This is a genomic window from Rhizobium bangladeshense (assembly GCF_017357245.1).
GTDB classification, from domain to species: Bacteria; Pseudomonadota; Alphaproteobacteria; order Rhizobiales; family Rhizobiaceae; genus Rhizobium; species Rhizobium bangladeshense.
This window is the reverse complement of the sequence record NZ_CP071612.1, coordinates 4238131-4353473: the sequence shown is the minus strand read 5'-3', so window position 1 is coordinate 4353473 and position 115343 is coordinate 4238131. Positions and strand designations below refer to the sequence as shown.

Genomic DNA, 115343 nt, shown 5'->3' with positions numbered 1-115343 from the left:
AATTCACGGCTCCAGTCCAGCGAAAGCCCCATGGCCTTCAGCTGCGCCTTCATCGAAGCGATATTCTGGTAGGTCCAGGAAGCGGGGTGCACGCCGCGCTCCATAGCGGCATTCTCGGCCGGCATCCCGAAGGCGTCCCAGCCCATCGGGTGCAGCACGTTATAGCCGCGAGCACGCTTGTAGCGGGCAACGACGTCGCCCATCGCGTAATTGCGGACATGGCCCATATGGATGCGCCCCGAAGGATAGGGGAACATTTCGAGGACGTAATATTTTTCGCGCGGATCCGAGTTATCGGTTTCGAAGACCTTGTCTTCATTCCATTTCTGCTGCCAGCGGGGCTCGGCATCGCGCGGATTATAACGTTCGGTAGCCATGGTATTCGAATTTCCGGAAAATCAGGGAGATTGGTCGAGACCTTCACCATGAAACCACGGTAGCGTCAAGTTTTGCAGCCGCTGCAGGCGTCCGATCTGCATCACAGCCGCGAGATTTCGCCAGCGCGGGTCTTGGCAAGCACAGAATGGCTGGCTAAAGCGCGTCGCTATCCTACAGTTTCGCCCGGCAGGTCTGAGGTCTTTGTCTTACGCGACATGCTTTAGTTCATTGCCGATCCTTTTACCCCGATATGTCGAGGCACAATGATGGACCTTCAAGAGCGCTTGCACGACGTGCGGTCGCGAATTGCCGCCGCAGAACGGGAGGCGGGTCGTCCGGTGGGTTCGGTTCAACTTGTCGCCGTGTCGAAGACCTTCGAAGCTGATGCGATCCGCCCCGCCATCGACGCGGGACAGCGGATCTTCGGCGAGAACAGGGTGCAGGAAAGCCAGGGGAAATGGCCCGCGCTGAAAGCCGGACATCCCGATATCGAGCTGCATCTAATCGGACCGCTGCAATCGAACAAGGCGGCAGATGCCGTGGCGCTTTTCGACGTCATCGAAACCGTCGACCGGGAAAAGATCGCCCGTGCGCTCGCCGAGGAAATGAAGCGGCAAGGCAAGACGCCGCGGCTCTACGTCCAGGTCAATACCGGACTCGAGCCGCAGAAGGCCGGCATTGCCCCTGACGACGCGCCAGCCTTCGTCTCGCTTTGCCGCGGCGAACTCGGCCTGTTGATCGAAGGCCTGATGTGCATTCCTCCGGCCGAGGAAAATCCCGGGCCGCATTTTGCCCTCCTGGCAAAGCTCGCGCGCAAATGCGGTGTCGAAAAACTATCCATGGGCATGTCGGGCGACTACCAGACGGCCATTTCCTTCGGCGCCACCAGCGTACGCGTGGGATCTGCGATTTTCGGCGCGCGCTGACACGCTGCTTTGGTCGGGCTTCCCTCCCCGCTCAACCCGCTTTAGCCTCTGCATGTCGCGCCAAACTGCTGCGCACTTTGCGCGACATGCAGTAGACTGATCTTGCGGCTTGCATGTCCTGGGGAGGAGCAGATGCAGAACGGCTATCATCAGGCCTATGCGGCCTGGAAACGCGATCCGGAAGCCTTCTGGCGCGAAGCCGCCGCCGCCATCGACTGGTTCAAGCCGCCGGAGCAGGTATTTTCACCTGATGAGGGTATATACGGCCGCTGGTTCTCAGGGGCGGAAACCAACACCTGTCACAATTGCCTGGACCGGCATGTTGCGACGGGACGCGGCGGCGAGACGGCGATCATCTTCGACAGCGCCATGACCGGCGAAAAGCGCAGGTTTTCATACGAGGAGGTACTCGGCGAGGTGAAGGCCATCGCCGCGACGCTGCTCGAACTCGGCGTCGGCAGAGGCGACCGCGTGATCCTTTATATGCCGATGCTGCCGGAGGCGGTGTTTTCCATGCTCGCCTGCGCCCGTATCGGTGCGGTCCATTCCGTGGTTTTCGGCGGGTTTGCCGCCAGCGAGCTTGCCGCACGCATCGACGACAGCGGCGCGAAGCTGGTAATCACCGCGAGCTGCGGGCTCGAGCCCGGCCGTGTGGTCGCTTATAAGCCGCTGGTCGATCAGGCGATCGAGCTTGCGCGGATAAAGCCGGAGCGCTGCCTGGTGCTGCAGCGGCCGCAGCTTCAGGCAGAACTCGCGAGCGGCCGCGACCAGGATTTCGAGGCGGCGGTGGCGCCCCATCGCGGCGCGGAGGTCGCCTGTGTTTCCGTCAAGGCGACTGATCCCCTCTACATCCTCTACACCTCGGGCACGACGGGCCAGCCGAAGGGCGTGGTGCGCGACACCGGCGGCCATATGGTCGCGCTCAACTGGTCGATGCGCAATATCTACGGCCTGAAGCCGGGCGAGGTCTTCTGGACAGCGTCCGATATCGGCTGGGTCGTCGGCCATTCCTATATCGTCTATGCACCGCTGATCGCGGGCGTGACCACGCTGATCTTCGAGGGAAAGCCGATCGGCACTCCGGATGCCGGCGTATTCTGGCGGATCGTCTCGGAATACAAGGTGCGCGTGCTTTTTACGGCGCCGACCGCATTCCGCGCCATCCGGCGGGAGGATGGTGAGGGCGAGATGCTGCGCAAATACAAGATGCCGGATTTCCGGGCGCTGTTTCTGGCCGGCGAGAGGGCGGACCCCGAGACGCTGAAATGGGCGGAGCGCATGCTCGGCGTGCCGGTCATAGATCACTGGTGGCAGACGGAGACCGGCTGGCCGATCGCCGCCAATCCGCTCGGGCTCGGCCCCCTCCGCGTCAAGCATGGGTCACCGACATTGCCGATGCCCGGTTATGACGTCGCCGTACTCGACGATGCCGGCCACCCGACCGAGGCGGGAAGGCTTGGTAATATCGTCATAAAGCTGCCCTTGCCGCCGGGTTGCCTGCCGACCCTCTGGAACGCCAACGATCGTTTCCGGTCGGCTTACCTCGGTGAATTTCCCGGTTACTACAAGACAGCCGATGCCGGCTATGTCGACGAGGACGGGTATCTCTTCATCATGTCGCGCACCGACGACATCATCAATTGCGCCGGTCACCGGCTTTCGACCGGGGCGATGGAGGAGGTTTGCGCGCGGCATCCCGACGTTGCCGAATGTGCTGTGATCGGCGTGACCGATGCGCTGAAGGGCCAGGCGCCCTGTGGTTTCCTGGTACTGAAACGGGACATTTCTCGTGAAGCGGCGGCGATCGAATCAGAGGTCGTGGCGATGATTCGCCAGTCGATCGGCCCGGTCGCAGCCTTCAAAACGGCCATCACCGTTAATCGCTTGCCGAAAACGCGCTCCGGTAAAATCCTACGCGGAACGATGCAGAAAATTGCCGACGGCATACCCTGGAAAATGCCGGCAACCATTGATGATCCCGCGATTCTGGAAGAGATTGCCGAGGCACTGCGCAAGCGCGGTTTCGGCTCGTTACCGATGTAAATTAAGGATGGACAGGTTAAAGCGCGTCGCGATCTTTCGCTCCTCGCGCTTTAGCTCCTTGTTTCCGCATGTCGTTATTGCAATAAAAAACCCCGCCGAAGCCGGCGGGGTTTTGCATGAGACTGCTGGTATTCTCAGTACTGGTCGTCCTCGTCTTCATCCTTCGGGGCCGAGCGCAGCGAGCTCAGCTTGCGGAAGACGGCGTCGGCGTCGATTTCCTTTTCCTCTTCGCGCTCGTAGCTCGGGCTCAGGCGTTCGGTCTCCTGCGCCGATTGCAGCGTTGCGCCAAGCTCGGCGGCGGTCGGCAGCGGACGGCCCTTGGACGCCTTTTCGACTTCCATGTCGAGATCGATCTGGCTGCAGAGGCCGAGCGTGACCGGGTCCATCGGCGCCAGGTTGGCGGAGTTCCAGTGGGTGCGCTCGCGGATCTGCTCGATCGTCGATTTCGTCGTGCCGACGAGGCGGGAAATCTGCGCGTCCTTCAGCTCCGGATGGTTGCGAACGAGCCAGAGAATGGCGTTCGGGCGGTCCTGACGCTTGGAAACCGGCGTATAACGCGGGCCGCGGCGCTTGGATTCCGGCACGCGCACCTTCGGTTCGGAAAGTTTCAGCTTGTGGTTCGGATTGGCTTCGGCGCGGGCGATCTCGTCGCGGGAGAGCTGTCCCGTCGAGATCGGGTCGAGGCCCTTGATGCCCTGCGCTGCTTCGCCATCGGCGATCGCCTTGACCTCGAGCGGGTGCAGTTTGCAGAACTGCGCGATCTGATCGAAAGACAGCGCCGTGTTGTCGACAAGCCAGATGGCAGTCGCCTTCGGCATGAGCAGTGTTTGAGCCATGGATATAGTCCTTCTATCGTCCGCGCCGGTCGCGGTCCGTGGATTGTCACCACAATGTCCGGGAAATATGCCGCTATATAACCGGACTGTCGCAGAATTGCAATTCTTCCGAAATCAAATGACCTTTGTCTAATTGCCGTGGCGATGCGAACTGCTATGAATTGCCGTGATTTGAAGTTCGGGCCCTGTACAGCTCGCGGTCCGTCGCATGTCCCATGAGGAGGAGTTCCATGTCGGAGAAGATCTATCCGGTCACGAAGCCGGTGAAGGCGCGCGCCCTGATCGATAAGGAGAAGTACCTGAAATGGTACGAGGAAAGCATCGAGGATCCGGACAAGTTCTGGGGCAAGCACGGCAAGCGGATCGACTGGTTCAAACCTTATACCAAGGTCAAGAACACCTCCTTTACCGGCAAGGTCGCGATCAAATGGTTCGAAGACGGCCAGACAAACGTCTCCTACAATTGCATCGACCGCCATTTGAAGACGAACGGCGACCAGGTGGCGATCATCTGGGAAGGGGACAATCCCTATATCGATAAGAAGGTCACCTATAACGAGCTCTACGAACATGTTTGCCGGACGGCGAACGTGTTGAAGAAGCATGGCGTCAAGAAGGGTGATCGCGTTACCATCTACATGCCGATGATCCCGGAGGCAGCCTATGCGATGCTCGCCTGCGCTCGCATCGGCGCGGTGCATTCCGTCGTCTTCGGCGGCTTCTCGCCCGAGGCCTTGGCAGGGCGCATCGTGGATTGCGAATCCACCTTCGTCATCACCTGCGACGAAGGCGTTCGCGGCGGCAAGCCGGTACCGCTGAAGGACAACACCGACACTGCGATCCATATCGCCGCCCGTCAACACGTCACCGTCAGCAAGGTCCTCGTCGTTCGCCGCACCGGCGGCAAGACCGGCTGGGCGCCCGGACGCGACCTCTGGTATCATCAGGAAATCGCCAGCGTGAAGGCGGAATGCCCGCCGGTGAAGATGAAGGCGGAAGATCCGCTGTTCATTCTCTACACGTCAGGTTCCACCGGCAAGCCGAAGGGCGTGCTGCATACGACGGGCGGTTACCTCGTCTATGCGGCGATGACGCATGAATATGTGTTCGACTACCATCACGGCGACATTTACTGGTGCACGGCCGATGTCGGCTGGGTCACCGGTCACTCCTATATCGTCTACGGGCCGCTGGCGAACTGTGCGACGACACTGATGTTCGAAGGTGTGCCGAACTTCCCCGACCAGGGCCGTTTCTGGGAAGTCGTCGACAAGCACAAGGTCAATATCTTCTATACGGCGCCGACGGCGATCCGTTCGCTGATGGGCGCGGGCGACGAATTCGTCACGCGCTCCTCCCGCTCTTCTCTGCGCCTGCTAGGCACTGTGGGCGAACCGATCAACCCGGAAGCCTGGGAATGGTATTACAATGTCGTCGGCGACAAGCGCTGCCCGGTCATCGATACATGGTGGCAGACGGAAACCGGCGGCCACATGATCACGCCGCTGCCGGGCGCCACCGACCTGAAACCGGGTTCGGCGACGACGCCGTTCTTCGGCATAAAGCCGCAACTGGTCGACAATGAAGGCAAGGTGCTGGAAGGTCCGGCCGATGGCAATCTCTGCATCACCGACAGCTGGCCGGGGCAGATGCGCACCGTCTATGGCGACCATGACCGCTTCATCCAGACCTATTTCTCCACCTACAAGGGCAAGTATTTCACCGGCGACGGCTGCCGGCGCGATGCGGACGGTTATTATTGGATCACCGGCCGCGTCGACGACGTGCTCAACGTCTCCGGCCACCGGCTGGGTACCGCCGAAGTGGAATCCGCCCTCGTCTCGCACAATCTGGTTTCAGAAGCGGCGGTCGTCGGCTATCCGCATTCGATCAAGGGCCAGGGAATTTATTGCTATGTGACCTTGATGGCCGGACACGAAGGCACCGACACGCTTCGCCAGGAACTGGTGAAGCATGTGCGCGCCGAAATCGGCCCGATCGCCGCGCCCGATAAGATCCAGTTCGCGCCCGGCCTGCCGAAGACCCGCTCCGGCAAGATCATGCGGCGCATCCTGCGCAAGATCGCCGAGGACGACTTCGGCGCTCTCGGCGATACCTCGACGCTTGCCGATCCGGCCGTCGTCGACGACCTGATCGCCAACCGGCAGAACAAGGTAACTGCCTGATATAAACAGCCGCCCCGACCATCCGAGTCCCGAGGCGGCTCACTTTGCTTTGGCTGGCTGAATTTGGACGGCCTGCACGAGGCCCGGATTTGGGCCCGACAATCCGGGCTTAAAAATCGATTGCCCGGCCGTTGATCTCGTAATCCCCGAAGCGGGCGGGCTCGGCGCCGCCGCGGCCGCCGATCTCGGGTGGCAGATCCAGCGGCTTCTGATTCATGCGTCTTTCTTCAGCCTCGGCAAGCGCACGTCGGGCGGCCGGAGACAGTACCTTGCGCGGCGGCTCCGATCCCTCCACCGTCGGCGTTTGGCTATTGTCGTTATCGGCTTCCTGCATGGCCTTCTCCTGCCGGAAATATTGAAAATGGCGGGTGAATAACCAAATCATAATGCGCAGTCGCGGGGATTGAAAGCTTGCGACGCCAAATTCGGAGTTGGAGATTCGCAATGAACCTCGTTCGCACTGCCATGTTGCTTGCCTTCATGACGGCGCTTTTCATGTTCGTCGGTTTTCTGATCGGCGGTCGAGGCGGCATGATGATCGCATTCGTCATTGCCGCCGGCATGAATTTCTTCTCCTATTGGAACTCTGATCGGATGGTGCTTGCGGCCTATCGCGCGCAGCAGATCGATGAGCGAAATGCGCCGGAATTCTTTGCGATCGTGCGCGATCTCGCCCGCAATGCCGGCCTGCCGATGCCGAAGGTCTATCTCTACGACAGCCCGCAGCCGAATGCTTTCGCCACCGGCCGCAACCCCGAAAATGCGGCCGTTGCCGCCTCGACCGGCCTGCTCGCTGCCTTGTCTCCCGAGGAGGTGGCAGGCGTGATGGCGCATGAGCTCGCTCATATCCAGAACCGCGACACGCTGACCATGACGATCACGGCAACGCTTGCCGGCGCGATCTCGATGCTCGGCAACTTCGCCTTCTTCTTCGGCGGCAACCGCGAGAACAATAATCCGCTCGGCTTTATCGGCGTCCTTGTCGCGATGATCGTAGCACCGCTCGCCGCCATGCTGGTGCAGATGGCGATCAGCCGCACGCGCGAATATTCGGCTGACCGCCGCGGCGCCGAAATCTGCGGCAACCCGCTCTGGCTCGCTTCCGCACTCGGAAAGATTGCTCGCGGTGCGGCCCATGTGCCGAATGAGGATGCCGAGCGCAATCCAGCGACGGCCCATATGTTCATCATCAATCCGCTTTCCGGCGAACGCATGGACAATCTGTTTTCCACCCATCCGAACACGGAAAACCGTATTGCTGCGCTCCATGAGATGGCGCAAAGCGGCATGAATGTCTCGACGGGACCGGTGCGTACTGCTAATCCGTCGCGCAAATCGCGCTCTGTTCCGAATACGGGTCGCGGTGGTTCGCAACCGCCAAAAGGTCCGTGGTCTTGAATTCAGACGGAACGACAAAGCCATTCCGCAACCAGAAATCCTCCGCCGGCCGGTCGGCGCTAGCCAAGCCCGGCCTGCAGGCCCGGGCGGCGGCCGCAAAGATTCTGGCCGCCGTCGTCGACCGCAAGCTGCCGCTCGACGGCGCTCTCGATCATGAACATGGCAATCCGGCCTATAAGGCCCTTGGCGAAAGTGATCGGGCGCTTGTGCGTGCCATTTTGAACACGACGCTGCGCCATCTGCCGCGCATTGACGCCGCAATTGACTCGCTGCTGGAATCGCCGTTGCCGGAGGGGGCGCGGGCCTTGCACCATGTTCTGGCAATCGGGGCTGCGCAGATCCTCTATCTCGACGTGCCGGATCATTCCGCGGTCGATCTTGCCGTCGAGCAGGCCAACCAGGATCCTCGCAATCGCCGCTTCGCAAAGCTGGTCAACGCCGTGCTGCGCCGGCTCGGCCGCGAAAAGGACGAGGTGCTGGTGCGGATCGAAAAGGTTCCGCCGATGCCAACCTGGTTCCTCTCAAGGCTGGAAAAGGCCTATGGGCGCGACGCGGCGCTGGCGATCTCGCAATCGCAGCTCGAACCCGCGGCGATCGATTTGACCGTCAAAGCCGACGCAGAAGCCTGGGCGAAGAGGCTGAACGGCGTTGCCCTGCCCACGGGCGGCGTGCGGCTTGCCGCCTTTGAAGGCGGTATTCCTTCACTCGAGGGCTTCGACGAGGGTGCGTGGTGGGTGCAGGATGCGGCGGCAAGCATTCCGGCCAGGCTTTTCGGCAATCTCTCGGGCAAACGTGCTGCCGACCTCTGTGCTGCGCCCGGCGGAAAGACAGCCCAACTCATCCTTGCCGGCGGCGTGGTGACCGCACTCGATCAGTCGGAAAGCCGGCTAAGACGGCTGCGGTCGAATCTTGACCGGCTAGGCCTCGAGGCGGACACGGTTGCGACAGACCTGACGACATTCAGGCCGACGGAAGGCTTCGATGCGATCCTGCTCGACGCCCCCTGCTCTTCCACCGGCACGACACGTCGGCACCCCGACGTGCTGTGGACCAAGGGGCCGGATGATATAGCCAGGCTGGCGGCGCTGCAGGAGCGGCTGCTGCGTCATGCGCTGACGCTGCTGAAGCCAGGCGGCACGCTGGTATTTTCGAACTGCTCGCTCGATCCCGCCGAGGGTGAGGAAGTCGTTGCCCGCGTTCTTTCCGATGCGGACGCAATCGAGCGTGTGCCGATCAGCGCTGGCGACTGGCCAGGTCTCGAAGCGGCGATCACGCCGCTCGGCGAATTCCGCACGCTTCCAACCATGCTGAAAATGCCTGAAGGCATCGCCTCCGGCCTCGACGGCTTCTACGCGGCGGTGCTGCGGCGAGCGGCCTGATTCCTCAAATGCATCACCCAAATCCGTACCATGTGAGGATTACACCCTCGCAGAACGTCCGTCGTTCTTTGCAAAACGCCGAATATCCTCCGATGACACGCAACAATTTTTGTATATTCGAACTTTGTCACGAATTAATTCATTGCGGACGATGAAATCGGCTGCCTTTCACCTATTCTTAACCACGAGGGTCAATAGACAATAGAATATGCAGTCCGGTCGGCGTTTTGCGAGCATGTATGTTCGGGAGGCTTGGCGGCGCGCCTTGCGCCGCGTCGCGCTGCTGCGCCTGAAGCTCATTCGCCCTTCGATCAAGCCGCCCGAGCGTCTGATCGTCGCCCCGACCGATCTTCGCAGCATTGATCCACATGTAGCCGACGAGATCCTTAACGGACGTTTCCTCCTGGCCGGCCGCATGCTGGAAACGGACGGCAAATCGCCCTTCACCTTCACCTTACCCTCTCGGCCCTTTGCTATCCGCCTGCACAGCTTCGGCTGGCTGCGACACATGCGGGCGCACAAGACGGAACGCAGCTCGGCGGCCGCCCGCGCGATCGTCGACAGCTGGCTTTCCATCCATGCCGGCCGTGTGGAAGGAATTGCCTGGGAGACGGACGTCACGGCCCAGCGAGTCATCGCCTGGCTGTCGCATTCGCCGGTCGTGCTGCAGAACGCCGATCGCGGCTTTTATCGCCGCTTCATGAAGTCGCTTGCTTTTCAGGTCAGGTTCCTGCATCGCATGGCGCCCTATACGCTCGGTGGCCTGGAGCTGTTTCGGCTGCGCATCGCGCTCGCCATGGCCTCTGTCGCCATGCCGGCCCGACCATCTACGCTTCGAAGAGCGGCACAGGCGCTCGACCGCCAATTCGATAGCCAGATTCTCCCGGATGGCGGTCATATCTCGCGCAATCCGCGCGTCGGCTTGGAACTGCTGCTCGACCTGCTGCCATTGCGGCAGACTTACGTCAATCTCGGCCATGATCTGCCGCAGAAGCTGATTTCGGGCATCGACCGCATGTATCCGGCTTTGCGGTTCTTCCGCCATCAGGACGGGGACCTGGCGCTCTTCAACGGCGCGACCTCGACGCTCGCCAATGAGCTGATGTCGGTGCTCAGATATGACGAGACCGCTGGCCAGCCATTCAAGGCTTTGCCGCAGTCACGCTATCAGCGGCTTTCCGGGGGCAAGACGGTCATCATCGCCGATACCGGCACGCCGCCTTCGGGCGGCGCGCTGCGCACCGCGCATGCCGGGAGCCTGTCCTTCGAGATGTCGTCGGGCCGCCATCGCTTCATCGTCAATTCCGGCTCGCCGAAATTTGCCGGACACCGTTATGTCCAGATGGCGCGCACGACCGCGGCGCATTCGACCGTCATCCTCAACGACACGTCGTCCAGCCGTTTTTCACACTCGCCTTTCCTCGATCATGCAATCACCGAACCGGTGAAAACCGTCACCGTCGAACGTGTCGAAACGGAGGATGGGCGCGACAGCATCAAGCTCAGCCATGACGGTTATCTCAGGACGTTCGGCGTGCTGCACGAGCGAGAGCTGACGCTCAATGCGGCAGGTTCGATGGTGACAGGCCACGACCGGCTCATCCGGCGTGAAGGATACGAACGCGGCGAGCCGCTGAAGGCCGTCGCCCGTTTTCATATTCATCCCTCCATCGTTCTGCAGCAGAGCGATGGAGAATCCGTGCTGCTGACGGCGCCGGACGGCGAAAGCTGGCTGTTTTCCGCGCCCGGCAACGAAGTGCTGATTTCCGAGGACATCTTCTTCGCCGACAGCTCCGGCATCTGCGGCTCTGACCAGATCGAGATCGATTTCGATCTGGCCGGGAAGACGGAGATCCGCTGGTTCCTGTCCCGTAAAGCTTAGACGGGATCGCCGGCTCGCCAAATTCGAATCCGGGATTAAATCGAAAGGGAGAGCAAGAGCGCTGTTTGCGCGGCGGCAAAGCTGTGCTAACGCGGCGCCAGCAAGAAACGTCCCCTAAGGCAGGATCTCGTCCGAAAGCCGCTTCCACTTTTCGGCCTCATGCTCTAGCGGATATCTCCCGAAGCCCGAACGGAGAAGGTTCATGGCCGTCATTTCCAAGAAGATCCCCGCCCCCGACAAGGTCGAAATCAGGACCGCTCTCCTCTCCGTCTTCGACAAGACCGGCATCGTCGAGCTCGCCCAGACATTGTCTGAAAGAGGCGTGCGTCTGCTGTCGACCGGCGGCACCTACAAGGCGATCGCCGCGGCCGGGCTTGATGTCACCGATGTTTCCGAGATCACCGGTTTTCCTGAGATCATGGATGGGCGCGTCAAGACGCTGCATCCGACGGTGCATGGCGGCCTGCTGGCGATCCGCGACGATGGCGAACACCAGGAGGCGATGAAAAAGCACGGCATCGAGGGCATCGATCTTGCCGTCATCAACCTCTACCCATTCGAGGAGGTGCGGGCGGCCGGTGGCGATTACCCGACGACCGTCGAGAATATCGACATCGGCGGTCCGGCGATGATCCGTGCATCGGCCAAGAACCATGCCTATGTAACCATCCTGACCGATCCCGACGATTATGCCGAGTTCAAGGAGCAGCTTTCGGCAGATGATGGCAAGACGGCCTATGCCTTCCGCCAGCGCATGGCCGCCAAAGCCTATGCGCGTACCGCGGCCTATGATGCTGCGATTTCCAACTGGTTTGCCGAAGCCCTGGCGATCGACACACCGCGCCACCGCGTCATAGGCGGCGTGCTGAAGGAAGAAATGCGTTACGGCGAGAATCCGCATCAGAAGGCTGCCTTCTATGTCACGGGCGAGAAGCGCCCGGGAGTTTCGACAGCCGTCCTTCTCCAGGGCAAGCAGCTCTCCTATAACAATATCAACGACACCGATGCCGCCTACGAGCTCGTTGCCGAATTCCTGCCGGAAAAGGCGCCCGCCTGCGCTATCATCAAACATGCCAATCCCTGCGGCGTCGCTACCGGTTCGAGCCTGATGGAAGCCTATCAGCGGGCGTTGGCCTGCGATTCCGTTTCCGCCTTCGGCGGCATTATCGCGCTCAACCGTGTCTTGGATGCCGAAACGGCCGAGGAGATCGTCAAGCTCTTCACCGAAGTGATCATCGCCCCTGATGTCACCGAAGAGGCAAAGGCGATCGTGGCCCGTAAGCCGAACCTGCGGCTTCTGTCCGCAGGCGGCCTGCCCGACCCGCGTGCTGCGGGTTTGACGGCGAAAACCGTTTCCGGCGGCCTCCTGGTCCAGAGCCGCGACAACGGCATGGTCGAGGATCTGGAGCTCAAGGTCGTCACCAAGCGCGCGCCGACGGCGCAGGAGCTTGATGATATGAAGTTTGCCTTCAAAGTCGGCAAACATGTCAAATCGAACGCCGTGGTCTATGCCAAGGACGGCCAGACGACCGGGATCGGCGCCGGGCAAATGAGCCGGGTGGATTCCGCCCGCATCGCCGCGCTGAAGGCCGAAGAGGCCGCCAAGGCGCTCGGCCTCGCGGTGCCGATGACGCATGGTTCGGCGGTTGCTTCCGAGGCCTTCCTGCCGTTTGCCGATGGTCTTCTGTCGATGATCGCCGCAGGGGCGACGGCGGTTATCCAGCCGGGAGGCTCGATGCGCGACCAAGAGGTGATCGATGCCGCAAACGAACACGGCATTGCCATGGTCTTCACCGGCATGCGCCATTTCCGGCACTGACGCGTGCCGGAGACTTGTCAGGTCCGATCGGCCGGATAGGGCGTGCGGATCAGCAGCACCAGCCCGCCGGCGAGAAACAGGACCAGCGTTGCCATTCCGAGCCGCGGTGAGCCGCTGATATAGGTCGCCAGCGAGAAGAGCAGCGTCGCCATGAAGCTCGTGGCGCGTCCTGAAAGTGCGTAGAGGCCGAAATAGCGGCCAGCTTCCTCAAGGCTGACGCTGCGCGCGAGATAAGAGCGCGACGAGGCCTGCACCGGCCCGAAGGCGAGCCCGATCAGCAGGCCATAAAGGATATAGGCCTTTTCGGCGGCGGTGCCGAAGAGGCCGCCGGAATCGGTCGTCGGCAGCGGCATCAAACCAAACAGGGTGTAACCCGGCCCGGTCGAGATGATGCCGATGGTGGCGAGAAGCAGCATGGTGAGGCTGATGACGACGGTCACCTTGGAACCGACGCCCCTGTCGATCCGTCCGGCGATCAGGCAGCCGAAGATCGCGACGACGTTCAGGATGATGCCGTAGAGACCGATCTCGATCGTCGCCCAGCCGAACATGCCGGCGGCGAAAACGCCTCCGAGGATCAACAGGCCGTTGACGCCGTCCTGATAGATCATGCGGGCGATGAGGAATCTCAGGATGCCGCGGCGTTCTCTGAGTTCGCCGAGCGTGTTTCTCAGTTCCCGCAGGCCGGCGCGAATGGCGGCGCCGAATGGCAGGCCTCTGCCGACATCGGGTGTGAAGATGAACATCGGCAGGATGAAAATCAGATACCAGACGGCCGAGATCGGCCCGGTAACGCGCGCGTCCTGGCCGGTCTTGGGGTCGAGGCCGAAAAGCGGGTCCAAGCCGAGAACGGTCTTGCCGCTTTCCGGGCTTGCCGCCAAAAGCGTGACGACGGCAATCAGCACGATCATGCCGCCGAGATAGCCAAGCCCCCAGGCGGTGTTGGAGAGCTTGCCCACCTCGTGCTTGGCGACCAGCCGCGGCATCATCGAATCATTGAAGACGATCGAAAACTCGGCCGAAACCGAGGCGAGAATCATGAAGATTACGGGATAAAGGACAGGCGAACCCGGGGCTGCAAACCACAGGCAGAACAGGCTGGCGATCTTGATGATCGCGAAGAAGCCGATCCACGGTTTGCGCGCCCCCGACTGGTCGGCGATCGAGCCGAGTACGGGCGACAGCAGGGCGATGATCACAGACGAGATCGTCGCCATGTTGCTCCACGTCGTCTGGGCCGACACAGGATCATCCGTCAGGCGGGAGACGAAATAGGGCCCGAAGATGAAGGTGGTGACCACAGTGAAGAAAGGCTGGGCCGCCCAATCGAAGAACATCCACCCCCAGATGCCCTTCTCCGTGGCTTTCGGCGGCTGCGTTCCTGTCCAGTCTATGCGATTCAACATCCGCTCCTTTTTCGCGGACTGTCTCACCTCGCCCGGTCGCGCGCAAGATCGGTGAGGATGCCTGCGGCAACGGTAATGCGCGCAAGATTGGGATCGCCGCTGTCGCTCAGGCTGGAAAGCTCCTCGACGATGCGGTTGATGCGAACGCGATCCTGCGCATGCCAGGCCTGGACGGGCAGCTTCTCCTTGCCGTGGTCGCAAAGGGCCGAGATGACGATGTCGCGCCGGGCGCTGGCGATCTGGTCGATGCTGCGTGCAAGCGCCAGATTTTCGTAGTGGTCGGAGGTGAGAATTCGGCTGCCGGCCGCCAGCAGCCGGGCTATCCGAAAGGTTTTCGACACCGCAAAATAATTCTCGGCTGCGCGCACCAGCGGCTCGCCGGTGCGCTCGGCAATCTGCATGATCTCCGGCACCAGCGCGAAGCTCTGGAGGTTGGCGATTTCGGCCGCAAGCTTTTCGGGCACGCCCACCTCGACATATTCCGCCTGGCGGGCGGCAGCATCGCCGGCGGCCTGTTCGGCGAAAGCAGGTCTTAATTTCTTCAGTGCGGCCTGCAGCCGGCTAATTACCTCCGCCATATCGGCTTTGGTCATCGCGGTTTTCAACAGCAGGCGCGTGAGAACGGTAAAGCTGTGGCTGATTTCTTCGTAGATGCGGTTCTGCACCTCGCCCGGTATTTTGCCGTCGAGCGCATCCGTGTCGGCCCACAGGCGGGTGAGGTCGAAACCGTCGCGTGCGACGATCGCGGCGCGCACCACTTCCGGCGCCGAAGCCGCCGTCGCGTCCATCATGGCGACGATGAAGCTCGGCCCGCCGCGGTTGATCGCTTCATTGGCAAGCACGGTGGCGATGATTTCCCGCCGCAGCCGATGGCTTGCTATATCGCCGGCGTTCGACTTCTGCATCTTGACGGGGAAATAATTGGAGAGCGTCGCCGCAAAATAGGGGTCGTCAGGCAGATCGCTTGCGGCGAGCGCATCGAAGAGCACGATCTTGGCATAGGACAGCAGCACGCCAATTTCCGGCCGCGTCAGCGGGTTGCCAGCCGTGTAACGTTCAGCCAGCGTCTGCTCATCCGGCAAGGTCTCGACCTTGCGGTTCAGCTGGCCGGCGGTCTCGAGCACACTCATAAAGCGGGCGAGTTCCAAGCCGTTTGCCGTGCCCTTGCGTTCGGTGAGCGAGATCGCCAGCGACTGGAGATAGTTGTTGCGCAAGACGAGCGCCGCCACTTCGGCGGTCATCGACGAAAGAAGCTGGTCTCGTTTTGCCCGCGTCAGCCGCCCGTCATGCATGGCGGCCGCCAGCGCGATCTTGATGTTGACCTCGACGTCCGAGGTGTTGACGCCGGCCGAGTTGTCGATGGCGTCGGAATTGCAGCGCCCGCCCCTGAGCCCGTAGGCGATGCGGCCCTTCTGGGTGACGCCGAGGTTTGCGCCCTCGCCGATCACCTTGGCGCGCACCTCCGCCGCCGTAATGCGGATTGGGTCGTTGCTGCGGTCGCCGACCTCGGTATCGGTTTCGGAGGCAGCTTTCACATAGGTGCCGATGCCGCCGAACCAGAGCAGGTCGACCGGGCTCTTCAGGATTGCCGTCATAATCTCGAAGGGCGTGGCCACAGCTTTGTCGATGCCGATCGTTGCAATCGCTTCCGGCGTCAGGGTCACCGATTTCGCTGCGCGGGAAATGATCATCGCCCCCTTGGAAAGGGCGTTTCTGTCGAAATCCTGCCAGCTCGAGCGTGGCAGGTCGAAGAGCCGCCGGCGCTCGGCCAGCGTCTTTTCCATGTCGGGATCGGGATCGATGATGATGTCACGGTGGTCGAAGGCGGCGACGAGCCGGATCTTGGGGGAGAGCAGCATGCCGTTGCCGAAGACGTCGCCCGACATATCGCCGACGCCCGCGACGGTGAACGGCGTCGTCTGGATGTCAACGTCCATTTCGCGGAAATGGCGTTTCACGGTTTCCCAGGCGCCGCGGGCGGTGATGCCCATCTTCTTGTGATCGTAACCGGCCGAGCCGCCCGAGGCGAAGGCGTCGTCCAGCCAGAAGCCTGCCTCCTGCGCCAGAGCATTGGCGGTGTCGGAAAAGGTCGCTGTGCCCTTGTCGGCGGCGACGACGAAATAGGGATCGTCGCCGTCGAGCCTGATCGTATCCTTCGGCGGCACGATCTCGGCGCCTGAGATATTGTCGGTGATCGAAAGCAGCGTACGGATATAGGTCTTGTAAGCTTCGCGGCCGGCATTGAAGATCTCGTCGCGGCTGCCGTTCGCCGGAAGCTTCTTCGGATAAAAGCCGCCTTTGGCGCCGACCGGCACGATAACGGCGTTCTTCACCTGCTGCGCCTTGACGAGGCCGAGCACCTCGGTGCGGTAATCCTCGGCGCGGTCCGACCAGCGCAGGCCGCCGCGCGCCACCTTGCCGAAGCGCAGGTGCACGCCTTCCACCTCGACGCCGTAGACGAACATCTCGCGGAAGGGTTTCGGTTGCGGCAGCCCGTCGACCAGGTTCGGATCGAGCTTGAAGGCCAGCATGGCTTTCGGCGACCCATCGGGGTTCTTCTGAAAATAATTGGTGCGCAGCGTCGCGTCGACGATGTTGACGTAGCGTCGCAAGATACGGTCGTCGTCAAGGCTCGGAACGTCTGCAAGGTCTGCCTCGATCGCCTGGTGCAGGTCGGCGATCTTCCTAACGCGGGCTTTGTCGGAAAGCTTAGGATCAAGCGTGTCGTGGAACAGCCGGAAGATGGCGGCGGCCACACCAGGATATTTGTCCAGTGTCGTTGCGATGTAATCCTGCGAATAGGCGATGCCGGCCTGGCGGAGATAACGGGCATAGGCACGCAACACATTGGCTTCGCGCGCCGAGAGCCCGGCCGAAAGAATCAGCCGGTTGAAGCTGTCATTGTCGATCGTGCCGGCGAAGGCGGCGACGAAGGCTTCCTCGAGCGCCGCGCCATAACGATGCAGGTCGATGTCGCCGCCGTTGCGGGTCTCGAGCTCCATGTCGTGCAGCACGACGAGTTTGGTTTCGCCATCGGCGGTCCGCACTCCGATGTCGAAGGTGCGTTCGCTGACGACATTGAAGCCGAGGTTCTCGAGAAGCGGCACGCGGCGCGACAGGGCGAGTTGACCGCCGGCGTGGAAGATCTTCAGCGAAAGGATAGGCCCTTGTGCTTCCTGGCGATGATAAAACTGGATGCGGAGCGGCTCCCCGGCGGCGCAGGCGCCGATATCGGCAAGGTCGGCCACGGTTTCTTCAGGGGTAAAAGAATCCTGGAAGGCTTGATCGACCGATAGTTTGGGCGACTTGGGTCCGGCGAGCGCTTCGAAACGGTCGTCCCAGCGGGCGGTGATTTCGCGGATCGTCTGCTCGAGCTTTGCCTGCGGGATGCGCGGCGTCTTGCCGCCGGAGCGGCCGATGATGAAATGCACGCGGGCGACGCCGCCTTCGGGGAAAGCCGGGTAATAGGCGGAGACACGACCGTCATAGACTGTCTTCAGATAGGTGCCGATCCGCTCGCGCACGATCGAGTCATATTCCTCACGCGGCACATAGACGATCACCGAGACGAAGCGGTCGAAATGGTCGATGCGCGGCAGGACGCGGACGCGCGGCCGGTCGGCGAGATCGTTGATCTGCTCGGCAAAGCTTGCAAGCAGCGTCGTGTCGATCTGGAAAAGGTCGTCGCGCGGATAGGATTCCAGCGTGTTATCGAGCATTCGGCCCGAATGGCTCATCGGGTCGAAGCCGAAATGCTCCTTCACCTTTTCGATCTTAGACCGCAGCAGCGGGATTTCGGAGGCGAGCGAGGTATAGGCTGTCGAGGTGAAGAGGCCGACGATGCGGAGTTCCCCTGTGACATTGCCCTGAGCGTCGAAGCGTTTGACGCCAACATAATCCATATAGGCGCGGCGATGAACGATCGACTTTACGTTTGCCTTGGTGACGATCAAAAAGTCGGGGCCGTCGAGGAAGGCGAGAATCTCCGGCGTCGTGGTCACGGCGTCCTTGCCAGTGCGCAGCACGAGAACGTCGGGGTTGGAAAGGATGCCAAGGCCGGCGCCCTTGTCCCGCTCGACCTTGGCGTCGGCCCCCTTGCCCGAATAGACATATTCGCGCATGCCGAGGAAGGTGAAATTTTCGTCGCGCAGCCAGGTCAGGAAGGCAACCGCTTCGGCATGTTCGGCCTTCCTGCGGCCGGCGCCATTGGCCGAAAGTTCGGCGATCACCCCGTCGAGCTTGGCAAGCATCGGCTTCCAGTCCGAGACCGAAAGGCGGACGTGTTCGAGCACGGTCTGGACGCGTTTGACGAGATCGGCAGCCTGGGCGGAGTTCAGCGGGGCGATATGCAGCTGGATATGGCTGACGCGCGTGGCCGGATCACTCGGGTGGTCGGCGGAATAGAGCGCGGGGGCTTTGCCCTTTTCCATGACGAGAATGGGATGCACGGCCATGAAGAGATCGCGGTAGGTGCTCGTCACCTCACCCATGACTGACTCATATAGGAAAGGCATGTTGTGGTCAGTCACCGACAGCACCGAGACGGCGGTGCCGCCAGGCGTCACCTCGGCAATTGTGTCGATGCTGACGCGGGGCGCCTTGCCGTTCCACGCAGCAAGTTCCTTTGCCGAATGTACGGCGGCGCGCGCCAGCATGTCGGGCGCATAGAGTTCGAGGTCATCATTGCTGGCGCGGCCGAAAAGAATTTCCGGATCGAGATGAGGCTCGCTCACCGCCTCAGCGATCTTGCGCGCAGTTTCGATCTGCTTTTCTCGTTTCGGATTGTTTCTGGCAGCCATGAGTCGCCTCCCCGCAATGGACTGATTTTTTCGCAAGCTAGCAGAAGATTTCTCGAAAAAATCCCTAAAATCGTGGCCGAGGTGATTGTTTTGATGCTTTTCTGACCGCGGAAATGGGAATTATCAGAGATTTTTCGCTTTCGAGGCCGAAGCGAGTTTGGACGGCCCTCTCCGGGGTTTGCTTCCGCTGCACATTTTCATGCTCACGTGAAGAATGGTTGACAGGCCGGCGTCAAAAAGATCATCAAACGCCATCATCATTTCGGACCTCGGTTTCATGTCGGAAAATGCAGCGGGAGCAGTCATTGTTATTTCCAGCCATGTCGTGCGCGGCTCGGTTGGGAACCGGGCGGCGGTGTTTGCGCTGGAGACGCTCGGCCATCCGGTCTGGGCGCTGCCGACCGTCGTTCTACCCTGGCATCCCGGCCATGGCCGTTCGACGCGGCTGACATTTGCCGAAGCGGACTTCGACGCGGCGATCGACGATCTGATCCGCGCGCCGTGGATCGGTGAAGTGAGGGCGGTGCTTTCGGGCTATTTCGGCAATGCCGCCCAGGCACGCTCCGTCGCCCGGCTGATCGCTGCGCTCCGGCAGAACAATCCCGAACTGCTTTATGTCTGTGACCCTGTCATGGGCGATCTCGGCGGCCTCTACGTGCCCGAAGCGACGGCGGAGGCCATTCGCGATCATCTCATCCCGCTGGCTTCGCTCGCGACGCCGAATCGGTACGAGCTCGCCTGGCTGTCGGGAGCAGCGCTCGACGACAACAGCGCAATCATGGAGGCGGCACTGGCGCTCGGACCGTCGCGTATGCTCGTCACCTCGGCGGTGCCCATGATGGCAGGCGGCACCGGCAATCTCTACCTTTCCGGCCGTCACGCGCTGCTTGCCGAGCACCGCGTCGTCGAGAACCCGCCGAATGGCCTCGGCGATCTGCTGGCCGCCGTTTTTCTGTCGCGCCTGCTGTCAGGCCTCGAGGATGAAAAGGCATTGCAGCTTGCCACAGCCAGCGTGTTCGAAGTTCTTGCACGTGCGGTCAAGCGCGGCAGCAATGAGTTGATGCTGGCAAGCGATGCGTCCAGTCTTTCGACGCCAATGGCCATGGTGCAGATGCGCCGGTTGGTGCACCCCGCGCAACGGCGGAAAAATTGACGCATTTGCCAATGCGCCCATTTTGCGGTGCAGCAGTTGATCTTGTCCTCGGCGCGCGCTAATCCAGAGGCATGCAGCGTTTTCCAAACACTCTTCTGAACGGTTATCGCAACTTCATGAACGGGCGTTATGCCGACGCCCGCGACAGGTATCGGCAACTTGCCGAAAACGGTCAGAGTCCCAGCACGCTGGTCATTGCCTGTTCGGACTCGCGTGCGGCTCCCGAGCTGATCTTCGATGCCGGCCCGGGCGAGCTTTTCGTCGTCCGCAATGTAGCCAATATGGTGCCGCCCTATGAGCCGGACGGCAATTTCCATTCGACATCGGCCGCTCTCGAATTTGCCGTGCAGGCGCTGAAGGTTTCGGATATCGTGGTGATGGGCCATGGCCGCTGCGGGGGGATCCGTGCGGCACTTGATCCGAATGCCGAGCCGTTGTCACCCGGCGATTTCATCGGACGGTGGATGTCGCTGGTCAAACCGGCAGCCGAGCAGATCCAGAGCAATGACGTGATGACCGCGGCCGAGCGGCAAACTGCGCTCGAGCGTGTCTCCATCCGCAACTCGATCGACAATCTCAGAAGCTTTCCGAATATCAAGGCGCTCGAAGAAGCGGGAAATCTTCATCTTCATGGCGCCTGGTTCGACATTTCGACGGGTGAACTCTGGGTGATGGACGCCGATACCCGTGACTTCATTCGCCCGGAAATCCAGGGATAGGCGGGTTTAGCAGTTTTTTAACGATTGCTGCTAAGCTTCTTCGGAATTGGTCGCGCACGACCGACGTTTGATCAACGTGGCGATTGGCGATGAAGTTCGAGACCATCAAAAAGGTAATCCTGGCTGCCATCATGCTGCCCTTCGTCTTCATGGTCATTGAAGGCGTCATCCTCCTGCGGTCTTCGCTCAAGGAATACAGGGATCTTGAGAAGGATCGGCAGTTTGCCGATGTGCTTGCCCGCGCCGGGTCCATCGCCGCCATTGAGATCCTGGCTGAAATCGGCGCCACGCGTCGGTATATCGCCCAGCCAAGCGGCCCGGCCGCCGCCGAGATGCAGCGAAGCCGGGCGATGCTCGATCACGAACGCCGCGCTTTCTATGCCAGCCTCCCCTCTCGCGATGTGCTGGACAAGGGGCTTGTCGACGAATTGTCGGCTCTCAACCTTGCCTACAGCCGTATTGTGGCTGCGCGAAGCGCAGTCGACCAAGGCCGTTATATCAACAGCGATCCCGGCTACATCTACTGGTATGCGGCCCAGAAGCAGCTCGCCGTCGTCGATGCGCTTTCGCCGTTGATCAGTGATCCGGTACTGCTGCAGAAGTCCAACCAGCTGATGGGCATCCTGCTGACCTATTACGGTGAAAGGCTGATCACCGTCGTCGGTACCCGTTATCTTGACCATGGTTTCGTCGCCAGGTTTCCGGTGGAGTTGTTCGTGCAGGGCAAGGTCATGCTCGGCGATGGGATGGACCATATGGTCTTCCATTCCTCAGACTCAACCGTACGCGACATCACTGCCTATCTCGGCCGTAGCAACCAAGTGAAGGCGAATGCGATTACCGATTCCATCCTTGCCGGATCGCGGCCTACGCGCGAGGCGCGCGATATCTGGGCGGTGGCGCAGAACGAGCGCATGGCCTTCCTCCAGCACAAGATCGTCGAAGCCGCCAATAATATCCACGAGACCGGCGAAAGCCTTTCGGCGCGTGCGCACGTTCACCTGACGCTGATCTTGGCGCTCTGCGCCGGCCTGCTCATTCTCGCCACCCTGGTGATGCTTCTGGCGGCAAGGGGGCTGCGTCTTATTGATCGACTGACCAGGGATCGCGAGACGTTGGTGGGCGAGTTGCGCAACGCTGCCCAAACCGACCTTCTGACTGGTCTTTACAACAGGCGTGGCTTCGAAGTCGCTGCGTCAGCGCTTCTTACCCAAGCCGAACACGGGTCCCGTTGGATCTCCGTCGTGCTCTTCGACCTCGATCATTTCAAGAAGATCAACGATGTTCACGGCCATGACGCCGGCGATGCCGTGCTACGACATGTTGCGAGAGTGGCGCGTGAGAATTTCCGTTCTTTCGATCTCCTGGTGCGCCACGGCGGCGAGGAATTCCTGGTGCTTCTGCCGGATTCGACGCCCAATGACGCAGCAGTCATCGCCCAACGCGTGCGCCTGGCGATCGAGATGGCGGAAATTCCTCTGCCGAGCGGCGAATTGATCAAGGTGACGGCGAGCTTCGGATGCGCTGGCCGGGCAAACAACGCCGCCAACCGGAACTTCGAGGATCTGGTCAAACGGGCCGATCTGGCACTTTACGCCGCCAAGGCCTCCGGCCGCAATTGTGTCATTTCCGAGCCGGTCGTGCCGGCCCTTCCGCAGGAGGAGCGACGCAAGGCGGGATCGGTCGGCGGTTTTGATTCCCGCATATGAAAAACGCCGCATATCGCAGCGGCGTTTCCGGGTATCGTTATCAATGAAGGCTTATCTGCCGCCGTCGATCTGCTGGCCGATATAGGCGATCGCCTGCTGATAGACGCTGGCCGCGTTCCAGCCCTGGATAGCGGCGAAATTCGGCTCGCCCGGCTGATAGCCGGCGCCGGCGCGCCAGCCGTGGCCCTTGAGGAAATTTGCGGTCGAGGCCAGTGCATCGGCGCGGGAGCCGACCATGTCGACCCGGCCGTCGCCATCGCCGTCGGCGCCGAACCGCACGACGTTGCGCGGCAGAAACTGCGTCTGGCCGATTTCGCCATGGGCGGCGCCCCTGGCCTGCGGGCTCAGATAACCCTCGGAGACCAACTGGAGCGCCGCATAGAGCTGGTCGGTGAAATATTCCGAACGGCGGCAGTCGTAAGCCAGCGTCGAAACAGCTGACAGCGTATGCTGGTTGCCCATATAGCTGCCAAAACCGGTCTCCATGCCCCAGATGGCAATCAGAGGGCCGGCCGGGACACCGAAACGGCGCTCGATCGACGCAAACAGAGCCTGGTTGGCGGCCTTCATACTGCGGCCGCGGGAGATGATTGCGGCGCCTCCGCGCTTCTTCATGAAGGCGTCGAAGGATAGCTTGAAGCTTTTCTGGCCACGGTCGGCGGCGATGGTCGGCTTGTTGTAGCTGACATTGGCGAAAGCGCGGTTGAGAACCGACTGGCTGACGCCGCTTGCGGCTGCCATCTGCTTGAAATCGCTAACCCAAGCCTCGAAGCCGGCGCCGGTATTGCCACATTGTGCACCCTGCGCGAATGCCGGTATCGCGTGGAGGACGCCCATTGCCGCAGCGGCCGCCAGAAACAACTTTGTCATGCGCATTGAGAAACCCCGCTCTCGATCTGCATAGTTTTTAGGCGGGCAAGAGAATGCCAGCCGCTCGCGATTTTGTCACGATCACCTTTTAGCGAGCGCTTATACAGTTGTATTTGCCCCGGAAAAAGCCCCGCTCGACGAGCAGGGCTTTAACATATTATGGTTTACAAATGGTATCAGGCTGCCTGCTTGCGCGGCTTGACCAGGCCGCGATTGACGAGAAGCTCGGCGATCTGGATGGCGTTCAGCGCCGCGCCCTTGCGCAGGTTGTCGGAAACCACCCACATATTCAGGCCATTTTCGACCGTTGCATCCTCGCGGATGCGCGAGATGTAGGTCGCGTCTTCGCCGGCAGATTCATACGGCGTGATGTAGCCGCCGTTCTCGCGCTTGTCGATGACGAGGCAGCCCGGCGCGTCGCGCAGGATATCGCGAGCCTGATCGGCGGTGATCTCGTTCTCGAATTCGATGTTGACCGATTCCGAATGACCGATGAAGACGGGCACACGCACCGCCGTGCAGGTCACCTTGATCTTCGGGTCGAGCATCTTCTTCGTCTCGGCCAGCACCTTCCACTCTTCCTTGGTATAGCCATCCTCCATGAAGACGTCGATATGCGGGATGACGTTGAAGGCGATACGCTTGGTGAACTTCTTGTTCTCGATCGGGTCGGCAACGAAGACGGCGCGCGTCTGGTTGAAGAGTTCGTCCATGCCGTCCTTGCCGGCGCCGGAGACCGACTGATAGGTGGAGACGACGACGCGCTTGATCTTGGCGAAGTCGTGCAGCGGCTTCAGCGCCACAACCAGCTGCGCGGTCGAGCAATTCGGATTGGCGATGATGTTGCGCTTGGTGAACTGCGTGACGGCGTCCGGGTTGACTTCCGGCACGATCAGCGGCACATCGGCGTCATAGCGCCAGGCCGAGGAATTGTCGATGACGACGCAGCCCTGCTGGCCGATCTTCGGGGAGAACTTCTTGGAGACCTCGCCGCCGGCCGACATCAGGCAGATGTCGGTATCGGAGAAATCGTAATTCTCCAGATTGGAGACCTTCAGCGTCCGGTCGCCATAGGACACCTCAGTGCCCTGGGAACGCGCCGAGGCGAGCGCCACGACTTCATCGGCGGGGAAGCCGCGTTCGGAGAGGATGTTGAGCATCTCCCGGCCGACATTTCCGGTGGCTCCCGCAACTGCTACTTTGAAACCCATTTCTCAAGCTCTCTTTCTCTTCTCTCCTCTTGTCCGGTGAGGGGAAAGGCGCGACGGATCGCGTCTTCCTGTCCCCAGCCGAGCCGGGGAGAGAGCGGCAGGCCAGAGACGTCAGACGGTTTTCGTCGTCGTTTTGGCCTTGGTTTTGGAAGAAACCGGAACGGCAATTTCCACCCCGGCAACCCGTGCCCGGTCATCGCATGCGGCAATGGCGTGTTCGTCGCGAACCATGGAGATTCCTTTTCCGCTGTTGCTCTTAGAAGGTTTTCCACAGGAGTCAAGGTTTTTGCTTGAGCAGTCGGCAGGCGAAAGGAACCGCCGCAAGCCGGGCGTTTTGACATACCGGAAGATATCCCGACCAGGTTAATGTCGCGCCACCAATATCGGCCTCGTCCTGCGGCGATACCGACCGTCACCTTGTCAGCACCCGAAAACGTGCTTCTGCCTGTTGGCGGCTTGCCACGGCAATCGCCGGCGCAGACGCTGAGTGTAGCAGGTCTGCTTTCGCAAACCAGGTGAGGCCCGTCCGCCTCCAAAATCGCGTTGCGCGCAGGAGGTCGAACAACCGCCCGATGCGGACCACGAAGCGCGCCGCCATTAGACTAAAGTCATAATCCCAAAGCATCTCTCTTTGCGGGCCATGTTTTCTGGCACACTCTCGTCAGGCGTGTCGCGGCCAGGGGTATGCTTTGAGGAAAGCAGGTCGCGCGCGTTGCTCATCACTCTGTGGAGGACAGACAATGGCAAATGTCGCAAGCATCGACGGCGCGAAGGCCGGCCCGATGACCGGCGAGGAGAAGAAGGTCATCTTCGCCTCTTCGCTCGGCACTGTTTTCGAATGGTATGACTTCTATCTCTACGGTTCGCTCGCCACTTATATCGGCGCGACCTACTTCACCCAATATCCCGAGGCAACGCGCAATATCTTCACACTTCTCGCCTTTGCCGCCGGCTTCCTGGTGCGGCCCTTCGGCGCATTGGTGTTCGGCCGTCTCGGCGACCTCGTAGGACGTAAATACACCTTCCTGGTGACGATCCTGATCATGGGTTTTTCAACCTTCCTCGTCGGCATCCTGCCAGGTGCGGCCAGCATCGGCATCGCAGCTCCCATCATCCTGATCGGCCTTCGGCTGCTGCAGGGCCTGGCGCTCGGTGGTGAATATGGCGGCGCGGCAACCTATGTCGCCGAACATGCGCCGAACGGGCGGCGCGGCTACTTCACCTCATGGATTCAGACGACGGCGACTCTCGGCCTCTTCCTGTCGCTGATCGTCATCATCCTGGTTCAGTCGCTGATGGGTCCGGTTCAATTTGCCGCCTGGGGCTGGCGTATTCCGTTCCTGGTCTCGGTCGTGCTGCTCGGCATTTCCGTCTGGATCCGCCTGAAGATGAACGAATCGCCTGCGTTCCAACGCATGAAGGCGGAAGGCAAGGGTTCAAAGGCGCCGCTCAGCGAAGCCTTCGGCCAATGGAAGAACGCCAAGATCGCCATCATCGCGCTTCTCGGCGCCACAATGGGCCAGGCGGTCGTCTGGTACGGCGGCCAGTTCTATGCGCTGTTCTTCCTGCAGAACGTACTCAAGGTGGATCTGCAATCGGCCAATATCATGGTCGCGATCGCCCTGTTGCTGGGAACGCCGTTCTTCGTCATCTTCGGTGGCCTCTCCGACAAGATCGGCCGCAAGCCGATCATCATGGCGGGCCTTCTCATAGCCGCGGTGACCTATCACCCGCTGTTCAAGGCGATGACCTGGACGGCGAATCCGGCCCTTGCCGAGGCACAAGCCTCGATCCGCGCGACGGTCACGGCCGATCCGGCGGATTGCAGGTTCCAGTTCAACCCGACGGGCACGGCGAAATTCACCAGCTCCTGCGATGTGGCAACGGCCTTCCTGACGAAAAACTCGGTGCCATACGATGTCGTGCCAGGTCCTGCCGGCCAGCCGGCAACGGTGAAGGTCGGTAACCAGACGGTCACGAGCTTCGACGCCCTTGCCGCCGGCGACAAAGCGAAGAGCATGACCGCCGCCTTCGAAAAGGGCGTGAACATTGCGCTTCACGATGCCGGTTATCCGCTTAAGCGCGGCGCCGCCAAGGTGCCGGACTCCAAGCTAGATGCCTTCATCGCCGCCAATCCGGAACTGGCGCTCAATGCCGAAGCCGTGCGCGCGGGTGAGAAAGAAACGATGCCGGTCGCTAAGCTGGTGGAAGGCAAGCTGCTGACCGCCGATGAGGCCAATGGCGTCACCGACATGGCAGTCTATAACATCGCCAATGCCGGCAACTTCGCCATGACCGCCGATCCCGCCCGTGTCAACTGGGTCGGCACGGTTGCGATCCTCTTCGTCCTCGTCCTCTATGTGACGATGGTCTACGGCCCGATCGCAGCCCTTCTGGTCGAGCTCTTCCCAACCCGTATCCGCTATACCGGCATGTCGCTGCCCTATCATATCGGAAACGGTTGGTTTGGCGGCCTGCTGCCGGCGACGGCCTTTGCGATGAGCGCCGCTGCGGGCGACATCTATTACGGTCTCTGGTATCCGATCGTGTTTGCGGCGATCACGCTGGTGATCGGCCTGATCTTCCTGCCCGAAACGAAGAACAGGGACATCCACGCAATGGATTGATGACGCGTTCGCTTCTGACAAGCTTTCAGAAAACCGCCCGGCGCTCACAAGGCGTCGGGCTTTTTCCTATTACAGCGCCGCGCGTCTTATTGGACGCGCAAAGGACGCTGTAACATTCAAATGGCTGCATCATTTATCCTTAAATCGATTCTGATTTAAGGAATTATGCAGTGCGGAACAGGCGCTTGGCGAGCGGCCAGCCATCCGGCGCCAGTTTGAAGAGCAGACCGCAACGGGCATAGACGATCGCGGTCAGCAGGGAGAACCAGCCGCCAAAGGCAAGACCGGCGATGACGTCGCTCGGATAATGAGCGCCGACCATGACCCGTGTCATGCCGAACCAGATGGCACAGGCGATAAAGGCAACGCGGTAGCGCGGAAACAGAAGCGCGAAGGCGGCGAAGAAGGCGCCGACCGTGGTGGAATGGCCGGAGGGAAAACTTTCGAAAGCCGCACGGCCTGAAAAAGGCGTGAAAGAAAAGATACCGTAATCGTGGAAGTGATCGGGACGCGCCCTTCCAATCGCCCGTTTCAGGAGATTGGCGAGAAGCCCGGAGAAGACGACCGTGGTGAAGAGATAGGCGCCGATCCAGCTGATATAAAGCGCCTGTGCCTTCGAACGCGCCGCCTTCAAGAGCTTGTAGCCCGCCCTGCCCTGAAAGAAGAGCAGGATGCTGGTGCAGATCAGCCAGGCGGAATCGCCGAAACCGGTCAGGAACTCGCCCAGCTGCTTCACCGACGCGGGAGGCTCGCTGGCGCCGATCGGCGCGTCGAAGAGCAGCATGGAAAGGAGCACGGCGTTGATCGTGATGAAGAGACAAGCCTGCCAGCGCAAAGGCGGCATCGTGGCGTCACTCCGGCGCCAGCGCCTGTCCAGGGAAATCCAAAATGCCCGCATTCAGTCGTCCGTTCGAATTAGAATTCGAGCGCCGCGCGTCCGACAGGCGCTCCATCACTTTGAACTGGCGCATAAGCCGGAAAATCGTTTCCGGCTGGAAGTATGCACCGTGAAATCCGGCGCAAAAATACACGAGATTATGGCCAAGGATAGCCCGTTTTGGCTAATTCTACCGAACCGGCGGTTGTCATACCTGAAAAAGCCCTCCGCATACGTGATGCGAAGGGCGTGAAACTGTTTCACGTGAAATATATCAGGCCGCCAGCGCCTTGAACTCGGCAAGGATCGCATCGCCCATTTCGACGGTGCCGACCTGTCTGCAGCCGTCGGCCATGATGTCGCCGGTGCGGATGCCCTTGTCGAGCACGTTGGCAATCGCCCTTTCCAGATCGTCGGCTTCCTTCACCATGTTGAAGGAGTAACGCAGGCACATGGCGAAGGAGGCGATCATGGCGATTGGATTGGCGATGCCCTTGCCGGCAATATCGGGGGCCGAGCCGTGCACCGGCTCATAGAGCGCCTTGCGCTTGCCGGTCTTGCCGTCGGGCGCGCCGAGCGAGGCCGAAGGCAGCATGCCGAGGGAGCCAGTCAGCATGGCGGCGACGTCGGAGAGCATGTCGCCGAAGAGATTGTCGGTGACAATGACGTCGAACTGCTTGGGCTGGCGCACGAGCTGCATGCCGCCGGCGTCGGCCAGCATATGTTCGAGCTGGACGTCGGAATATTTCGCCCTGTGCGTCTCGGTCACCACCTGGTTCCAGAGCACGCCCGACTTCATGACGTTGCGCTTTTCCATGGAGCAGACGCGGTTCTGGCGCGTGCGGGCCATTTCGAAGGCGACGCCGGCGATGCGTTCGATCTCGTAGGTATCGTAGACCTGCGTGTCGATGCCGCGCTTCTGGCCGTTGCCGAGGTCGATGATCTCCTTCGGCTCGCCGAAATAGACGCCGCCCGTCAGCTCGCGGATGATCAGAATATCAAGGCCTTCGACCAGTTCCGGCTTCAGCGACGAGGCCGAGGCGAGGGCCGGATAGCATATGGCGGGGCGCAGGTTTGCGAAGAGCTGCAGGTCCTTGCGCAGGCGAAGCAGGCCGGCTTCCGGGCGCACGTCGTAAGGCACGCTATCCCATTTCGGGCCGCCGACGGCTCCGAAGAGAACGGCATCGGCGGCAAGCGCCTTCTGCATGTCGGCTTCCGAGATCGCCGCGCCATGGGCGTCATAGGCAGAACCACCGACAAGGCCTTCCTCGGTGACAAAACCGGCATCCATCGTCTCGTTCATATAGGTGATGATCTTGCGGACCTCGCCCATGGCCTCGGGACCGATGCCGTCACCCGGCAGCAGGAAAAGATTGCGCGCTGTCATGAAACCCTCCTGGAAAAACAAGTTGCGGCTTCTTAGACCCCGGAAATGGGCATTTCAAGCGAGAGAAAGGGTGAATCGGTACGCTTCGCTCTCAGCGCGCCGATGGTTGCTCCGAGGCCGGCAACCGGATTAGAACGGCAGGCTCAGTATTTATTTTCCCGGATGTCGCCCATGCCTTCAGCACCCCTTCATCTCGACACGCCTCTGGTTCGAACAGCATCTGGCTACAGCGCCAGCGGCAAGCCGCTCTGGCTGAAGCTCGATGCACTTCAGCCTTCCGGCAGCTTCAAGCTGCGTGGCGTTGGCCGGCTTTGCCAGCACGAGGTGGAAAAAGGCGCGCGCGAGATCTTCTGCGCCTCGGGCGGCAATGCCGGTATTGCCGCGGCCTTTGCCGGCCGGGCGCTCGGCGTGCCGGTCACGATCGTCGTGCCGGAGACGACGGCGGCCGATGTTCGGGAGACGATTGCCGCAACCGGTGCGAATGTGCTTGTCCATGGAGCGGTTTTCGACGAAGCCAATGCCTATGCGATCGAACTCGCCCGCAGCTGCAAGGCGAGCTATGTGCATCCGTTCGACCATCCGCTTCTGTGGGATGGTCATGCCACGCTGATCGATGAGGTCCTGGCCAAGGGTGCGACATTCGACTGCGTCGTCACCAGTGTCGGCGGCGGCGGACTGCTTGCCGGCATTGTCGAAGGGCTGAAGCGAAACGGCCTAACCGACCTTCCCGTCATCGCGGTTGAAACCGAAGGGGCGGCTTCGCTACATAAAAGCCTGCAGGCGAACGAGCGTGTTACCCTCCCAGCCATCACCTCAATCGCCACGTCGCTCGGTGCACGGCAGGTGGCGCAGCATGTCTTCGAGCTGCCGAAGCAGCATCCGATCGAAAGCGTCGTCGTCAGCGACGGCGATGCCGTTGCCGCCTGCCTGAAGTTTGCCGATGCGCACCGCCTCCTCGTGGAGCCGGCCTGCGGTGCGGCGCTGGCCGTTGCCGATGTGCATGCCGGTCTGCTTCAGCGCTTTGACAGCCCGCTCATCGAAGTCTGCGGCGGCATCGGCGTGTCGCTGGAAAAACTGAAACTCTGGAAAGAGAAATTTCTCTGAGCTGCGGCGAGGATGTTGCAGCGTCCTTGCGCGTGTGAAAGAAAAAGCCGGGCGAAAGCCCGGCTTGATCAATCGGCAATTCGTCAGGGCTTAAGCGGCCCATGGGTGCGACGCGGCGTTCTTCTTTTCGAACTCATCGATCGCCTTGCCCTTTTCCAGCGTCAGACCGATATCATCGAGGCCGTTCAGCAGGCAGTGGCGCTTGAACTCGTCGAGATCAAATTTGATGGAGCCGCCATCGGGGCCGGTGATCTCGAGGTTCTCGAGGTCCACCGTGAGGATGGCATTGGAGCCGCGCGAGGCGTCGTCCATCAGCTTGTCGAGATCTTCCTGGCTGACCTTGATCGGCAGGATGCCGTTCTTGAAGCAGTTGTTGTAGAAAATGTCGGCGAAGCTCGTGGAGATCACGCAGCGGATGCCGAAATCGAGCAGCGCCCAAGGAGCGTGTTCGCGCGAGGAACCGCAGCCGAAATTGTCGCCGGCGACAAGGATCTTGGCGTCGCGATAGGCCGGCTTGTTCAGCACGAAATCGGGATTTTCGGAGCCGTCTTCATTGTAGCGGGCTTCGGCGAAAAGGCCCTTGCCGAGACCCGTACGCTTAATGGTCTTCAGATAGTCCTTCGGAATGATCATGTCGGTGTCGATGTTGACGACCGGCAGGGGCGCTGCAACGCCCGTGAGCTTCACGAATTTATCCATGACCCATGCTCCATTCAGCAAATCTACTTTCCTGAATGTGCATCTAGTCCAGTTTTTTGCCGAAATGAAGGAGAATCTTTCTAAAGTGGCGGCCACGCGACGTTCGCGTGGCCTGGCGACGGTGCACGGCCTGTTACTCGGCGGGCGCGTTCAAGCCCCAGAGGACGCCGAACGGATCGCGAAGCTGGCCGTAGCGGTCACCCCAGAACATCAGTTCGACCGGCATGACGACTTCAGCGCCGGCGGCCACCGCACGATCCCACCAGAAATCGATATCGTCGATAACAAGCTGGATGGCGAAGCCTTCATGGCCTTTGAAGGGATGGCCGTATTCAGGATAGGCATCCGCCAGCATGAAGGAGCTGTCATTGATATAGAGATGAATGTGCATCGTCCGGCCGCTTTCATCGACCGGCACCCTGTGGGCCTCTTCGGCGCCGAAGGCCTTCTTGTAGAATTCCGCGGCTTTTACTGCGCCATCGACAGTGAGATAGGGCAGCAGGCCATTCTTCACCGGCGGCAACTTGGCCGGTTTGTTTTCCGTCGTCGTATCCATGCTCGTCCTCCATCGTTTTTGAGCGCCGGCTGAAAGCCTGGCTGCTTCAAAGACGTATCACGGAAGCATGATCCGACAGTGTCGGCGAGTTTTTTGAAGGCAGGTCTTAGAGATCGATGATCGTGCCGCGACCATCGTTCCAGATGCGCATTTCCGGCTTACCGTTGTTTGCCTTGGCGCGGACGGGGGCGGGCTTCATCTTCATCGAAAGCGCGCGTCCGACCATGAGCACGGTCAGGATGCCGCCGACGGCAAGCGTCACCGAGAAGGTGAGAAGCAGCATGGCGACAAAGAAGGTGGCGCCGGCAAGCATGAAGAAGATGGAGCGAATGTTCTGCATGGTTTGAAACCTTTCTACCGAAAGGAATGTGGTTCTTCTTTTTTCTGTCTGCAAGGCAAGCATGGCTTTTTGTTGTCTTGCCGCGTTCTGAGAAGCTTGGCACTAATGGCTGATGAACCAAATCCCGCCTTTCCGTTCCTTAAGTCTGCGCCGCTCGGTGCTGAGTGTGCCCGCCATCAATCTGCGCGCCCTCGAAAAGAGCCATTCCCTTGATTGTGATGCCGTTATTTTCGATCTGGAGGATTCGGTCGCGCCCGAGAACAAGGGGCAAGCGCGGGAAAATCTGCGTGCTTTTTTTGCCGGGCCGCCGCTTGCGGGCAAGGAAAGGGTCATCCGCATCAATTCTTTGTCATCTGAATTCGGGGCGGCGGATCTCGATCTGGTCAAGGCGCTTTTGCCCGACGCCGTTCTCCTGCCGAAGGTGGACGAGCCTCGAGTTATCGCTGAGACCAGCGATCTGCTTGCCGATGCACAGGCGCCGGAGGAGCTGCGCATCTGGGCGATGATCGAGACGCCGCGCGGCGTGCTGAATGTCGGGGCGATCGCCGAATCCGGCTGCATGCCGGGGGCACGGCTCGATTGCCTCGTCGTCGGCCTCAACGACCTGCGCAAGGAAACGGACGTCCTGTCGCAGCCTGGGCGAAGCTTTCTCGTGCCCTGGCTGATGCAGATCATCCTGGCGGCCAAGGCTTATGGGCTTGATGCGCTCGACAGCGTCTTCAACGATTTCCGGGATGCCGAAGGTTTCGACGTCGAATGCGGGCAGGGTCGCGCCATGGGTTTTTCCGGCAAGATGTTGATCCACCCCTCGCAGATTTCGGCCGCCAACCGGCATTTCGGCCCGAGCGAGGAGGAGATTGCCGAAGCGCAGGCAATCATATCAGCCTTTGCGGATCCGGCTGCCAGGGGCCTCAACGTCATCAATGCGAACGGGCGGATGATCGAGCGGCTGCATCTTGTCCAGGCCGAAGCTCTGGTTCATAAAGCTCACCTGATTTCTGCAAGAAAGCCCGCCTGATGAAACTCTATCGCTTCCTGACCGGCCCCGACGACGCTTCCTTCTGCCACAAGGTCACCGCCGCCCTCAACAAGGGCTGGTCGCTGGAGGGTTCGCCGACCTATGCCTTCAATGCGGCAACCGGCGCGATGCAGTGCGGCCAGGCAGTCGTCAAGACTGTCGAAGGCAAGGATTACGATCCGGAGATGAAGCTCTCCGAGCAATAGCGTCTTCTGCCGGACGCGCGGTTTCAGCGTTCGGCGGCTTCCTCGGCGCTGGCCTCGATCCGCTCCATATCCTCGTCGCTCAGCCCAAAATGGTGGCCGATCTCGTGGATCAGGACGTGGGTGATGATATCGCCGAGCGTCTCGTCGTTCTCGGCCCAGTAATCGAGGATGGGGCGCCGGTAGAGACGGATGCGGTTCGGCATTTCGCCGGTTTCCACCGTGAAGCGTTCTGAAATGCCCCTGCCTTCGAAAAGGCCGAGCAGATCGAAAGGGGTTTCCAGCGCCATATCCTCGAAAACGTCGTCATCGGGAAAATCCTCGATCTCGATCGTGAGATTGGTCGTCAGCTGGCGGAATTCATCGGGCAGATGGCTGTAAGCCTCCATGGCCAGCGACTCGAAAGTGCTGATCGTCGGCGCATGGCGGTCCCGCCAATCATCGCTCTGGTCTATGCGGGCCATGAATATTCCTTCCTTTGCGGGCCCATATAGAACCTTTGCCGCCGATTTTCGAGTGCGGAATCAAAGGCAGGAATAAATTCATAGAAAATGGTTGTTGACTCTTCCTCAGCTCTCTGGAATCCATAAGAACATAACAGGAACAAGACGGACGGAGTAAACGCCATGGCGCAGAACGCCTTGGCGCGCGAGCGGCTTTTTGCGCTCCGCGAAACCATCGCCAAGCTGGAAGGAAAACCTGCGCCGGCACTTGCGGCAGCGGAGCGGGAAGCCCTGGCTTCGGGGAGGACCGGGCGGCAGGATGCGGAACGGAATGGGCGCGGACAGCGCCTGCCGTTCGGCGTGACACCGCTCGACGAAGCGATGGAAGGCGGGCTGCCGCTCGATGCGATAACGGAAATCCGTTCCACGCTTTTGCGGGATGCGGGAGCCGCCTGTGGGTTCGCACTTGCGGCCGCAGCGCTGCTGCAGCGGGTGGAGGAGGAGGCGAGCGACTGTTCGCCAATACTCTGGATCGGCGATACGGTCTCGACGATGGAGGCTGGCCTTCCCTATGCGGTAGGTCTGCAGGATTTCGGCTTGCGGCCCGAGCGTTTCCTGCAGGCTTTGCCGCGCAAGCTCGATGAGGCGCTCTGGCTTGCGGAAACCGCGGTGGAAAGCGGTGCCTTTTCGGTCGTCATCCTGGAGATCAGGGGCAATCCTGTACATTTCGGTCTGACCGAGAGCCGGCGGCTCGGTCTTCGCGCCAAGGCGGCCGGCCGGCCTCTCTTCCTGCTTCGGCAGGCGGGAGAGGAGGAGGCAAGCAGCGCCGTCTTCCGGCTGCTTGCCCAGCCCGCACCGTCCGGCATGCGGGCTCTGTCAGATGGATCGAGGCTTGCCGGCAGCATCGGCAATCCGGTTTTTCGTCTCAGCCTGGAGAAGAGCCGTAACCCGGCTCCGCTCTCCCTTCTTCTGGAGTGGAACCCTCATGAACGTCAGTTTTTCCCCATCGGCGAACCAAGGCACGCTCTTACTCCAGACGAACGGTCAGCGTATCCTGGCGCTCAGCTTTCCGCATCTTCCGACGGACAGGATCGCCCGCAGAAAATGGGGCCTTTCCTGGCGTTTGAAAGGGCGTCCTGAGGCTGCGCCGATCGTCTGCGCCGGAAAGCACGAGAATGCCATGCGGCTGACGGCGCTGGACGAGGCCGCGGAAGCGCTTGGCCTGAAGAAGGGTCAAGGCGTCGCGGAAGCGCGCGCCATGCACCCGAAGATCGATATCGTCGAGGAGGATCCGGCCGCCGACGCGCGGTTGCTCGAAGCCATCGCCGACTGGTGCGACCGCTATACGCCGCTGGTGGCGATCGACGGACGAGACGGGCTGTTTCTCGATATTAGCGGATGCGCCCATCTTTTCGGCGGCGAGAGAGCGCTGCTGAATGATATTCTCCTCAGGCTCTTCCATATGGGGCTCGACGTCCAGGGTTCGATCTCCTCTTCGCCCGGCCTTTCCTCGGCCGTCGCCCGTTTCGGCAATGGCGGCGTCATCGAAGACGAGGAAATGGAAGATGTGCTGGCGCCGCTGCCGGTCGCCGCGCTTCGGCTGAACGAAGAAACCGTGGCATCGCTGAAGAAGCTCGGGCTCAAATATATCGGCGATGTCATGAACGCGCCGCGGGCGCCGCTGACCCGCCGTTTTGGAGCAAGCTTGCTTTTGCGGCTCGATCAGGCGCTCGGACATGACGAGGAACCGGTTTCGCCGCGCCTGCCGGTTGCGAGCCTTTCGGCCGAGCGGCGGCTGGCCGAACCGATCGGCACCGAAGAGGATATTCTCGCCCTTGCCGGCCAGATCGCCATGTCGCTGAAACCCTCCCTGGAAGCCCGCGGCGCCGGCGGCCGCGTCTTCGAACTCGTGCTGTTTCGGGTCGATGGCCGGGTTTTCCGGATTTCTGTCGGCGCTTCACGGCCGCTCAGGGAGCCGAAGCGGATCGCGGATCTTTTTTCCCAGCGTCTGCAGGCAATCCATGACGATCTCGATGCCGGATACGGTTTCGAGATCCTGCGGCTGAATGTCGTGCGCCATGAGCCCTTCGAGGACACGCAGGGCGATTTCGATGGCGGCCGGCAAAGAGAGATCTCGCTTGCAGCTTTCATCGACCGCGTCTCGGCGCGCCTTGGCGCGGACTGTCTTCAAAGCTTTCAGCTCCGCGAAAGCCATGTGCCGGAGCGTGCGGTTATCGCATGCCCACTCATGGAGAATTTTCCGCCGCAGCGCAGGAGCGGGGAAAGTCGTCTTTTCCCCGCTCGGAGCGAGCGGCCCCTGAGGCTTTTTGCCAAGCCGGAACCGGTGGAGGCTTTGCTTGCCGAAGTCCCGGAGGGGCCGCCGCAAAGTTTTCGGTGGCGCCGCATTCAGCATCAGGTTCAGCGCAGCGAAGGCCCGGAACGGCTTGCCATGGAGTGGTGGATCGATGGCGCCGACGCCAAAACGCGTGACTATTTCCGTGTCGAAGACAATTCCGGGCATCGTTTCTGGATTTACCGCGAAGGCTTTTACGGTGAAGAGCCGCCGCCGCGCTGGTTCATGCATGGGATTTTCGCATGAGCGCGGCACCTGCATTTTTCGAGATCGGCGCCCGCACCAATTTCTCCTTTCTGGAGGGTGCCTCGAAGCCTGAGGAAATGGTGGTGCAGGCCGCCGCACTGAAACTTTCCGGTCTTGGAATCGCCGATCGGAACTCAGTTGCCGGCGTCGTCAGGGCGCATGCGCAGGCGCAGGAGATCGAAGAGAAATTCAGAAGAAGGTACGAGAAGAATCTCGATGACAGAGAGGAGGAGAAGGTTCTCGACCCAATTCGGATTCAGCCGGGCGCCCGCCTCGTCTTTTCGGATGGAACGCCTGATATCCTTGCCTATCCTGAGAACAGGCGAGGGTGGGCGCATCTCTGCCGTTTGCTGAGTGCGGGAAATCTGAGAGCAGAAAAGGGATCCTGCCTGCTTTACGAGGCGGATATCATGGAATGGGGAGACGAGATGATGCTCGCCCTTGTTCCCAGCCAGGCCGCGGCCATAGGATTTGCGGCCCAACAGGAATTGGAAGCCTGTCTCGCACGTTTCCGGAACCGTTTCGGCAAGGCGTTTCACGTGGCGCTGGCGCCTGCCTATGATGGCCGCGACAGGCAGGTTTTCGCAGCACTTTCCGTGATCGCCGCCCGCTACCGCATTCCTGTCATCGCGACCAATCAGCCGCTCTATCACCATACGGATCGCCGTCCCCTTTCCGATATTGTCATCTCGATCCGCGAGCATGTGCCGATTGCCGAGGCAGGTTTTCTTCTTGCTCCGAATGCCGAGCGTTATCTCAAGGGCCAACGTGAAATGTCCCGGCTCTTTCGGGACTATCCGGAGGCGATTGCCAATACCGGGACATTTTTCGGCAGACTTTCGTTTTCGCTCGATGAGTTGAAACACAATTATCCGCCGGAAAACGATCCTGGCGAGACACCTTATGAAACCCTCGAACGTTTGACGAGGGAGGGGGCTAAGAAGCGCTATCCGGATGGCGTTCCTTCTGAAATCCAGACCCAGATCGACTATGAACTCAATCTCATTCGGGAGAAGAAATACGAGCCTTATTTCCTGACGGTCCATAAGCTCATCCAGCATGCACGCTATGAATTGAAGATCCTGTGCCAGGGCCGCGGTTCTGCCGCCAATTCAGTCATCTGCTATTGCCTCGAGATCACGGAAGTCGATCCGACCAAAAGCACGTTGCTTTTCGACCGCTTCATTTCGATGGATCGCGACGAGCCGCCTGACATCGATGTGGATTTCGAGCATGACCGGCGCGAAGAAGTCATCCAGTACATCTACAGAAAGTATACCAGGGAGCATGCCGGGCTGACGGCCGGTGTCACCACCTATCGCACCCGTTCCGCCGGCCGCGAGGTCTCCAAGGCCTTCGGGCTTTCAGAGGACGTCCAGTCGGCGATCAGCAGCCTGGTCTGGGGCTGGTCGGAGGATAATCTGTCGGAGCGTGATGCCAAGGCGGCGGGGCTCGAGATTTCGGATCCGGTGACATCAAACGTTCTGCGCTATGCGTCCGAGCTTCTCGGATTTCCGCGTCATTTGACCCAGCATGTCGGCGGCTTCGTCATCACACGGGACCGGCTCGATGAAGTCGTGCCGATCATGAAGACGGCGATGCCGGACCGCTACATGATCGAATGGGACAAGGACGATCTCGACAACGTCAAGATCCTGAAGGTTGACGTTCTGGCTCTCGGAATGCTGACCTGCCTCAGAAAGGCTTTTTCACTGCTCGAACTGCATTATGACGTGAAGAAGACCCTTGCCGATCTCGGCAACAGGGAACACGGAGACGAGGGCGTACCGGTTTATGACATGATGTGCCGGGCCGACACGCTGGGCGTCTTTCAGATCGAAAGCAGGGCGCAGATGAGCATGCTGCCCCGGCTGAAGCCGCGACGATTCTACGATCTCGTGATCGAAGTGGCGATCGTCCGTCCGGGACCTATTCAGGGCAATATGGTTCATCCCTACCTGACCCGGAGGGAGCAGTCGCATTCTCCCGGCTTCAAGATCGACTATCCGAAAGACGAGATGATCCCGATCCTCAAGCGGACGCTCGGCGTGCCCCTGTTTCAGGAACAGGCGATGCAGATCGCGATCACGGCGGCGGGATTCTCACCTGCCAAGGCCGACCGCCTGCGCCGCTCGATGGCGACCTTCAAGCGGTTGGGAAAGGTCAATGAGTTCAAGGACGATCTGATCAATGGCATGACCAGCAGAGGCTATCCGAGGGATTTCGCCGAACGCTGCTTCAGCCAGATCGAAGGCTTCGGCGAATATGGCTTTCCAGAGAGCCACGCGGCTTCCTTCGCGCTGCTGGTCTATGCCTCGTCCTGGATCAAGGCCTATTATCCCGACGTCTTTTGCGCTGCCATGCTCAATTCGCAGCCGATGGGCTTTTACGCACCGGCGCAGCTCGTTCGGGACGCCAGGGAACACGGGGTCGAAATCCGGCCTGTCGACGTCAATAGATCCAATTGGGATTGCCATCTCGAAGAGGCGGTGTTCGACAGAAATGCCGTCGACAGGCGGCATGCCGATATGCGGGACATCATCAAGGCAAAGCGAGCCGTCCGCCTCGGCTTTCGGCAGGTCAAGGGTCTGTCCGAGAAAGCGCTGGAGAGCCTTCTCGCCAATAGAGGCGATGGTTATGGCTCGGTTCGCGATCTCTGGCTGCGGTCCGGCCTCGACAGAGGCGATATCGAAAGGCTGGCGGATGCCGATGCCTTCGGCTCGATCGGCCTGTCGAGACGTGAGGCGCTTTGGGCGGCAAGAGCCCTTGATACGAAATACGCTCCTGAAAAATTGCCCCTGTTCGACCGGGTGAACCATATCGATCTGCAGGTCGAACCGAAGGCCAGCCTGCCTGACATGCCGCCGGGCGAGCAGGTGATCGAGGACTATCGTTATCTGTCATTATCGCTGAAGGCGCATCCGGTGTCCTTCCTGCGGGAAGAATTCCGGAAGATCGGCATCACGCGCAATGTCGATCTCCTGACGGTGCCGAACGGAAAGAGGGTGACAATTGCCGGTCTGGTGCTGGTACGCCAGCGCCCGGGTTCGGCCAAGGGCGTCATCTTCATGACGCTGGAGGATGAGACCGGCGTTGCCAATGCAATCGTCTGGAGCAAGATATTTGACAAATACCGGGCGGTCGTCATGGGCGCCCGGCTCGTGAAAATCCGTGGCAGGCTGCAAAGCCATAGCGGCGTAATCCATACGGTCGTCGAGCATATCGAGGATATGACGCCGGCTCTTGGCATCCTGCAACGCGAGGCCCGACGTTTCGGGGCCTGCGAGCGCGCCGACGAGGTGCTGAGACCAGGGGTCGACGCACGGCAGAGAAGGCTTGCGAATGCGCCGGAGAGGGCGGAATTGGAAAGGCGGGCGAGTGTCACAGGCCGCCATGCCGGTGCGGAGGAAACCGCCGAGGTCATGCCGCGCGGGCGGAACTTTCATTGAGCGGCCGGATCGACCGGGGCATGCGCTCATCCTGTGATCGCCGTACAATTCCACTCGATTTGCAACAGGCCTCGCGCATCGATTCCAATCGATGCGTCGGATTCGAATTTTTTCTTGACAGCCACCATCTTCTTTAGCAGAAAACACGATAGTCAGTGTCATGTTTGGAAATGAAGACGTGCTTGTCTGCAGCTGCAATTACATAACCGACAAGGAAATCCGGGAGGTTATCACCAGCCTTCTCGATGAAGACTGCTGGCAGCTTATCGTGCCTGCGAAGGTCTATCACGCCATGGAAAAACGCGGCCGTTGCTGCGGCTGCTTCCCCAACGTGGTCGACATCATCATCCAGACGACTGAGGAATATCACGCCCGTCGCCACTCGACGGAAGCCGAAATATTTGATTTCATGTCACGCTTGAAGCAATTCCATGAGGAAAACAGGAGAGCGGACATTGAAAGGCGACAAAAAGGTCATCGAGCGGCTTAACGAGGCACTGTTCCTCGAACTCGGTGCGGTCAACCAATATTGGGTTCACTATCGTCTTCTCGAGGACTGGGGCTACACCAAGCTCGCCAAGAAGGAACGCGCCGAATCCATCGAAGAGATGCACCACGCCGACCGGCTCGTTGCACGCATCATCTTCCTCGAAGGCCATCCCAATCTGCAGACGCTCGCACCGCTGCGCATCGGCCAGAACGTCAAGGAAGTCCTGGAAGCCGATCTCGCCGGCGAGTACGACGCCCGCACGGCCTACAAGAAGTCGCGCGATATCTGTCATGAGGCCGGCGATTACGTTTCCATGAAGCTTTTCGAAGAGTTGCTGATGGATGAGGAAGGCCATATCGACTTCCTTGAAACCCAGCTCGATCTGCTCGAGAAAATCGGCGAAAGCAAATACGGCCAGCTCAACGCCGATTCCGCCAACGAAGCCGAATGAATTCCTAAGCAATATCGGCCGTCTCTGACGGCCGGTACTCCCGATCTGAGGTTGTCGGAGACGATCCAGCTGCCAGGCATTCGAATGCACCAGCCATGCCTTCCTCCTGCTCCAAGCCCAAACGCGGTCGCCCTGCCGCAATCAGTCTTCCGATTGAAGCGTTGCCAGGTGCTGAAATTCGGCGACCACCTGGTCGTAGACGGCGCGCTTGAAGGGCACGATCAATCCCGGCAGTTCCTGCATCGGCTTCCACTCCCAGGCATCGAATTCCGGCTCGTGGCCGCCAGGCGGCGGGTTGATGGCAATCTCGCCTTCTTCGCCTTCGAAGCGGAAGGCGAACCAGCGTTGCGTCTGGCCGCGGAATTTTCCCTTCAGCCCGATGCCGATCAGTGCCGGCGGCAGGTCGTAATTGATCCAGTTCCGCGCTTCGGCGAGCAGGGTCACCGTCTTGATGCCGGTCTCCTCGTAAAGCTCGCGATAGGCGGCATCCAGGGGATCCTCGCCTCTGTCGATGCCTCCCTGGGGCATTTGCCAGAGCTGCGGTGAGCCGTCATATTCGGAATTGCCGTCGGGAATGCGTCGCCCGGCCCAGACCAGACCATCGCGGTTCAGGATCATCACGCCGACGCATGGGCGATAGGGCAGATCCTCGGCTTTCACGGTCGCCTGGCTCATCTTCTTCTCCATTCAGGACATCATCTCAGGGGTTTTTAGGATCGTTGGACAACGCCGCGACACCGACGATTTCGATCCCGCGCATCGACGCCTCCTCGCTCCACTTCGCAATGGCGTCGATGCTTTCGTCAAAAGCCGAAGCGATACCAATCGCCTGGCCGTTCTTGCGAGCGACGCGCTCGAGTTCGTCGAGTTTTTTCAAGATGGCGTTGACATCGAGCTGGCCGTCAAGCTGCAGATCGGCAATCGCATAGGGTAGCTCGGTTCCCTTGGCGACCGCCGCCGTTTTCGACTGGGCCGAAGTCCCATCGTCGAGGAAGAGCAGGCCGCGCTTGCGGATGTCGCGCATGACAGGCTCCATGGCGGCGGGGTCGGAGAGGAAACGGCCACCGAGATAGTTCATGATGCCGGTATAGTTGGTGATCTCGCCCATCGCCTTGTGCAAGTTCTCGATATTGCGGGCGACCGGTTTGCTTGTCAGCAGGGTTTCCGGGCCCGGATCATTGGCCGGGTAATCAAACGGCTCAAGCGGCACCTGCAGGAGAATCTCGTGGCCGCCGCGGCGGGCTTCCTGCATCCAGCGCTGCAGACTGTTGCCGCTCGCGGCAAAGGCGAGGGTGATTTCCTCCGGCAGTTCGGCGATGGCGCGCTGCGTTCCCGTCTGGCTGAGCCCAAGGCCGCTGACCACGATGGCGATGCGGATGCCGCGCGCTTGGGATGAAGGACGGGCATATTGGTCCATCGGCCGCCGACCGTCCGGGCCGACGATCGGCAGCCTGCCAAGCGCGGTCTCTTCGAGCAAGGCTTCATTGGGTTGAGCTGCCAGGCGCGGATCCTGGCCGATCTGCATGGCATCGACCAGCACCGGCCCGCTGCCGTCGCGCGGGCGGGGACTGTATTTGGTGACGACGGAGCCATCTCCGGTGACCGTCTGCTCGACATTGGCGCCCGAGCGTGGGTCGGCGCGAGGAATGCCGTTCGCCGCCTGATTGGCAGCGGTCGTCGGTGGCGTACCGGACTGTTCATTTGCTGCCTGTTCGGCCGCAGGCGGCCTGGCGCGCTCAAGCCCATCGCCACGAAAGGCGGTATAAATAGAAAAGCCGCCTATCGCGAAGAGGCACAGGCTGGCGGCGATGCGGCCGACGCGCAGCACACCCGGACGCCGGCTGCCGGTTTTGCGGTTGCGCCCCAAAGGCGCATGCAGGTCCGTTCCCAATTTTCTCGCCCGCTCCAAAACCGGGAAACAGCAGAAAGGGTCAAGGCCGGGCGAGTGCCCGGCCTTGCGATCATCGATTACTTGGCGACGACGGCCTTATCCGGGTTCGGCGGGAAGGCTGGATCGTTCTTCTTGCCGCGCAGAAGGTCGAGCGCATAGTTCAGCTGAACGTCATCCTTCGGGTCCGGCGGCACATAGGCAACGGAGCCCGAACCCTCGTCAGTTTCGCTCTGGCCCTTGATGTGGCCGCGCAGGCTGGATTCGCCCTCGGTCACCATCTTGCCCTGCAGTTCCTCCGGCAGCGGCTCCTCTACCTTGATGTCGGGCGTAATGCCGGTGCCCTGGATCGAGCGACCGGACGGCGTGTAATAGAGCGCCGTGGTCAGGCGCAGCGCGCCGTTTTCGCCGAGCGGAATGATCGTCTGGACCGAACCCTTGCCGAAGGAACGGGTTCCGAGAATGGTGGCGCGGCGCAGATCCTGAAGGGCGCCGGCGACAATTTCCGATGCGGACGCGGAACCGCCGTTGATCAGGACGATGACCGGCTTGCCATCGGTCAGGTCGCCCGGGCCGGCATTGAAGCGGCGGGTTTCATCCGGATTGCGGCCGCGCGTCGAAACGACCTCGCCGCGCTGCAACAGGGCGTCGGAGACGTTAATCGCCTGGTCGAGCAGGCCGCCCGGATTGAGGCGCAGGTCGAGGACATAACCCTTCAGCTTGTCGGCCGGAACGGCGTCCTTGATCTTCTTGATCGCCTTTTCCATGTCGGGATAGGTCTTTTCGGTGAAGGAGATGATGCGGAGGTAACCGACATCGTCCTCGACGCGCGACTTGACTGCCTGGACGGCGACGACGTCACGGACGATCGTCAGCTCGATCGGCTTGTCGGCGCCCTTGCGGATCAGTGTCAGCTTAATCGGCGTGTTGACGGCGCCGCGCATCTTTTCGACAGCGTCTTCCAGCTTCAGGCCACGAACGGACTGCCCGTCAATCTCGGAGATGTAATCGCCGGCGAGAACGCCGGCCTTGGCGGCGGGCGTGTCATCGATCGGGGTGATGACCTTGACCAGCTCGTCTTCCATGGTGACTTCGATGCCGAGGCCGCCGAACTCACCCTTCGTCTGGGTGCGCATGTCTTCGGCGTCCTTCGCATTCATATAGCTCGAATGCGGGTCGAGCGAGGACAGCATGCCGTTAATGGCGTTCTCGATCAGCTTGTCTTCGGCCGGCGGTGTGACGTATTGCGCGCGCACGCGTTCGAAAACGTCGCCAAATACCGACAGCTCCTTGTATGTGGAGGATCCGGCTGCTTCTGCAGGCACACCTGCCGAGTAGATGACGCTCATCGCGGTCGCACCCATCAATGCGCCGACCAGAACAAGAGAAGCCCTACGAATCATTGCGTGCCTTTCCAGTGTCCTTGGCGGTCCACCACGGTCGGGAATCGACCGGTTTACCGTCTTTTCGAAATTCAATGTAAAGCGTTGGCCGGTCCGTTTCCAGCGCCAATGCGGTTGCGCTTGCCACTCTTTTCGCTCCCATCACGGCGAGCGGCTCGCCGGAGAAAACGAATTTTCCCTGACGAGTATTGATCGTATCCATTCCCGAGAGAACCAGGTGATATCCGTCGCCCACGTCGAGAATGATCATCTGACCGTAGCTGCGGAAAGCACCGGCGAAAACCACCAGGCCATCTGCCGGCGCAGTCACCACCGTCTCCGGGTTGGCGGCGACCGTCATTCCCATGGCTTCGTGCCCGGTGCCATCGGCATCGCCGAACTGGCGCAGGATATCGCCTGCCACGGGCAGTTCCAATTTCGCCCTCAATTCTGCGAAGGGATATGCGGGCGCAATGCGGTTTTTATCGGGCACGCCGCTCTCGGCCAGCGCCTTCGCCTGAGCCCGTTGCTCGTCCGTCAGGAGCTTGCGGTTCTCCTCGGCCTGGCGGGCGGCGGCGGCCGCTTCCCGTACTGAAGCGATCTCGGATTCCATAGAGGCGACAAGGCCTTCCAGGCTGGTCGCCTTGCCTGCCAGTTCCTCCGACCGCTTCCTCTCGGCCTCCAGTTCGGCGGCGTTGCTGCGGCTGAGTTTGTCGTTTTCGGCGAGCAACAGGTCCATGCGCCGCTCTTCCTCGATGCCGTCAGCCATCGTCGCCGTGAGCGCAGTCTTCTCGGCGGCGCTTGCCGTCTGCAGTGCCGCCAGGCTTGCGAGATCGGCGACGAGCTTGTCGGTCTCCTTGCGCATGCCGGGCACGACGGCACCGAGAAGAATGGCGCTGCGCACGGAAGCAAGCGCGTCGTCAGGCGTGACGAGCAAAGCCGGCGGTGGATTGCGGCCCATGCGCTGGAGCGCCGCCAGCACTTCCGCCAGCAGACCGCGGCGCTCATGCAGGGAACGGCGGATGCCATCCTCCTTGACGCCGAGATCGGCAAGCTTCTTCTCGCTCTCGAGGATCTGCGTTTCCAGCCCCTTGCGGCGGGCGGCGGAATCGATCAGCGCCTGGCGAATGCTCTGCGTGTTCTTTTCCAGATTGCTGATGCTTTGCTGGAGTTCGCTCACCTTGTCCGAGGAGAGGCTGATTGTCTTCGACAGGGTTTCTAGCTCGGCGCGGGTCTGATCCCGTTTGGCGGCGAGTTCGGCGGCCGGATCGGGCGGCGGCGGCTCGGCCGCCGGCGCGTTAAAAGATTGCGCCGCCTCCGGAGCGGCATCCTGGGCCTGTACTGAAAACGGGCTTGTCGACACGAGGGTGACCGCAACACCGAAACCGGCCGCAAGTGCCGGCAGGATCACGCGGTGTCGCCTGGTTGGAGTCGTCGTCATGCTTGTCCGGGCACTCTCTCAAATCGCGCGGAGACTAAGCTGATTTGGCATGCTTTGCCAGGAAGTTTGCAGGAGAATGGCTGCCTGAGCAAAACACGGCTGCGTGACAATGCGACGCATATTGCCAAAGGCATGGGCGGAAACGGAATGGTCAGACGCGATGATAGGGGTGGCCGGAGAGGATGGTGACGGCGCGGTAGAGCTGCTCGGCGATCAGCGTGCGCACGAGCTGGTGCGGCCAGGTCATCTTGCCCAGGCAAAGCGTGGCGTCGGCCCGGTCGTAAAGGGCGGGATCAAGGCCGTCGGCTCCGCCGATTGCGATCGTCAGCTCGCGCTTGCCCTGGTCACGATAGCTGGCAAGCAGGTTTGCGAAGGCTTCGCTGTCGAGCGCTTTGCCGCGTTCGTCGAGAAGAATGAGAATGCTGCCCTCGGTAAGCAATTTCAAAAGCATCGCCGCTTCCTCGCGCTTGCGGGTCTCCGCATTGGATGCGCGGCTTTCGCCAACTTCGGCAACACGGGTGAATTCGAGGCCGACGGCGGAGCCGGCCTTGGCAAAGCGGTCCAGGTAACGGGCCACAAGATCCTTTTCAGGGCCGGACTTCAGCCGTCCCACCGCAAAAAGGCCAATTCGCATTCCCCGCTCCTGCTCATGACGGCATTTCAGGCACACGATGCGCCACGGCCGGCTTCTCATCTTTTCCGGCCAGTCAAATGCCGCGACTCAGGCGCCGGACGATGCCGGTTCGCCGGTCAATGCCGTGTTTCTTCATCCATATCCGGAGCCGCCCACATCTTTTCGATGTTGTAGAACTCGCGGATTTCAGGGCGGAACACATGCACGATAATGTCACCGGTGTCGATCAGGATCCAGTCGCCGCCTTCCTGACCTTCGACGCGGGCCGTACCGAAGCCTTCGTCCTTGAGATCGGTGAGCAGGTGATCTGCGATCGCCAGGACATGCCTGTTCGAGCGGCCGGAGACGACGACCATGTAGTCTCCAAGCGCCGATTTTCCGGCAATGTCGATGGTGACGATATCTTCAGCTTTGGAGTCCTCAAGGCTGGTGAGGACGGCTTCTAAAGCGCGGGCAGCGGCATCGGCGCCACGTTCCGCACTCTTCGGGATAACGGCGAGCGTTTTTCCCTTGGCGTGTACTGTTGTCAGTTTTTTCCCTTTCCTGGAATGACAAACCATGCACAACACGAGATCCGATCGAGACCGGATCATGGTTAAGATAGGCATCAAACCATCAATGTTTCAAGACGTGCTAAGGTACAGAGCGGCCGAAAATCCGATCTGCCGTCCGAATTGAAGAATATTGCTGCCCAGGCTGCTTGTGCGGTCGGTGTACAGTTTCCGTGCCGCGGCGTAAAGTGCGGCAAATTCCTCGATTTCTCGATTCGATGACCGACCCAGCCGCAAAAACACCTGTTCCCGTCCTGCGAATCAGCTTTCCGAATGAGCATCGTCTCGGTCACGGCAAGATGGAGTTGCTGGAGCATATCCGCGTGACCGGATCGATCTCGGCGGCCGGGCGGGCGATGGACATGTCCTATCGCCGCGCATGGCTGCTCGTCAGCGAGATGAACCGGATGTTCCGCGAACAGGTGGTGGAGCCGCAACGCGGCGGCCAGAAGGGCGGCGGCGCGGCGCTGACGCCCTTCGGCGAAGAATTGCTCACGCGCTTTCGTCGGATGGAAAGAACCCTGCGCGCAAGTCTTGCCGAGGATCTCACCTGGCTCGAAGACAAGTGCAAATAGCCTACCGACCTGACGCGGCCGACTGATCAGGTCTCCAGAGCAACCGTCTTGACGATGGCGAAGACGGTTTTGCCCGGCTGGAGATCGAGGCGTTCGCAGGAAAGCGCGGTGATGCGCGAGAGAATGGCGAAGCCGCCGCAGTCGAGCCGGATTTCGACCGTCCCGTCCTCATCCGACGAGATCTGTTCGATCCTGCCGTCGAGAATGTTCAGCGCACTGAGGCCCTCCGGTCTTGCGGTCGCCAGCATGACGTCGCGCGAGGGGATGCGGATGCGGACCGGCTTGCCCGGCGCAAGCGCCGCACCGGGAACATGCAGCCGACAGGATTTCAGGGCGACGATCGACAGATTGTGATGCGCGTCGGAGCTTTCGACGACGCCCTGCAGCAGCGCGCCCGCCTCCCGCCGGTCGGCAGTCGCCGAGGAGCGGCTCAAAATGTCGACGGCCGGGCCAGCTGCCTCCACCCTGCCGTCGCGCATGACGATCACTTGGTTTGCGAGCCGCGCCACCTCAGCGATCGAATGGCTGACATAGACGATCGGGATTTCGGTCTCATCGCGCAACCGCTCAAGATAGGGCAGGATCTCGGCCTTGCGCGCCTCGTCGAGGGCAGCAAGCGGCTCGTCCATCAAGAGCAGGCGGGGCGAGGAGAGGAGGGCGCGACCGATCGCGACGCGCTGTTTTTCGCCACCGGAAAGTCTTGCGGGGCTGCGTTCCAACAGCGTTTCGATGCCCAGCAGCTCTACGATGCGATCGAGGCTCTCCCCGCGCGCAGCCCTCGGTGCGAACCAGCGACCGTAGGAAAGATTGGCGCGGACGCTCAAATGCGGGAACAGCCGTGCCTCTTGAAAGACGTAACCGAAACGGCGGCGGTGTTTCGGGACGAAGATGCCGGCTGCCGTGTCGGTGAGCCGTTCGCCGTCAAGGGCGACGAGCGCCTCATCCGGACGCGCGAGACCCGCGATGATGCGGATCAGCGAGGTCTTGCCGGAGCCGGAGCGGCCGAACAATGCGGTGACACCGCCTTCGGAGGTGAAAGCGGCGTCGAGCGAGAAGGCGCCGAGCCTTTGTCTTGCCTCGACGATCAGCGTCATTCCGGATCGATCCTCCGGCCGGCGAGACGAGCGAGGAATTCGGAGGCGAGCAGGGCGGCCATGGAAATGACGACGGCGACTAGCGTCAGCCGAAGCGCGCCGGCATCACCGCCCGGCAGTTGAGTGAAGGTATAGATCGCTGCGGGCAGCGTCTGCGTCTCGCCCGGAATGTTGGAGACGAAGGTGATGGTCGCGCCGAACTCCCCCATCGCCTTGGCGAAGGAAAGGATCATCCCGGTGATAATGCCTGGCAGGGTCAGCGGCAGAGTAATTGTCAGGAAAACCCAGGCAGGACTGGCACCGAGGGTTCCGGCCGCCTCTTCCAGCTTGCGGTCGACCGCCTCGATCGACAGGCGGATGCTGCGCACCATCAGCGGAAAGGCCATGACGGCGCAGGCGAGAGCCGCGCCAGTCCAGCGGAAGGAAAAGACGATGCCGAAATGCTGGTCAAGCAGGCTGCCGATCGGGCCGCGACGGCCGAAGAGGATGAGAAGAAGGAAACCCGTGACGACGGGAGGCAGGATCAGCGGCAGGTGAACGGCGCCGTTCAGCACCGACTTGCCCCAGAAGCGGCCGCGGGCCAGCAGCAGGGCAAGGAGAATGCCGAAGGGCAGGCTCGCCAGCATGGCGACGATCGAAACGCGCAGGCTGAGCAGGATCGCCGTCCATTCCTCATTGCTCAGACCCAGTGTATCCAATCGAAACCGTCTCCCTGAAAATCGAAGTCGCCGAAGCAAGCCTCAGTTTGATGACGAGCCTGCGGTGTCACCCAACGCCCCTCATCCGCCTGCCGGCACCTCCCCCGCGTGAGGGGAGAAGAGATTTACCGCACCGTCTTCCTCAAACTCAACGCTGCGTTTGCCACGCCCGAGTTACGGGGGTTAGGGTGAGGGGCAGCCGCGGCCTGATGCCTGACACCTGCTGTACATCAACCGATTGCCGATGCTCGGGACAAGCCCCGAGTATGACGAAAGTAATTGGTCAATTTTGTCAGGAGCCTCGACTGACGCTAGGCTGCCGCCCCTGATTCCGCAACCATCTCAATCCTTCAATCACTTCAAAACAATAAAACCCTGGGCAGCGAAGAAGGCGGCACCCTTTTCGGACTTCAGGAAGTCGAGATAGGCTGATGCATCCGGATTCGTGCTCTCGGCAAGAATTGCGATCGGATAAATGATCGGCGGGTGGGACTCGGCCGGGAACGTGCCGACGATCGCGACACCCTTATCGGCTGCCGCGTCGGTCTGGTAGACGATGCCGTAAGGCGCTTCTCCACGGGAGACGAGGGCGAGGGCGGCGCGCACGCTTTCGGCGCCGGCCACCTTTGATTCAACCGATGTCCAGACGCCGAGCTTTTCCAGCGCGGCCATGCCGTATTTGCCTGCCGGAACCGATTTCGGCTCACCCATGGCAAGCCTGCCGTCACCGAGCAAGCCGGCGAGATCGAAACCATCCTTGATCTCAACCGGCTTTGCCCTGTCCTTTTCGGCAACGAGCACGATCCGGTTACCGAGCAGGTCCGAACGGGTGCCGGCTTTGATCAGCTTCTTCTCCGCGAGATAATCCATCCAATCGCCATCGGCCGAAATGAAGATATCAGCCGGGGCGGCGTTTTCGATCTGCTTGGCAAGCGCCCCGCTCGCCGCATAGGAGGCGACGGCTTCCTTGCCGCTCTCCTTGGCCCAGGCGGCACTGGCGGGGTCGAGCGCATTCTTGAGGCTCGCGGCGGCAAAGACGGTCAGTTTTTCAGCGGCTGCGGCCGACGCCGGCAGCGCTGCCGCGCCTAACCAGAGAGTCGTGATCGCGGCGGTTGCCAGTTTCATCCATTGGCAGCGGTTCTGCATGCCGTCACTCCCGGGATTCGAAATATCTCGAGGAATATAACGACGCTTCCAGTTTGGCTAGGGATATATCTAGGAAAATATAACCGTATCGATGGACAAGCGGCCCTACCTATTCATGAGGTGCATTGCTTTCTAAGAAGAAGATGTTCGCGGGGCTGCAATGAGCCGCGGACGGCGAGCGGTCAGGCAGAAGACCCGCAGGGGCAAAGACGCTGTTTTGCAGGACTTGCCGATTAAAGAGGCAGCATTCCAGGGGTAGTTACCCGCAGTATTGCATCGTCTGCATTGCTGCGTTGCACAAAATGATATTCACCTTCCCGCGGAATATGGTACAACACACCTATCGAAACGGCTTTCTCCTCCTCCCATAGCCGTTCGACAGGATCGGCAACACTCCTCCTCCCAGTTGTCGGTCGAGTTTATAAGCCCGACGGATCTCCTCCCCCGTCGGGCTTTCTCGTTTCCGGGATTTCTCTGAAAATCAGCTATCTGACCGTGCCCGGCAACGCGCCGTTGCGGATTGCCGTCGAGCTCAGGCCGGAGCGCGGCCCGTGGATGAAGGTCCAGGCCGGCGCTCGCTTCTTCCAGAGTACCCGCGCGTCGTCCTCGTCAATGCGGGCAAAATCGAAGGTCCTCGTCATTTTCGAAGAGAGGTAGGAGAGCGTTGCGCCCGGCCGGTCGATCACCGCGATTGGAAAGGTGCGGGCGATCTCCTGCCATTTCTGCCATTTGTGAAAGGTTTGCAGGCTGTCGGCGCCCATGATCCAGATGAAATGCACATGCGGATTGCGGGCCCTGACGCGGGCCAAAGTGTTGGCGGTAAAGCTGACGCCGAACGCCTGCTCGAAAGCAGTGACCTTGATGCGCGGATCGGCGGCGACACGCTCGCTTTCGGCAACGCGCTCGGCGAGAGGCGCGAGAAAATTGCGGCTTTTCAGCGGGTTGCCGGGAGTCACCATCCACCAGAGCTGGTCCAGGCCGAGCCGCTTGATGGCGATTTCGGCGACGAGCGCATGGCCCTCATGCGGCGGATTGAACGACCCGCCGAACAGGCCGACAATCATGCCGCGCTCGCTGTGCGGCATGCGGAGATAACGTCGGTCCAGCTTTTCCGTCGTCACGTCAGGGTCGGGTCTGTCCGGCACCGCGCACCCGGTATTTGAAGGAGGTGAGCTGCTCGACGCCGACGGGGCCGCGGGCATGCATCTTGCCGGTGGCGATGCCGATTTCCGCGCCCATGCCGAACTCGCCACCGTCGGCAAACTGGGTCGAGGCATTGTGCAGCAGGATCGCCGAATCGACTTCGGTGAAGAAGCGCTGAACGACAGCGGGATCCTCGGCAATGACGGCCTCGGTGTGGTTCGATGAGTATGTCTGGATGTGGGAGATCGCGCCCGATATGCCGTCAACGGTGGCGACCGAGATAATCGCGTCGAGATATTCAGTCGACCAGTCTTCCTCCGTCGCGGCTATCATGCTGGGTACGACTTCCAGCACCGTTGCGGAGCCTCGGATTTCGCAGCCGGCCTCGGTGAGAACCTCGAGCAACGGGGTCAGGTGCGTGCCGATGGCGGCATTGTCGATCAGCAGGGTCTCGACCGCGCCGCAGATGCCGGTGCGGCGCATCTTGGCGTTGACGACGATCTTCTTCGCCATCTCGATATCGGCTGATGCATCGACATAGATGTGGCACAGGCCTTCGAGGTGAGCAAAGACCGGCACGCGCGCCTCGCTCTGGACACGGGCCACCAGGCTCTTGCCGCCACGCGGTACGATGACGTCGATTGCCCCATCCAGCCCGCGCAGCATGGCGCCGACGGCGGCGCGATCTGTGACCGGAACAAGCTGGATAGCATGCTCTGGAAGCCCTGCGGCCTTCAGCCCCTCGACAAGGCAGGCATGGATAGCGCGCGATGAACGACGCGAATCCGAGCCGCAGCGCAGGATAACCGCATTGCCAGCCTTCAGGCAGAGGGCGCCGGCATCGGCCGTGACGTTGGGGCGGCTCTCGAAGATGACGCCGATGACGCCGAGCGGGGTGCGGACGCGCTCGATCTTCAGGCCGTTCGGCCGGTCCCAGGCGGCGATGACTTCGCCGACCGGATCGGCAAGCGCCGCGATGGCGCGGATTCCCTCAGCCATCTCGGCGATGCGCTTGTCGTTCAGCGTCAGCCGGTCGACAAAGGAGGCGAGGGTTTCGCTGCCTTCGATATCCTTCAGATCCTTGGCATTCTCAGCGAGAATATGCGCCTTGTTCGTGAGGATTGCGTCGGCCATGGCGCTCAACGCCTTGTTCTTTGCTTCGGTAGACGCAAAGCCCAGCGGTCGCGCGGCAGCCTTCGCCTTGCAGCCGATGTCATTCATCAGCGCATCAATGTCAGGGCCTGGCGCAACGGTATCAAGCATAGCTTGCGTCCTTCTTCTGCCTTTCAGATTTCTGTCCAATCTGGGCGGTCATCACCATGTCGTCGCGATGGACCATGGCGGCGCGCCCGGCATAACCGAGGATGGCTTCGATCTCCGCCGACTTGCGGCCGGCGATGCGGCGGGCGTCCTCGGCGTCGTAGCTTGCCAGGCCGCGGGCGATCTCGCGGCCGGCAGGGCCGATGATCGCCACCGTATCGCCGCGGCTGAAAAGCCCGGAGATGCTGCGCACGCCGGCGGGAAGCAGGCTCTTGCCAGCGCCGAGCGCCGTCACGGCGCCGTCATCGACGTGCAGTTCGCCAGCCGGCTGCAGCTGCCCGGCTATCCAGGTCTTGCGGGCGGTGACGGGCGTTCCGGAGGGAGCGAACCAGGAGGAGCGCGCGCCGTTTTCGATCGCCGAGAGCGGGCTTTCCGTCTTACCCGAGGCAATGATCATGGCGCAGCCCGAGGTCGTCGCGATCTTGCCCGCATCGATCTTGGTACGCATGCCGCCGCGCGAAAGCTCGGAGGCCGCGCCGCCGGCCATTGCTTCGATCTCGGGGGTGATTTCGGCGATCGTTTCCAGGAAGGTCGCGTTCGGATCGAGATGCGGCGGCGCGGTATAGAGGCCGTCGATATCGGAGAGAAGAATGAGCAGGTCGGCGCCCGTCATCGTCGCCACCCGGGCGGCGAGACGGTCATTGTCGCCATAGCGGATCTCGCTGGTCGCGACAGTGTCGTTCTCGTTGATGATCGGCACGGCGCCGATCTTCAGCAGCTGATTGATGGTTGCGCGCGCATTGAGATAGCGGCGGCGCTCCTCGGTGTCTCCGAGCGTCAGCAGGATCTGGCCGGCGACGATCTCGTCGCGCGACAGGCTTTCCGACCAGGCGCGCGCTAAGGCGATCTGGCCGACGGCGGCGGCGGCCTGGCTTTCCTCGAGCTTCAGTGCGCCCGAGGGCAGGTCGAGCACCGAACGGCCGAGCGCGATTGCCCCTGAGGAGACGACGAGCACGTCGATCCCCTTGGCCTTCAGCCCCGCAATATCGGCGCACATGGCATCAAGCCAACCCTTCTTCAGCCCGGCTTTGCGATCGACCAACAAAGCGGAGCCGATCTTGATGACGATGCGGCGGTAGCGGCCGAGCGGCTTACGGCTGGTCATCGGCCCCATCCTCGTCCTCGCCCTCTTCGCTGACGATCATGTCGCGATGCCGGAGTTTCGGCGCCTTGGCCGGCTTTTCCTCGGCATTGTTCTCGACGATGATGTCGCGCAGCGCCCGCAGAACCTCGGTCATGCCCCTGCCGGTAACGGCCGAGATCTGGAAGGGGGTCTTGCCGCAAGCCCTGGCCAATTCTTTCGTCTTCTTCTTCAGTTCGGTCTCATCGAGCACGTCGATCTGCGACAGCGCCACGATCTCGGGCTTGTCGGTGAGCTCGTTGCCATAGGCTTCGAGCTCGTGTTTGACCGTCTTATAGGCCTTGCCGACTTGTTCTTCCTGGGCGGAGACGAGATGGAGCAACACGCGGGTGCGCTCGACATGGCCGAGAAAACGGTCGCCGATGCCGACACCTTCATGGGCGCCTTCGATCAGGCCCGGAATATCGGCTAGAATGAACTCCCGTTCATCAACGGTGGCAACGCCGAGATTGGGATGCAGCGTGGTGAATGGGTAGTTGGCGATCTTCGGCCGGGCGCGGGTAACCGATGCGAGGAAGGTCGACTTGCCGGCATTGGGCAGGCCGACGAGGCCGGCATCGGCAATCAGTTTCAGCCGCAGCCAGATGGTTTTTTCCTCACCGGGCAGGCCGGGATTGGCCCAATCCGGCGCTTGGTTGACCGAGGTTTTGAAATGGGCGTTGCCGAAGCCGCCATTGCCGCCATGGGCGAGGCAGAAACGCTGGCCTTCCTCGGTCAGGTCGCAGATCATCGTTTCCCGGTCTTCCTCGAAGATCTGGGTTCCCACCGGGACCTTCAGCGTCACGTCGCTGCCGTTGGCGCCGGTGCGGTTGCGGCCCATGCCATGGGTGCCGATCGTCGCCTTGAAATGCTGCTGATAGCGGAAATCGATCAGCGTGTTGAGGCCGTTAACGGCCTCGACCCAGACGTCGCCGCCGCGCCCGCCGTCGCCGCCATCGGGGCCGCCGAACTCGATGAATTTCTCGCGCCGGAAGGAAACGCTGCCCGCGCCGCCGTCTCCGGATCGGATATAGACCTTTGCTTCGTCGAGAAATTTCATTTTACTTCCAATATTCGTGGCAGTTGGACGGCCCGTCTTGGCCCATTCGATATAGGCGGTTCCGACGGAGGTCAAAGATTATCGTGAATTTCGTGAGCTATAACATACAGTACGGCTTCGGTCTCGACGGCCGATACGATCTCAAGCGCATTGCCAAAAGCCTCGAAGGCGCCGATGTCATCGCGCTCCAGGAGGTAACCCGCGGCTTCTGGCGCAACGGTTTTGCCGACATGGTGGCTGACATTGCCGCCTTCTTTCCCGACCATTTCTGGGTGTATGGGCCGGCCTGCGACATCCATATCGAGGGGGGCGAAGGCGGCCTGCAGCCGGTGCGCGGCACGCGCTTTCAGTTCGGCAACATGGTGCTGTCGCGCTGGCCGATCCTTTCGACCCGGACGCTGCTTCTGCCGCGCAGCCGGACGATCGCCAAGATCAACCTGCAGCGCGGCGCAACCGAGGCGCTGATCGCCGCGCCCAGGGAAGCGGTCCGTCTCTATTCCGTTCATCTCGACCATGTCTCGGCGGACGAGCGCATCCGCCAGCTGCATTTCTTGAACGCGCGTATCAACGCCTTCGTACAGGAGGGCGGATCGCTGACGGGGGGAAGCGAGCTTGAGCTGCCGGAGCCGCCGCTGCCCGCGGATTATATCATTATGGGCGATTTCAATATGGAGCCCGAATCGCCCGAATATTGTGCGCTTGCCGGCGCCGGCGGCGGATATTACGGCCGTGTCGCCAGAATCGGCACGCCGGTCGACGCCTTTGCGGCGCTCGGCGCCTATCCCCCGGGAAGCTACAGCTGGATGGATCCCGAGGATCGCGGCAAACGCATGCATCTCGATTATTGTTTCGTCAGTTGCGGCCTGGAGGGCCGGTTGAAATCCGCCCGGATCGATACGCAATCCGTCGGTTCCGATCACTTTCCAGTCTGGGTCGAGATCGGCGATTGACGGAGACGCCGCCGAGCCGGCGGCGTCTCCTCTTGTCTATGAGAGCACGACGTTGTCCGAAAACCGCTCACAGTTTTCGGCATCATGCTCGGTTATGCGACCTTGCGCGGCTGCAGCGCGCCCGGCTGCAGCACGGTTTCGATGTGCGACACCATGGTGTTGCGGGCGAAACAATAGATTTCGCCGCAACCCGTCATGCGGAACCCGAGCTTCTCCTGCAGTCGCAGCGAAGCCGGGTTGTCGGCGAAGACACCAGAATGGATCGGCGTCTCCGGCATGCGGCGCGAGAAGCGCTCGATGATCGCCGCCACCGCCTCGCTCATATAGCCGCGCCGCCAGTAGTAGCGGTTCAGCCAGTAGCCGAGGTGCCAGCGGCCGTGGCGCAGCTCGATCGAGACGTTGCCGATATGGACATCGTCCGTGCAGGTGATCGCAAGCGGCCAGTCCGGCAGGGCGCCAGAGGTGACCGGCACCAGCCAGTCCAGCGCATCCTGCCGATCGAAGGGCGCGGGCACGCGGGAGAGCATGCGCGTCACCGCGAAATCGGAAAGCGATTCCGCGATGGCGGGCGCGTCGCTCAGCCTGTGCGGGCGGAGCGTCAGCCGGGCGGTCGAGATAACAGGCGCAGGGCCGGGCATCATCGACTTGGTATCCGGCCTTTGAAGTGCCGTCGTGCTCATGCGATGTTCCCCCAGCTTCGGAGGGACATCCAGGTCTTGCGGTCGAGCCTGTACCATTCCACCGGCACGTTGCTGCCGAGCGCCAGCGAGGCCGCAAGTCCCGATCCCTGGAACTGGAAGCCGCACTTCTGGATGACGCGCCGAGAGGCGACGTTCATCACCCGGCAGCGGGCATCGATCTGGTCGACGTCCTGCCGCGTCCTGAACACCATGTCGACGAGGGCATGGCAGGCCTCGGTCGTATAGCCCTGGTTCCAATAGGGCTCGCCCAGCCAGTAACCGATCTCGACGGTCTTGCCGTCGCTATGCGGTTCCACGCCGCAGCACCCCATGAAGGCGCCGTTTTCGGCCTTGGTGATGGCATAGACGCACTTACCAATCTCGCCATTTCGCGAACGCCAAACAAAGTCGGCGGCATCATTGGCGGTATAGGGGTGCGGCATACGCGATACCATGGTGGCGACTTTGGCGTTGTTGGCGAGATGGGCAAGGGCGTCGATGTCTTCTTCGTGGGGCGCGCGCATGACGAGCCTTTCCGATAACAAGACAGGGCAATCGGTCCTTAACCGCTCCGGCCTCAGCCGTTCCTTGGAAGACCGCTGGTCTTCCCGGGAAGACCGGGATTGGTCTACCCTTATCAATTCGCCTTGCATGTTCAGTCCTCCTGTTTGGACAAAGAAAAAGGGGAGATGGCGCCCCATCTCCCCTGTTTTCTGGACTGAACCTGGTACGGTCAGCCGGGTCGATGAGACGCCGGCTGTTTTTGAGCGCTACCGGCTTATTCCGCTGCTTCCGCTTTCGGCATGACAGACACGTAGACGCGACCGTTGGCCTTCGTTCGGTAGTCCACATTGCCGGCGGTAAGTGCAAAGATCGTGTGATCCTTGCCGAGGCCGACGTTGGAACCGGGATGCCACTGCGTACCGCGCTGACGCACGATGATGTTGCCTGCGATGACGGCTTCGCCGCCGAACTTCTTCACGCCAAGGCGCTTGGATTCGGAATCGCGACCGTTGCGCGAGGAACCGCCAGCTTTTTTATGTGCCATTGGAGTTCTCCTTTAAACCTGAAACCCGTTGATCTTACTTGGCAGCCACGATGTCCATGATACGGACGACCGTGTGATGCTGGCGATGGCCGCGCGAACGCTTCGAATTCTGGCGACGACGCTTCTTGAAGGCGATGACCTTCTTGCCGCGGGTCTGGTCGACGACTTCCGCCTTGACGGAGGCGCCGGCTACGAAGGGCGCACCGATCGCCGCGTCGGCGCCTTCGCCGATCACGAGGACTTCGGTGAATTCAATGGAGTCGCCAGCGGATGCTTCAAGCTTCTCGATGGTCAGCACGTCGTTGGCTGCCACACGGTACTGCTTACCGCCGGTCTTGATGACTGCGAACATTTTTTATCCTTTCATGTTCGTTCCGGCGCTCCCCGCTATTTCAGCAGGTGGCCGTCTTTTTATCAGTCGAAGTTAAGCAGGGATTTCAGGGAACTAGCCCGGAACTCTGGTCTGCCGGTGAAACCCCGCGCGAGCGCGGAGCGGGCAAGGCGGGACTACTCCACACCTATTGCGCAAGCGGGATACGCGAGTGACGGAATGGTGTCAAGGCAAAAGGATGGAATGTTTCGACTTTTCGGCTTGCCAACCTGTCATATGCCCGTTATGAGAACGCCCGCGCCGAACAAGCGCCGACCAAGACTGCGGAGAGGTGGCAGAGTGGTCGAATGCACCGCACTCGAAATGCGGCATACCTGCAAGGGTATCGTGGGTTCAAATCCCACCCTCTCCGCCATTCTGGATCTTGTCCATACTTGCTCCCTACAATGCGGTATTTTTCCGCCAGCAGCGGACGCTGGTCTTAATCCATGGATGGACCGCCAGTGCTCGCGCAGGATCGATCTCGTACGCCTGTCGACAGCGTTGAGCAGATCCGCAATGCGCTCATCGAAAACGTCTTGCATGACGGATGTCGGAATCATCGATTCCACATGGGCCCGGATCGATTTTGTCATGCAACGCGGTTGATCGGCTCATTTTGCGAACTATCATCAGGGTCGGATAATGGCGGCACGTCTGCAGAAATCGCCTCCGTCTTCACCTTCATCTCATCGTCGCCCGTCAAGTCCTGATCGTTCCCACTTTCAATCGAGGTTTCCCATGCGCATCGCCGTCGGCGGCATTCATATCGAGTGCAGCACATACAATCCCGTTCTGAACGAGGAGAAGGATTTTCGGGTGTTGCGCGGGGAGGGGCTGATGGAATCACCCTATTTCGCCTTCCTGAGGGATTATGATGCCGAGTTCCTGCCGACGATCCATGCCCGCGCCATTGCCGGTGGGCCGGTATCGCGAGCCACCTATGAGGGCTTCAAGAGCGAATTTCTCGAGGGGCTGAAGCCGCTGCTGCCGCTCGATGGCCTCTATCTTGCCATGCACGGCGCCATGTATGTCGAGGGCATGGAGGATGCCGAAGGCGACTGGATCAGTGCGGCCCGCGCGCTCGTCGGCGAGGCATGCACCGTCTCGGCAAGCTACGACCTGCACGGCAACGTCACCCAGCGCATCATCGATGCGCTCGACATCTACTCCACCTATCGCACCGCCCCGCATATTGATGTCGAGGAGACGATGCGCCGCTCGGTCTCGATGCTGGTCAAGAGCTTGAAAACCGGCACAAGGCCGTTCGTTCTCTGGGCGCCGATCCCGGTCGTCCTGCCCGGAGAGCGCACCAGCACCGTGGATGAGCCGGCTAAGAGCCTATATGCCAGGCTGCCCGAGATCGATGTCATTGATGGCGTCTGGGACGCATCGCTGATGGTCGGTTACATCTGGGCCGACGAACCGCGCGCCACGGCCGCCGCTATCATGACCGGTACCGATCGTGCCGTGCTGGAGCGCGAGGCGAGGCGTCTCGCCAAGGCCTATTGGGATGCCCGCGAAGACTTCGTCTTCGGCTGCGAGACAGGTTCAGTCGAGGAATGCGTTGCCAAAGCGATCACCAGCCCGACCGCTCCTGTCGTGCTCGCCGAATCCGGCGACAACCCGACCGGCGGCGGCGTTGGAGACCGGGCCGATGTCTTGGCCGAGCTGATAGCAAGAGGTGCCGACGGTGTCGTATTTGCCGGCATCGCCGACAAGGCGGCGACCGAGGCCTGTTATGCGGCAGGTGTCGGTGCGGAGCTTGCCTTGAGCGTCGGCGCCTCGCTCGATACCAAGGGTAGCAGACCGGTCCATGCCCGCTTCACCGTCAAATTCCTGCATGAGACCCCCGACCCCGCCGATCGGCAGGCCGTCGTTTCGATCGACGGCATCGATCTCGTGCTTTCGGCCAAGCGGCGGCCCTACCACAATATCGCCGATTTCACCCGGCTCGGCCTCGATCCGCACGCAGCCAAGATCGTCGTCGTCAAATCGGGCTATCTCTCGCCGGAACTGGCGCCGATCGCCAATCCCAACCTGATGGCGCTGTCGGAGGGGGTGGTCGATCAGTTCGTCGAGCGCCTGCCGCGGCTGCGCAAGCAGCGTCCGACCTATCCCTTCGACAAGGATTTTGGCTTCGAGCCGCAGGTCTTCTTCTCCGCTCGTTCGCATCGCGTTTGAGGCTCAATCGAGCAGAACGATATGGTTCGGCCAAAAAGGATGTTCGGCATGACCGGATTTACGACCCGTCCTGAAATTCTCGGCACTTTCGGCGTCGTCACCTCGACGCACTGGATCGGCTCGGCGGTCGGCATGAGCATTCTCGAAAAGGGCGGCAACGCTTTCGATGCTGCGGTGGCGACCGGTTTCGTGCTGCAGATCGTCGAGCCGCATCTCTGCGGCCCCGGTGGCGACCTGCCGGCGGTGATTTATTCGAAGAAGAAGGACAAGGTCGAGGTCATCTCAGCCCAAGGGCCTGCACCCGCCGGCGCGACGATCGAGCACTATACGAGGGAAGGCCTGACGCTCATCCCCGGTGACGGCCTGCTTGCGACGGTCATTCCCGGCGCCTTCGACGGCTGGATGCTGATGCTGCGCGACTACGGCACGATGAGCGTGCGCGAGGTGCTGGAACCGGCGATCTTTTATGCCGAACACGGCCATCCGCTGCTGCCGCGCGTCGCAGCGACCATCAAGGGGCTTGCGGCCTTTTTTGAAAAGGAATGGCCCACCTCCCACGAAACCTGGCTGCCTGATGGCAGCGTTCCCGAAGCGCAGGCGAATTTCCGCAATCCGGCACTCGCGGAAACCTGGAAGCGCGTCATTGCCGAAGCCGAGACAAAGCGCGGTCGGGAAGCGCAGGTGCAGGCGGCCCGCGACGCCTTCTATCGCGGCTTCATAGCCGAGAAGATCGACGCCTACCTGAAGACGGCCGAAGTGATGGATGCAAGCGGCAACCGCCACAAGGGCGTGCTCACCGCAATCGACATGGCCAACTGGTCGGCGACGATCGAGGAGCCGCTGACCTATGATTATCACGGCTGGACGATCGCCAAGACCGGGCCATGGGGTCAGGGGCCGGTCTTCCTGCAGACCCTGTCCATCCTGAAGGGTTTCGACCTCGCCGCGATGCGGCCGGATGGCGCCGATTTCGTTCATACCGTCGTCGAGGCGATGAAGCTCGCCTTTGCCGACCGCGAGGTCTATTACGGCGATCCCAGTTTTTCCGAGATCCCCGTCGCGCATCTGCTGTCGGAGAGCTACGCTGCCGAACGCCGCAAACTCGTCGGCGCGGATGCCTCCTTCGATCTTCGCCCCGGCATCATTCCGGGTTTCGAAGCGCAGCATGCTCTGACGATGAAGATGCTCGGCGCCGAGTCCAAGACCGGCGCCGTCTACGAGCCGACCATGGCGCATCTGTCCGAAAAGCGCGGCGACACCGTGCATATCGACGTGATCGACCGTGATGGCAACATGGTCTCCGTCACGCCGTCCGGCGGCTGGCTGCAGTCGTCGCCCACCGTGCCGGGGCTCGGCTTCTGCCTCAATTCCCGCGCGCAGATGTTCTGGCTCAAGCCAGGCCTGCCGACATCGCTTGCTCCGGGAAAACGGCCGCGCACGACGCTGACGCCCTCCCTCGGCCTCCATGAAGGCCGCCCAGCCCTTGCCTTCGGCACGCCGGGCGGCGATCAGCAGGAGCAATGGCAGCTTTCCTTCTTCCTTCGCCACGTCCATCACAAGCTGAACCTGCAGGCCGCAATCGATCAGCCGCTCTTTCACACCGCTCATTTTCCGAGCTCCTTCTATCCGCGCACCCGCGAACCCGGCAGCCTGATGGCGGAAGAGAATTTCGGTCCTGATGTGCTCGACGCGCTTGCCCGAAAGGGCCACAAGCTGACGATCACCGATGCCTGGACGATCGGCCGGATGACCGCCGCACGGCGCGATGCCGACGGGCTTATGCGCGCCGCAGCCACCCCGCGCCTCATGCAGGCCTATGCAGTCGGCCGATAGCGGCCGCTTCGCAGAGGGCCTGCGAGGCTTCAAGTATTGCCGGAAATCCGCTGTGCCGGTGCGGTGCGCAGCCGTCCTTTTGCTGCACCGCTTATATGACTTATGCTAGATATTATTTCACCGATAATTGTTAACGACCAATCGCCTCCGTTTGTGTTCTCTTATCCTTGCGAATCAAAAAGGTTTGATTTGCCCGGGGACGACCACCATGTTCAAGCATGGGGCGGTGCAACAGTTGGGTAGGAGCCTATGCTGCAACGGATCGAAGACATTGATGCAGCCCTCATCGACAGGTTGCAGCATTCGGCTTTCAAGTACTTCCTGAAATATTCCAATCCCGAAAATGGCCTGGTGGCCGATACCTCGATCGGCGGCGTGCCGGCCAGCATTGCGGCTGTCGGCTTCGCTCTTTCCTCCTATCCCGTTGCTGTCGAGCGTTGTTGGATCACCCGCAAGGAAGCAGCCGAGCGCACGGTCAATACGCTGCGTTTCTTCGCCGAGGCACGCCAGGGCGAGGAGCGCCATGCGACCGGCCATCGCGGCTTCTTCTACCATTTCCTCCATATGGATAGCGGCAACCGCGCCTGGAACAGCGAGCTTTCGACGATCGACACCGCGCTGCTCATCGCCGGCGTGCTGACCTCAGCGCAATATTTCATTCGCGAAGACGACGAGACGGAGACAGAAATCCGTGAACTCGCGACCTTCATCTACGAACGTGTCGACTGGCGCTGGGCGCTGAACAAAGGTGACACCATTTCCATGGGGTGGAAGCCCTCATCTGGTTTCCTGCGCTGGCGTTATCACGGCTTCGACGAGGCTATCATCCTTTATGCGCTGGCGCTCGCCTCGCCGACGCATCCCATTCCGCAGTCGAGCTACGACGCCTTCACATCGAGCTATTCCTGGATGACGTTCGGTGACCAGCCGTATCTCTATGCCGGTCCGCTGTTCATTCATCTCTTCTCGCATGCCTGGATCGATTTCCGCGGCATTCAGGACAGGCCGATGACGGAGCGTAACTGGGATTACTTCCGCAATACCCAGGTCGTGATCAACATGCAGCGTGACTATGCCGAGCGCAATCCCGGCGGTTTCGTCGGATACAACAGGAATGTCTGGGGCTTTACCGCCTGTGACGGCCCACCGCCGACCCGGCGCATGCGCGGCGGCCGCCAGCCCAAGGTCCTGGGTTATGCCGCACGCGGCGCCCCACTCGGACCCGATGACGGCACGATCGCACCCTGGGCCGCGCTTGCCTGCCTGCCCTATGACCGGCAGGCGGCCCTCGACGGCACCAAGGCGCTTCTGACCACCTATCCTAACCTGCTGTTGGAAGGCGGCTTCCCCGGCGGCTTCAATCCCACCGTCCAGACCAAACGGCCGGAAGGCTGGGTTGACGACCGAACCGTCGGCATCGACCAGGGGCTTGTCGTCATGACCGTGGAAAACGAGCGTTCCGATTTCATCTGGAAGCTGATGCGCCAATCGCCGGTCATCCGCCTCGGGCTCGAGCGCGCCGGCTTTACCGGTGGCTGGCTTGAGGGCATCGAGCCGCAAGAGCTGGTGCGCAGGGCCGGTTAGATCATGCTTAGCGCTCGAAGACGTGCGCCTTGCCCGATATATCCAGGCGAACGAGATCGCCTCGCGAGGGAAGGGCGACGCTCGAGGTCTTGATTCGAATGGGCGGCAGGGCGACGCCATCGAGCGAGACGGCGACGGTGCAGACCGCGCCGCCGAACTCCACCTCGACAACTCGTCCGCCGTAGTCGCGATCGCTTTCATCGGCAACGACGCGGATCTGCTCGGGTCGCAGCATGATTTCCGCCTTGCCCTGACGGCTGCCTTCGACGGCGACGTGACCGAGGGCGCAGTCGGCAAGGCCGTTCCGAATGATGGCCGGAAGCAGTACGGCATCACCGAGGAACAACGCCGTCTCGCGATCCCTGGGATGCAGGTACAATGATTGCGGCGATCCCGCCTGGATCAGCCGCCCTTCTCTCAAGACTGCGACCTGATCGGCGAAACTCAGTGCCTCTTCCTGATCGTGCGTCACGAGAACGGCGGTGATACCGGCTGCCTGCAGTACACGCGCGACAGCCTTGCGCATGTTTTCCCGCAAGCCGGTATCGAGCGCCGAGAATGGTTCGTCGAGCAGCATCAGCCGCGGCTTGCGGCCGAGCGCGCGGGCAAGCGCCACGCGCTGCTGCTGCCCGCCGGAAAGCTGGTGCGGGCGCCGTGTCAGCATGCCGCGGTCGAGCTCGACCATATCGAGCAGCTCGGCGATGCGCCGCTCACGATCGGCAGCACCCCGTTCAAAGCCGAAGCCGATATTCTCGGCCACACTCAGGTGTGGGAACAGCGCGCCATCCTGCGAGACGATGCCGATGCCCCGCTTGTGAGCCGGCACCGCCGCCGGGCCGTCGGCCAGCACGTCGCCATCCAGCGTCACCCTGCCGGCATCGGCCTGCTCGAAGCCGGCGATGATGCGTAGCAGCGTCGTCTTGCCCGAGCCGGACGGCCCGACGACGGCGGTGCGGCTGCCGGCCTGGACATCGAGCGAAATATCCTTCAACGCCTGGACAGGCCCATAGCGCTTGCTGATGTTTTCGATCGTAAGCAGCGTCATTGGCCGGCGGTCCGTTTCGATTGCTTATAGAGCGTCAGGGTGAGCGGCAGCGACAGCACGACCATCATGAAGGCGTAAGGCGCGGCCGAGACATAGTCGATCTCGCTGGTCAGCGACCAGAATTTCGTCGCCAGCGTATCGACGCCGTTTGGCGCGAGCATCAGCGTCGCCGTGAGTTCATTGGTAATGCCAAGCGCGGTCAAGGCGATGCTGGCAGCGGCTCCCGGTGCGGCAAGCCGCATGGTGATTTGGCGCACCGCCTGACCGGGGGTGCGGCCGAGGCCCATCGCAGCGCGCTCCAGCTCGACCGGCGCCTGAGCGATGCTGGCGCGCAGCCCAACCATGGCGCGCGGCAGGAAAAGCATCACATAGGCAACAAGCAGCGTTGCGAAGGTTTGATAGAGCGGCAGCACCAGGCGCACGGTGATCGTCACCAGGGCCAGCGCCACGACGACGCCGGGCAGCGAACCGACATAATAGTGGCAGGCTTCGAGCACGCGCTGGAAGCGGCCAGGCGCGCGCACGGAGAGCCAGGCCATGGGGGCTGCGGCAATTGTCGCCACCACGCCGCCGGCAAGAGCAAGCGCCATGGTCTGCAGGAAGGCGCTGCCGATCTCGACGCGCCAGATCTCGGTGCCGCCGAGATAGAGCCAGCGGCCGAGCGTCATCAATGGCACGCCGAGCGTCAGCACCGCCAGGGCTAAAGGCAGCAGGATGGCCGGGATCACGAACCAGCCGAGACGCCGGCGATCGGCAGGACGCGGCGAGCCGGAGCCGACGCGGGCATAACGTTCATTGCCGCGCAGCAGCACTTCGAGGCCAAGCAGGAAAAGACAGCAAGCAACGAGCACGCCGCCGAGCATGTTGGAGGCCGGGCTGTTGTAGGAGGATTGAAACTGGTCAACGATCGCGGTTGCGAAAGTATCGAACCGGATCATGACGAACAGGCCGTATTCCGACAGCAGATGCAGCGCAATCAGCAACGAGCCGCCGCAAACGGCAAACCGCAGTTGCGGCAGCACGGTGCGGAAGAAGACGCGCCAGGGATCGAGACCAAGCGAGGCCGCGGCATCTTCGATGGCCGGATCGAGACGGCGCAGCGCTGCGGCAACCGGCAGATAGAGGAAGGGATAATAGGCGATGACCGAAACGAAGACGCCGCTTTGAAGGCCGCGCATGCCGGGAATGAGGCTGACCCAGGCATAGCTGTGCACGAAGGCGGGCACCGCGAGCGGCGCGATCGCCAGCCAGGCCCAGAGCCTGGCGAATGGAATATCCGTGCGCTCGGTCAGCCATGCAAGGGTCACGGCAAGCGCGATCGACAGTGGAATGGTGAAGGATTCCAGGAGAACGGTATTGATGAGGAGTTCGCCAACGCGCGGCCGGAAGACGAGTGTCTTCACCGTTTCCGAGCCGACATCGTAAGTTATCCAGCCGATGAATCCCAGCGGCACGAGACTGAAGACTGCGATGACGGTTGCGAGAAGCACCACGGAAGCATGCGGCATTCGCCGGCGCGGCAATAGCATTCGCGCGGCCTTCGGCGCGACCGGGACTTCGTTGCCGGCTACGAGCGATCTGTTGTCCTGCAGCAAGGCCGATGCCTTCACACGCCGAAAAAGGAAGGCAACCGCCTTTGAAAAGCGGTTGCCGGATATCGTCATGCCCTAAGGTTTTCTTGAGCCAAAAGCAATAGTTTTGGCCATAGCGGGCCTGCGGCAGAAAGGTCAAGGCATGTCGCGCAAAACTGTATGGCGGTCTTGCGGCTCGACGTGCGGAAAACCTAGATAAGCCCAGCGGCCGTCATTAACTCCACGACCTTCTTGCTGTCCAGCGTCGAGGCTTCGACCTTCGGCGCGTTGAGATCGGCAAGCGGAACGAGCTTGTCGTTGGAAGGTGCGTCCTTGCCGACGGCATATTCATAAGACGTGCCGTCCTTCAAAATGGCCTGGCCTGCTTTGCCGGTGATGAACTTCAGGAAGGCCTGGGCTTCCTTCACATGCTGGGTGGACTTCAGTATGCCGCCGCCCGAAACGCTGACGAAGGCGCCCGGGTCCTGGTTCTTGAAATAATGCAGGCCGACATTCTTGCTGTTTTCGCCTGTTTTGGCCTGATCGCCGAACCAGTAGTAGTGGTAGATGACCGCGCCTTCGACTTCGCCTGAATTGACTGCCTTCATGGCAACGCTGTTACCCTTGTAGGTGGTCGCGTTGTCCTTGAGCCCCTTCAGCCACGCCTTCGTGGCGTCTTCGCCCTTCAGCTGCAGAAGGGAGGCGACGATAGCCTGGAAGTCGGCGCCGGCGGGTGCTGCACCCCAGCGGCCCTTCCAGGCCGGATCTGCTAGGTCGAGCAGCGACTCCGGCAGCTTGTCTTCGCCGAGCTTGGTTTTGTCATAGGCGAAGACCGTCGTGCGGGCGGCAATGCCGGTCCACATGCCGTCGGCCGGACGATACTGCTCCGGGACCTGATCCAGCGTCTCCTTTTCGACCGGGGCAAAGAGACCCGCTCCATCGACCAGCGTCATGGCCGGCGAATTTTCTGTCAGGAATACGTCCGCGGGAGAAGCATCGCCTTCCTGGACGATCTGGTTGGCGAATTGCATGTCGCTGCCCTGGCGCATGGTGACCTTGATGCCGGTCTCCTTGGTGAAGGCATCGATCCATTCGCGGCCGAGGCTTTCGTGCTGGGCGTTGTAGACGACGAGGCCTTCGTCCTGCGCATTGGCGCCGCCTGCGAGCGCCGTGGCGGTGAGAAGCGAAGCGGCGAGCGCCAGCAGGTGGGGAAAACGGTTAACAGCAACAGTCATGATGGCCTCCATGGCAATGTCACCCGGCGGGGTAAGAGGCGTATATTTTTCTGGACAAGCTATTTCAAGTTTCGCCGCCGGGAAAGAGCATCAAAATATCTTGACCCTATGATTCAAACCACGAGGGAAGAAATCTCGATTCAGCCAGAAGGCGACGCTCGGCCAGCGTCGCCTTTTTCGAGATGCTTATTCGACGTCGAACTTGACGCCTTGGGCGAGCGGCAGCGTGCTGCCGTAATTGATCGTGTTGGTCGCGCGGCGCATGTAAGCCTTCCAAGCGTCGGAGCCGGATTCGCGCCCGCCGCCGGTCTCTTTTTCGCCGCCGAAGGCGCCGCCGATCTCGGCTCCCGAAGGCCCGAGGTTGACGTTGGCGATGCCGCAATCCGAGCCGCGCGCCGAAACGAAGGTTTCCGCCTCGCGCATGTCGTTGGTGAAGATCGACGACGACAATCCCTGCGGCACGGCATTGTGCAAGTCCAGCACTGCGTCGAAATCGCTGTATTTCATCACATAGAGGATCGGGGCGAAGGTCTCGTGCTCGACCGGGCCGGTCTGCGCGGGCATTTCGACAAGCGCGGGACGTACGTAGAAGGCATCGGCCGAGCCATTGTCGACGCGTTCGCCGCCGGTCACCTTGCCGCCGACCGATGCCGCCTCGCGAAGCGCTGCCTGCATCTTCTCGAAAGCCTGGCCGTCGATCAGCGGTCCCACAAGCGTGCCGGCTTCCAGCGGATTGCCAATGGTGACCGAGCCGTAGGCCTTCTGCAGGCGTGGCACCAGTTGGTCGTAGACGCTTTCATGGACGAAGAGACGGCGCAGCGTCGTGCAGCGCTGGCCAGCCGTTCCCATGGCGGAGAAAGCGACGCCGCGCAGCGTCAGGTCCAGATCGGCGCTCGGGCAGACGATCGCTGCATTGTTACCCCCAAGTTCGAGGATGGCGCGGGCAAAACGCTGCGACAGGCGCGGGCCCACGGCGCGGCCCATGGCCGTCGAGCCGGTGGCTGATACAAGCGGGATTTTCGGGTGGTCGACCAGCACCTCGCCGACCTCACGGCCGCCGATGATCAAGGTGGACAGATTGGCGGGCGCCTTGCCGCCCTCGGCGACGAAGCGCTTCAGGGCCTTTTCGAACAGCGCCTGCACGGCAAGCGCGGTCAACGGCGTTTTTTCCGACGGTTTCCAGACGGTGGAATTGCCGCAGACCATCGCAAGCGCTGCGTTCCACGACCAGACGGCGACCGGGAAGTTGAAGGCGGAAATGATGCCGATCGCGCCGAGCGGGTGCCAGCTTTCCATCATCCGGTGTTCGGAGCGCTCGGTGGCGATCGTCAGGCCATAGAGCTGACGCGACAGGCCAACGGCGAAATCGCAGATGTCGATCATCTCCTGAACCTCGCCCAGGCCTTCGGAGGTGATCTTGCCGACTTCGATGGAGACGAGGCGGCCGAGCGCCGTCTTGGCGCTGCGCAGCTCCTCGCCCAGCAGGCGGATCAGCTCGCCGCGCTTCGGCGCAGGCACGGAACGCCATTCCAGGAAAGCCTTATGCGCCTCCTCGATCGCCGTTTTCGTTTCGGAAACGGAATGTTCTCTGAGCTTGCCGATTTCCCTGCCCGTGACCGGCGAGGCAACGGACAGCGTGCCGCCCTGATAGCGGCCGGCATCGACGCCGAGTTCGGCGAGCAGCTTGGCGGTTTCGGTGGCGAGATCGAGGACGGCGATGGTCATTGTCGTGTTTCCAATCTTATTGTTCTCAGGAGCGCTGTCGGTTCTCAGAAGCGGGCATCGGCGAAATGGGCGACCTGAGCGCCGGCTTCGTACCATAGTTCCTTGAGCGCACGGAAGCTCGGTTCGGTGGGTGACGTCAGCGGCAGCGGCAGATCGGCCTCGGCAAGCCGGCCGAGAATATGTTCGGCCAGAGTTCGGCCGAAGACCGTGCCGGGGGCTATGCCGCGGCCATTATAGCCCGAAAAGCCGATGACATTGGGGGCGAATTTGTGAAAGCGCGGCAGCGCATTGTCGGTCATGCCGATCTGCCCGTACCATTCGCATTCGAATTCGACGTCGCCGATATCGGGAAAGAGCCGCTTCATGGCGCGCTTGGCCCAGCCCTTGTGCACCGCAAGCCCGGTATTGCGCAACGCGCCGACGCTACCGAAAACGAGCCGTCCAGCCTGATCCATGCGGAAAGAGGACAGAATATCCTTGGTATCCCACGCGCCTTCCCGCCCCGGCAGGATCAACTGACGCAGATTGTGGCCGAGCGGCACGGTGGCGAAATTGAAATAGGGCAGATAGACCTGCTCGTTGCGGACCTGCTCGAAGGGGCCGGTGCTATAGGCATCGGTCGCGACGATGATCCAATCCGCGCTGACCTCGCCGCTCTCCGTCTTCACGGTCCAGCGGCTGCCGCGACGCTCCGTTGCGATGACGGGGCTCGATGTATGGATGACGACGCCCGCCTTGACGGCGGCATGGGCGAGGCCGCGCGCATAGGCAAGCGGCTGCAGCGTTCCGGCGCGCATGTCGAGCAGTGAGCAGGCATAGGCCTCGCTGCCGGTGCGCTTGGCCGTCTCAGCTGCATCGAGCAGCACGACGGGCGCGCCGCGGGCTGACCATTGCGCCGCGCGCTCCTCGACCTCCTTCAGCCCGTCGGCGCCGACGGCGCAGTGCAGAGTGCCGTTGCGTTCGAGTTCGCAGGCGATTCCATGTTTGTCGATCAGTTCCATGACGAGCTTCGGCGCATTGCCGAGCAATTCGAGCAGGCGTTCGCCATGGACCGGGCCGAGCACGCCGGGCAGGTCGTTGGGCATCACCCACATGCCGGCATTGATCAGGCCGACATTGCGCCCCGCGCCGCCGAAACCGATCTCTTTCGCCTCCAGGAGCACTACCTTAGACCCGGCTTCGGCAAGATGCAGGGCTGCGGAAAGACCGGTATAGCCACCGCCAACGATGACCACGTCGACCGGCACCGCGCCTTGGAGAGCCGAGGTCGCCGGCGGTTTGCCTGCGGTCTTTTCCCAGAGGCCGTGGGAGCGCGGATCATTCAGCATGGCACGGTCCGATCGGATTGAAACCGGAATACTCTAGCGCATAAGAACAGGTGTTGAAGCGGTGATTTCACGCAACGGTCCTCAGCTGCAGGCCCGCGAGCCCGAGCGCCTCCATCGCGGCATCCAGCGATGCGGCCTGCCGTTCCGCATAAAGCGCCAGTTCGTCCTGAACGGTCGCTCCGAGTGCGGTCTCGAAGGCGTCGCGATTCGAGCGCGTCGCATAATTCTGCTGCTGGTCGGTTCCGAGATTCGACTGGAAGATGCCGGCCGCACTGACGGGCAGGAAGTCTTCATAGACAATCGGCGCAAAGGCGAGGTAGCCCTTGGCGATCAGCGCTTCGGGATCGCGCGGCAACGTGCTGGCCACGGCAGCTGCGATGCCGGCAGGTGTGGCGGAATAACGGAAGAAGGCGAGATCCTGCCTGCGCAGCTCATCCCAGCTGTCCGGCAGCGCCTTGAAGCGCTCGGCCAGTTCCTGATCATAGGCGCCGGCCTTGGCGCCGCCGGCGCCGACCTGCACTTCGCCGCGCACAGAAGCGAGCAGCTGGTCGTAGAGCGTCCGGCCCTTCGCCGTCAACGCCACGCCGCGTTGTTCGATCTCGCCGAAGCGGGCGGTATGCGTACCCTGGACCGCGCCCTCGTCTCCTAAGAAGACGATCGCCTCCTCCAGCGCCTTGAAGCTCGTCTGCCGCAGCAGGATATCGCACTGCCGGCGCGGCGGCCCTTCGATCACGGCCTTGGGCGTGATGCCGCGTTCCGGCATTCGGGCCTGCACGGCATCGATATCGAGCGTGCGCGGCGTCAGGTGGTTGATGTGCGGCCCCTTGAAGCTGACCACGTCGGCAATCAGACGATGCGCGTCGTGCAGGCGCTTGTAGGTTTCGGCATTGACCGTCGCCTCGCCGTGCCAGCGGAAGGTTTCAAGCGCTGCGGCGACGAATTCGGTCGCTTCCGCCTCGGTCAGGCCGCCATTCTGCTCGTGGCGCTCGATCAGTGCGATGGCGCGCGGCGTATAAATGCGCCGCGCTGCCAGAATGGTTTCGGCCTCCCGACGCAGGCTTTCATCCTCGATCAGTTCCAGGCGCAGCAGCGAGGTGAAGACGCGGAAAGGATTGATGTTGAGCGCCGTCTCGTCGATCGGCCGGAAGCAGGTGGAGTGAACCGGTACGCCGGCAACCGAAAGATCGTAATAACCGACCGCCTGCATACCCATGACGGCAAACAGCCGGCGTATGGTGAAAAGCTCTTCCGCCGTACCGAGCCGGATGGCGCCGTGGCGCTCGACATCGATGCGATCAAGCTCACCGGCACGCGCCAAGCGCTCGCGTAGATCCGGATTGCTTTCGAGGAAGCCGGCATTCACATCCGCCACCAGTTCGATCAGCGTGCCGTATTGCGGCACCTCCGTCCGGTACATCTGCGACATCGCTTCGGTGAATAGCGAACGGATACGGTCTGTGGAAACGAAGGCTTGCGGCATCTTGGAAAACTCCGGCTCATTCCGTTTTTGCAGGATGAAACTCTTTACAATCTCTAGAAAGCCGAAAATATCGATATTTCGGAAATAGCCCATTCTGAAACGGAATGACAGAATGACCATGCGCGCTTCAAGACGTTTCCTGCCGTCGATTTCGCACCTCGCCGCCTTCGAGGCGGTCGCCCGTACGGGCAGCGTGACCGCGGCCGCGCGCGAGCTCGATCTGACGCAGAGCGCCGTCAGCCGTCAGGTGAGCGCGCTGGAGGAGCAGCTTGGCGTCGAACTCTTCCTGCGCGAACGCCAGACCATGCGGCTGACGCTGGCCGGCGACAGCTATGCCCGGGAGATTCGCGAGGCGCTGCGGCGCATCTCGAGCGCCTCCCTGAACCTGCGCGCCAATCCGCATGGCGGCACGCTGAATCTCGCCATCCTGCCGACCTTCGGCACACGCTGGCTGGCGCCGCGCCTAGGGCGCTTTCTCGGCGCCAATCCCGGTGTGACCATCAACCTCGCCACCCGGCTTTCGCCCTTCGACTTCCGGCTCGATTCGATCGACGCCGCGATCCACTTCGGCCACCCGCACTGGCCCGGCGCGGAACTGACCTTGCTGATGTCGGAGCGCACGGTGCCGGCCTGCAGTCCTGATTTTCTGAAACAGCACCGGATTTCGCGGCCAGAGGATCTGCTTGCCGTACCGCTTCTGCATCTGACGACGCGCCCTGACGCCTGGGAGCAATGGTTCGCCGGCAACGGCGTTTCCTTCGAAAACGTGAACGGTATGCTCTTCGACCAGTTCGCCACCGCCGCGCAAGCGGCGATCGCCGGCCTCGGGGTGGCGCTGTTGCCGACATTCCTGATGCAGGAAGAGCTCAAGCGCGGCGATCTCGTCGCCGCCGTCGGCCGGGAGATGGAGAGCCGCGAGCGCTATTATCTCGCCTTTCCCAGCGAGCGCGCCGATTATGCGCCGCTTGCCGCCTTTCGCGACTGGATCGTCGCGGAAGCGGCCGCGCGCCCGGCCGCGTGAGGAACGGCTTGCATCGGCATGGTGCTTTCGACCATTATGCGCGCCAAACAACGTTGCAGGAAATTTCCATGAAGCCGATCTTCGTCCAGCTCCAATGCGCACCCGGCAAGACCTATGAGGTCGCCGACGCCATCTACCAGACCGAGCTGGTCTCGGAGCTCTATTCCACAAGCGGCGATTACGATCTGCTGTTGAAGGTCTATATCGAGGAAGGCCAGGACATCGGCAAATTCATCAACGACAATATCGCCAATATTCCGGGCATCGTCCGGTCGTTGACGACGCTCACCTTCAAAGCCTTCTGAATTCCCGTCAGACACGGTTAACCCTGTCGCGAAGAATCGCTTCCCCAGGACGTCGCTGAAACCACGCCTTAACGCCTGCGATATCTGGTCGCTGCTATAAAATCCGCGCCAACACGCGTTTTGGCATGCGCAGCGATAGGTGGAAAATGGCGATCGTCGAGGCAGATAGGGCGTGCGAGAATCCGCAGCCGCAAACGGCTCCGCTGATCGTCCATGTCGTACGCCAGTTCCTGCCCAATCGCGGCGGCTTGGAAGACGTCGTCGCCAATCTCAGCCGCCAGACCCTCCGGCGTGGCTATCGTGTCCGCGTCGTCACGCTGAACTCGCTGTTCACCGCGCCTGAGGACAGGCTGCCGGCTCGGGAGACTATCGACGGCATCGAGGTGGTGCGCATCCCCTGGTCCGGCAGCAGCCGTTATCCGCTGGCGCTGGAGGTTTTTCGCCATCTCGGTGATGCCGATCTGCTGCACGTCCATGCCATCGACTTCTTCTTCGACGCGCTCGCCTGGGGCCGGATGCTGCACGGCAAACCGATGATCGTCACCACCCATGGCGGCTTCTTCCACACCAGGAAATACGCGGCGATCAAGAAGATATGGTTCCGCACGCTGACCCGCGTCTCGGCGAGGGCCTATCGCCGCGTCGTCTGCTGCAGCGCCTCCGATCTCAAGCAGTTTTCCGAGATCGCGCCTGATAGCGTGCTGATCGAGAACGGCGCCGATATCGGCAAGTTCGCCGATACCGCGTCGCGTCGCGCAAGGCGCCGCATCGTCACCATCGGCCGATTTTCGGTGAACAAGCGGCTGGACCACCTGCTTGACGCGGTGGCGGTGCTGAAGAGCGGCGATCCGGAATGGCATCTCGACATTGTCGGGGCCGAATCCGACCTGAACCAGGTGGATATCGAAGGCGAGATCGAAAGCCGGAACCTGACCGGCCGCGTCACCCTGCACGTGTCGCCAGACAATGATACCATCCGCCGCATCATCACTGAGGCTTCACTCTTCGCCTCCGCCTCGGAATATGAAGGTTTCGGCCTGGTCGCGCTGGAGGCGATGAGCGCCGGCCTGCTGCCGGTGCTGAACGCAAATGATGCCTTTCAAACGCTCGCCAATCGGCATCCCGTCATCAGGCTTGCCGATTTCACCAGTCCCGAGACTGCCGCGGTTGCCGTGGAATCGGCCTACAACGACCTTGCGCGCCGACCGGATGTCCTTCGCTCGGAGCTTCTCGACTCCGCGCGCGGCTATTCCTGGGATATCGTCGCCGGGCGCTACATCGATCTCTACAGATCGCTTGATATCGCCGTCGCGGAAAGCCTCTGATCCTGCCTAACCGAGCACCCGCTTACGCTCTCGCGAGACGAATGATCTCGTCGAGGACGAATTTGCGGGATTGCGGCGGCGTCAGATTGTGGTCGGCATCCGGCAGCATCAGCAGCCGCACGTTCGGGTAGCGGGAGAGCCGGGCGCCGCGCGGGCCGAAATGGAAATAGACATGGTCGAGGCCGACGTCGCCTTCGCTGTAAATCAGCGTCAGCGGCACCTTGCGCTTGCCGAACAGGGCGAAGGACTGCCGGACCTCGCGGGCGATGTGACGCCTGTCGGGAAGCAGTTCGAGCAAGGGCGCGATGAAGGGCGACAGTCGCCGGCCGCCGGCGATGACGATATTGCGCAGCGCCGACACCACGTCCACCTGCCCGCGCAGCAGCCGCTTCAGCGTGTCGAGCCGCGCCAGGCGCTGGCCGTAATCGTCGAGGCTGCGGGGAACGGAGACGACATGCTCGCGGCGCACCGGCACCTTCGGATCCCAGTAATAGACGAAGGGATTGATCGAGACGACCGCCTTCAGCCGCTCGTCGGCGACGCCGGCGCGGAAGGCGACATAACCGCCGCTGCACCGGCCGGCGACCATGACGGGGCCGGCAACGACGCTTTCGAGCAGATCGAGCGCGGCGATCGCGTCGTCGGTCTGTGTCATCGAATAAAGCACCTGCTCCGGCGCATCCGGCCGCGGCGGACTGTCGCCGACATTGGCGGAATCAAAGCGCAGAGAAACGACGCCCTGGCGCGCGAGCTCGCGCGCCATATCCACTGTCGTCCGCCCCCAGCCGGCATGCCGGTCATAGGCGGTCGAGAGGAAGAGCACGGCATTGCCCTTGATCTCTCCGAGCGGCCGGCTGACGACACCGACCAGATGATCGTGGCTTCCGAAACGCACCGGTGTTTCCATAAAACCTTCGCCGGTAAGCGGCGTGGTTTCGATCGCTGCCGGCGAATGCGCGGCGGATCTCTCCGCCGTCGTCGCCTTCAGCCAGGCCGTCAGAAGCTCGACGACGGCCATGGGTGTCTTGGCGAAGAGCGGATTGGTGACGAGCTCGTCATAACCGTCGAAGACTTTCTGTTCGACATCGGCGCCAAGCGCCTTCAGCGCATCGGCGAAACCGGTATCCTCGGCCCTGACGGGGCGTTCCAGGATCAGATAGCGGGGCGCTGCCAGCCCCTGCGGCGAAGCTATGTTGAGTTTGCCGAGCTCGGCGGCGATCTCTTCCGGCATGACAAGCCCGGCGATCTGCACCTTTGCCGCCTGCACGTGCTGCTGGCCGAGGCCGAGATCGGCGTCGATGATCTTGGACCACATGTTGAGTTCACGCAGATAGGCGCGGCCGCTCAGCACCGGCGCCAGCATGACGAGGCTGTCGACGCCATCGATCGAGGAGCCGATGCGCTGGGCAAGGGTTGCGCCAAGACCTTGTCCGATCAGGATGATGCGGTCGCAGCCGGTAAGCGATTTCAGCTTGGCGGCCGCCGCGCGAATCGAGTTTTCCCAGGTTTCCAGCCTTGCCGGCAGCGCCCCGAAATCGAGCGCATCGCCAGTGCCGCGGTAATCGAAGCGCAGGCTGGGTACACCAATATCGGAGAAATGTTCGGCCGCGACGCGGAAGAATTTGCGGCTGCACATTTCCTCGAAGCCCCATGGGCTGACGAAGAGCACCGCGGCCGAGCGCTTCCTGGTCTCAGGATTTTCAGGCATGAACAGGCCGATCGTGCCGTCGAAGACGACAGGCAAGGCGGCGTTGCGTCCCGCACCTTCGGCCGGTTCGAGCGAAAATTCGCCGGGCGCGACCTTGGCGCGGTCGGGATCGCCGGGGCGCCCCGGCGCGATGAAGTCGACAACGCGGCCGACCGACCGCCGCAGCGCCGACGGCATCTTTTCGACAATGGAGCGCATGACCTCGACATCCTCGGCAGGCACGGCCCGCAGCACCCGGAGTGCTGCGAAATGGGCGAGCGTACCGGCGATAATCGCGAAGACAAGACCGATCAGGCCTTGGACGAATTCCAGCACCGATATCGCCGCGCAGGCGCACAATATGGCGGCGAGCGTCACCTTCGTCAGGCTTGCGTAGAGACCCGAAAGCTGGGACCCGAATCCTGTCTGTCTGATCATCATCACCGACATCGCCACGAACACGAGAATGCGCACGAGTGCGGCCCCCTCGGCGGCAAGCCTAGGAATGATCAGTAAACAACCCGCTACCATGAGGAGGCCACCTATCACACTGATGTTGAGGCGGGAGCGGGCTTTGTCCATCGACAGCAGATAGAGGCTGAGGATCTGCATAAAGGTATAGGCAGGCGCGACGAGCGCGAGCAGCGCGACCACCGTGCCGCTGCGGCGGAAAGCTTCCCCGAACACCACGAGCACCAGTTCGCTGGAGATCGCGGCAAGCCCGAAGCTCATCGGCAGCACGATATAGGCCATGCTGCGCGTGACGGCGGCGAAGACCTCGACGGGCAGGGTCGAATCGTCGCTGCTGTGCCGCCGTTCGGAATAATAGGGCAGCAGGCTGCCGGTCATTTGGATCGGCAGCTGCAGCGCAATATTGGCGATCGACAGGCCAACCGCATAATAGCCGACCATTTCCACCGACCAGAACTGCTGCAGGAAGAGCAGTTCGAGCCGGTTGAGGAAGATGGAATCGATGATGAACTGGATCGACAGGATGACCGAGGAGGAGGCGAGATACTTCAGCGAAACCCCGCACCAGTCGCGCCGTGCAAGAAGGATCGGCAGTGTGGCGAAAAACAGCACGAGCTGGCCAAGTGCATAACCGACGAGAACGCCCTCGACGCCATAGAGAACGGCGCCGGCGGCGACGCCGGCGAGCTGTATGATGGAGACCGCAACTGTCAGCTTGAAGAAGGTGCCGAGCTTCTTTTCGCCGATCAGGTAGAATTTGACGAAAGACCCGATCGCCTGGACGAAAAACAGCGCGCCGGTGACGAGCGCGACGGAAGGCGCGGTTTCCGCCCAGTGCATCTCCTCGGAAGTCAGGAAAAACAGGGCGTAGAGCGCCAGCAGCAGCACCGTCGAAAATATCATGAAGCTGACGAGAATGGCGGCGAACCCCCGCCGCCGGCGCGCGTCATAGCCCTCCGCCGAAAGCTGCGGCAGGGTCTTCAACAGCGTGATGCTGGACCCAAGCTCGGCGATCGAGGCACCTGTCATCACTAGCCAAAGCGAGAAGGCGACGATGCCGTTGGCCTCCGGCCCAAGCAGCCGCGCGGTGATGATTGAGGAAACGAAGCCCGTCAGCAAAAGCAGCATGCCTGCCGCCGCATTCATCACCGAATTTGCGATAATACCCTTCGACATCTGTCCATCCGTCAGGATCGACCCAAAGCGCGTTGCGATCCTTCAGATTCGCTTCTCACGCTCTAGCTCTTTGTTTTTACGCTTATCGTTATCGCAACCGCTGCGCATTTTTTGCGCGATGTGCTCTAAGCCGCATACCCGCCATCTCTAATGCGAAAATGTTAAAATAAAGCGGAGTGAGGACGTCACCTTAGCTGGCCTGCATCGCCGCCAGCTTCTGGAGCGCCTTCTCATAGCTGTTCTCTGCGAGGTAGCGCAGCAGGAACTCCCGCGCCTTCGTGGCCTTCTCTCGTGCACGCTCGGGCGCACGGAAGATATCGCCGAGATGCGCGGCCGCGATTTCAGGAGAGGGATTCGCCCAGACCGCGCTCGGCAACCCCGCAAATTCTGGATGGGAATCGACGACGGGAATGAGGGGAGAGGCGACCAGCCAGCTGTTCTCGGGATCGCAGAAATCTTCGGTCCCTGACCAGGCGGTGGAAACGACCGGGGTGCGATGCATGATCGCCTCGGCTACAGTCAGCCCGAAGCCTTCCGAGCGATGCAGCGAAAGATAAGCGTCGGAAGAGCGGATAAGGCCATTGATCTCGGCGTTCGAGAGCTTGTCCGTGACGATCTTGATGCGGGCGTTGCCGGCGACCGAAGCAATCAGTTCGCGCAAGCCCTCATCCCTGCCGATATCGCCGCTCGCCTTCATCAGCAAAAAGGCGCTCGGGCATTCGGCGCTGAACAGTCTGAAGGCCTCGATCACCGCCTGCGGGTTCTTTCGGTTGATCGAAGAGCCGGCGCTGAAGATGAAGCTGACGAGAAAGGCATCTTTCTCGACGCCGAACTTCTCCCGCATGCCCTCCGCCGCCGGCTTCTCGATTACGGGATGCGGAACCACGATGACGGGTGCCGCCGTCAGCGGCGCAATCGCCCGTCTGGTGAATTCCGAGGGTACGAAGACGGCATTCATGTAACGCAGCCCATTGCGCCATTCCGCCGGCACGACCTCGAGCTCCCAGGCGAAATAGCCGATGTTGAAAGTGCGGGTAAAATTCGCAAGCCCTTTCTTCGCGATGGCGCGCGGCAGCATCGGCGGATTGAGATGCCAGATCCGGCTTCCCGGCAGGTCGTTGGAAACATGCGGCGGCGCCCATCCGGCGAAGGATTTCTCATCCGGATGTGTGCTGACGTCGGATAGCAAAATCGCCCGCCCGGCCTCGGAAAGAACGCCGGCGCAAAGCCTTGCCGATTCGCCGACGCCGACAGGCATCGAGAGATAGCCGATGATCTCCACCGGCTTGCGGGGATTGAAGGCGACACGCGACCGTGGGATAAGGCGCTGCAGGACGTGGGCGCGCAGAAAGCGGTATGTCTTTCTCAAATCACGATCTTTCGGTGGTTTTGTATCATTCTTAGCAGGCAGCATAGTTCGCACGACATACTCTAGCCCGCGAACCCGACGCGACGTGAACTGCCCAGATTTCTGATTTCGCCCGTCGGCGGAGCATCGCTCTCCGTGCCGGGTAGTGGATGGAGCCTCACGCGCCGCAATGCACCCGGAGCAAGGTGGAACCAGTCGTCGTCGGGCCAATAACCGCCCACGTCGATATGCACTGATTGCGCCAGCCGATCGCTCCTGAGATCGACGACCCAGTCGTCGCCGTCCTTGGCCAATGATGCCTCGATCGTGGCGTCATGCAGCGCCTTGCCTCGTCCGCAGGGGAAGTGGAAGCTTTCTGCGAGAACGACGCCGTCGGCGAGGGAGCGCAGCCGAGCGACGCTTGCGTCATGCGCCGGCGGACCGAAACGGAAGGCATAGGTCGTATCGAAGAAAGCGCCGAACAGCGCGGTGCAGGCAAAACGTTCCACGCTCCTTGCCGCCAGCTTGAGCCCCATGTTGCCGCTGACGACCTGTTGCCTTCCATTGCGCAGGCAGAGGACCTCGAGTTCCAGGTCGAGGGCGCTGTCCGTCTCGTTGATGACATGCACGTCGAGACCATTGGTTCCCTCATCAGTGAAGACCGCCTGGATCGGCCGGAAGGCGCGGCGCATCGCATACCAGACGGGTTTCGGCTCCCCTGTGGAATCGATGACGCCCCAGCCGGGGCCGGGCAGCAGATCCTGCAGCGTCCAGACCAGCGCGCCGTTGCAGCCGGAGCCTTTGCGCCTCCATTCGGCGAAGGATTCCTCGATCACCTCGCCGGTAACGGCGCGGGAAAGATCGAGATATCGTTCCAGATCTTCGCGCCGCAGCCGGGCCGGGTCGAAATCGTAGAGAAGCTCCAAATAGAAGTCGCGCACATCCTCGAAATCCCACGATGCGCTGCGGTCGCGGGGCACACGCGCCTTCCACAGCGGGCTGTGGACGGCGGGGACGTCGAGATGGCGCTGCAGCGTCCTTTGCTGCGGCACATGCGCAAAGGCAAGGCATTCCGAGGCAAATCGCACATCGGCGCGGCGGGCGTCGGCAATCGGCCGCATATAGGCGCCGACGCCGTAATAATGCGCGACGCCTGAATTGGGCGAGAACGGCATCGCTCCGCCATGAGGCGAGTTTGGAACATAGGGCACGTCGGGACGCATGCGCGCGGCGATGGCCGGAATGATCTCGTCGGTGACCGGCCCGCTCCAGAATTCCATAGGCAGGCCGAGCATCGCCGCCTGCTGGTGGATTTCGCTGCCGCCGCAAAGCACCGCCAGGGAAGGTGACGCCTGGACGCCGTGCAGGAATTCCTCGACCTCGGCATGCACATGGCCGAGAAAAGCCTTGTCGTTGCGCGGATAGTCGAAATTGGCGAACATGAAATCCTGCCACACGAGCAGGCCGAGCTCGTCGCAGAGCGCAAAGAAATCGGGCGTCTCATAAGCCATGGTGCCGGCGATGCGGATCATGTTCATGCCGGCTTGGGAGGCAAGTCCCAGGAACGGTTCATAATCCGCCCGCCCTCCCGGCAGCCGCGCAATATCGGCAGTCGTCCATACGGCGCCGCGGCAGAAGATGCGCTCGCCGTTGACAATGAGCGCGAAGTCTTCGCCATCGGCGGCGCGGTCGACGTCTATGCGCCGGAAGCCGGTCCCGCCGAGCGAATATTCCGCGCCGTCGGAAACCAGCGTCATTTCATAAAGACGCGGTGTGCCGTGCGTATGCGGCCACCAGGGCTCGATATCGGACAGCTTGAGGATAGCCGAGTAATGATTTTCGCCGACCTTCTCGAAGGGCTGCTCCATGCCGCCGCAGCGCAGCAGCATTGCTGGATCTTCGGCATTGTTATGCAGGGAGACGCTCAGCCGGCCGACGCCGTTTTCCTCCAGGACCGCTCGGATGGAGACATTATCGATCGACACGGTATCGCGCTGCACCAGTGAGATCGGCCGCCACGGCCCGACGGCGTGAATATCGGGGCACCAGCCCGGCATATGGCCGAGCAGCGTCGTGCGGAAATTCTTCAAACCAACCGGCGTGATCATCTGCGGCCGCCAGCGCGCCCGCGGGCCGGGCTCGGACAGGCGTGGCCCGAGCGCTCGGAAGCAGAGCGCCAACTCGTCACCCCCCAGGAGTGTCACCGGGAGTTCGTGCGCCGTGAACATGCTTTCGGAAAAGAGGATTTCTTCGCCGTTGAGGAAGACATTGCAAACCGTGGCAAGCCCGCCGAAACGCAGAATTGCTTCGCCGGGTTCGGCATCAAAAAGCCGGCAGAGATACCAGGCGTCTTTCGTGTTCAGCGGCTCGGGATTTTCCCGGTCAAACAGCCCGGCCTTTTCAAGCGCTGCCGCAACGGTACCCGGGACGGGGGCAGGAATGAACTGCGCGGAAAGATGAATATCGTGCGGTACGGCGCAGGCGCCCGGCTCCGTCAGGACCAGATTCCAGCCTTCGGAAAGCACGCTTTCCCGGGCTCCGATGCTTGCCAAACGCCCCCGCATTGTCTGATCTCCGGCCTCAGATTCGCTCCGCAAGCGATGCCATCATGGAATCCCATGCATCGGCGGCCGGATCAAGTGCCGCCTGAAGCGGCTCGAACTTCCTGCGGGCGACAGCGCGGGCAAGTTGGAACTGCACGGATTTCGCCGCGTCGGAAATTCGCCGGGCATCCTCGGCGGCCGCCGCGAATTCGGTTGAGGACAGCCAGCTCAGATAATCAGCCGCCAGCTCGAAATTGGCGCCCACCTGACGGAGCGTGTTGAAGGCGTATTTGTGGAAGAATCCGAACGGCCGCTCCGCCACCGCTTCCACCTGCTGCGGGAAGACGCGGGCAAAGGCGCGGAGCGGGTTTTGGCGGGGGCGCCTGGCGAAGTGAAAACCTGCAAGGCGCCGCGCGGTCGCGCGAAGATGCGCTTCATCGGCGGGCTTTTCCGGAAAACGCGCAAATTCCGTATAGGGGAGGAACGGCGGGTCGCTCTCCGTCAGCTGCTGCTGGAACAGCCCGTCGAAATCGTCGCCTTCGACGTGGAAATAGCCGGCATTGTGAAAATATTCGATGCGCTTTGCCACAACGTCCAACCGGTTGATTGCAACCGTCGTCTTCCCGTGCTCCTGCCGATAGGCGGTGCCACGGGTGTCCGGCATATAAAAGGAATCCATTTCGATCAGGCAAAGACGACCCCGCGCGATCTGCACTTCGACATGCCGTTCGACGCGGTCGTAGATCGCAAGCTCGGTCGCGCGGATGCCGTAGAGCGCTTCGAGATCTTCGAGCGGAACTTTGAAGAAGGTGAATTGGTCGCCCTCGAAATCCTGCGCCAGGGTGAAACCCAGCATCGCCTCGGGGGCAGCGCCTGAAGTCGCCAGCACTTCGATCCAGAGATCGACATAACAGTTGGTTTCCGGCCATGCGCGCTCGCCGGAATGCAGCGCGTGCTGCCGGTAGGTTTCCGGACTTATCCCCGGGAAGACCGATGTCACCGATGTCATCAGCCCCACAGCGTTTTCCGTATGCTGGCCGGCCATTCCTTCACGTCGAGACCATGATGGTGGAAGAGGGCGAGCGCGATACGCTCCAAACCGAAGCCGACGCAGGCGGTGTGCGCAACGCTGCCGTCTTCGAGATTGAGGCCCCACTTCAGTCCGAAGGAGTCCTGATGGTAATTGAAGCTCATGCAGGCGGTCGGCTTAGCAACTGAGGTAATCGGAATCAGCAGTTCGAACTTCAGGTTCTGGTCACGCTGATTGTTGACCATCATCTTGCCGGCGCGGCCGAAGAACGGATCGTTGGCAACGTCGATGGTCACGTCGAGGCCGACCTGCTTCATCATTTCGAGGCCGCGGTCCATCCACTTCTGGCGGAAATCGGTGACGTGCTGCTCAGTTCCCATGCAGACATATTCGCGCATGCGGAAGAGCTGCTGGCGGGCCGGATCCTTCGACGGTTCGTGGCGGAAGCAATAGGACTGCAGATCGAACAGGCCGCCGGTCTTCGGCAGGTTGCCGCGCTTGGCGACTGTCGGATAAAGCGGGTAGCAGGCAGCCGGCGTCAGCACGATATCGGTCGCCTGCTGGCCCTTGGTCCAGTCGTCTCCGACCTCCATGCATTCAAGCAGGCTCATATGATCGAGCTCGCTGCCGCAGAAACTGTGCACGGTGCCGGCCAGCTGCGGGAAGCTCTTCATGTAGCCGCTCTTTTCGAAGAGCGCGCGGTTCATGCCGGGCGGAAAACGCATCGCCTCGGCGCCGTCGGCGCCGCCGAACGTATCGATCAGCCGTTCGAAGGCGGTGATGACATCTTCGAACTGGCCGCTGCGGCCATAGAGACCGTCAACGCCGGTGTCGATCAGCAGGCCGGATTCGAAGAGCCGGTCGAGAAAAGAGGTCTGCATATCCATGGCTTTACCCCAGTAGGCTAGTGTCCTGCTTGTGGACGAGAAGCATGCTCGACGTATTGCCGAGGATGCGGTCGTTCGAGATCATCAACTGTGCGGAATGCGCGTCGCGCAGATGCCGCCCGAGGCTGAAGGGCGTGCCATTTTTATAACCCATGATGCCGCAGATCAGCATGGCGTGGTTGACGATCTCCAGGATCGTCTCGGAAGAGGCGATCTTGACATTGTTCATCGCCACGGCAAAACCCATCGACGACAGCCGGTCGGGATTGGCTTTGGCGTCCTCGTAGGCCTTTAGGCCGGCAACGACGTTGGATTTCACCATCTGCAGCAGATTCGAAACCTCGGCGAGGCGTAGTGCTCCGGGCGGCTGGGCGTCAGGGGCCTTGCGGGCGGCGGCGCGCACGAAGGCCTGGGCGCGCGCTACGGCGTCGACCGCGATGCCGTACCAGACGCCACTCCAGAGCAGATGCGAGGAAGCGAGCATGGATTGCGCGGCGATCTCAGCGAAAGGCTTCGGCAGGATTTGCCGCGCCGGTGCTTCGCCTTTGAAGAGGAAGCCGTCCGAGCAGGTGCCGCGCATTCCGAGCGTATTCCAGACATGCGTTTTCTCGAGCGTGTACTGATCCTTGAGGAAAGCCGTCAGTACCTGGTCGGAAGAGGCGGCCTGCGCATGGGCACGCGAAGTGATGAGGATGGCGTCAGCATGCGACCCATAGGAAATGACCGTTGCATCCTTTTCGAGTCGGCAGATATCCCCGTCGACCTCGATGGCGCAAATGCTGTTGCGGAGGTTGCCTCCGATGCCGCCTTCGGTGGTGGCCGATGCGATCAGCAGCTGTTCGGCAGCGATGCCGCGCATGAAGCCGCAATGCCATTCGCTATCGGCGCCGTGTTCGACGAGGCTGGACAGCTTGATGTGGTGCATGGCGAAGACCATGGCGCTTGCCGCGCAGGCCTGGCTGAGCATCGAGCACAATTCGGCGATTTCAGTGATCGAGGCCGATTCCCCGCCGAGATGGCGCGGCACCTGAATGCCGAGCAGCCTTTCGGCCTTCATCGCATCCACGGCTTCCCGTGGGAAGCGGCCTTCGACGTCGACCGCATCCGCGTGTTTCGCCGCGACTTCAGCGACGCGGGCGACCCTTGCGACAAGCCCGTCTTCAATGATCTTGACGGGGAAATTCATCAGGCGACCTTCCGGCCGTCCCGTATGAGATCGACGGTTTTGGCGATGGCCGAAATACTTGCAAAGGATTTGCGGTTCAGCAGATTGTCGGGAAATTCGATGTCGAATGCCTCTTCAATGCCCAGCATCAGCTGCACCGAAGCAAAGGACGTCAGACCTGCCGCATAAAGATCGGCGTCGTCGGCGATCTGGTCGACCGACGTCGGAAGTTTGCCGAATTTGGCTACGAGGTCGCGGATTGTCTTATTCATCCCATCACTCCAAGATACTCATGATCCCGAACCGGCGTTCATCGCCTTGTCATGAGCGTTCTTTTAGTGCGGAAAACAGAACATTCCGCTAATTTGTTGGGTTAAATATGATTGTCACTCACAGTTAGAACTTTAGCGATCATCCCGATAAAGGCTCGAATATTAATTTTATTTCAATGGGCTAATATCATTTGAGCAATTATGCGCGACACAGCTTCCGACGCGGAGAGTACAGAAATGACACGGAAAGTATGACTTCGCGTCATCAGGCCGGCGGATAGGAATGCTCGCCGCCGCGGTAATCCGAAACGGAATAACAGCCGTCGCCCGTTGCCTGAACAGTGCTTCCGCTGATGACGGCCTTGCCGTGACCGCCTGGGATATCGAGGATGTAGGTCGGCTGGCAGAGGCCGGAAATCCGCCCGCGCAGCGCCGCCACGATCCTCTGGCCCTCGTCGATCGTCAATCTGAAATGGCCAGTGCCGGGCGCAAGATCGGGATGATGGAGGTAATAGGGTTTGACGCGGATTTCGACGAAGGCCTTCATCAGTTCGGCCAGCACCTCGGGATCATCGTTGATGCCCTTGAGCAGCACCGTTTGGCTGACCATCGCGATGCCGGCATCGACGAGGCGCCCACAGGCCGCGCGCGCTTCCGTCGTCAGTTCCCTGACATGGTTGGCATGCAGCGCCAGATAGACGGTCTTGCCGCTCGCCTTCAGCGCGGCGATCAGCGCCGCATCGATCTTCTCGGGATCGACGACCGGAACGCGGGTGTGGAAGCGCACGATCTTCACATGCGCGATCGCGGCAAGCGCCTCCATGATGTCGCGGAGCCGGCGCGGCGAAAGCACCAGCGGATCGCCGCCGGTCAGGATGACCTCCCAGATCTCCGGGCGGCCGCCGATATAATCGAGAGCTGCCTGCATCGCCGCCGCATCGAGCGTGCCCAAACCCTGCGGCCCGACCATTTCGCGGCGGAAGCAGAAGCGGCAATAAACCGGGCAGACATGCACGGCCTTGAGCAACACGCGGTCGGGATAACGATGGACGATGCCTTCGACAGGGCTGTGGGCATGGTCGCCGATCGGATCGGCGCGTTCTTCGGGGGCGACGATAAGTTCGGCAGCGTCAGGCACGAACTGCCGCGCGATCGGATCATCAGGATCGGCGCTGTCAATCAGTCTGGTCATCGCGGGCGTCAAGGCGATGGCGTAACGAGCGGCTATTTCGTCAAGAATTGCGCGATCGCCAGCCGTGGCTAACCCCGCCTTTAGAAGATCGTCGACGCTCTTGACCGGTTTGAGGACGTTCATCGTCCATGCTCCGCAACCGGCGCCCAGAGCACCTGATCGATGCGCGACGCTCCAGTGGCCAACATCACCAAGCGGTCAAAGCCAAGCGCAATGCCGCTTGCTTCGGGTATCAGCGAAAGTGCCGCCAGGAAGTCTTCGTCGATTGGGTAGCTCTCGCCGTAGACACGGGCCTTTTCCGCCATCTCGATCTCGAACCGGCGCCGCTGCTCGTCGGCATTGGTAAGCTCGCCGAATCCGTTGGCGAGTTCGACGCCGCAGGCATAGAGCTCGAAACGTTCGGCAACTCTGGGGTCGCGTCTCGAGGGACGCGCAAGTGCGGCCTCGGAAATCGGATATTCGTCGAGAATGGTGATGCGGTCGAAGCCGAGATGCGGCTCGATCTTTTCGACCAGCACCCGGCTGAAAAGATCGGCCCAGCCGTCATCATCGGCAACACGCATGCCGATACGCTTGAGCTCGATTGCCAGATGTTCGCGATCGGTTGATCCGTCGGCGGCGACGGAGGCGAGGAGATCAATGCCGGCATGGCGTTCGAACGCTTCGGCGACGCTGAGCCGCTCCGGCCCGGCAAAGGGATCGCACTGCCCGCCGCGATAGGTCAGCTTGTCGGCCTTTACCGTTTCGGCCGCCAGCGCCAGGATCCGCACGCAATCCATCATCAGGCTCTCGTAGCTTTCGCCGGCCCTATACCATTCGAGCATGGTGAACTCGGGATGATGCAGCGGCCCGCGCTCGCGATTGCGATAGACATGGGCAAAGCAGGAAATGCGCTGCTCGCCCGCCGCAAGCAGCTTCTTGCAGGCGAATTCCGGCGAAGTGTGCAGGTAAAACGGCGCCGTCTGGCCGTCCGTCGTTACCGCTTCTGTCGCGAAGGCATGCAGATGCGCTTCGTTGCCGGGTGAGATCTGCAGTACCGCGGTATCGACCTCGATGAAATTCTCGCGCGCGAAAACCCCCGCAATGCCGCCTGGACCGCATTGCGCCCGATCAGGAACGGGCGGCGATCGGCATGCACGGACGGGGTCCACCAGGGAGACGCTTTGGCCGAAAAGTTCATTCCAAGCTTTCTTCGCCGGAGAAACCGGTATGGGGGTGGCTATTTCCCGGATTTTAGGTTAGTTGCGCCCCAAGAAAAACATCTGTGTCTTCGGGGCGTCTCGACAGTCCTCTACGACGCCGAAAGCCGAGTTACAAGGAAGTCTTATGGTCAAGGTCATCGCCTCTTCGGTCCGCAAGGGCAACGTTCTCGACGTGGACGGCAAGCTCTACGTCGTTCTCACCGCCCAGAACTTTCATCCGGGCAAGGGAACGCCGGTCACCCAGGTCGACATGCGCCGCATCGTCGATGGCGTGAAGGTTTCCGAACGCTGGCGCACCACTGAACAGGTCGAGCGCGCCTTCGTGGAAGACGTCAACTTCCAGTATCTCTATGAGGACGGCGAAGGCTTCCACTTCATGAATCCGGCAACCTACGACCAGGTGGTCGTCAGCCAGGAAACCATGGGTGACCAGAAGGCCTATCTCCAGGAAGGCATGACCTGCATCCTGTCGATCCACGAAGGTATCCCGCTGGCGCTCGAGCTGCCGCGCCACGTGACCCTCGAAATCACCGAGACCGAACCGGTCGTCAAAGGTCAGACGGCATCCTCTTCCTACAAGCCGGCTATGCTGTCCAACGGCATCCGCACCATGGTGCCGCCGCACATCGACGCCGGTACCCGTGTCGTCATCGCGACGGAAGACAACTCCTACGTCGAACGCGCCAAGGATTGATTTGTGATTTGACTGCATCACAAAGGCCGGTTCCGACCGGCCTTTTTTGTATCTGCTTGTCAGAGATGCGGGTTGCGCGACCGGTATTTCTTGACGAGCTTCTGGTTGATCTCGGCTGCGCCCGGCATATTGGCGCTGAGATAGACCGGCGCATCGCCGGATTTCGAAAGCTCCGAGGCGACTTCGGCAAAGATCGCGTTGATGACCGTCACCCCGACCGCCGTCGAGACAGGCCCAACCCGAAGCCCCATGCCTTCGAGCTCGACAACGGCGTCTCCCGGCGGCAGTCCGTTGTCCAGCACCACATCGGCGACTTCGGCAAGGCGCCGGCGGCCATTGGCGATCGCTGAGGAATAGGCAATCGACGTGATGGCGATCACCTTTGCGCCAATTTCGCGCGCATAGTCGGCGGCTTCGATCGGGGCGGCGTTCACGCCCGAATTGGAGGCGATGATGATGACATCGCCCGGCTGCATGCCGTAACGCTCCAGCATCGGCCGCACCAAGCCCTGTGTGCGCTCATAGACCGAGCTGATCACCGCCCCCTCGTGCAGCATGGCCGACCCGACGAGCACCGGCACGGTGAAGGCGAGCCCGCCGGCGCGATAGTGCACTTCTTCCGCCAGCATATGCGAATGGCCGGTACCGAAGACATAGACGCGTTTGTCGCCGCGGGCAGCATCGAGGATGACCGCCGCTGCTCTGGCCATCGGCTCGGCAAGCGTCTGCTTCAGCTCTTCAAGCCGGCCGATCAGATTGGAGAAATAGGCGTCCGTGATGTCAGTCATCCCACGTCTCCTTGATCTCAGGCGGCCTCGCCGGCAAGCCAGGTGGATGTAACAGTGAGGGCATCGGTCAGATGGACAAGATCGGCGCGCGCGCCCGGCGAGAGATGGCCGCGGTCGGCAAGCCTCAGGAAACGCGCGGGATAAAGGGTCGCCATGCGCAAAGCTTCGGCGAGCGTCAGATCGAGATAAGTGACGCCGTAGCGGATTGCCGAAATCATGTCGATGTCGGAGCCCGCGAGCGTCCCGTCGGAAAGCACGAGCTTCGAACAGAATCCCCCCCTTTCGCGCCGGACGGTGCGTCCATTCAGCGTGAACGAGTCCTGCTGCGAGCCGACAAGCGACATGGCATCGGTGACGAAGAACAGCTTGCCTTCGCCGCGCTTGGCGCGCAGGGCCGTGCGCAGTGCCTTCGGATCGACGTGATGGCCGTCGGCAATGATGCCGCACCAGGTCGCGGGATGATCAATGGCTGCGCCGACGAGCCCGGGAGCACGGTGCCCCATCTGGCTCATGGCGTTGAAGAGGTGGGTGACGCCACGCGCTCCGGCATCGAAACGCTCCTCCGCCGCCTCGCTCGAACAATCGGAATGACCAAGGCTGACGATGACGCCGGCTTCGGCAAGCTCGCGCACCTGGGCGACCGTCACTTGCTCGGCCGCAATCGTGACGAGCAGCGTGCCGATTGCCTCACGTAACCGAATAAATGCCTTGACGTCGCCATCCTCCACCGGCCGCATCAGCTCGGCCAGATGAGCACCTTTGCGGGCTGGCGCCAGATGCGGGCCTTCGAGATGCAGTCCGGCGACGCCGCGGTTTTCCTTGACAGCCTCCTTCGCCGCCTCGATGGCGGCATTGGTCGCCTCCGATGTATCGGTAATCAAGGTCGGCAACAGCGATGTCGTGCCATAGGGCCTGTGCCCGCCGGCGATAATAGCCATTGATGTCGCGGAAGGCTCGTCGTTCAGCATCCGGCCGCCGCCGCCATTGACCTGCGCATCAATGAAGCCGGCCGACAGGACGCCACCCTCAAGTTTAACCTTCTCGCCATCAGGCCGGTCATTTGCCGCGGCGATTCTTTCGACGCGGCCGTCGGCAACGATGAGCACCTTGTCGTCATGGAAGCGCTCACCGTCGAAGATGCGAGCGCCGACGAAGATCTTGCGCCCCATCAGACCGTCTCCGTCACTTTGAGCAGATTCGCTGGCCGGTCGGGGTCGAAGCCCTTGCGGCGCGTCACCGACTCGATCAGCCGGTAATAGACGAGCAGCGACACCAGCGGATCGATCAGGCCGTTGCCCGTCGTCGGCACACGCAGACTGATGCCGGAGAGCGGCTGCGTGGAGAAACCGACCGTGGTGGCGCCGAGCTTCTGCAGGCGCTCCAGCGCCTGGCCGTTATTGGCGAAGGCCGCGTCGTCAGGGGAGAAGGCGACGATCGGAAAGCCCGGCTGCACCAGGCGCATCGGGCCATGCATCAGTTCCGCCAGCGAAAAGGCCTCGGCATGCAGGCCGGATGTTTCCTTGGCCTTCAATGCTGCTTCGAGCGCGATCGCAAAGGCCGGGCCGCGGCCGGCCGTGTAGAGCGAGGTCGCATTGAACAGCACCTCCTCGGCCGCCGCCGTGTCGATCCCGGCGGTCGCCGAAAGCGCCTCCGGCAGCTTGCCGAGTGCCGTCTGCAGGTCGGACGCGTTACCGATTGCCGCCGTCACGCCGGAAAGCGCGGCGACGGAGGCGATGAAGGACTTCGTTGCCGCAACACTTCTTTCCGCGCCGGCATTGAGACCGAGGACGATGTCTGCCTGTTTCGCAAGCGGGCTATCGGTAACGTTGACGATGGCGATCGTCGCCGCGCCGCCCTTTTTGGCCGCCTCCTGCAGGGCGACGATATCGGGACTTGCACCCGACTGCGAGACGGTGAAATGCACACCGCCCTTCAGGTTGAGGGCGGCGCCATAGACGGACGCAATCGACGGGCCGACCGATGCGACCGGCACACCGCAGGTGATCTCGAAGAGATATTTGAAGAAGGTGGCGGCATGGTCCGAGGAGCCGCGCGCCGCCGTCGTCACCACGCTCGGGCGGGAGGACGAAAACAGCCTGGCGATTTCGGCAAAGACCGGCTTTTCCTTTTCGAGAAGCATGGCCACCACCTCCGGTGACTGGCCGGCTTCCTGCAGCATCAGCGACTGGTTCTCACTCATGGTCATCTCCAATTCTCAATTCGGCGACGAAATCATAGGCATCGCCGCGATAATGCGAGCGGGTGTATTCGACGACACGCTGGTCTTCCAGCCGCGAGACACGTTCGATCAGGAGCGCCGGCGCTCCTGTTTTGACGTTCAGCATTGCAGCGTAGGACGCATCCAGTGTGACGGCGGTCAGACGCTGCAGCGCGCGCACCGGCCGATGGCCGTTTGCCGCCAGCGCATCGTAAAGCGATCCCTCGCCGCCGGCGTTCTCCCCGAGAAATTTGACCGGCACCACGGCGCGCTCGATCGCCAGCGGCAGCCCGTCGGCGAGGCGCAGCCGGTCGAGCCTCAGCACCGGCTCGTCGCCGCCGAGGCCAAGCAGGAAGGATTCTTCCGGCGACGGCGTGTTGACCTCCTGCGACAATATTCGTGCGGCCGGCAGACGCCCGCGCGAGCGCATGTCGGCGGAGAAGGAGGAAAGCCGCCAGAGCGACTGTTCCATGCGCTCCACCTTGCCCGATACGAAGGTACCGCTTCCATGGCGCGATTCCAGCGCGCCCGCCGCCATCAGGTCGCGATAGGCGGTGCGTACGGTGACGCGGCCGAGCTTGAGAGCCTCCGCAAGGTCGCGCTCGCCCGGCAGCGCCGCGCCGGGCTTCAGCAATCCTTCCTGAATGAGACTGGTCAGCGCCTGAGCCAGCCGCTTGTAGAGCGGGCCGGCCAGAGCGTCGTCGCGCAGGCCGCGTCTGCTCAGTTCCGCTATCAGACTGGTTCTATTCATGGGTTGGCAATAGAACCTATATAGAACCAATGAGCAAGGGTAAATCGAAGGTGGAGATGAAAAAACCCTCCCCGGTCCGCCGGAGAGGGTTCACAACGATCTAATTTGACAGCCGCGCGTCCGTGGACGCCCGCCTCTTTCAGCTCTTGGTGAAGATATAATCCGTCTCCTGGCGCAGCACCTCGCCCGGACGCAGCACCGCATTCGGGAAGCCCTCGTGGTTGATCGCATCCGGCCAGACCTGGGTCTCCAGGCAGAAGCCGGCGAACGGGCCGTATTTACGCCCGTCGAGGCCGGGAGCCCCTGTGTTGAGCTTAAAGCCGGCATAGAACTGCACGCCCGGCTCGGTGCTGCGCACTTCCAGCGACACGCCGGAATAGAGGCTGCGGGCGAGCGCGACGGTCCGCTTGGCGGTGCGTTCGCGGGACAGGCAGAAATTATGGTCGTACAACACCTGTTCGCTGCCGACGAAACGTTTCATCGGGGCCATCTCGCGGAAATCGAATTCGGTTCCGTCGACGGGCCGGATCTCGCCGGTCGGCACCTGCTTCTCGTCGGTCGGCAGATAGTGATCGGCGGCGATCATGATGTCGTGGCCCAGCGCATCCTCGCGTCCGTCGAGATTGAAATAAGCGTGCTGGCAGACATTGGCGAGCGTCGGCCGATCGCTGGTCGATTCGTAGGTGATCGACAGTTCCCCATTGCCATGCACCCGGAATGTCGCCTGGATGGTGCAATTGCCGGGATAGCCGGCGCGGCCGTCAGGATCGACGATCTTCATTATCAGGCGGTCGACTTCATGCTCGACGATCGTCCAGTTGCGCTTGGCGATATTGTCGCTGCCACCATGCAGATGCGTGACGCCGTTTTCGTTTTGCTCGAGCTGGTAGTCCTTGCCATCGAGCGTGAACCTGCCGCCGCCGACGCGGTTGGCGCAGCGGCCGGGTGTCGCGCCGAAATAGGCCGAATAGAGGGGGTAGCTGTCGAAATCCTCAAAGCCGAGCTGCAGCGGCGCGTCATGGCCCGCAAGGCGCAGATCCTGGATAACCGCACCCCAGGTGATGATTCTGGCCGTCAGCCCTCCGCCCTTAATCTCTGCGCGGTAGACGGTTTCACCCGCCTTCGTCTGCCCGAAAACTTCTCGCTCCAACTTCTCCGACATAATCGACATCCGTTCCGTTCTTTTCCTGGGGGTAGGTCGGGAACCTGCCTTCATTTGCTCCAAACCGCAACCGGTACGACCAGAAAGAAATGCGGCAGCGGCAATGCTGCGGGCCTTGATGTGAAATGCGGCCAGCACGCTCAGAGATCCATACCAATCTCTTCGAGATCGTAGGGTGTCGTCTGATAGATCTCGTTGATCCAATTGCCGAAAAGCAGATGCGCATGGCTGCGCCAGCGGTTCTGCGGCGCAAGCGATGGGTCATTATGCGGGAAGTAGTTGTGCGGCATCTTGATCGGCACGCCGGCATCCACATCGCGAAAATACTCGTCGGAAAGCGAGGTGGAGTCATATTCGACGTGGTTGAACATGTAGAGCCGACGGCCCCTCTTCTCGTGCACGAGGCATACGCCCATCTCGCTGGACTCCATCAGGATTTCCAGGCTTTCGGATTTTTCGATATCTTCGCGGCGTACCTCGGTCCATCGGGACACCGGCACCTCGAAGTTGTCGGAAAAGCCGTTCAGATAGATGGAGGAAGGTTTGAGGTTCCGGTGGCGGTAGACCCCGAAGGCCTTTTCCTTCAGCTCGTATTTCGGAACGCCGTGGAAGTGATAGATCGCCGCCATAGCGCCCCAGCAGACGTTCATCGTCGAATGGACGTTGGTCTCCGTCCAATTGAAGATCTCCTGCATCTCTCCCCAATAGGTAACGTCCTCATAGGGCAGAAGCTCGATTGGCGCCCCGGTGATGATGAAACCGTCGAACTTGCGCTGCTTTACCTCTTCCCAGGTCTGGTAGAAGGCGAGCAGGTGATCTTCGGACGTGTTCTTCGCCTTGTGCCCGCCGATGCGGATGAGCGACAGCTCCACCTGCAGCGGCGAAGCGCCGACGAGGCGGGCCATCTGCAGTTCTGTCTTGATCTTGTTGGGCATCAGGTTGAGCAGGCCGATCTGCAACGGTCTTATATCCTGACGGATCGCCATCGTCTCGGTCATCACCCGCACACCTTCCTGAACCAGGGTTTCGAAGGCGGGCAGAGTATCGGGGATCTTGATGGGCATTGAGGTCACTCGATCAAAAATAAAAAACCGGCGGCGACAAAAAATCGCTACCGGTCCGCACGCGGCCCTTTAGCGACTTTTTTAACGTGGCTGCAAGCCGGCCGGCCAAATCACCACGGAGTGCCTTAATTAGTCCCAGTTGAGCCGCGAATCAACTGCCGAATGCATGCGAGAGCGGCCCGCGCAAGCATCATCACAGTTTAATGACTGATAGAATCTGTTGATAGACCGCTAACGCCACCATGTTAATAATGTCAGCATGGGCGTTGTTGGAAAAGCATGATGGCAGATAAGATCGAGGGGAGGCCGAGCGCCAGGAGGCAAGACAGGGTTGGTTACGATTTCAGCCTGACATATCGCCTCGGAGTAATGTTCTCGGCATTCTGGAATTCTGAAGTGCGTGGCAAGGTGCTGTTTTTGGCCACCGTGCTGATCCTCGTCATCCTGGCGACGGCCTATGGCCAGGTCATCCTCAACGAGTGGAACGCCCCCTTCTACGATTCGCTCGAGCGCCGGGATCTCGGCGAATTCTTCCACCAACTCGAAATCTTCGCGATGATCGCCGGCACGCTGCTGCTGCTCAACGTGCTGCAGGCCTGGCTGAACCAGATGACGGCGCTCTATATGCGTGAGGGCCTGTCGCGCGATCTCGTCGACCAATGGCTGAAGCGCAAGCGGGCGCTGCGGCTCGCCTCCAGCGGCCTGATCGGCGTCAACCCGGACCAGCGCCTGCACGAGGATTCCCGCAATCTTGCTGAAAGCACGACTGGCCTGGTCCTCGGCCTCTTACAGTCGACCATTCTTCTGGTGAGCTTCATCGGCGTGCTTTGGGAGCTGTCGAGCGGCTTCGTCTTCCGCATCAGCGGCCACAGTTTTTCCATTCCGGGCTATATGGTTTGGGCAGCGATTTTCTATGCCGCTTCCGCCTCAGTGCTGAGCCAGGTCGTCGGCCGCAAGCTGGTCAAGCTCAATGCCGACCGGTTCTCGAAAGAGGCCGAACTCCGTTTCACGCTGATGCATGCCAATGAGAACATGCCGGCCATCACCGTCGCGCGGGGCGAAGAGAACGAGCGCCGGCGCATCAACACCGACATCAGTTCGGTGCTGCGGGTCGTCAGGCGACTTGCCATGGCCAACACCAACCTCACCTGGGTTTCGGCCGGCTACGGCTGGCTGGTGATCGTCATCCCGATCATCGTTGCAGCCCCGGCATATTTCTCCGGCGGCCTCACCCTCGGCCAGCTGATGATGTCGGTCGGCGCCTTCAACCAGGTCAATACGGCGCTGCGCTGGTATGTCGCCAATTTCGGCCCGATCGCCGAATGGCGTGCCACGCTGATGCGCGTTACCGACTTCCGCCAGGCATTGCTCGATATGGACGAGGACTTCGATCTGAAGGGCAGCATTGCCTATGAGAACACCGCATCCGACACGCTGACGATGAAGGATGTAGTGATCAATGCCAAGATCGGCGAAGACATCGAGGAATGCGGCGGTTTTCGCCTGCGCGAAACCGATGTCGTGATCAAGGCCGGCGAGAAAATCATGATCAACGGCGATCATAGCGTCAACCGAAAGCTGCTGTTCCAGGCCATGGCCGGGCTCTGGCCGTGCGGCAGCGGCACGATGGGCTTGCCGCCGGTCGACGACATGCTGTTCGTTCCGCAGATCGCCTATGTTCCCGGCGGCACGCTGCGCGAGGCGCTGGCCTTCCCCGAAAGTCCCGATGCCTATGAGAAGGCCGCCGTCGAGGCGGCCCTCGAAAAGGCCGGCCTGCACTCTCTCGTCGCACGGCTGGATACCCGCGCCCGCTGGGACAAGCTGCTCGACGGCGACGAACAGAAGGCGATCGGTTTCGCCCGCCTGCTGCTGGTACGCCCGCGCTGGATCATCTTCGACGAAGTGCTTGAGGGCATGGAGCCGGAATGGCAGGAGACGATGTGCCGAGTGCTGGCTTCGATGCCCGAAACCGGCATGATCTATATCGGCCGCTCTGAAACCTATCTGGAGGCGCTGCAGCCGCGCGTGCTGCATCTGCAGGCGCTGCCTTCGAGGTCCGAGGAGCCGCAGCAGCAGGCCGCCAGGACCGGCGCCAGCGCCAGCGCCGGCGCTTCAGAGCGCCGCGTCGTCCGGCTGGACCCTGCCCGCACCGATTGACGCGAGCGGCTGAGTGCGAAAATCTCAGCCTTCCAGCTCTTCCCGCAGCATTTCGAGCTCCAGCCACTCCTCTTCCATCTTGGTCAGGCTGGCGCGCAGCTTTTCCATCTCGCTTGCAAGCCGGTTGAAGGCAGCGGGGTCGCGCGTGAAGAGATTGGCATCGGCCATGACAAGTTCGCGCTTGGCGATCTCGGCTTCGGCTTTGGCGATCTCCTTCGGCAGATTGTCAAGCGCGAATTTCTGCTTGAAGGAGAGCTTACTCTTCGAGCCTCCGCCGGAAGCTGCTGTCTCCTGCGTCTTCGGCTTCTCCGCCGCCTTCTCGGCCTTCCTGCGCTCTTCGAGCGCGCCTTTGCGCTGTGCCAGCATATCCGTGTAGCCGCCGGCATATTCGATCCATCGACCGTCGGGCGCATCCGGCACGGCGGGCGCGATCGTCGAGGTCACGGTGCGGTCGAGGAAGTCGCGATCGTGGCTGACGAGGATGACGGTGCCGGGAAAACCGGCGACAATTTCCTGCAAGAGATCGAGCGTCTCGATGTCGAGATCGTTGGTGGGTTCGTCGAGGATCAGGAGATTTGCCGGGCGGGCGAGGATGCGCGCCAGCATCAGCCGGGCGCGCTCGCCGCCGGAGAGGCTTTTGATCGGCGTACGCGCCTGTTCCGGCTGGAACAGGAATTCCTTCATGTAGCCGGTGACATGGCGCTGCTCGCCGTTGACGAGCAGGTTTTCGCCGCGCCCCTCCGTCAGGTAGTTCGCGAGCGTATCCTCGGGGTCGAGGTCCTCTCGCTTCTGGTCGAGGGTGGCGATCTCCAGATTGGTGCCGAGCTTAATGGTGCCGCTGTCCGGCGAAAGCTGGCCGGTCAGCATCCTCAGGAGTGTCGTCTTGCCGGCGCCGTTCGGCCCGACGAGACCGATGCAATCGCCGCGGTGCACGCGGATCGAGAACGGCGTGACGATTGCCCGGCTGCCGAAGCTCTTGGTGATCTTCTCGGCCTCGATCACCAGCTTGCCGGATTCCTGGGCGTCCGAAATGGCGGCCTGGACCGTGCCCTGCGGCCCTTTGTGGCCGCGATATTGGGAACGCATCGTCTGCAGCTCGCCAAGACGGCGCATGTTGCGTTTGCGCCGGGCAGTGACGCCGTAGCGCAGCCAGTGTTCCTCGCGCTCAATTGCCTTGCCGAGCTTGTGCTGCTCAAGCTCCTCGGCCTCCAGCACCTGGTCGCGCCAGGCTTCGAAATGTGCAAAGCCCCTGTCGAGCCGGCGCGAGGTGCCGCGGTCGAGCCAGACGGTCGCGGTGGAAACCTTTTCGAGGAAACGACGGTCGTGCGAAATCAGCACGAGGGCGCTGCGAGTTTTCTGCAGCTCGCCTTCCAGCCATTCGATGGTCGGCAGGTCGAGATGGTTGGTCGGCTCGTCGAGCAGAAGAATGTCGGGCTCTGGCGCCAGCACGCGGGCAAGCGCGGCCCGGCGAGATTCGCCGCCGGAAAGGGTGTTCGGATCTTCCTCGCCGGTGAGGCCGAGATGCGACAGGAGATAGACCACGCGATAGGGGTCGTCGCCCGGTCCCAACCCAGCCTCGGCATAGGCCTGTACCGTGCTGAAACCGGCAAAATCCGGTGCCTGTTCGAGATAACGCACCGTCGAGGAGGGATGGCGGAAGACTTCGCCGGACTGCGCCTCGACCATACCGGCGGCGATCTTCAACAGCGTCGATTTTCCCGAGCCGTTGCGCCCGACGAGACAGATCTTGTCGCCGGGCTCGACCTGCAGGGAAGCACCCGCCAGCAACGGCGCGCCGCCAAAGCTCAGGAAGATATCGTCGAGTTTCAGAATGGGAGGGGCCAAAAATCAGACTCCGGAAAGATCATAGGGTCGGGCAAGCACGATCGCCCGGCCGCTCTTGAGCGAAAAGCGAACCTTGCCTTCCGCGACGTTGGAAATTGTGCGTGACGAGCCGAAAGGCAGCTGGAAATCTGCGAGCTGATAACGCGCATTCTCGATGGAAAGCCCCTTCAGCTCGCTGAACCCGGAGACTGAGAACAGGCTGCCTTTGGGAAGGTCCAACTCGATCGTGCCGGCAAGCAGCGGCACAGCCTCTTCCTTGCCAGAGGTCAGCAGCACGTCGAAACCCTCTTCAGCAAGGCCAACGGCCGACAGCAGGTGCTGAAGCGCGTGGTCGGAGCGTTCGCCGGCGAGCGCGCCGGCCAGGATGAGCCGCCGCGCGCCCCGGGCGACCGCTTCCGATACGGCGATTTCGCCGTCTGTTGCCGCCTTCGCTGCGGGATAGGGCAGTTTCGGCACATCGAGAAAATCCCCTTCGAGCTCGGGGGGCGTCGAATCGAAATCGCCGACCCAGAGCTCAGGGATGACACCAAGCGCCATCGCATGCCGCATGCCGCCATCGGCCGCGATGAAGCGGCTGCCGCCGATGGCGCGGCGCAGGCGCTCCGTCGGGCTGAGTTCGCCGCCGAGCAGAATGGTGAAGGTGGATTGGCTCATGGGCACTGCCCTTAGCGCAAACGGGGGGGCGAGGGGAAGAGGCACCGACAGATCGGCGCCGCCACCTCAGCCCGGCGTATCCTTGTCACGCGACAGGAATATCGCCTCGTAACCGGTGATGAAGCGCTCGAAGAGCGTCGCGAAGCGCTCGACATCCGCCGCTGGCCAGTCGGAGACGATCTCGGAGATGATGGCCATTTTCTGCGCGTGGATCTCGGCAAGCAGCGCCTGGCCGGCGTCGGTGATGACCACGACGATCCGCCGTGCATCCGCCTGGGAGGCCTCACGGCGCAACACGTTGCGTCCGACCATCTCGGCCACCACCCGGCTGGCGCGCGACGGGTCGATGCGCAGCATCTCGGCGATCATGCCGACGGTGACCTCGCCGACTGGCTCAGCCCGCCGCACGGCGTCGAGCACGTCGAGATGGGAAAGTTCAAGGCCCGGCGCGGCACTCTGGATCGCCAGCCTGCCGATAAGCCGCCGCCCGGTCATCAGACGCATGCGCGCCATGCTCCGGCCAATGCGAGGCAGGTTCTCGTCGTCCGGCTCGGCCCGGCGGTTGAACAGAATCTTCGTCAGGGTCTCGTTCATGACGGAATCATAACAGAGCGGGCGTCAAAATTGAATATGTCGAGGTCATTCATATGCCATTGACAATTACATGCTGATAGCACATAAAGCGGGTCGAACCGGAAATACGCCCTCATGGACATGCAACCCGCGTCTGCGCCGCTCGTGACGGATCCCCGTCGCCGGCTTATCCTCTTCTTCTTTCTGATGACCGCCATGTTCATGGCGACACTTGATAATCAGATCGTCTCCACGGCGCTGCCGACAATCGTTGGCGAGTTCGGCCATCTCGAACGTTTCGGCTGGATCGGCTCGGCCTACCTCCTGGCGCTCAGCGCCGTCATGCCGCTCTACGGCAAGCTCGGCGATCTTTTCGGCCGCAAGTATGTGATGATGACCGCGATCGCAATCTTCACCGCCGGCTCCGCGGTCTGTGGCCTCGCCGTCTCGATGAACACGCTGATCGCCGCGCGTGTGCTGCAGGGTCTCGGTGGTGGCGGGATCATGGTATCGATCTTTGCCGTCAACGCCGATCTGTTCGAGCCGCGTGAGCGGGCGCGCTATCAAAGCTACTCCAGCCTCGTGCTGATGGCTTCGGGCGCGATCGGCCCGGTGCTCGGAGGGACGATGAGCGACCTCTTCGGCTGGCGCTCGATCTTCCTCGTCAACGTGCCGATCGGTTTCATCGTACTGGCCGGCCTTGCTTTCATGCTGCCCTACCGCAAGCCGAATCGACGCCCGAAGATCGATTATGCCGGCGCGCTCCTGATCGCGCTCACGACGACGAGCATCGTGCTTGCCACAGACAGCAGCGAATTGTTCGGTTCGTTGATTTCACCACAGAGCATGGGGATCGTCGCCTTCGGCGTCGTCTGCGCCGTGAGCTGGGTGTTCGTCGAGCGTCGCGCGCCGGAGCCGATCGTCCCCCTGCAGCTCTTTCGCAACTCGACTTTCAGTCTGCTCCTGGTGATATCGGTCATGGGAGGTGCGATCGCCATCGGCATGGTCAACTATCTCGCTCTCTTCCTGCAGACGACGACCGGCCTTTCGCCATCGGCCGCCGGCCTTCTGTTCATCCTGCTGACCGGTGGTCTCGTCTGCGGATCGCTGTCCGCCGGCCGTATCATCTCGATGACCGGCCGCTACAAACCCTTCGCTATCGCAAGCTTCACCTGCAGCGCTACTGCCTTCGCGCTGATGTCGCAGGTCCACGCGGGAACGCCGATCGCCTTCATCGGCGCGATCATGATGCTGCATGGCATCGGCATCGGTCTTGCGCAGCAGGTTCCCGTCATCGGCGTGCAGAATGCCGCACCGGCCCGCGACGTCGGCGCCGCGACCGGCTCGGTCACGCTCTCTCGCATGGGTGGCGCCTCGATCGCCATCTCAATCTACGGCGCCATCATCGCCTCCGGCCTCGGCAAGGTCGGCGCTCCCATTCCCGGCGCTGCCGATATCGAAAAGCTCACGCCGAAAATGATGGCCGCCCTCCCCGAAGCCAGCCGCCGGGCTGTCGCTGATATCTATGCCGCCGCCTTCTCGCCTCTTTTCATGACTTCCTGCGCGATTGCCGTAATCGGCCTTGCCGCCGCCATGATGCTGAAACCCGTGCAGTTGCCCCGCGCCAGCGAAACGAAGCGACCGCAACCGGCCACGGCGGAAGCAGCGGAATAACCTGCCGGCGTGTAGGGGTCATATTCACCGGCACGCGTCCCTTGTGGCAGTCATAACTAGTAGTTGCAGTTTTCCCGTAGTGCTGCCGCTTTCCGTCCGGTTGTCTCAATCACTCCGTTCTTTTTCCGCGCCGTCGACAAATCTGCGCGTCGTGACGGAACTTTCGCCATAATTTCATTCGAGCGAAGGGAGACCTTGATGTCCGAGGCTTGCCAAAATGCAACGGCGCCACAATTAAACAGAGTTTCGCTATGCAACCGATGCGAAAATCAGCTACAGCAACGACTTGTATCGGCCTAGAGTGCAGCGCGAGATCAGGGGTGCGCACCTGTTGAGTTCCCCTTGCCAAGGCCGGTCCCAATCTGCGGTAAACCGGCAAAACAGCGACATGATGCGGAGAACCAGACTGGACAGCTTGACGACGTGGAAATCGCCCGCGCTTTCCAGTGATGCCATCTCCGCGACGCGTCGCTTCGCCCGTCGCCTCGTGCTGCTTTCAACCGTCGCGGTGGCGTTGAACGGGTGTCAGTCGCTGATCGAACAATCCTACCAGCCGAGCATCTCGCCTTCCTCCAATCCCCAGATCGTTGACGAGGTGCAGAAGAACGATCCCCGTGCGGCGATGGGCGCCCGGGAGCATCCGCGTATCGTGGCGAGTTACGGCGGCGAATATAAGGATGCCAAGACCGAGCGCCTCGTCGCCCGCATCGCCGGCGCGCTGACGGCGGTGTCGGAAAATCCGAGTCAGTCCTACCGGATCACCATCCTGAACTCGCCCGCGATCAACGCCTTCGCGCTGCCAGGCGGTTACCTCTACGTCACCCGTGGCCTACTCGCCCTTGCCAACGACGCCTCGGAAGTCGCCGCTGTGCTGTCGCACGAAATGGGCCACGTGACGGCGAATCACGGTATCGAGCGGCAGAAGCGCGAGGAAGCCGAAGTCATTGCCAGCCGCGTCGTCGCCGAGGTCCTCTCCAGCGATATAGCCGGCAAGCAGGCGCTTGCCCGGGGCAAGCTGCGGCTTGCCGCCTTCTCTCGTCAACAGGAGCTGCAGGCCGATGTCATCGGCGTGCGCATGCTCGGCGAAGCCGGATACGACCCCTATGCCGCCGCCCGCTTCCTCGATTCCATGGCGGCGTACAGCCGCTTCATGTCGGTAGACCCGGAAGCCGACCAGAGCCTCGATTTCCTCTCGAGCCATCCGAATTCCGCTCAGCGCATCGAGCTTGCCCGCACACATGCGCGCGCTTTCGGCCAGGAAGGGACCGTCGGCGACAAGGGCCGCGATTATTATCTCGACGGCATAGACGGCCTGCTCTACGGCGACAGCCCGGAAGAAGGATACGTGCGCGGTCAGACTTTCCTGCATGGCGGCCTCGGCATCCGCTTCGACGTGCCGGCGGACTTCAAGATCGACAACAAGGTCGAGGCCGTAATGGCCACCGGCCCCAACGACATCGCCGTCCGCTTCGATGGCGTCGCCGACAACCAGAACCAGAGCCTCACAAATTATATCTCCAGCGGCTGGGTGACCGGCCTCGATCCATCGACCATTCAGCAAATCACTGTCAATGGCATGGAAGCAGCCACCGCGCGCGCAAGTGCCGACCGCTGGGATTTCGATGTCACCGTCATTCGCAACAATGCGCAGATCTTCCGGTTTCTGACCGCCGTGCCGAAAGGCAGCGGCGCCCTCGAACCGACGGCCAATGTTTTGCGCGCCAGTTTCCGACGCATGACCCCGGCGGAAGCCGCCTCGCTGAAGCCGCTGCGCATTCGCGTCGTTGCCGTCCGGCCCGGCGAGAACATATCGACCCTCGCTGCCCGGATGATGGGCACAGACCGAAAGCTGGATCTCTTCAAGCTCATCAATGCCTTGCCGACGGGTGCGGCGGTTTCCCCTGGCGATCGCGTCAAAATCATCGCTGAATAAAAAAGCCCGGCTTGCGCCGGGCCAGTCAGTGCTGCTGGAGGGTAAAGGGTTCATGCGTAGGCCGCCATATGCGGGTCGGCGCTGACCAGTGCGCTACGAAGCTTTTCCATCGCCCGGCTTTCGATCTGGCGCACGCGCTCCTTGGAAATGCCGAGATCAGCGCCGAGCTCTTCGAGCGTGGCGCCGTCTTCCGCCAGGCGCCGGGCGCTGATGATCTTCATCTCGCGTTCGTTGAGATGTTTCAGCGCCGAAGCGAGCCAGACGCGGCGGCGCTCGCCGTCGATCATATTGGAAACCTGCTCGTCCGGCAGCGGATCGTCGCTGACGAGAAAATCCATCTTCTCCGCGCTTTCAGCGTCGCCGGAGACGGAGGGCGCCTGAAGCGAAGCGTCGTTGCCGGAAAGCCTAGCATCCATGGTCTGCACATCGGCAAGGCTGACGCCAAGAGCCGCGGCGATTTCCTGATGGATGGATTGCAGCGTCAGCTGCGTATCGCCCCTGGCGAGCTTGGCGCGCAGGCGGCGCAGATTGAAGAACAGCGCCTTCTGTGCCGAGCTGGTGCCGCCGCGCACGATCGACCAGTTGCGCAGGATATAGTCTTGGATCGACGCCCTGATCCACCAACTGGCATACGTCGAAAAGCGCACGTCACGTTCCGGTTCGAAACGCGCGGCGGCCTCAAGCAGACCGACATAGCCCTCTTGCACGAGATCGCTCATCGGCAAACCGAAGTTGCGAAACTTGCCGGCCATGGAGATAACCAGACGCATATGCGCCATGGCGATTTGGTTGCGGGCACCGCGATCATCGTGATCTTTCCAGCGGGTGGCGAGATCGTGCTCTTCCTGACGGGCGAGATAGGGGGCGGCCATCGCGATTTTGATCATGCGCCGATCTGCAGACATGTTCTTCATTTCGATCTCCCGAAACAGGCCTTCGCCCTCAAAATGAACAATAAAACTCACCTTCCGGAACATCGCTGTCCGGACCGAATGGGGTTCCGAATGCAAAAAGCCTCACCCCTGGACTTTTCAGGGGGAGGCCCTATCTCTCACCATGTGCCGCTAAGACGGCCGGGCTGGATCTGTTTCTTCACGTTGCCGAACGGGCAATATTGAAAAGGCATGATCCGCTCCTTACCGAATATAGACGGAATAGCAGTTCGCCCGACGAGCAAGCGTCCGACGAGCAGTCCGCAGTTACGTTTGATAAACGCGGCAAGCCGAAAAAAGTTCCAATAAAAAAACCCGGCGCGATGGCCGGGTTTTTTCCGCAAGAAACAGGATTGCCTTATGCGGCTTCGTCCTGCGAATCGTCTTCTTCGATAGCTTTGCCGCGCTTGGGACCCTTGTTGAGGTTGGTCTCGACGAGGCGGACGGCTTCAGTTTCCGACATCTTGTTGACAGCTGCGATTTCGCGCGCCATTCGATCGAGAGCTGCCTCGTAGAGCTGGCGCTCGGAATAGGACTGCTCAGGCTGGTTCTCTGCCCGATAGAGATCACGCACGACTTCAGCGATGGAAATCAGATCGCCGGAATTGATCTTGGCGTCATATTCCTGGGCACGACGGGACCACATGGTGCGCTTGACGCGCGCCTTCCCCTGCACAACCTTCAATGCACGATCGACGAAATCCGTTTCCGAAAGCTTGCGCATCCCGATGCTCATCGCCTTCGCGACGGGAACCTTCAGGCGCATCTTGTCCTTCTCGAAATCGATAACGAAAAGTTCGAGCTTCATGCCGGCAACTTCTTGCTCTTCGATGGCGGTGATGGTACCGACGCCATGAGCGGGGTAGACGATCGATTCACCGGTCTTGAAGCCGTGACGTGCTGTAGAAGGTTTTTTCTGCTGAGTCGTCATTCTATTCAAAAACTCCCTGTTACGCTTCCGGCGGCGGCCGGAGCCGGGTCAGTCAGGCCCGGTTGAGACGGTTGCATCCGTCGGGTGACTTCACTCTGATCCCATCAGGCAAAAGCAAGGACTTCTTGCGCGTGATCTAGGGACCCGGCGCTCAAAGCTTTGATATGTCACGGAAACCGCGTACGGATTGGTTTTGCTTTCGTGATGGTTTTGGGCATGCGCCATGCCACAAATGGAACAGTAGGCGGAACCTACCACAAAAATATGAGGAAATCAATAATTTGCTTCGTCTGAGTCATGCGGGCAACACACATCACCCATATGCCACACGCAGGATTTAAAACGTTTCACCGCATGGCCGCTCAAACGCGGCGGCCGAATTGCGCAGCCGTCTTAGTCGCCGGAACCGGGTTTTTCGGAGAAGTATTTCTCGAATTTCCCGGTCTGGCCGTCCATTTCCTTGGCCTCCGGCAGCGGGTCCTTCTTGACCGTAATGTTCGGCCAAATGCTGGCATACTCGGTGTTGATCTTCAGCCACTTGTCCAGGCCCGGCTCGGTATCCGGCTTGATTGCCTCGGCGGGACATTCGGGCTCGCAGACGCCGCAATCGATGCATTCGTCGGGATGGATGACGAGGAAGTTCTCGCCTTCATAAAAGCAGTCTACAGGGCAGACTTCCACGCAATCGGTGTATTTGCACTTGATGCAATTGTCGGTCACGACATAGGTCATGAAGAACTCCAGGATTTCCATGATGGGGCCGGGCAACCTGGAACGTCGCGCCTATCCCCGTGCCGGACGAAGCGTGGACAGGCTTGGGCAGCAAGCCCGCTTCCGGCAGGTTGTCAGTGACGTATCGGCTTTGGCGCCGGATTTCAAGGACAAACGATCTGCAAAAGCCGCCGCAACGGAGAGAGTTTTCTAATCCTCATCCGACATCAGCCTGTCGATTGCACGTCTTTCCTTTTTGGTCGGACGACCGGTGCCGGTGGCACGGGTCGCTTGCTCAAATGGTGTGAGACGTTTTGTCTCATCCGGCGGCGGGGATTGGTCGTCGTAGAGCATGCGCGCCTCCTCATAGGGACCCCGCCGCTCCCCGGCGAGACGCACGATGAGGATGACGTCGCGTCGCTCCAGCGTCAACTCGACGCGGTCGCCGGGCTTGACCATCTGGCTCGGGTGACTGCAGCGCTCACCATTGATGCGCACGTGCCCCGATTGGACATGGCTCTGGGCCAGCGAGCGCGACTTCACCATGCGCGTGAAGAACAGCCACTTGTCGATGCGCTGGCGCGAACCGCTTGCCGGCTGTGTCTCCCCGCCCATGATTACTTCTTCATCTGTTCCTTGAGGGCTGCGAGCTTGGCGAATGGCGAATCCGGATCGATCGGCTTCTCCTTGCGCGGCGGCTTGGCTTCGAAGCGCAGCGGCTGGGCCCCGCGATTGTTATTGCGGTCGTTACGGTCATTGCGATCGTTACGCTCGCCGCGGTCCTTCCGGTCGCCACGGTCCTGACGATCACCGCGCGGCTGGTCCTTGCGCTCGCCCCTTGCCTGCTGCGGCCTGCCGCCGTCGCGGCCGCCACCGTCCTTGCCGCGGCCGTGGCGGTTGTCGCGCCCGTCGCCGCCGCGATTGCCCTCGCCGCCTTCACCACCGTTCGAACGGCGATTGCGCTCGCCGCGCTCCTGGTTCTGGCCGCCACGGCGTTCGCCATGGCCGCCACGTGCCTGGCGATGATTGTCATTGCGGCCGCCGAGACGCCACAGGAGAACCGGCTTTGGCTCCGCCGGCTCACCAGCTTCCCCGGAAGCGGCAGCCTCTGGCGAAGCGGTTGCCTCGGTCACTTCGGCTGCAGCGTTGCCGTCGTTCGCTTCTGTAGCGGGGACGTCGGCTGCCGTCGAAGCCGCCTCGGCTGCGGATGGCTCGGAAGCAGCCTCTTCCGTCGCTCCGTCGGCATCGTCGTGATCGGCTCTTTCCGCCGCTTCTTCCCCGGGTGTCTCCGCGGAGGCGGTGGGGGCTGAAGCTGCGTCCTGCGCCGCAAGATGGGCCGACGCCTCTTCCGCCTTTACGGCATCGGCGCGATAGCCGAGGCCCTTGAGGATCTCTTCCATGTCCTCGAGCGTCGCCCCGAGAATCGACAGCATCGCCGTCGTCGTCGTGAAACGGCGACCGTCATAGGCGCCCTCCGGACGATTGCTCTGACCGGGCTTCCATTGCAGCAGCGGACGGATGATATCGGCAAGTCGCTCCAGAATGTCGATGCGCACGGCGCGCTTGCCGAGGAAGCGGAAGCCGGCGAGCTTGTAGAACATCCGCTCGAAGCTCGGATCGGTGACGACGGAAGTGCGGCCGGCGGCAAGGATGGGGATGAGATCGCCATAGCCGGGCTTGTCGAGACCGTCGTTCTTCAATGCCCAGAGCAGCGTGATGAGTTCGGCCGGTGCCGGCTTCAGAAGCGCCGGAACGAAGATGTGATAGGCCCCGAACCGCACGCCGTATCGGCGCATGGAGGCGCGAGCCTCCTGATCCAGCGACTTCACTTCCTCGGTGACGTCACGGCGGAAGAGCACGCCAAGATTTTCGACCAGCTGGAAGGCGAGTCCCTTGGCGAGACCCTGCAGGTCTTCGGCGCGCGACAGATCGTCCAGCGGCTTCAATACCGTGCTGATGTGATGATTGACGAAACGTTCGATACGAGCGGCGACGTGATCGCGGGCATTGCCGGTCAACTGCTCGTCGGCGAGCAGGATCACGCGCGGCCGCATGACGTGGTCGCTGCCGGAAAGCCGCGCCACCGGATCGCCGAGCCACCGGATCAATCCATCCGAACCGATCGCCAGATCGCTGTTGCCCGCGGCATGCAGCCGGGCCGCACGGGCCTCGAACTCGAGCGCAAGCGCCTTCTGCGACGCAGCCTGAACCGCCTTGGCATCCGGTCCATCCGTTCCCCCCACCGGGGTAAAACGGAATCCGCTCAACTGCCCTACATGATGTCCTTCAACGAAGACATCGCCATTCACACTGATTTCAGCTTCCAGCATCGCATTCTCTCTCAGGCGCTTCATGAGCACAGATGTCCTGCGATCAACAAAGCGTTTCGTCAACCTTTCATGTAACGCATCGGACAATCGATCTTCGATTTCCCGCGTCTTTTCCTGCCAATGTGTCGGATCGGCCAGCCAGCCGGGCCGATTCGAGACATAGGTCCAGGTCCTTATCTGCGCGATTCGCGCCGAAAGCGTGTCAATTTCTCCGTCAGTTCGATCCGCGCGATGAACCTGCTCCGCGAGAAACTGCTCGTTCACCGTGCCATAGCGCACGAGATCGGAAAAGAGGGTCGAAATAAGATCGGCATGTTGTGCCGGAGTGATACGCCGGTAGTCGGGCAGCGCGCAAGCCTCCCAGAGTTTTTCGACGCGGGCCGGCCTGTCGGCGAGGTCGATCACCTCGGGGTAGCGCGAAAGCTGCTCGAGCGCCTGCTGGTCGACCGCGGGGAGGGCCCGCGTCAGCCCCGGCACGCGCGGCCCTGCCTCGAGACTGGCGCGAAGCGAATGAATCGAGGAGAAGTCCATCTCGGTCGTGCGCCACTGCAGGACTTTGACGTTGTCGAATTCGTGCCCTTCGATGCGCTGCACCAGCTCATCGTCGAAAGGCGAGACCTGCCCGGTGACACCGAAAGTTCCGTCGCGCACGTGCCGCCCCGCACGTCCGGCGATCTGGCCGAGTTCACCCGGATTGAGGTTGCGGAACTGGTAGCCGTCGAATTTTCTGTCCTGGGCGAAAGCGACGTGATCGACATCGAGATTGAGCCCCATGCCGATCGCGTCGGTTGCCACCAGATATTCGACGTCGCCCGCCTGATAGAGCGCCACCTGCGCATTGCGGGTGCGCGGGCTCAGCGCCCCCAGCACGACAGCCGCGCCGCCGCGCTGCCGGCGGATGAGCTCGGCAATGGCATAAACCTCGTCGGCGGAAAAGGCGACAACGGCCGAGCGTTGCGGCAGGCGGGTGATCTTCTTTTGGCCGGCGTAAAGGAGATGCGAAAGCCGCGGTCGCTCGACGATCGTGATCCCCGGCAGGATATGCTGCAGGATCGGCCGCATCGTCGCAGCTCCCAGAAGCAGCGTTTCATCGCGGCCGCGAAGATGCAGGATGCGATCTGTGAAGATATGGCCGCGCTCGAGATCCCCGGCGAGCTGCACCTCGTCGATCGCGACGAAGGCGGCTTTGGTCTCCCGCGGCATCGCTTCGACCGTGCAGACGGAAAAACGCGCATTGGGCGGCGAAATCTTTTCTTCGCCCGTGACCAGCGCCACGTTCTGCAGACCGACCTTCTCCACCACCCGCGTATAGACCTCGCGGGCCAAGAGCCTGAGCGGCAGGCCGATCACGCCGGTCCCGTGTGCGACCATGCGCTCGATGGCATAATGGGTCTTGCCGGTATTGGTTGGTCCGAGCACCGCGGTTACACCGCGCCCACTCAGAATCATCGGCTGCGAAGTCAGAGTCATGGTCCATGCAATTGAGGCAGACCGCCCCAGGAAAAGTTTTGCCATCTCGACGGAGGCACAGAACACATGGACAGCTGCCGCCGCAAACGCAAGGGCAGATTTCAAAATGCGTCGGGGATTACGACCTTTGCGAGTCGTTCTGAAGGTTCGCATCTCCGATTCGGAACAGCGTGAGAACGAATCAGAGACGAATCGCTGACTCTGGCTGATTCAGCTTTTGTTCACGGCTAAGTATTGATTTTGAATCACTTTTTTCTACTAAATGCTGAATCGCGGGACTCTCTCGTTCTCGCATTTTGTCAAAGTGCCGGTTGTCTACCATGCACTTTTTGCCAAGTAAGAATCCGCTGCAAATTAACCCCTCGATCAAATCCGGAACGAATCGGAGACGAATCGCCGACCTTACCGGTTTCACCTTCCGTTCACGGCAAGATCTGGTGGCGGCGTCATGCTCCGCCGCTAGATGAGGGGCGAGCGACAAGGTCTCGCGACTGATGTCTGACGTGGGCGTTAATCTTCCGGCAGCCAAATTCACGCAGCGTCAAGCTCGGCACGCTCGCGCCCTGGGTCCGACCAAAAACGGAACGAACCGCCGACGAATCGGAGACATCGAGACTTTCTGGCTTTGTTCACCGCAACATATTGTACTAAAAGGATTTTTTAACCATACTGACGATTTGTGGGGATGACGGATCGCAAACCATGAATCGCATTGCGTCCTAATTCAGCGCCTAACCGGGAACAAAAATCGCCAATGCGTGTTTCTTGTCCATCCAGATTGCGGATGAAAATGAAGGAAAAACACCATGCTTGGCACGATACTTCTCGTAATCCTCATTCTGCTCTTGATCGGAGCCCTGCCGAATTGGGGTTATAGCCGTGGCTGGGGCTATGGACCTTCTGGCGGTTTGGGGCTAGTTCTCGTCATTATCATTATCCTTGTACTAATGGGCCGCATCTAAAGCCCAACAACCTGGGGAGTTACGACATGATGAAGAAGATTGTTCTTGTTGGCGCGCTCGTGGGCGCTCTCGCATCCTGCACGGCGACCGAGCAGGGCACAGCGATCGGCGCCGGGACCGGTGCGGTCATCGGCGGTGCGGTCACCAACAGCTGGGGTGGTGCCGCGGTCGGCGCAGTTGCCGGCGGTCTGACCGGTGCCCTGATTGGCCAGTCGGTTGAACGCCGCGGCTACTGCATCTATCGCGACCGTTACGGCCGCCGCTACGAGGCCCGTTGCCGCTAACCGGCAGCATCATATCGGACTCCCAACGGGCGCACTGGCGCCCGTTTTTCTTTGTCGCTGACGCGCGTCAACACGGCGTTGACAGTCGGTCGCGAAAGCGGAACCTACCGGCACCCGTCAGACGGGGCCATATTCCTTGACAAGCGCAAGGCAGTCAAACTGCCCGGCCATCTGAAAGGAATGCTTCCATGGCCCAGATTATCCTGAATTTCACCGTCCCCGTTTTCATCGCTTCGGTCTTCCTGACGATGGCGATGCCAACCCTTGCCGGCAAAGATCGCTCACTGCAGAAAGTGCCGGCCACGATTCGGACAAGGCTCAATCAAAACCGCGATCGCCGTTTCTGACTGTCTGAAGAGCATGGGTGCGGTCACCGCTACGGCAGATTGCAAAAGCGCCTCCGACCGGAGGCGCTTTTGTTTTGGTCGGACTAATGATCGCCTTGAAAGTTGCGACGCGCTCTAAACGAAGAATTGCCCGCCATTGGCCGTCAGCGTCGAACCGGTGATGAAGCCGGCATCGTCGGAGACGAGGAAGGTAACGCAACGCGCAATCTCTTCCGGTTCGCCGAGACGACCGACGGGGATCTGCGGAATGATGCGCTCGTTCAGCACTTTCTCCGGCACGGCAAGCACCATCTCCGTTCCGATATAACCTGGGCAGATGGCATTGACGGTGATGTTTTTGGCCGCCCCTTCCTGGGCAAGCGCCTTGGTAAAGCCCAGATCGCCCGCCTTGGCCGCCGAATAGTTCGCCTGACCCATCTGGCCCTTCTGGCCGTTGATCGACGAGATATTGACGATGCGGCCGAAGTTGCGGTCGCGCATGCCGCTCCAGACCTGGTGCGTCATGTTGAATAGGCCGGTCAGGTTGGTGTTGATCACCTCGTGCCACTGCTGAGGCGTCATTTTGTGGAACATCGCGTCGCGGGTGATGCCGGCATTGTTGATGAGGATTTCCACCGGTCCGATCTCGCGCTCGACCCTGATGATCCCCTCACCGCAGGCAGCGTAGTCCGAAACATCCCATTTGAATACCGCAACGCCGGTGACGTCATGGAAGGCTCGGGCCTTCTCCTCATTGCCGGCATAAGTGGCCGCTACCCTGTAGCCGGCATTTTTCAGCGCCATGGATATCGCCGCGCCGATGCCGCGTGTACCTCCAGTGACCAGAGCCACTCTGCTCATGTTCCGCTCCCCCTCTCTGTTTTCGGCCGCTCGTGGCGGCATTTCAATCGATGATGGATCAGGTGCTGTTCAAAGTGCCTCAAAGCACATGGCGACGCCCATGCCGCCGCCAATGCACAGCGTGGCAAGGCCCTTCCTCGCGCCCCGGCGCTTCATCTCGAATAGCAGCGTGTTGAGAATGCGCGCACCGGAGGCGCCGATCGGATGGCCGATCGCGATCGCGCCGCCATTGACGTTGACGATCGAGGGATCCCAACCGAGATCCTTGCTGACAGCGCAAGCCTGCGCCGCAAAGGCCTCGTTGGCCTCGACGAGATCGAGATCGTTCACGGACCAGCCGGCCTTTTCGAGCGCCTTGCGCGACGCCGGAATCGGGCCGGTGCCCATGATCGACGGATCGACGCCCGCCGTTGCCCAGGAGACGATGCGGGCAAGCGGCTGAATGCCGCGCCGGGCCGCTTCCGCCTCGCTCATCAGCACGGCCGCGGCAGCGCCGTCATTGAGGCCGGAGGCATTGGCGGCGGTGACCGTGCCTTCCTTGTCGAAGGCGGGACGGAGTTTCGCCATCGCCTCAAGCGTTGCGCCGTGGCGGATATATTCGTCGGCATCGACGGTCACTTCGCCTTTACGCGTCTGGATAATGTAGGGAATGATCTCGTCGGCAAAACGGCCAGCCTTCTGCGCCGCCTCCGCCTTGTTCTGCGACGCGACGGCGAACTGATCCTGGTCGTCGCGCGACAGTTGCCACTGCCGCGCGATGTTCTCGGCGGTGATGCCCATGTGGTAGCCGTGGAAGGCATCGGTCAGGCCGTCTTTGATCATCGTGTCGACCATCTTCATGTCGCCCATCTTGACGCCGCCGCGCAGATGCGCGGCATGCGGCGCCATCGACATGGATTCCTGACCGCCGGCAACGATGATGTTGGCATCGCCGGTGGCAATCTGCTGCATGCCAAGCGCGACTGCGCGAAGCCCGGAGCCGCAGAGCTGATTGACGCCCCAGGCCGTCGTTTCCTTAGGAAGGCCGGCCTTGATCGCCGCCTGGCGGGCCGGGTTCTGGCCTTCGCCCGCGGCCAGCACCTGGCCGAGGATCACCTCATCAACCTCGCCGGCGTCGACGCCGGCGCGCGCGAGCGCGCCCTTGATGACGGCCGCGCCGAGTTCATGTGCAGGGACCGTTGCAAAAGCGCCGTTGAACGAGCCGACGGCTGTCCGACCTGCACTGGCGATGACGACGGATGAATTGCTCATGGGGAGGCTCCTCGTTTTTCGTCCCACTTACATAAGGGGAAACTGGCAAAGCTTTGAGCACAAGTCAAACGCGAAGACCGGCCGCCGCCATTTTTCGGCGGCAGCCGTCAAGGCCGATTCGTTTGATCTGCTAAAGGTTTGCCGCAACGCACAAAAAGATTGTCACCAGCCTTCTTTTGCGTTTACAGTCTGAAGTGGAGGAATATCCAAATCAGACGGGGGTTCAGGAGACTGATATGGCGAAGAATGAGGGTCAGATAGTCATCAAGAAATACGCCAATCGCCGCCTGTACAATACAGGCACCAGCACCTACGTGACGCTGGAAGATCTGGCGGAAATGGTGAAGAAGGGTGAAGACTTCACCGTCCAGGACGCAAAAAGCGGGGATGACATCACCCATTCGGTGCTGACGCAGATCATCTTCGAGCAGGAATCCAAAACCGGCAACACGCTGCTGCCGATCTCCTTCCTGCGCCAGCTCATCACCTATTACGGCGATCAGATGCAGATGGTCGTGCCGAGCTTTCTCGAACATTCGATGCGCGCCTTTAGCGAACAGCAGGCCCAGATGCGCGAGCAGGTGAACCGCGCCTTTGGCGAGACGCCGCTCGGCAAGAACCTGCAATTGCCGATGCAGATGGTCGAGGACCAGGTTCGCCGCAACACCGAGCTGTTTCAGCAGGCGATGCAGATGTTCTCGCCATTCATGAAGCCGCCCGCGGCGAAGGAAAGCCGCAAGGCCGAGGCTAAGGATATCGACGAGCTGAAGGAACAGCTCCGCGCTCTCCAGAACAAACTCGACAATCTATAGCCCAATTGAAACATCCCGCCCGGCGCTTCGGATCGAAACGGCGAAACCGCCGATCACATCGACCAGAGCGATCGTCATCAAGATGAAGAACACCTGCGTCGCAGCGCCCTGGACGAGCAGAAACTCGACGAGGAAGGCGATGAAGATCAGCATCGACAATATATGATTCACGAGGTTGCCGGAGCCGGTCCGTGTTGCCTTCAGGATTTCAAAGAACAACACGACGAGAGCGATGACAATGAAGAGATCGCCGAGCGCCATCCTCCAGGTGGCGCCCGAGAGCATCGACAGCACGATGATGTCTTGCTGCAATGCCGCGACGCCGCCATCGCCCATCAGGCCTAGCATCGCCAGATTGTAAAGAATAAATGGAATAATCATCAGGGGCATTGCGGCTATCATCGGCAATCTCCTTGCGCAGGAAGAATACTGCCGCAAACTGTCGCCTCACCGCAAGTCATTGCAAATATTATCTTGCCGAAATGCAAAAGGCCGGCATGAAGCCGGCCTTGAAACACGCGATCGGGCGGATCGGAGATTACGCGCTTTCCTTCGGCGTCAGAACCTGACGACCGCGATACATGCCGGTCTTCAGGTCGATGTGGTGCGGGCGACGCAGTTCGCCGGAATTCTTGTCTTCGACGTAGGTCGGAGCCTTCAGCGCGTCTGCCGAACGGCGCATGCCGCGCTTGGACGGGCTCGTTTTTCTCTTCGGTACAGCCATTTTTCTTACTCCACTTGCGGGCAAAACATTCCCACGGCCAGACTGGCGGCCGAAACGGACATGTCGCGATTTCGGAAATTTTGCGCGCTTATACATGCAAGGGGCGGTCTTGACCAGTCCCCATGCGTATTTTTTGCGAGACTGCCGATTCGAGGCTCAGACCTCGTCTTCCGCTACGATCCAGGGCTCGGCGCGAGCCGCTTCTTCCCATTTCCGCCAGGCCGGGTGCGCCTTCATAGTCTCCATATAGGCGAGTGTATCCTTCCGGTTGACGAGATCATAGACGTCGAACCGGTTGACCACAGGCGCAAACATCGCATCCGCGCCGCAGAAGCGCCCGAAGAGAAACGGACCGCCGGATTCCTGCAGAAGATCACGCCAGATCGCCTCGATGCGGCTGATGTCTGCCTCGACGCCATCCGGCAGCGCGATCTTCCCCTTCGGCCTTCGGATATTCATCGGGCAGGCGCTGCGCAGGGAGCGGAAGCTGGAAAGCATTTCCATCGAAACAGACCGGGCAACCGCCCGCCCGGCGCGATCTTCCGGCAGCAGACCGGAATCCGGATAAAG

The 115343-nt window shown here is 61.4% G+C and carries 98 protein-coding genes, 1 tRNA gene, 2 pseudogenes and 1 riboswitch (2 of these 102 only partly in view); of the genes and pseudogenes, 36 read left to right on the top strand and 65 right to left on the bottom strand.

Annotated features, from left to right (window positions below; translation table 11 throughout):
* Window positions 1–377, bottom strand: partial view of a leucine--tRNA ligase gene (gene leuS / locus J2J98_RS20910; RefSeq protein ID WP_207602008.1) — the 5' end (the start) only. The gene continues 2254 nt to the left of window position 1, outside the view; 377 of the gene's 2631 nt are visible here — the first part of the coding sequence; the start codon lies at window positions 375–377; the stop codon falls past the left edge of the window.
* Window positions 378–644: 267 nt separating this feature from the next.
* On the opposite strand from leuS, the gene J2J98_RS20905 reads away from it, so the two are divergent.
* On the top strand, window positions 645–1304 hold the full coding sequence (locus tag J2J98_RS20905; RefSeq protein ID WP_207603171.1) for a YggS family pyridoxal phosphate-dependent enzyme: 660 nt from the start codon (window positions 645–647) through the stop codon (window positions 1302–1304).
* Between the two features lie 132 nt (window positions 1305–1436).
* Window positions 1437–3347: a propionyl-CoA synthetase gene (locus tag J2J98_RS20900; RefSeq protein WP_138396276.1), complete on the top strand. Its 1911-nt coding sequence runs from the start codon at window positions 1437–1439 to the stop codon at window positions 3345–3347.
* A 134-nt stretch (window positions 3348–3481) separates the two neighbouring features.
* Here J2J98_RS20900 and J2J98_RS20895 read toward each other — a convergent pair whose 3' ends face one another.
* Window positions 3482–4183 (bottom strand): DUF1013 domain-containing protein, encoded by a 702-nt coding sequence (locus J2J98_RS20895; RefSeq protein WP_064696405.1) that lies wholly within the window; start codon window positions 4181–4183, stop codon window positions 3482–3484.
* Window positions 4184–4413: 230 nt separating this feature from the next.
* Between J2J98_RS20895 and acs the strand changes: the two genes are divergently transcribed.
* Entirely contained in the window at window positions 4414–6369 is a 1956-nt protein-coding gene (acs, locus tag J2J98_RS20890; protein ID WP_207602007.1) for an acetate--CoA ligase, read from the top strand.
* A 109-nt stretch (window positions 6370–6478) separates the two neighbouring features.
* On the opposite strand, the gene J2J98_RS20885 is transcribed toward acs, so the two are convergent.
* A complete protein-coding gene (locus J2J98_RS20885; protein ID WP_207602006.1) occupies window positions 6479–6703 on the bottom strand; it encodes a DUF1674 domain-containing protein in 225 nt (74 codons plus the stop codon).
* Between the two features lie 110 nt (window positions 6704–6813).
* Here J2J98_RS20885 and htpX point away from each other — a divergent pair, with 110 nt between their 5' ends.
* The 4 genes from htpX to purH all read left to right on the top strand — a co-directional run bounded on the left by htpX (window position 6814) and on the right by purH (window position 12847).
* Complete coding sequence (gene htpX, locus J2J98_RS20880) at window positions 6814–7767, top strand: zinc metalloprotease HtpX (RefSeq protein WP_064708145.1); 954 nt, start codon at window positions 6814–6816, stop codon at window positions 7765–7767.
* Window positions 7758–9146 (top strand): RsmB/NOP family class I SAM-dependent RNA methyltransferase, encoded by a 1389-nt coding sequence (locus J2J98_RS20875; RefSeq protein ID WP_207602005.1) that lies wholly within the window; start codon window positions 7758–7760, stop codon window positions 9144–9146. Before htpX ends, J2J98_RS20875 begins: the two co-directional genes overlap by 10 nt.
* Window positions 9147–9354: 208 nt before the next feature.
* A complete protein-coding gene (locus tag J2J98_RS20870) occupies window positions 9355–11028 on the top strand; it encodes a heparinase II/III family protein (protein ID WP_064708143.1) in 1674 nt (557 codons plus the stop codon).
* Window positions 11029–11230: 202 nt separating this feature from the next.
* On the top strand, window positions 11231–12847 hold the full coding sequence (gene purH, locus J2J98_RS20865) for a bifunctional phosphoribosylaminoimidazolecarboxamide formyltransferase/IMP cyclohydrolase (RefSeq protein WP_207602004.1): 1617 nt from the start codon (window positions 11231–11233) through the stop codon (window positions 12845–12847).
* A 17-nt stretch (window positions 12848–12864) separates the two neighbouring features.
* Here purH and J2J98_RS20860 read toward each other — a convergent pair whose 3' ends face one another.
* Together J2J98_RS20860 and J2J98_RS20855 are read right to left on the bottom strand one after the other, a co-directional pair.
* Window positions 12865–14253: an MFS transporter gene (locus tag J2J98_RS20860; RefSeq protein WP_138396270.1), complete on the bottom strand. Its 1389-nt coding sequence runs from the start codon at window positions 14251–14253 to the stop codon at window positions 12865–12867.
* A gap of 23 nt (window positions 14254–14276) precedes the next feature.
* A complete protein-coding gene (locus J2J98_RS20855) occupies window positions 14277–19052 on the bottom strand; it encodes an NAD-glutamate dehydrogenase (protein WP_207602003.1) in 4776 nt (1591 codons plus the stop codon).
* Between the two features lie 277 nt (window positions 19053–19329).
* Here J2J98_RS20855 and pdxY point away from each other — a divergent pair, with 277 nt between their 5' ends.
* The 3 genes from pdxY to J2J98_RS20840 all read left to right on the top strand — a co-directional run bounded on the left by pdxY (window position 19330) and on the right by J2J98_RS20840 (window position 22633).
* Complete coding sequence (gene pdxY / locus J2J98_RS20850) at window positions 19330–20205, top strand: pyridoxal kinase PdxY (protein ID WP_064708241.1); 876 nt, start codon at window positions 19330–19332, stop codon at window positions 20203–20205.
* A 71-nt stretch (window positions 20206–20276) separates the two neighbouring features.
* Window positions 20277–20924 (top strand): carbonic anhydrase, encoded by a 648-nt coding sequence (locus J2J98_RS20845; protein WP_064708139.1) that lies wholly within the window; start codon window positions 20277–20279, stop codon window positions 20922–20924.
* A gap of 89 nt (window positions 20925–21013) precedes the next feature.
* Window positions 21014–22633 carry a GGDEF domain-containing protein gene (locus J2J98_RS20840; RefSeq protein ID WP_207602002.1) on the top strand — a complete coding sequence of 540 codons (1620 nt, stop codon included), beginning with the start codon at window positions 21014–21016 and terminating at the stop codon, window positions 22631–22633.
* Between the two features lie 51 nt (window positions 22634–22684).
* Here the strand turns inward: J2J98_RS20840 and J2J98_RS20835 are convergent, their stop codons facing one another.
* From J2J98_RS20835 to J2J98_RS20825, 3 genes are all read right to left on the bottom strand, one after another.
* The gene (locus J2J98_RS20835; RefSeq protein ID WP_064708137.1) at window positions 22685–23509 is read right to left on the bottom strand and encodes a lytic murein transglycosylase; all 825 of its coding nucleotides are present in this window, start codon (window positions 23507–23509) and stop codon (window positions 22685–22687) included.
* Window positions 23510–23679: 170 nt separating this feature from the next.
* On the bottom strand, window positions 23680–24714 hold the full coding sequence (locus J2J98_RS20830; RefSeq protein WP_064708136.1) for an aspartate-semialdehyde dehydrogenase: 1035 nt from the start codon (window positions 24712–24714) through the stop codon (window positions 23680–23682).
* A gap of 111 nt (window positions 24715–24825) precedes the next feature.
* On the bottom strand, window positions 24826–25038 hold the full coding sequence (locus tag J2J98_RS20825) for a hypothetical protein (RefSeq protein WP_138396268.1): 213 nt from the start codon (window positions 25036–25038) through the stop codon (window positions 24826–24828).
* Window positions 25039–25454: 416 nt separating this feature from the next.
* Here J2J98_RS20825 and J2J98_RS20820 point away from each other — a divergent pair, with 416 nt between their 5' ends.
* A complete protein-coding gene (locus J2J98_RS20820; protein WP_064712469.1) occupies window positions 25455–27341 on the top strand; it encodes an MFS transporter in 1887 nt (628 codons plus the stop codon).
* A gap of 163 nt (window positions 27342–27504) precedes the next feature.
* On the opposite strand, the gene lpxE is transcribed toward J2J98_RS20820, so the two are convergent.
* Both lpxE and leuB read right to left on the bottom strand, forming a co-directional pair.
* Window positions 27505–28239 (bottom strand): lipid A 1-phosphatase LpxE, encoded by a 735-nt coding sequence (gene lpxE, locus J2J98_RS20815; protein ID WP_197491964.1) that lies wholly within the window; start codon window positions 28237–28239, stop codon window positions 27505–27507.
* A gap of 253 nt (window positions 28240–28492) precedes the next feature.
* Entirely contained in the window at window positions 28493–29605 is a 1113-nt protein-coding gene (leuB, locus tag J2J98_RS20810) for a 3-isopropylmalate dehydrogenase (protein ID WP_064712470.1), read from the bottom strand.
* A 171-nt stretch (window positions 29606–29776) separates the two neighbouring features.
* Between leuB and J2J98_RS20805 the strand changes: the two genes are divergently transcribed.
* Window positions 29777–30709 carry a pyridoxal-phosphate dependent enzyme gene (locus tag J2J98_RS20805; RefSeq protein WP_207602001.1) on the top strand — a complete coding sequence of 311 codons (933 nt, stop codon included), beginning with the start codon at window positions 29777–29779 and terminating at the stop codon, window positions 30707–30709.
* A gap of 90 nt (window positions 30710–30799) precedes the next feature.
* Here J2J98_RS20805 and leuD read toward each other — a convergent pair whose 3' ends face one another.
* The 3 genes from leuD to J2J98_RS20790 all read right to left on the bottom strand — a co-directional run bounded on the left by leuD (window position 30800) and on the right by J2J98_RS20790 (window position 32304).
* The gene (gene leuD, locus J2J98_RS20800) at window positions 30800–31408 is read right to left on the bottom strand and encodes a 3-isopropylmalate dehydratase small subunit (RefSeq protein ID WP_064708129.1); all 609 of its coding nucleotides are present in this window, start codon (window positions 31406–31408) and stop codon (window positions 30800–30802) included.
* A gap of 133 nt (window positions 31409–31541) precedes the next feature.
* A complete protein-coding gene (locus tag J2J98_RS20795) occupies window positions 31542–31964 on the bottom strand; it encodes a VOC family protein (protein ID WP_207602000.1) in 423 nt (140 codons plus the stop codon).
* Window positions 31965–32070: 106 nt separating this feature from the next.
* A complete protein-coding gene (locus J2J98_RS20790; protein WP_064708240.1) occupies window positions 32071–32304 on the bottom strand; it encodes a hypothetical protein in 234 nt (77 codons plus the stop codon).
* A 112-nt stretch (window positions 32305–32416) separates the two neighbouring features.
* On the opposite strand from J2J98_RS20790, the gene J2J98_RS20785 reads away from it, so the two are divergent.
* Both J2J98_RS20785 and J2J98_RS20780 read left to right on the top strand, forming a co-directional pair.
* A complete protein-coding gene (locus J2J98_RS20785) occupies window positions 32417–33322 on the top strand; it encodes an HpcH/HpaI aldolase/citrate lyase family protein (protein WP_138396266.1) in 906 nt (301 codons plus the stop codon).
* Window positions 33322–33528, top strand: coding sequence for a DUF1737 domain-containing protein (locus J2J98_RS20780; protein WP_009996762.1), 207 nt, complete (start codon window positions 33322–33324; stop codon window positions 33526–33528). The genes J2J98_RS20785 and J2J98_RS20780 overlap by 1 nt, the downstream gene beginning before the upstream one ends.
* Before the next feature lie 23 nt (window positions 33529–33551).
* On the opposite strand, the gene J2J98_RS20775 is transcribed toward J2J98_RS20780, so the two are convergent.
* The gene (locus J2J98_RS20775) at window positions 33552–33989 is read right to left on the bottom strand and encodes a metallopeptidase family protein (protein WP_064708126.1); all 438 of its coding nucleotides are present in this window, start codon (window positions 33987–33989) and stop codon (window positions 33552–33554) included.
* Between the two features lie 162 nt (window positions 33990–34151).
* On the opposite strand from J2J98_RS20775, the gene J2J98_RS30410 reads away from it, so the two are divergent.
* The 5 genes and pseudogenes from J2J98_RS30410 (at window position 34152) to bfr (ending at window position 40957) form a co-directional block, all read left to right on the top strand.
* Complete coding sequence (locus tag J2J98_RS30410; RefSeq protein WP_064712474.1) at window positions 34152–35108, top strand: ImuA family protein; 957 nt, start codon at window positions 34152–34154, stop codon at window positions 35106–35108.
* A gap of 40 nt (window positions 35109–35148) precedes the next feature.
* The gene (locus J2J98_RS20770) at window positions 35149–36567 is read left to right on the top strand and encodes a Y-family DNA polymerase (RefSeq protein WP_064708124.1); all 1419 of its coding nucleotides are present in this window, start codon (window positions 35149–35151) and stop codon (window positions 36565–36567) included.
* Window positions 36564–40016, top strand: coding sequence for an error-prone DNA polymerase (locus J2J98_RS20765; RefSeq protein WP_207601999.1), 3453 nt, complete (start codon window positions 36564–36566; stop codon window positions 40014–40016). The genes J2J98_RS20770 and J2J98_RS20765 overlap by 4 nt, the downstream gene beginning before the upstream one ends.
* An 87-nt stretch (window positions 40017–40103) precedes the next feature.
* Window positions 40104–40506, top strand: a pseudogene (locus J2J98_RS20760) ((2Fe-2S)-binding protein).
* Complete coding sequence (gene bfr, locus J2J98_RS20755) at window positions 40472–40957, top strand: bacterioferritin (RefSeq protein WP_064696427.1); 486 nt, start codon at window positions 40472–40474, stop codon at window positions 40955–40957. The pseudogene J2J98_RS20760 and the gene bfr overlap by 35 nt, the downstream one beginning before the upstream one ends.
* Window positions 40958–41098: 141 nt before the next feature.
* Here the strand turns inward: bfr and J2J98_RS20750 are convergent, their stop codons facing one another.
* The 6 genes from J2J98_RS20750 to rsfS all read right to left on the bottom strand — a co-directional run bounded on the left by J2J98_RS20750 (window position 41099) and on the right by rsfS (window position 46862).
* Window positions 41099–41632: an RNA pyrophosphohydrolase gene (locus J2J98_RS20750; RefSeq protein ID WP_064708122.1), complete on the bottom strand. Its 534-nt coding sequence runs from the start codon at window positions 41630–41632 to the stop codon at window positions 41099–41101.
* A 25-nt stretch (window positions 41633–41657) separates the two neighbouring features.
* Window positions 41658–42848, bottom strand: coding sequence for a divergent polysaccharide deacetylase family protein (locus J2J98_RS20745; RefSeq protein WP_207601998.1), 1191 nt, complete (start codon window positions 42846–42848; stop codon window positions 41658–41660).
* A gap of 77 nt (window positions 42849–42925) precedes the next feature.
* Window positions 42926–44248, bottom strand: a complete 1323-nt coding sequence (locus J2J98_RS20740; protein WP_064712479.1) for a S41 family peptidase — start codon at window positions 44246–44248, stop codon at window positions 42926–42928.
* Window positions 44238–45638, bottom strand: a complete 1401-nt coding sequence (locus tag J2J98_RS20735; RefSeq protein ID WP_207603170.1) for a murein hydrolase activator EnvC family protein — start codon at window positions 45636–45638, stop codon at window positions 44238–44240. The genes J2J98_RS20740 and J2J98_RS20735 overlap by 11 nt, the downstream gene beginning before the upstream one ends.
* A 181-nt stretch (window positions 45639–45819) precedes the next feature.
* Window positions 45820–46302 carry a 23S rRNA (pseudouridine(1915)-N(3))-methyltransferase RlmH gene (gene rlmH / locus J2J98_RS20730; RefSeq protein ID WP_207601997.1) on the bottom strand — a complete coding sequence of 161 codons (483 nt, stop codon included), beginning with the start codon at window positions 46300–46302 and terminating at the stop codon, window positions 45820–45822.
* A 116-nt stretch (window positions 46303–46418) separates the two neighbouring features.
* On the bottom strand, window positions 46419–46862 hold the full coding sequence (gene rsfS / locus J2J98_RS20725) for a ribosome silencing factor (RefSeq protein WP_064708117.1): 444 nt from the start codon (window positions 46860–46862) through the stop codon (window positions 46419–46421).
* A gap of 209 nt (window positions 46863–47071) precedes the next feature.
* On the opposite strand from rsfS, the gene J2J98_RS20720 reads away from it, so the two are divergent.
* Window positions 47072–47428 (top strand): winged helix-turn-helix domain-containing protein, encoded by a 357-nt coding sequence (locus J2J98_RS20720; RefSeq protein WP_064712481.1) that lies wholly within the window; start codon window positions 47072–47074, stop codon window positions 47426–47428.
* A 26-nt stretch (window positions 47429–47454) separates the two neighbouring features.
* On the opposite strand, the gene modC is transcribed toward J2J98_RS20720, so the two are convergent.
* The 7 genes from modC to obgE form a co-directional block, all read right to left on the bottom strand.
* Window positions 47455–48522, bottom strand: coding sequence for a molybdenum ABC transporter ATP-binding protein (gene modC, locus J2J98_RS20715; RefSeq protein ID WP_207601996.1), 1068 nt, complete (start codon window positions 48520–48522; stop codon window positions 47455–47457).
* Complete coding sequence (gene modB, locus J2J98_RS20710) at window positions 48519–49220, bottom strand: molybdate ABC transporter permease subunit (RefSeq protein ID WP_207601995.1); 702 nt, start codon at window positions 49218–49220, stop codon at window positions 48519–48521. Before modB ends, modC begins: the two co-directional genes overlap by 4 nt.
* Before the next feature lie 354 nt (window positions 49221–49574).
* Complete coding sequence (modA, locus tag J2J98_RS20705; RefSeq protein WP_138396258.1) at window positions 49575–50366, bottom strand: molybdate ABC transporter substrate-binding protein; 792 nt, start codon at window positions 50364–50366, stop codon at window positions 49575–49577.
* A gap of 485 nt (window positions 50367–50851) precedes the next feature.
* Window positions 50852–51451 carry a nicotinate-nucleotide adenylyltransferase gene (locus J2J98_RS20700; protein ID WP_246569430.1) on the bottom strand — a complete coding sequence of 200 codons (600 nt, stop codon included), beginning with the start codon at window positions 51449–51451 and terminating at the stop codon, window positions 50852–50854.
* A 37-nt stretch (window positions 51452–51488) separates the two neighbouring features.
* Window positions 51489–52772, bottom strand: a complete 1284-nt coding sequence (locus J2J98_RS20695) for a glutamate-5-semialdehyde dehydrogenase (protein WP_207601994.1) — start codon at window positions 52770–52772, stop codon at window positions 51489–51491.
* The gene (gene proB, locus J2J98_RS20690) at window positions 52765–53934 is read right to left on the bottom strand and encodes a glutamate 5-kinase (protein WP_207601993.1); all 1170 of its coding nucleotides are present in this window, start codon (window positions 53932–53934) and stop codon (window positions 52765–52767) included. Before proB ends, J2J98_RS20695 begins: the two co-directional genes overlap by 8 nt.
* Window positions 53921–55009, bottom strand: coding sequence for a GTPase ObgE (obgE, locus tag J2J98_RS20685; protein ID WP_207601992.1), 1089 nt, complete (start codon window positions 55007–55009; stop codon window positions 53921–53923). Before obgE ends, proB begins: the two co-directional genes overlap by 14 nt.
* Before the next feature lie 83 nt (window positions 55010–55092).
* Here obgE and J2J98_RS20680 point away from each other — a divergent pair, with 83 nt between their 5' ends.
* Window positions 55093–55959: an endonuclease/exonuclease/phosphatase family protein gene (locus J2J98_RS20680; protein ID WP_207601991.1), complete on the top strand. Its 867-nt coding sequence runs from the start codon at window positions 55093–55095 to the stop codon at window positions 55957–55959.
* Between the two features lie 92 nt (window positions 55960–56051).
* On the opposite strand, the gene J2J98_RS20675 is transcribed toward J2J98_RS20680, so the two are convergent.
* From J2J98_RS20675 to rplU, 4 genes are all read right to left on the bottom strand, one after another.
* A complete protein-coding gene (locus J2J98_RS20675) occupies window positions 56052–56639 on the bottom strand; it encodes a GNAT family N-acetyltransferase (protein WP_207601990.1) in 588 nt (195 codons plus the stop codon).
* Window positions 56636–57292, bottom strand: coding sequence for a GNAT family N-acetyltransferase (locus tag J2J98_RS20670; RefSeq protein ID WP_011427247.1), 657 nt, complete (start codon window positions 57290–57292; stop codon window positions 56636–56638). The genes J2J98_RS20675 and J2J98_RS20670 overlap by 4 nt, the downstream gene beginning before the upstream one ends.
* Before the next feature lie 125 nt (window positions 57293–57417).
* Window positions 57418–57687, bottom strand: a complete 270-nt coding sequence (gene rpmA / locus J2J98_RS20665; protein ID WP_004676172.1) for a 50S ribosomal protein L27 — start codon at window positions 57685–57687, stop codon at window positions 57418–57420.
* A 34-nt stretch (window positions 57688–57721) separates the two neighbouring features.
* A complete protein-coding gene (gene rplU / locus J2J98_RS20660) occupies window positions 57722–58039 on the bottom strand; it encodes a 50S ribosomal protein L21 (RefSeq protein WP_207601989.1) in 318 nt (105 codons plus the stop codon).
* Between the two features lie 304 nt (window positions 58040–58343).
* Here rplU and J2J98_RS20655 point away from each other — a divergent pair.
* The 4 genes from J2J98_RS20655 (at window position 58344) to J2J98_RS20640 (ending at window position 63658) form a co-directional block, all read left to right on the top strand.
* Window positions 58344–58433, top strand: a tRNA-Ser gene (locus tag J2J98_RS20655).
* Between the two features lie 365 nt (window positions 58434–58798).
* A complete protein-coding gene (locus tag J2J98_RS20650; protein WP_207601988.1) occupies window positions 58799–60241 on the top strand; it encodes a M81 family metallopeptidase in 1443 nt (480 codons plus the stop codon).
* A gap of 48 nt (window positions 60242–60289) precedes the next feature.
* On the top strand, window positions 60290–62074 hold the full coding sequence (locus tag J2J98_RS20645; protein ID WP_207601987.1) for a gamma-glutamyltransferase family protein: 1785 nt from the start codon (window positions 60290–60292) through the stop codon (window positions 62072–62074).
* Between the two features lie 249 nt (window positions 62075–62323).
* Entirely contained in the window at window positions 62324–63658 is a 1335-nt protein-coding gene (locus J2J98_RS20640; RefSeq protein ID WP_207601986.1) for a glucoamylase family protein, read from the top strand.
* A gap of 7 nt (window positions 63659–63665) precedes the next feature.
* Here J2J98_RS20640 and J2J98_RS20635 read toward each other — a convergent pair whose 3' ends face one another.
* The 6 genes from J2J98_RS20635 to hglS form a co-directional block, all read right to left on the bottom strand.
* Complete coding sequence (locus tag J2J98_RS20635; RefSeq protein ID WP_064708101.1) at window positions 63666–64703, bottom strand: ABC transporter ATP-binding protein; 1038 nt, start codon at window positions 64701–64703, stop codon at window positions 63666–63668.
* Entirely contained in the window at window positions 64700–66367 is a 1668-nt protein-coding gene (locus J2J98_RS20630; RefSeq protein ID WP_207601985.1) for an ABC transporter permease, read from the bottom strand. The genes J2J98_RS20635 and J2J98_RS20630 overlap by 4 nt, the downstream gene beginning before the upstream one ends.
* A 119-nt stretch (window positions 66368–66486) precedes the next feature.
* Window positions 66487–67509, bottom strand: coding sequence for an iron ABC transporter substrate-binding protein (locus J2J98_RS20625; protein WP_207601984.1), 1023 nt, complete (start codon window positions 67507–67509; stop codon window positions 66487–66489).
* A gap of 186 nt (window positions 67510–67695) precedes the next feature.
* Window positions 67696–69234: an L-piperidine-6-carboxylate dehydrogenase gene (amaB, locus tag J2J98_RS20620; RefSeq protein WP_207601983.1), complete on the bottom strand. Its 1539-nt coding sequence runs from the start codon at window positions 69232–69234 to the stop codon at window positions 67696–67698.
* A 44-nt stretch (window positions 69235–69278) separates the two neighbouring features.
* Complete coding sequence (locus J2J98_RS20615) at window positions 69279–70562, bottom strand: NAD(P)/FAD-dependent oxidoreductase (RefSeq protein WP_207601982.1); 1284 nt, start codon at window positions 70560–70562, stop codon at window positions 69279–69281.
* Between the two features lie 67 nt (window positions 70563–70629).
* A complete protein-coding gene (gene hglS, locus J2J98_RS20610) occupies window positions 70630–72042 on the bottom strand; it encodes a 2-oxoadipate dioxygenase/decarboxylase HglS (RefSeq protein WP_207601981.1) in 1413 nt (470 codons plus the stop codon).
* A 112-nt stretch (window positions 72043–72154) separates the two neighbouring features.
* Between hglS and J2J98_RS20605 the strand changes: the two genes are divergently transcribed.
* From J2J98_RS20605 to J2J98_RS20595, 3 genes are all read left to right on the top strand, one after another.
* Window positions 72155–73063: a LysR family transcriptional regulator gene (locus tag J2J98_RS20605; protein ID WP_138396242.1), complete on the top strand. Its 909-nt coding sequence runs from the start codon at window positions 72155–72157 to the stop codon at window positions 73061–73063.
* 68 nt (window positions 73064–73131) lie between these two features.
* Window positions 73132–73368 carry an Lrp/AsnC ligand binding domain-containing protein gene (locus tag J2J98_RS20600; protein WP_003567502.1) on the top strand — a complete coding sequence of 79 codons (237 nt, stop codon included), beginning with the start codon at window positions 73132–73134 and terminating at the stop codon, window positions 73366–73368.
* Between the two features lie 146 nt (window positions 73369–73514).
* Complete coding sequence (locus J2J98_RS20595; protein WP_207603169.1) at window positions 73515–74693, top strand: glycosyltransferase family 4 protein; 1179 nt, start codon at window positions 73515–73517, stop codon at window positions 74691–74693.
* A 22-nt stretch (window positions 74694–74715) separates the two neighbouring features.
* Here the strand turns inward: J2J98_RS20595 and J2J98_RS20590 are convergent, their stop codons facing one another.
* The 9 genes and pseudogenes from J2J98_RS20590 to epmA all read right to left on the bottom strand — a co-directional run bounded on the left by J2J98_RS20590 (window position 74716) and on the right by epmA (window position 87644).
* Window positions 74716–78027, bottom strand: coding sequence for an oligosaccharide flippase family protein (locus J2J98_RS20590; RefSeq protein ID WP_207601980.1), 3312 nt, complete (start codon window positions 78025–78027; stop codon window positions 74716–74718).
* A 190-nt stretch (window positions 78028–78217) separates the two neighbouring features.
* Window positions 78218–79396 (bottom strand): glycosyltransferase family 4 protein, encoded by a 1179-nt coding sequence (locus J2J98_RS20585; protein ID WP_207601979.1) that lies wholly within the window; start codon window positions 79394–79396, stop codon window positions 78218–78220.
* 62 nt (window positions 79397–79458) lie between these two features.
* A complete protein-coding gene (locus J2J98_RS20580; protein WP_207601978.1) occupies window positions 79459–81939 on the bottom strand; it encodes a glycoside hydrolase family 2 protein in 2481 nt (826 codons plus the stop codon).
* Window positions 81940–81955: 16 nt separating this feature from the next.
* The gene (locus tag J2J98_RS20575) at window positions 81956–82927 is read right to left on the bottom strand and encodes a DUF1839 family protein (RefSeq protein ID WP_259663928.1); all 972 of its coding nucleotides are present in this window, start codon (window positions 82925–82927) and stop codon (window positions 81956–81958) included.
* Window positions 82927–83835: an amino acid--[acyl-carrier-protein] ligase gene (locus tag J2J98_RS20570; RefSeq protein ID WP_064708092.1), complete on the bottom strand. Its 909-nt coding sequence runs from the start codon at window positions 83833–83835 to the stop codon at window positions 82927–82929. Before J2J98_RS20570 ends, J2J98_RS20575 begins: the two co-directional genes overlap by 1 nt.
* Before the next feature lie 4 nt (window positions 83836–83839).
* Entirely contained in the window at window positions 83840–85021 is a 1182-nt protein-coding gene (locus J2J98_RS20565; protein ID WP_207601976.1) for an acyl-CoA dehydrogenase family protein, read from the bottom strand.
* Window positions 85021–85272: an acyl carrier protein gene (locus J2J98_RS20560; RefSeq protein ID WP_064708090.1), complete on the bottom strand. Its 252-nt coding sequence runs from the start codon at window positions 85270–85272 to the stop codon at window positions 85021–85023. The genes J2J98_RS20565 and J2J98_RS20560 overlap by 1 nt, the downstream gene beginning before the upstream one ends.
* Window positions 85273–85537: 265 nt before the next feature.
* Entirely contained in the window at window positions 85538–86587 is a 1050-nt protein-coding gene (locus J2J98_RS20555) for a lysine-2,3-aminomutase-like protein (RefSeq protein WP_207601975.1), read from the bottom strand.
* A pseudogene (epmA, locus tag J2J98_RS20550) lies at window positions 86584–87644 on the bottom strand (EF-P lysine aminoacylase EpmA). Before epmA ends, J2J98_RS20555 begins: the two are co-directional and overlap by 4 nt.
* 146 nt (window positions 87645–87790) lie before the next feature.
* Between epmA and efp the strand changes: the two are divergent.
* Window positions 87791–88360, top strand: a complete 570-nt coding sequence (gene efp, locus J2J98_RS20545) for an elongation factor P (protein ID WP_064708087.1) — start codon at window positions 87791–87793, stop codon at window positions 88358–88360.
* Window positions 88361–88419: 59 nt separating this feature from the next.
* On the opposite strand, the gene J2J98_RS20540 is transcribed toward efp, so the two are convergent.
* The 6 genes from J2J98_RS20540 to metA form a co-directional block, all read right to left on the bottom strand.
* Entirely contained in the window at window positions 88420–89148 is a 729-nt protein-coding gene (locus J2J98_RS20540; protein WP_207601974.1) for an SIS domain-containing protein, read from the bottom strand.
* Window positions 89149–89165: 17 nt separating this feature from the next.
* Window positions 89166–90317, bottom strand: a complete 1152-nt coding sequence (gene nagA / locus J2J98_RS20535; protein ID WP_207601973.1) for an N-acetylglucosamine-6-phosphate deacetylase — start codon at window positions 90315–90317, stop codon at window positions 89166–89168.
* Window positions 90317–91348 (bottom strand): SIS domain-containing protein, encoded by a 1032-nt coding sequence (locus J2J98_RS20530; protein ID WP_207601972.1) that lies wholly within the window; start codon window positions 91346–91348, stop codon window positions 90317–90319. Before J2J98_RS20530 ends, nagA begins: the two co-directional genes overlap by 1 nt.
* Window positions 91341–92117 carry a GntR family transcriptional regulator gene (locus J2J98_RS20525; RefSeq protein ID WP_064708084.1) on the bottom strand — a complete coding sequence of 259 codons (777 nt, stop codon included), beginning with the start codon at window positions 92115–92117 and terminating at the stop codon, window positions 91341–91343. Before J2J98_RS20525 ends, J2J98_RS20530 begins: the two co-directional genes overlap by 8 nt.
* Before the next feature lie 139 nt (window positions 92118–92256).
* Window positions 92257–93279 (bottom strand): aldose epimerase family protein, encoded by a 1023-nt coding sequence (locus tag J2J98_RS20520; protein ID WP_138396232.1) that lies wholly within the window; start codon window positions 93277–93279, stop codon window positions 92257–92259.
* 140 nt (window positions 93280–93419) lie between these two features.
* Entirely contained in the window at window positions 93420–94343 is a 924-nt protein-coding gene (gene metA, locus J2J98_RS20515; protein ID WP_064708083.1) for a homoserine O-acetyltransferase MetA, read from the bottom strand.
* A 49-nt stretch (window positions 94344–94392) separates the two neighbouring features.
* Window positions 94393–94470: riboswitch (SAM riboswitch) on the bottom strand.
* 155 nt (window positions 94471–94625) lie between these two features.
* Between metA and J2J98_RS20510 the strand changes: the two genes are divergently transcribed.
* A complete protein-coding gene (locus J2J98_RS20510; protein ID WP_207603168.1) occupies window positions 94626–96500 on the top strand; it encodes an ABC transporter ATP-binding protein/permease in 1875 nt (624 codons plus the stop codon).
* Between the two features lie 24 nt (window positions 96501–96524).
* On the opposite strand, the gene J2J98_RS20505 is transcribed toward J2J98_RS20510, so the two are convergent.
* The 3 genes from J2J98_RS20505 to J2J98_RS20495 all read right to left on the bottom strand — a co-directional run bounded on the left by J2J98_RS20505 (window position 96525) and on the right by J2J98_RS20495 (window position 99593).
* Entirely contained in the window at window positions 96525–98345 is a 1821-nt protein-coding gene (locus J2J98_RS20505) for an ABC-F family ATP-binding cassette domain-containing protein (RefSeq protein ID WP_207601971.1), read from the bottom strand.
* A gap of 3 nt (window positions 98346–98348) precedes the next feature.
* Window positions 98349–98999, bottom strand: coding sequence for a thiamine diphosphokinase (locus J2J98_RS20500; protein WP_064712501.1), 651 nt, complete (start codon window positions 98997–98999; stop codon window positions 98349–98351).
* A 66-nt stretch (window positions 99000–99065) separates the two neighbouring features.
* Complete coding sequence (locus J2J98_RS20495) at window positions 99066–99593, bottom strand: MarR family winged helix-turn-helix transcriptional regulator (protein ID WP_207601970.1); 528 nt, start codon at window positions 99591–99593, stop codon at window positions 99066–99068.
* Between the two features lie 114 nt (window positions 99594–99707).
* Here J2J98_RS20495 and J2J98_RS20490 point away from each other — a divergent pair, with 114 nt between their 5' ends.
* Both J2J98_RS20490 and J2J98_RS20485 read left to right on the top strand, forming a co-directional pair.
* Complete coding sequence (locus J2J98_RS20490; protein WP_207601969.1) at window positions 99708–101246, top strand: MDR family MFS transporter; 1539 nt, start codon at window positions 99708–99710, stop codon at window positions 101244–101246.
* 388 nt (window positions 101247–101634) lie between these two features.
* Window positions 101635–103179: a M48 family metalloprotease gene (locus J2J98_RS20485; protein ID WP_064708077.1), complete on the top strand. Its 1545-nt coding sequence runs from the start codon at window positions 101635–101637 to the stop codon at window positions 103177–103179.
* A gap of 50 nt (window positions 103180–103229) precedes the next feature.
* Here the strand turns inward: J2J98_RS20485 and J2J98_RS20480 are convergent, their stop codons facing one another.
* From J2J98_RS20480 to J2J98_RS20460, 5 genes are all read right to left on the bottom strand, one after another.
* Window positions 103230–104093: an RNA polymerase factor sigma-32 gene (locus tag J2J98_RS20480; RefSeq protein WP_011427212.1), complete on the bottom strand. Its 864-nt coding sequence runs from the start codon at window positions 104091–104093 to the stop codon at window positions 103230–103232.
* A gap of 376 nt (window positions 104094–104469) precedes the next feature.
* Entirely contained in the window at window positions 104470–105042 is a 573-nt protein-coding gene (locus J2J98_RS20475) for a CarD family transcriptional regulator (RefSeq protein ID WP_011427211.1), read from the bottom strand.
* Between the two features lie 393 nt (window positions 105043–105435).
* A complete protein-coding gene (fdxA, locus tag J2J98_RS20470; RefSeq protein ID WP_011427210.1) occupies window positions 105436–105774 on the bottom strand; it encodes a ferredoxin FdxA in 339 nt (112 codons plus the stop codon).
* Window positions 105775–105963: 189 nt separating this feature from the next.
* Window positions 105964–106368: an RNA-binding S4 domain-containing protein gene (locus J2J98_RS20465; RefSeq protein WP_064708076.1), complete on the bottom strand. Its 405-nt coding sequence runs from the start codon at window positions 106366–106368 to the stop codon at window positions 105964–105966.
* A gap of 2 nt (window positions 106369–106370) precedes the next feature.
* On the bottom strand, window positions 106371–109553 hold the full coding sequence (locus tag J2J98_RS20460; protein ID WP_207601968.1) for a helicase-related protein: 3183 nt from the start codon (window positions 109551–109553) through the stop codon (window positions 106371–106373).
* 806 nt (window positions 109554–110359) lie between these two features.
* Between J2J98_RS20460 and J2J98_RS20455 the strand changes: the two genes are divergently transcribed.
* The 3 genes from J2J98_RS20455 (at window position 110360) to J2J98_RS20445 (ending at window position 111146) form a co-directional block, all read left to right on the top strand.
* Window positions 110360–110515: a DUF3309 family protein gene (locus J2J98_RS20455; RefSeq protein ID WP_003543790.1), complete on the top strand. Its 156-nt coding sequence runs from the start codon at window positions 110360–110362 to the stop codon at window positions 110513–110515.
* Window positions 110516–110541: 26 nt separating this feature from the next.
* Window positions 110542–110799, top strand: coding sequence for a YMGG-like glycine zipper-containing protein (locus tag J2J98_RS20450; protein ID WP_064708075.1), 258 nt, complete (start codon window positions 110542–110544; stop codon window positions 110797–110799).
* A 188-nt stretch (window positions 110800–110987) separates the two neighbouring features.
* On the top strand, window positions 110988–111146 hold the full coding sequence (locus tag J2J98_RS20445) for a hypothetical protein (RefSeq protein WP_207601967.1): 159 nt from the start codon (window positions 110988–110990) through the stop codon (window positions 111144–111146).
* Window positions 111147–111260: 114 nt separating this feature from the next.
* On the opposite strand, the gene phbB is transcribed toward J2J98_RS20445, so the two are convergent.
* The gene (phbB, locus tag J2J98_RS20440) at window positions 111261–111986 is read right to left on the bottom strand and encodes a beta-ketoacyl-ACP reductase (RefSeq protein ID WP_064708074.1); all 726 of its coding nucleotides are present in this window, start codon (window positions 111984–111986) and stop codon (window positions 111261–111263) included.
* Between the two features lie 69 nt (window positions 111987–112055).
* Window positions 112056–113237 (bottom strand): acetyl-CoA C-acetyltransferase, encoded by a 1182-nt coding sequence (locus J2J98_RS20435; RefSeq protein ID WP_064708073.1) that lies wholly within the window; start codon window positions 113235–113237, stop codon window positions 112056–112058.
* Between the two features lie 236 nt (window positions 113238–113473).
* Here J2J98_RS20435 and phaR point away from each other — a divergent pair, with 236 nt between their 5' ends.
* Window positions 113474–114049, top strand: coding sequence for a polyhydroxyalkanoate synthesis repressor PhaR (gene phaR / locus J2J98_RS20430; RefSeq protein WP_064708072.1), 576 nt, complete (start codon window positions 113474–113476; stop codon window positions 114047–114049).
* Here phaR and J2J98_RS20425 read toward each other — a convergent pair.
* From J2J98_RS20425 to J2J98_RS20415, 3 genes are all read right to left on the bottom strand, one after another.
* The gene (locus tag J2J98_RS20425; protein ID WP_064708071.1) at window positions 114044–114451 is read right to left on the bottom strand and encodes a hypothetical protein; all 408 of its coding nucleotides are present in this window, start codon (window positions 114449–114451) and stop codon (window positions 114044–114046) included. The two genes, phaR and J2J98_RS20425, sit on opposite strands and share 6 nt — an antisense overlap.
* Before the next feature lie 136 nt (window positions 114452–114587).
* Window positions 114588–114773 (bottom strand): 50S ribosomal protein L32, encoded by a 186-nt coding sequence (gene rpmF / locus J2J98_RS20420; protein ID WP_003543812.1) that lies wholly within the window; start codon window positions 114771–114773, stop codon window positions 114588–114590.
* A gap of 156 nt (window positions 114774–114929) precedes the next feature.
* On the bottom strand, window positions 114930–115343 hold the 3' portion of the coding sequence (locus J2J98_RS20415; RefSeq protein ID WP_138397106.1) for a glutathione S-transferase family protein. It continues 234 nt past the right edge of the window; the window shows 414 of its 648 coding nt (coding positions 235–648); its start codon lies beyond the right edge, outside the window; it ends in the stop codon at window positions 114930–114932.

Excerpts from the sequence above, each read along its gene's own strand:
- J2J98_RS20905 (WP_207603171.1), top strand. The coding sequence starts at position 645 with ATGGACCTTCAAGAGCGCTTGCACGACGTGCGGTCGCGAATTGCCGCC.
- J2J98_RS20900 (WP_138396276.1), top strand. The coding sequence starts at position 1,437 with ATGCAGAACGGCTATCATCAGGCCTATGCGGCCTGGAAACGCGATCCG.
- J2J98_RS20895 (WP_064696405.1), bottom strand. The coding sequence starts at position 4,183 with ATGGCTCAAACACTGCTCATGCCGAAGGCGACTGCCATCTGGCTTGTC.
- acs (WP_207602007.1), top strand. The coding sequence starts at position 4,414 with ATGTCGGAGAAGATCTATCCGGTCACGAAGCCGGTGAAGGCGCGCGCC.
- J2J98_RS20885 (WP_207602006.1), bottom strand. The coding sequence starts at position 6,703 with ATGCAGGAAGCCGATAACGACAATAGCCAAACGCCGACGGTGGAGGGA.
- htpX (WP_064708145.1), top strand. The coding sequence starts at position 6,814 with ATGAACCTCGTTCGCACTGCCATGTTGCTTGCCTTCATGACGGCGCTT.
- J2J98_RS20870 (WP_064708143.1), top strand. The coding sequence starts at position 9,355 with ATGCAGTCCGGTCGGCGTTTTGCGAGCATGTATGTTCGGGAGGCTTGG.
- purH (WP_207602004.1), top strand. The coding sequence starts at position 11,231 with ATGGCCGTCATTTCCAAGAAGATCCCCGCCCCCGACAAGGTCGAAATC.
- J2J98_RS20860 (WP_138396270.1), bottom strand. The coding sequence starts at position 14,253 with ATGTTGAATCGCATAGACTGGACAGGAACGCAGCCGCCGAAAGCCACG.
- J2J98_RS20855 (WP_207602003.1), bottom strand. The coding sequence starts at position 19,052 with ATGGCTGCCAGAAACAATCCGAAACGAGAAAAGCAGATCGAAACTGCG.
- pdxY (WP_064708241.1), top strand. The coding sequence starts at position 19,330 with ATGTCGGAAAATGCAGCGGGAGCAGTCATTGTTATTTCCAGCCATGTC.
- J2J98_RS20845 (WP_064708139.1), top strand. The coding sequence starts at position 20,277 with ATGCAGCGTTTTCCAAACACTCTTCTGAACGGTTATCGCAACTTCATG.
- J2J98_RS20840 (WP_207602002.1), top strand. The coding sequence starts at position 21,014 with ATGAAGTTCGAGACCATCAAAAAGGTAATCCTGGCTGCCATCATGCTG.
- J2J98_RS20835 (WP_064708137.1), bottom strand. The coding sequence starts at position 23,509 with ATGCGCATGACAAAGTTGTTTCTGGCGGCCGCTGCGGCAATGGGCGTC.
- J2J98_RS20830 (WP_064708136.1), bottom strand. The coding sequence starts at position 24,714 with ATGGGTTTCAAAGTAGCAGTTGCGGGAGCCACCGGAAATGTCGGCCGG.
- J2J98_RS20820 (WP_064712469.1), top strand. The coding sequence starts at position 25,455 with ATGGCAAATGTCGCAAGCATCGACGGCGCGAAGGCCGGCCCGATGACC.
- lpxE (WP_197491964.1), bottom strand. The coding sequence starts at position 28,239 with ATGCGGGCATTTTGGATTTCCCTGGACAGGCGCTGGCGCCGGAGTGAC.
- leuB (WP_064712470.1), bottom strand. The coding sequence starts at position 29,605 with ATGACAGCGCGCAATCTTTTCCTGCTGCCGGGTGACGGCATCGGTCCC.
- J2J98_RS20805 (WP_207602001.1), top strand. The coding sequence starts at position 29,777 with ATGCCTTCAGCACCCCTTCATCTCGACACGCCTCTGGTTCGAACAGCA.
- leuD (WP_064708129.1), bottom strand. The coding sequence starts at position 31,408 with ATGGATAAATTCGTGAAGCTCACGGGCGTTGCAGCGCCCCTGCCGGTC.
- J2J98_RS20795 (WP_207602000.1), bottom strand. The coding sequence starts at position 31,964 with ATGGATACGACGACGGAAAACAAACCGGCCAAGTTGCCGCCGGTGAAG.
- J2J98_RS20790 (WP_064708240.1), bottom strand. The coding sequence starts at position 32,304 with ATGCAGAACATTCGCTCCATCTTCTTCATGCTTGCCGGCGCCACCTTC.
- J2J98_RS20785 (WP_138396266.1), top strand. The coding sequence starts at position 32,417 with ATGAACCAAATCCCGCCTTTCCGTTCCTTAAGTCTGCGCCGCTCGGTG.
- J2J98_RS20780 (WP_009996762.1), top strand. The coding sequence starts at position 33,322 with ATGAAACTCTATCGCTTCCTGACCGGCCCCGACGACGCTTCCTTCTGC.
- J2J98_RS20775 (WP_064708126.1), bottom strand. The coding sequence starts at position 33,989 with ATGGCCCGCATAGACCAGAGCGATGATTGGCGGGACCGCCATGCGCCG.
- J2J98_RS30410 (WP_064712474.1), top strand. The coding sequence starts at position 34,152 with ATGGCGCAGAACGCCTTGGCGCGCGAGCGGCTTTTTGCGCTCCGCGAA.
- J2J98_RS20770 (WP_064708124.1), top strand. The coding sequence starts at position 35,149 with ATGCGGCTGACGGCGCTGGACGAGGCCGCGGAAGCGCTTGGCCTGAAG.
- J2J98_RS20765 (WP_207601999.1), top strand. The coding sequence starts at position 36,564 with ATGAGCGCGGCACCTGCATTTTTCGAGATCGGCGCCCGCACCAATTTC.
- J2J98_RS20750 (WP_064708122.1), bottom strand. The coding sequence starts at position 41,632 with ATGAGCCAGGCGACCGTGAAAGCCGAGGATCTGCCCTATCGCCCATGC.
- J2J98_RS20740 (WP_064712479.1), bottom strand. The coding sequence starts at position 44,248 with ATGATTCGTAGGGCTTCTCTTGTTCTGGTCGGCGCATTGATGGGTGCG.
- rlmH (WP_207601997.1), bottom strand. The coding sequence starts at position 46,302 with ATGCGAATTGGCCTTTTTGCGGTGGGACGGCTGAAGTCCGGCCCTGAA.
- rsfS (WP_064708117.1), bottom strand. The coding sequence starts at position 46,862 with ATGGTTTGTCATTCCAGGAAAGGGAAAAAACTGACAACAGTACACGCC.
- J2J98_RS20720 (WP_064712481.1), top strand. The coding sequence starts at position 47,072 with ATGACCGACCCAGCCGCAAAAACACCTGTTCCCGTCCTGCGAATCAGC.
- modC (WP_207601996.1), bottom strand. The coding sequence starts at position 48,522 with ATGACGCTGATCGTCGAGGCAAGACAAAGGCTCGGCGCCTTCTCGCTC.
- modA (WP_138396258.1), bottom strand. The coding sequence starts at position 50,366 with ATGCAGAACCGCTGCCAATGGATGAAACTGGCAACCGCCGCGATCACG.
- J2J98_RS20700 (WP_246569430.1), bottom strand. The coding sequence starts at position 51,451 with ATGCCGCACAGCGAGCGCGGCATGATTGTCGGCCTGTTCGGCGGGTCG.
- J2J98_RS20695 (WP_207601994.1), bottom strand. The coding sequence starts at position 52,772 with ATGCTTGATACCGTTGCGCCAGGCCCTGACATTGATGCGCTGATGAAT.
- proB (WP_207601993.1), bottom strand. The coding sequence starts at position 53,934 with ATGACCAGCCGTAAGCCGCTCGGCCGCTACCGCCGCATCGTCATCAAG.
- obgE (WP_207601992.1), bottom strand. The coding sequence starts at position 55,009 with ATGAAATTTCTCGACGAAGCAAAGGTCTATATCCGATCCGGAGACGGC.
- J2J98_RS20675 (WP_207601990.1), bottom strand. The coding sequence starts at position 56,639 with ATGAGCACGACGGCACTTCAAAGGCCGGATACCAAGTCGATGATGCCC.
- J2J98_RS20670 (WP_011427247.1), bottom strand. The coding sequence starts at position 57,292 with ATGCAAGGCGAATTGATAAGGGTAGACCAATCCCGGTCTTCCCGGGAA.
- rpmA (WP_004676172.1), bottom strand. The coding sequence starts at position 57,687 with ATGGCACATAAAAAAGCTGGCGGTTCCTCGCGCAACGGTCGCGATTCC.
- rplU (WP_207601989.1), bottom strand. The coding sequence starts at position 58,039 with ATGTTCGCAGTCATCAAGACCGGCGGTAAGCAGTACCGTGTGGCAGCC.
- J2J98_RS20650 (WP_207601988.1), top strand. The coding sequence starts at position 58,799 with ATGCGCATCGCCGTCGGCGGCATTCATATCGAGTGCAGCACATACAAT.
- J2J98_RS20645 (WP_207601987.1), top strand. The coding sequence starts at position 60,290 with ATGACCGGATTTACGACCCGTCCTGAAATTCTCGGCACTTTCGGCGTC.
- J2J98_RS20640 (WP_207601986.1), top strand. The coding sequence starts at position 62,324 with ATGCTGCAACGGATCGAAGACATTGATGCAGCCCTCATCGACAGGTTG.
- J2J98_RS20635 (WP_064708101.1), bottom strand. The coding sequence starts at position 64,703 with ATGACGCTGCTTACGATCGAAAACATCAGCAAGCGCTATGGGCCTGTC.
- J2J98_RS20630 (WP_207601985.1), bottom strand. The coding sequence starts at position 66,367 with ATGACGATATCCGGCAACCGCTTTTCAAAGGCGGTTGCCTTCCTTTTT.
- J2J98_RS20625 (WP_207601984.1), bottom strand. The coding sequence starts at position 67,509 with ATGACTGTTGCTGTTAACCGTTTTCCCCACCTGCTGGCGCTCGCCGCT.
- amaB (WP_207601983.1), bottom strand. The coding sequence starts at position 69,234 with ATGACCATCGCCGTCCTCGATCTCGCCACCGAAACCGCCAAGCTGCTC.
- J2J98_RS20615 (WP_207601982.1), bottom strand. The coding sequence starts at position 70,562 with ATGCTGAATGATCCGCGCTCCCACGGCCTCTGGGAAAAGACCGCAGGC.
- hglS (WP_207601981.1), bottom strand. The coding sequence starts at position 72,042 with ATGCCGCAAGCCTTCGTTTCCACAGACCGTATCCGTTCGCTATTCACC.
- J2J98_RS20605 (WP_138396242.1), top strand. The coding sequence starts at position 72,155 with ATGACCATGCGCGCTTCAAGACGTTTCCTGCCGTCGATTTCGCACCTC.
- J2J98_RS20600 (WP_003567502.1), top strand. The coding sequence starts at position 73,132 with ATGAAGCCGATCTTCGTCCAGCTCCAATGCGCACCCGGCAAGACCTAT.
- J2J98_RS20595 (WP_207603169.1), top strand. The coding sequence starts at position 73,515 with ATGGCGATCGTCGAGGCAGATAGGGCGTGCGAGAATCCGCAGCCGCAA.
- J2J98_RS20590 (WP_207601980.1), bottom strand. The coding sequence starts at position 78,027 with ATGTCGAAGGGTATTATCGCAAATTCGGTGATGAATGCGGCGGCAGGC.
- J2J98_RS20580 (WP_207601978.1), bottom strand. The coding sequence starts at position 81,939 with ATGCGGGGGCGTTTGGCAAGCATCGGAGCCCGGGAAAGCGTGCTTTCC.
- J2J98_RS20575 (WP_259663928.1), bottom strand. The coding sequence starts at position 82,927 with ATGACATCGGTGACATCGGTCTTCCCGGGGATAAGTCCGGAAACCTAC.
- J2J98_RS20570 (WP_064708092.1), bottom strand. The coding sequence starts at position 83,835 with ATGGATATGCAGACCTCTTTTCTCGACCGGCTCTTCGAATCCGGCCTG.
- J2J98_RS20565 (WP_207601976.1), bottom strand. The coding sequence starts at position 85,021 with ATGAATTTCCCCGTCAAGATCATTGAAGACGGGCTTGTCGCAAGGGTC.
- J2J98_RS20560 (WP_064708090.1), bottom strand. The coding sequence starts at position 85,272 with ATGAATAAGACAATCCGCGACCTCGTAGCCAAATTCGGCAAACTTCCG.
- J2J98_RS20555 (WP_207601975.1), bottom strand. The coding sequence starts at position 86,587 with ATGAACGTCCTCAAACCGGTCAAGAGCGTCGACGATCTTCTAAAGGCG.
- efp (WP_064708087.1), top strand. The coding sequence starts at position 87,791 with ATGGTCAAGGTCATCGCCTCTTCGGTCCGCAAGGGCAACGTTCTCGAC.
- J2J98_RS20540 (WP_207601974.1), bottom strand. The coding sequence starts at position 89,148 with ATGACTGACATCACGGACGCCTATTTCTCCAATCTGATCGGCCGGCTT.
- nagA (WP_207601973.1), bottom strand. The coding sequence starts at position 90,317 with ATGGGGCGCAAGATCTTCGTCGGCGCTCGCATCTTCGACGGTGAGCGC.
- J2J98_RS20530 (WP_207601972.1), bottom strand. The coding sequence starts at position 91,348 with ATGAGTGAGAACCAGTCGCTGATGCTGCAGGAAGCCGGCCAGTCACCG.
- J2J98_RS20525 (WP_064708084.1), bottom strand. The coding sequence starts at position 92,117 with ATGAATAGAACCAGTCTGATAGCGGAACTGAGCAGACGCGGCCTGCGC.
- J2J98_RS20520 (WP_138396232.1), bottom strand. The coding sequence starts at position 93,279 with ATGTCGGAGAAGTTGGAGCGAGAAGTTTTCGGGCAGACGAAGGCGGGT.
- metA (WP_064708083.1), bottom strand. The coding sequence starts at position 94,343 with ATGCCCATCAAGATCCCCGATACTCTGCCCGCCTTCGAAACCCTGGTT.
- J2J98_RS20510 (WP_207603168.1), top strand. The coding sequence starts at position 94,626 with ATGGCAGATAAGATCGAGGGGAGGCCGAGCGCCAGGAGGCAAGACAGG.
- J2J98_RS20500 (WP_064712501.1), bottom strand. The coding sequence starts at position 98,999 with ATGAGCCAATCCACCTTCACCATTCTGCTCGGCGGCGAACTCAGCCCG.
- J2J98_RS20495 (WP_207601970.1), bottom strand. The coding sequence starts at position 99,593 with ATGAACGAGACCCTGACGAAGATTCTGTTCAACCGCCGGGCCGAGCCG.
- J2J98_RS20490 (WP_207601969.1), top strand. The coding sequence starts at position 99,708 with ATGGACATGCAACCCGCGTCTGCGCCGCTCGTGACGGATCCCCGTCGC.
- J2J98_RS20485 (WP_064708077.1), top strand. The coding sequence starts at position 101,635 with ATGATGCGGAGAACCAGACTGGACAGCTTGACGACGTGGAAATCGCCC.
- J2J98_RS20480 (WP_011427212.1), bottom strand. The coding sequence starts at position 104,093 with ATGAAGAACATGTCTGCAGATCGGCGCATGATCAAAATCGCGATGGCC.
- J2J98_RS20475 (WP_011427211.1), bottom strand. The coding sequence starts at position 105,042 with ATGACGACTCAGCAGAAAAAACCTTCTACAGCACGTCACGGCTTCAAG.
- fdxA (WP_011427210.1), bottom strand. The coding sequence starts at position 105,774 with ATGACCTATGTCGTGACCGACAATTGCATCAAGTGCAAATACACCGAT.
- J2J98_RS20465 (WP_064708076.1), bottom strand. The coding sequence starts at position 106,368 with ATGGGCGGGGAGACACAGCCGGCAAGCGGTTCGCGCCAGCGCATCGAC.
- J2J98_RS20460 (WP_207601968.1), bottom strand. The coding sequence starts at position 109,553 with ATGACTCTGACTTCGCAGCCGATGATTCTGAGTGGGCGCGGTGTAACC.
- J2J98_RS20455 (WP_003543790.1), top strand. The coding sequence starts at position 110,360 with ATGCTTGGCACGATACTTCTCGTAATCCTCATTCTGCTCTTGATCGGA.
- J2J98_RS20450 (WP_064708075.1), top strand. The coding sequence starts at position 110,542 with ATGATGAAGAAGATTGTTCTTGTTGGCGCGCTCGTGGGCGCTCTCGCA.
- J2J98_RS20445 (WP_207601967.1), top strand. The coding sequence starts at position 110,988 with ATGGCCCAGATTATCCTGAATTTCACCGTCCCCGTTTTCATCGCTTCG.
- phbB (WP_064708074.1), bottom strand. The coding sequence starts at position 111,986 with ATGAGCAGAGTGGCTCTGGTCACTGGAGGTACACGCGGCATCGGCGCG.
- J2J98_RS20435 (WP_064708073.1), bottom strand. The coding sequence starts at position 113,237 with ATGAGCAATTCATCCGTCGTCATCGCCAGTGCAGGTCGGACAGCCGTC.
- phaR (WP_064708072.1), top strand. The coding sequence starts at position 113,474 with ATGGCGAAGAATGAGGGTCAGATAGTCATCAAGAAATACGCCAATCGC.
- J2J98_RS20425 (WP_064708071.1), bottom strand. The coding sequence starts at position 114,451 with ATGATAGCCGCAATGCCCCTGATGATTATTCCATTTATTCTTTACAAT.
- rpmF (WP_003543812.1), bottom strand. The coding sequence starts at position 114,773 with ATGGCTGTACCGAAGAGAAAAACGAGCCCGTCCAAGCGCGGCATGCGC.